Source organism: Agromyces sp. ISL-38 (assembly GCF_018613935.1).
In the GTDB taxonomy this organism is placed as follows: Bacteria; Actinomycetota; Actinomycetes; order Actinomycetales; family Microbacteriaceae; genus Agromyces.
The window spans coordinates 227839-343181 of sequence record NZ_JAGGPF010000009.1 but is presented as its reverse complement, the minus strand read 5'-3'; the positions used below and the strand labels follow the sequence as shown (position 1 = coordinate 343181).

At 68.5% G+C, this 115343-nt stretch carries 102 protein-coding genes and 2 pseudogenes (2 of these 104 only partly in view); 55 read left to right on the top strand and 49 right to left on the bottom strand.

Annotated features, from left to right (window positions below; genetic code table 11):
• On the bottom strand, window positions 1-960 hold the 5' portion of the coding sequence (locus tag J7E25_RS09030; RefSeq protein ID WP_214869796.1) for an AarF/ABC1/UbiB kinase family protein. The gene continues 801 nt to the left of window position 1, outside the view; 960 of the gene's 1761 nt are visible here — the first part of the coding sequence; it begins with the start codon at window positions 958-960; its stop codon lies beyond the left edge, outside the window.
• Window positions 961-965: 5 nt separating this feature from the next.
• Window positions 966-1535 carry a PadR family transcriptional regulator gene (locus J7E25_RS09025; protein ID WP_214869795.1) on the bottom strand — a complete coding sequence of 190 codons (570 nt, stop codon included), beginning with the start codon at window positions 1533-1535 and terminating at the stop codon, window positions 966-968.
• Window positions 1536-2020: 485 nt separating this feature from the next.
• Here J7E25_RS09025 and J7E25_RS09020 point away from each other — a divergent pair, with 485 nt between their 5' ends.
• Window positions 2021-2524 (top strand): hypothetical protein, encoded by a 504-nt coding sequence (locus J7E25_RS09020; protein WP_214869794.1) that lies wholly within the window; start codon window positions 2021-2023, stop codon window positions 2522-2524.
• Here the strand turns inward: J7E25_RS09020 and J7E25_RS09015 are convergent.
• The 3 genes from J7E25_RS09015 to J7E25_RS09005 are packed head-to-tail and all read right to left on the bottom strand — an operon-like array spanning window position 2490 to window position 7719.
• Window positions 2490-3158, bottom strand: coding sequence for a helicase associated domain-containing protein (locus tag J7E25_RS09015; protein WP_214869793.1), 669 nt, complete (start codon window positions 3156-3158; stop codon window positions 2490-2492). The two genes, J7E25_RS09020 and J7E25_RS09015, sit on opposite strands and share 35 nt — an antisense overlap.
• Window positions 3155-6547, bottom strand: coding sequence for a DEAD/DEAH box helicase family protein (locus J7E25_RS09010; protein ID WP_214869792.1), 3393 nt, complete (start codon window positions 6545-6547; stop codon window positions 3155-3157). The genes J7E25_RS09015 and J7E25_RS09010 overlap by 4 nt, the downstream gene beginning before the upstream one ends.
• Window positions 6544-7719: a Fic family protein gene (locus tag J7E25_RS09005; RefSeq protein WP_214869791.1), complete on the bottom strand. Its 1176-nt coding sequence runs from the start codon at window positions 7717-7719 to the stop codon at window positions 6544-6546. The genes J7E25_RS09010 and J7E25_RS09005 overlap by 4 nt, the downstream gene beginning before the upstream one ends.
• 248 nt (window positions 7720-7967) lie before the next feature.
• Here J7E25_RS09005 and J7E25_RS09000 point away from each other — a divergent pair, with 248 nt between their 5' ends.
• Both J7E25_RS09000 and J7E25_RS08995 read left to right on the top strand, forming a co-directional pair.
• Window positions 7968-8645 (top strand): hypothetical protein, encoded by a 678-nt coding sequence (locus J7E25_RS09000; RefSeq protein WP_214869790.1) that lies wholly within the window; start codon window positions 7968-7970, stop codon window positions 8643-8645.
• A 5-nt stretch (window positions 8646-8650) separates the two neighbouring features.
• Window positions 8651-8899, top strand: a complete 249-nt coding sequence (locus tag J7E25_RS08995) for a hypothetical protein (protein ID WP_214869789.1) — start codon at window positions 8651-8653, stop codon at window positions 8897-8899.
• Between the two features lie 373 nt (window positions 8900-9272).
• On the opposite strand, the gene J7E25_RS08990 is transcribed toward J7E25_RS08995, so the two are convergent.
• The 3 genes from J7E25_RS08990 to J7E25_RS08980 form a co-directional block, all read right to left on the bottom strand.
• A complete protein-coding gene (locus J7E25_RS08990; protein WP_308164491.1) occupies window positions 9273-10424 on the bottom strand; it encodes a restriction endonuclease subunit S in 1152 nt (383 codons plus the stop codon).
• 5 nt (window positions 10425-10429) lie between these two features.
• A complete protein-coding gene (locus J7E25_RS08985; protein ID WP_214869787.1) occupies window positions 10430-11914 on the bottom strand; it encodes a class I SAM-dependent DNA methyltransferase in 1485 nt (494 codons plus the stop codon).
• 82 nt (window positions 11915-11996) lie between these two features.
• Window positions 11997-12893, bottom strand: a complete 897-nt coding sequence (locus J7E25_RS08980) for an SDR family oxidoreductase (protein WP_214869786.1) — start codon at window positions 12891-12893, stop codon at window positions 11997-11999.
• A 395-nt stretch (window positions 12894-13288) separates the two neighbouring features.
• On the opposite strand from J7E25_RS08980, the gene J7E25_RS08975 reads away from it, so the two are divergent.
• Both J7E25_RS08975 and J7E25_RS08970 read left to right on the top strand, forming a co-directional pair.
• The gene (locus tag J7E25_RS08975; RefSeq protein ID WP_214869785.1) at window positions 13289-13828 is read left to right on the top strand and encodes a hypothetical protein; all 540 of its coding nucleotides are present in this window, start codon (window positions 13289-13291) and stop codon (window positions 13826-13828) included.
• Window position 13829: 1 nt separating this feature from the next.
• On the top strand, window positions 13830-14603 hold the full coding sequence (locus tag J7E25_RS08970) for a hypothetical protein (RefSeq protein ID WP_214869784.1): 774 nt from the start codon (window positions 13830-13832) through the stop codon (window positions 14601-14603).
• A 281-nt stretch (window positions 14604-14884) separates the two neighbouring features.
• Here the strand turns inward: J7E25_RS08970 and J7E25_RS08965 are convergent, their stop codons facing one another.
• A complete protein-coding gene (locus tag J7E25_RS08965; RefSeq protein ID WP_214869783.1) occupies window positions 14885-15490 on the bottom strand; it encodes a hypothetical protein in 606 nt (201 codons plus the stop codon).
• Between the two features lie 460 nt (window positions 15491-15950).
• On the opposite strand from J7E25_RS08965, the gene J7E25_RS08960 reads away from it, so the two are divergent.
• Together J7E25_RS08960 and J7E25_RS08955 are read left to right on the top strand one after the other, a co-directional pair.
• A complete protein-coding gene (locus tag J7E25_RS08960) occupies window positions 15951-16601 on the top strand; it encodes a hypothetical protein (RefSeq protein WP_214869782.1) in 651 nt (216 codons plus the stop codon).
• A gap of 105 nt (window positions 16602-16706) precedes the next feature.
• Window positions 16707-19307, top strand: coding sequence for an ATP-dependent Clp protease ATP-binding subunit (locus tag J7E25_RS08955; RefSeq protein WP_214869781.1), 2601 nt, complete (start codon window positions 16707-16709; stop codon window positions 19305-19307).
• Window positions 19308-19400: 93 nt separating this feature from the next.
• Here J7E25_RS08955 and J7E25_RS08950 read toward each other — a convergent pair whose 3' ends face one another.
• Window positions 19401-19802, bottom strand: coding sequence for a DUF4440 domain-containing protein (locus J7E25_RS08950; RefSeq protein ID WP_214869780.1), 402 nt, complete (start codon window positions 19800-19802; stop codon window positions 19401-19403).
• Between the two features lie 380 nt (window positions 19803-20182).
• Here J7E25_RS08950 and J7E25_RS08945 point away from each other — a divergent pair, with 380 nt between their 5' ends.
• Entirely contained in the window at window positions 20183-20869 is a 687-nt protein-coding gene (locus J7E25_RS08945) for an alpha/beta fold hydrolase (protein WP_214869779.1), read from the top strand.
• A 61-nt stretch (window positions 20870-20930) separates the two neighbouring features.
• Here J7E25_RS08945 and J7E25_RS08940 read toward each other — a convergent pair whose 3' ends face one another.
• On the bottom strand, window positions 20931-21587 hold the full coding sequence (locus tag J7E25_RS08940; RefSeq protein WP_214869778.1) for a bifunctional 2-polyprenyl-6-hydroxyphenol methylase/3-demethylubiquinol 3-O-methyltransferase UbiG: 657 nt from the start codon (window positions 21585-21587) through the stop codon (window positions 20931-20933).
• Between the two features lie 189 nt (window positions 21588-21776).
• Between J7E25_RS08940 and J7E25_RS08935 the strand changes: the two genes are divergently transcribed.
• The 6 genes from J7E25_RS08935 (at window position 21777) to J7E25_RS08910 (ending at window position 29283) form a co-directional block, all read left to right on the top strand.
• Window positions 21777-23201, top strand: coding sequence for a GH1 family beta-glucosidase (locus J7E25_RS08935; protein WP_214869777.1), 1425 nt, complete (start codon window positions 21777-21779; stop codon window positions 23199-23201).
• 70 nt (window positions 23202-23271) lie between these two features.
• On the top strand, window positions 23272-24519 hold the full coding sequence (locus J7E25_RS08930) for an extracellular solute-binding protein (protein WP_214869776.1): 1248 nt from the start codon (window positions 23272-23274) through the stop codon (window positions 24517-24519).
• An 80-nt stretch (window positions 24520-24599) separates the two neighbouring features.
• Window positions 24600-25487 (top strand): carbohydrate ABC transporter permease, encoded by an 888-nt coding sequence (locus J7E25_RS08925; protein ID WP_214869775.1) that lies wholly within the window; start codon window positions 24600-24602, stop codon window positions 25485-25487.
• Window positions 25474-26397: a carbohydrate ABC transporter permease gene (locus tag J7E25_RS08920; RefSeq protein WP_251038895.1), complete on the top strand. Its 924-nt coding sequence runs from the start codon at window positions 25474-25476 to the stop codon at window positions 26395-26397. The genes J7E25_RS08925 and J7E25_RS08920 overlap by 14 nt, the downstream gene beginning before the upstream one ends.
• A gap of 23 nt (window positions 26398-26420) precedes the next feature.
• The gene (locus tag J7E25_RS08915; protein ID WP_214869774.1) at window positions 26421-28049 is read left to right on the top strand and encodes a glycoside hydrolase family 5 protein; all 1629 of its coding nucleotides are present in this window, start codon (window positions 26421-26423) and stop codon (window positions 28047-28049) included.
• Between the two features lie 64 nt (window positions 28050-28113).
• Window positions 28114-29283 (top strand): ROK family transcriptional regulator, encoded by a 1170-nt coding sequence (locus J7E25_RS08910; RefSeq protein WP_308164458.1) that lies wholly within the window; start codon window positions 28114-28116, stop codon window positions 29281-29283.
• A gap of 103 nt (window positions 29284-29386) precedes the next feature.
• Here J7E25_RS08910 and J7E25_RS08905 read toward each other — a convergent pair whose 3' ends face one another.
• A complete protein-coding gene (locus J7E25_RS08905; RefSeq protein ID WP_308164490.1) occupies window positions 29387-29668 on the bottom strand; it encodes a RidA family protein in 282 nt (93 codons plus the stop codon).
• 54 nt (window positions 29669-29722) lie between these two features.
• On the opposite strand from J7E25_RS08905, the gene J7E25_RS08900 reads away from it, so the two are divergent.
• Together J7E25_RS08900 and J7E25_RS08895 are read left to right on the top strand one after the other, a co-directional pair.
• Window positions 29723-30595 carry a DNA-formamidopyrimidine glycosylase family protein gene (locus J7E25_RS08900; RefSeq protein WP_214869772.1) on the top strand — a complete coding sequence of 291 codons (873 nt, stop codon included), beginning with the start codon at window positions 29723-29725 and terminating at the stop codon, window positions 30593-30595.
• A 31-nt stretch (window positions 30596-30626) separates the two neighbouring features.
• Window positions 30627-31235, top strand: a complete 609-nt coding sequence (locus J7E25_RS08895) for a glyoxalase (protein ID WP_214869771.1) — start codon at window positions 30627-30629, stop codon at window positions 31233-31235.
• Between the two features lie 68 nt (window positions 31236-31303).
• Here J7E25_RS08895 and J7E25_RS08890 read toward each other — a convergent pair whose 3' ends face one another.
• A complete protein-coding gene (locus J7E25_RS08890; protein WP_214869770.1) occupies window positions 31304-31519 on the bottom strand; it encodes a hypothetical protein in 216 nt (71 codons plus the stop codon).
• A 105-nt stretch (window positions 31520-31624) separates the two neighbouring features.
• Between J7E25_RS08890 and J7E25_RS08885 the strand changes: the two genes are divergently transcribed.
• A complete protein-coding gene (locus J7E25_RS08885; RefSeq protein WP_214869769.1) occupies window positions 31625-32251 on the top strand; it encodes a glyoxalase in 627 nt (208 codons plus the stop codon).
• A 99-nt stretch (window positions 32252-32350) separates the two neighbouring features.
• On the opposite strand, the gene J7E25_RS08880 is transcribed toward J7E25_RS08885, so the two are convergent.
• Complete coding sequence (locus J7E25_RS08880) at window positions 32351-32743, bottom strand: hypothetical protein (protein WP_214869768.1); 393 nt, start codon at window positions 32741-32743, stop codon at window positions 32351-32353.
• A 141-nt stretch (window positions 32744-32884) separates the two neighbouring features.
• Here J7E25_RS08880 and J7E25_RS08875 point away from each other — a divergent pair, with 141 nt between their 5' ends.
• The 4 genes from J7E25_RS08875 to J7E25_RS08860 all read left to right on the top strand — a co-directional run bounded on the left by J7E25_RS08875 (window position 32885) and on the right by J7E25_RS08860 (window position 35621).
• On the top strand, window positions 32885-33385 hold the full coding sequence (locus J7E25_RS08875; RefSeq protein ID WP_308164457.1) for a GNAT family N-acetyltransferase: 501 nt from the start codon (window positions 32885-32887) through the stop codon (window positions 33383-33385).
• A gap of 20 nt (window positions 33386-33405) precedes the next feature.
• Complete coding sequence (locus J7E25_RS08870; protein WP_214869767.1) at window positions 33406-33834, top strand: pyridoxamine 5'-phosphate oxidase family protein; 429 nt, start codon at window positions 33406-33408, stop codon at window positions 33832-33834.
• 39 nt (window positions 33835-33873) lie between these two features.
• Window positions 33874-34560: a CoA pyrophosphatase gene (locus J7E25_RS08865; RefSeq protein ID WP_214869766.1), complete on the top strand. Its 687-nt coding sequence runs from the start codon at window positions 33874-33876 to the stop codon at window positions 34558-34560.
• 101 nt (window positions 34561-34661) lie between these two features.
• On the top strand, window positions 34662-35621 hold the full coding sequence (locus J7E25_RS08860) for a hypothetical protein (protein ID WP_214869765.1): 960 nt from the start codon (window positions 34662-34664) through the stop codon (window positions 35619-35621).
• A 55-nt stretch (window positions 35622-35676) separates the two neighbouring features.
• Here J7E25_RS08860 and J7E25_RS17855 read toward each other — a convergent pair.
• A pseudogene (locus J7E25_RS17855) lies at window positions 35677-35977 on the bottom strand (DUF3072 domain-containing protein).
• A gap of 94 nt (window positions 35978-36071) precedes the next feature.
• Here J7E25_RS17855 and J7E25_RS08850 point away from each other — a divergent pair.
• Window positions 36072-36746 carry a GyrI-like domain-containing protein gene (locus J7E25_RS08850; RefSeq protein ID WP_214869764.1) on the top strand — a complete coding sequence of 225 codons (675 nt, stop codon included), beginning with the start codon at window positions 36072-36074 and terminating at the stop codon, window positions 36744-36746.
• A 1-nt stretch (window position 36747) separates the two neighbouring features.
• Here J7E25_RS08850 and aztA read toward each other — a convergent pair whose 3' ends face one another.
• Window positions 36748-37434, bottom strand: a complete 687-nt coding sequence (aztA, locus tag J7E25_RS08845; protein ID WP_214869763.1) for a zinc ABC transporter ATP-binding protein AztA — start codon at window positions 37432-37434, stop codon at window positions 36748-36750.
• A 55-nt stretch (window positions 37435-37489) separates the two neighbouring features.
• On the opposite strand from aztA, the gene aztB reads away from it, so the two are divergent.
• The 7 genes from aztB to J7E25_RS08810 all read left to right on the top strand — a co-directional run bounded on the left by aztB (window position 37490) and on the right by J7E25_RS08810 (window position 44494).
• Window positions 37490-38374, top strand: a complete 885-nt coding sequence (aztB, locus tag J7E25_RS08840) for a zinc ABC transporter permease AztB (RefSeq protein ID WP_214869762.1) — start codon at window positions 37490-37492, stop codon at window positions 38372-38374.
• 26 nt (window positions 38375-38400) lie between these two features.
• A complete protein-coding gene (locus tag J7E25_RS08835; protein ID WP_214869761.1) occupies window positions 38401-39663 on the top strand; it encodes an ABC transporter in 1263 nt (420 codons plus the stop codon).
• Entirely contained in the window at window positions 39660-40601 is a 942-nt protein-coding gene (gene aztC, locus J7E25_RS08830) for a zinc ABC transporter substrate-binding protein AztC (RefSeq protein ID WP_214869760.1), read from the top strand. The genes J7E25_RS08835 and aztC overlap by 4 nt, the downstream gene beginning before the upstream one ends.
• A gap of 26 nt (window positions 40602-40627) precedes the next feature.
• On the top strand, window positions 40628-41872 hold the full coding sequence (gene aztD, locus J7E25_RS08825) for a zinc metallochaperone AztD (protein WP_214869759.1): 1245 nt from the start codon (window positions 40628-40630) through the stop codon (window positions 41870-41872).
• A gap of 150 nt (window positions 41873-42022) precedes the next feature.
• The gene (locus tag J7E25_RS08820; RefSeq protein WP_214869758.1) at window positions 42023-42790 is read left to right on the top strand and encodes an alpha/beta fold hydrolase; all 768 of its coding nucleotides are present in this window, start codon (window positions 42023-42025) and stop codon (window positions 42788-42790) included.
• Between the two features lie 67 nt (window positions 42791-42857).
• Window positions 42858-43742, top strand: coding sequence for an LLM class flavin-dependent oxidoreductase (locus J7E25_RS08815; RefSeq protein ID WP_214869757.1), 885 nt, complete (start codon window positions 42858-42860; stop codon window positions 43740-43742).
• A gap of 14 nt (window positions 43743-43756) precedes the next feature.
• Entirely contained in the window at window positions 43757-44494 is a 738-nt protein-coding gene (locus J7E25_RS08810; RefSeq protein ID WP_214869756.1) for an SDR family NAD(P)-dependent oxidoreductase, read from the top strand.
• A 171-nt stretch (window positions 44495-44665) separates the two neighbouring features.
• Here the strand turns inward: J7E25_RS08810 and J7E25_RS17850 are convergent, their stop codons facing one another.
• Entirely contained in the window at window positions 44666-45331 is a 666-nt protein-coding gene (locus tag J7E25_RS17850; RefSeq protein WP_308164455.1) for an extracellular solute-binding protein, read from the bottom strand.
• A 9-nt stretch (window positions 45332-45340) separates the two neighbouring features.
• Between J7E25_RS17850 and J7E25_RS08805 the strand changes: the two genes are divergently transcribed.
• Window positions 45341-45550: a substrate-binding domain-containing protein gene (locus J7E25_RS08805; RefSeq protein WP_308164454.1), complete on the top strand. Its 210-nt coding sequence runs from the start codon at window positions 45341-45343 to the stop codon at window positions 45548-45550.
• A 114-nt stretch (window positions 45551-45664) separates the two neighbouring features.
• Here the strand turns inward: J7E25_RS08805 and J7E25_RS08800 are convergent, their stop codons facing one another.
• A complete protein-coding gene (locus tag J7E25_RS08800; protein ID WP_214869755.1) occupies window positions 45665-48631 on the bottom strand; it encodes a hypothetical protein in 2967 nt (988 codons plus the stop codon).
• 361 nt (window positions 48632-48992) lie between these two features.
• Between J7E25_RS08800 and J7E25_RS08795 the strand changes: the two genes are divergently transcribed.
• The 5 genes from J7E25_RS08795 (at window position 48993) to J7E25_RS08775 (ending at window position 55542) form a co-directional block, all read left to right on the top strand.
• Entirely contained in the window at window positions 48993-51146 is a 2154-nt protein-coding gene (locus tag J7E25_RS08795) for a glycoside hydrolase family 36 protein (protein ID WP_215009109.1), read from the top strand.
• 73 nt (window positions 51147-51219) lie between these two features.
• Window positions 51220-52533 (top strand): ABC transporter substrate-binding protein, encoded by a 1314-nt coding sequence (locus tag J7E25_RS08790; RefSeq protein WP_214869753.1) that lies wholly within the window; start codon window positions 51220-51222, stop codon window positions 52531-52533.
• A 71-nt stretch (window positions 52534-52604) separates the two neighbouring features.
• Complete coding sequence (locus J7E25_RS08785; RefSeq protein WP_308164453.1) at window positions 52605-53552, top strand: sugar ABC transporter permease; 948 nt, start codon at window positions 52605-52607, stop codon at window positions 53550-53552.
• A complete protein-coding gene (locus tag J7E25_RS08780) occupies window positions 53549-54400 on the top strand; it encodes a carbohydrate ABC transporter permease (RefSeq protein ID WP_308164452.1) in 852 nt (283 codons plus the stop codon). The genes J7E25_RS08785 and J7E25_RS08780 overlap by 4 nt, the downstream gene beginning before the upstream one ends.
• 116 nt (window positions 54401-54516) lie before the next feature.
• Window positions 54517-55542: a LacI family DNA-binding transcriptional regulator gene (locus tag J7E25_RS08775; protein WP_214869752.1), complete on the top strand. Its 1026-nt coding sequence runs from the start codon at window positions 54517-54519 to the stop codon at window positions 55540-55542.
• Window positions 55543-55564: 22 nt separating this feature from the next.
• Here J7E25_RS08775 and J7E25_RS08770 read toward each other — a convergent pair whose 3' ends face one another.
• On the bottom strand, window positions 55565-55708 hold the full coding sequence (locus J7E25_RS08770; protein ID WP_214869751.1) for a hypothetical protein: 144 nt from the start codon (window positions 55706-55708) through the stop codon (window positions 55565-55567).
• Window positions 55709-56178: 470 nt separating this feature from the next.
• On the opposite strand from J7E25_RS08770, the gene J7E25_RS08765 reads away from it, so the two are divergent.
• The 3 genes from J7E25_RS08765 to J7E25_RS08755 all read left to right on the top strand — a co-directional run bounded on the left by J7E25_RS08765 (window position 56179) and on the right by J7E25_RS08755 (window position 65049).
• Window positions 56179-61659 carry an alpha-L-arabinofuranosidase C-terminal domain-containing protein gene (locus tag J7E25_RS08765; RefSeq protein ID WP_214869750.1) on the top strand — a complete coding sequence of 1827 codons (5481 nt, stop codon included), beginning with the start codon at window positions 56179-56181 and terminating at the stop codon, window positions 61657-61659.
• A 161-nt stretch (window positions 61660-61820) separates the two neighbouring features.
• Window positions 61821-63461 carry an FAD-dependent oxidoreductase gene (locus J7E25_RS08760; RefSeq protein ID WP_214869749.1) on the top strand — a complete coding sequence of 547 codons (1641 nt, stop codon included), beginning with the start codon at window positions 61821-61823 and terminating at the stop codon, window positions 63459-63461.
• Between the two features lie 64 nt (window positions 63462-63525).
• Entirely contained in the window at window positions 63526-65049 is a 1524-nt protein-coding gene (locus J7E25_RS08755) for an ATP-dependent DNA ligase (protein ID WP_214869748.1), read from the top strand.
• A gap of 5 nt (window positions 65050-65054) precedes the next feature.
• Here J7E25_RS08755 and J7E25_RS08750 read toward each other — a convergent pair whose 3' ends face one another.
• Entirely contained in the window at window positions 65055-65705 is a 651-nt protein-coding gene (locus J7E25_RS08750; protein ID WP_214869747.1) for a response regulator, read from the bottom strand.
• On the bottom strand, window positions 65702-67357 hold the full coding sequence (locus J7E25_RS08745) for a sensor histidine kinase (protein ID WP_308164451.1): 1656 nt from the start codon (window positions 67355-67357) through the stop codon (window positions 65702-65704). Before J7E25_RS08745 ends, J7E25_RS08750 begins: the two co-directional genes overlap by 4 nt.
• 215 nt (window positions 67358-67572) lie before the next feature.
• Here J7E25_RS08745 and J7E25_RS08740 point away from each other — a divergent pair, with 215 nt between their 5' ends.
• Window positions 67573-69105: a CitMHS family transporter gene (locus J7E25_RS08740; RefSeq protein ID WP_214869746.1), complete on the top strand. Its 1533-nt coding sequence runs from the start codon at window positions 67573-67575 to the stop codon at window positions 69103-69105.
• A 75-nt stretch (window positions 69106-69180) separates the two neighbouring features.
• Here the strand turns inward: J7E25_RS08740 and J7E25_RS08735 are convergent, their stop codons facing one another.
• The 4 genes from J7E25_RS08735 to J7E25_RS08720 form a co-directional block, all read right to left on the bottom strand.
• Window positions 69181-70203, bottom strand: coding sequence for a 1-aminocyclopropane-1-carboxylate deaminase (locus J7E25_RS08735; protein ID WP_214869745.1), 1023 nt, complete (start codon window positions 70201-70203; stop codon window positions 69181-69183).
• Between the two features lie 65 nt (window positions 70204-70268).
• A complete protein-coding gene (locus J7E25_RS08730) occupies window positions 70269-70943 on the bottom strand; it encodes a GntR family transcriptional regulator (protein WP_214869744.1) in 675 nt (224 codons plus the stop codon).
• 105 nt (window positions 70944-71048) lie between these two features.
• Window positions 71049-71369: a hypothetical protein gene (locus tag J7E25_RS08725; protein ID WP_214869743.1), complete on the bottom strand. Its 321-nt coding sequence runs from the start codon at window positions 71367-71369 to the stop codon at window positions 71049-71051.
• Between the two features lie 108 nt (window positions 71370-71477).
• Window positions 71478-71948: a helix-turn-helix domain-containing protein gene (locus J7E25_RS08720; protein WP_251038894.1), complete on the bottom strand. Its 471-nt coding sequence runs from the start codon at window positions 71946-71948 to the stop codon at window positions 71478-71480.
• A gap of 87 nt (window positions 71949-72035) precedes the next feature.
• Here J7E25_RS08720 and J7E25_RS08715 point away from each other — a divergent pair, with 87 nt between their 5' ends.
• Complete coding sequence (locus tag J7E25_RS08715; RefSeq protein WP_214869742.1) at window positions 72036-72740, top strand: SDR family oxidoreductase; 705 nt, start codon at window positions 72036-72038, stop codon at window positions 72738-72740.
• Between the two features lie 12 nt (window positions 72741-72752).
• On the opposite strand, the gene J7E25_RS08710 is transcribed toward J7E25_RS08715, so the two are convergent.
• On the bottom strand, window positions 72753-73379 hold the full coding sequence (locus J7E25_RS08710) for a dihydrofolate reductase family protein (RefSeq protein ID WP_214869741.1): 627 nt from the start codon (window positions 73377-73379) through the stop codon (window positions 72753-72755).
• A gap of 125 nt (window positions 73380-73504) precedes the next feature.
• Here J7E25_RS08710 and J7E25_RS08705 point away from each other — a divergent pair, with 125 nt between their 5' ends.
• The gene (locus tag J7E25_RS08705; RefSeq protein WP_214869740.1) at window positions 73505-75106 is read left to right on the top strand and encodes a carboxylesterase/lipase family protein; all 1602 of its coding nucleotides are present in this window, start codon (window positions 73505-73507) and stop codon (window positions 75104-75106) included.
• A 19-nt stretch (window positions 75107-75125) separates the two neighbouring features.
• Here the strand turns inward: J7E25_RS08705 and J7E25_RS08700 are convergent, their stop codons facing one another.
• Window positions 75126-76085 carry an NAD(P)/FAD-dependent oxidoreductase gene (locus J7E25_RS08700; RefSeq protein WP_214869739.1) on the bottom strand — a complete coding sequence of 320 codons (960 nt, stop codon included), beginning with the start codon at window positions 76083-76085 and terminating at the stop codon, window positions 75126-75128.
• A 66-nt stretch (window positions 76086-76151) separates the two neighbouring features.
• Here J7E25_RS08700 and J7E25_RS08695 point away from each other — a divergent pair, with 66 nt between their 5' ends.
• Window positions 76152-76742 carry a helix-turn-helix domain-containing protein gene (locus J7E25_RS08695; RefSeq protein WP_214869738.1) on the top strand — a complete coding sequence of 197 codons (591 nt, stop codon included), beginning with the start codon at window positions 76152-76154 and terminating at the stop codon, window positions 76740-76742.
• On the opposite strand, the gene J7E25_RS08690 is transcribed toward J7E25_RS08695, so the two are convergent.
• The 3 genes from J7E25_RS08690 to J7E25_RS08680 all read right to left on the bottom strand — a co-directional run bounded on the left by J7E25_RS08690 (window position 76681) and on the right by J7E25_RS08680 (window position 78621).
• The gene (locus tag J7E25_RS08690; RefSeq protein ID WP_214869737.1) at window positions 76681-77538 is read right to left on the bottom strand and encodes a maleylpyruvate isomerase N-terminal domain-containing protein; all 858 of its coding nucleotides are present in this window, start codon (window positions 77536-77538) and stop codon (window positions 76681-76683) included. The genes J7E25_RS08695 and J7E25_RS08690 overlap by 62 nt on opposite strands.
• 27 nt (window positions 77539-77565) lie before the next feature.
• Window positions 77566-77937, bottom strand: coding sequence for a PIN domain-containing protein (locus tag J7E25_RS08685; RefSeq protein WP_214869736.1), 372 nt, complete (start codon window positions 77935-77937; stop codon window positions 77566-77568).
• 198 nt (window positions 77938-78135) lie between these two features.
• Window positions 78136-78621, bottom strand: a complete 486-nt coding sequence (locus J7E25_RS08680; RefSeq protein WP_214869735.1) for a helix-turn-helix domain-containing protein — start codon at window positions 78619-78621, stop codon at window positions 78136-78138.
• A 300-nt stretch (window positions 78622-78921) separates the two neighbouring features.
• Between J7E25_RS08680 and J7E25_RS08675 the strand changes: the two genes are divergently transcribed.
• Together J7E25_RS08675 and J7E25_RS08670 are read left to right on the top strand one after the other, a co-directional pair.
• Entirely contained in the window at window positions 78922-79242 is a 321-nt protein-coding gene (locus J7E25_RS08675) for a hypothetical protein (RefSeq protein WP_215009119.1), read from the top strand.
• 216 nt (window positions 79243-79458) lie between these two features.
• Window positions 79459-79965, top strand: a complete 507-nt coding sequence (locus J7E25_RS08670; protein WP_214869734.1) for a VanZ family protein — start codon at window positions 79459-79461, stop codon at window positions 79963-79965.
• On the opposite strand, the gene J7E25_RS08665 is transcribed toward J7E25_RS08670, so the two are convergent.
• The 3 genes from J7E25_RS08665 to J7E25_RS08655 all read right to left on the bottom strand — a co-directional run bounded on the left by J7E25_RS08665 (window position 79962) and on the right by J7E25_RS08655 (window position 83992).
• A complete protein-coding gene (locus J7E25_RS08665) occupies window positions 79962-80564 on the bottom strand; it encodes a hypothetical protein (RefSeq protein WP_251038893.1) in 603 nt (200 codons plus the stop codon). The genes J7E25_RS08670 and J7E25_RS08665 overlap by 4 nt on opposite strands.
• Window positions 80565-80740: 176 nt before the next feature.
• Window positions 80741-81169 carry a cupin domain-containing protein gene (locus J7E25_RS08660; protein ID WP_214869732.1) on the bottom strand — a complete coding sequence of 143 codons (429 nt, stop codon included), beginning with the start codon at window positions 81167-81169 and terminating at the stop codon, window positions 80741-80743.
• Window positions 81170-81238: 69 nt separating this feature from the next.
• Window positions 81239-83992 carry a hypothetical protein gene (locus J7E25_RS08655; protein ID WP_214869731.1) on the bottom strand — a complete coding sequence of 918 codons (2754 nt, stop codon included), beginning with the start codon at window positions 83990-83992 and terminating at the stop codon, window positions 81239-81241.
• A gap of 306 nt (window positions 83993-84298) precedes the next feature.
• On the opposite strand from J7E25_RS08655, the gene J7E25_RS08650 reads away from it, so the two are divergent.
• A complete protein-coding gene (locus J7E25_RS08650; protein ID WP_214869730.1) occupies window positions 84299-87952 on the top strand; it encodes an RICIN domain-containing protein in 3654 nt (1217 codons plus the stop codon).
• 61 nt (window positions 87953-88013) lie between these two features.
• On the opposite strand, the gene J7E25_RS08645 is transcribed toward J7E25_RS08650, so the two are convergent.
• The 4 genes from J7E25_RS08645 to J7E25_RS08630 form a co-directional block, all read right to left on the bottom strand.
• On the bottom strand, window positions 88014-88283 hold the full coding sequence (locus tag J7E25_RS08645; protein WP_214869729.1) for a hypothetical protein: 270 nt from the start codon (window positions 88281-88283) through the stop codon (window positions 88014-88016).
• Between the two features lie 17 nt (window positions 88284-88300).
• Entirely contained in the window at window positions 88301-88714 is a 414-nt protein-coding gene (locus J7E25_RS08640; RefSeq protein ID WP_214869728.1) for an ester cyclase, read from the bottom strand.
• A 112-nt stretch (window positions 88715-88826) separates the two neighbouring features.
• Entirely contained in the window at window positions 88827-90524 is a 1698-nt protein-coding gene (locus J7E25_RS08635; protein ID WP_214869727.1) for a helix-turn-helix transcriptional regulator, read from the bottom strand.
• Window positions 90525-90564: 40 nt separating this feature from the next.
• Entirely contained in the window at window positions 90565-91617 is a 1053-nt protein-coding gene (locus J7E25_RS08630) for an isopenicillin N synthase family oxygenase (protein ID WP_214869726.1), read from the bottom strand.
• Window positions 91618-91725: 108 nt separating this feature from the next.
• Between J7E25_RS08630 and J7E25_RS08625 the strand changes: the two genes are divergently transcribed.
• The 7 genes from J7E25_RS08625 (at window position 91726) to J7E25_RS08595 (ending at window position 99557) form a co-directional block, all read left to right on the top strand.
• Window positions 91726-92337, top strand: coding sequence for a helix-turn-helix domain-containing protein (locus J7E25_RS08625; protein WP_214869725.1), 612 nt, complete (start codon window positions 91726-91728; stop codon window positions 92335-92337).
• A 34-nt stretch (window positions 92338-92371) separates the two neighbouring features.
• Window positions 92372-93496 (top strand): ROK family protein, encoded by a 1125-nt coding sequence (locus tag J7E25_RS08620; RefSeq protein ID WP_214869724.1) that lies wholly within the window; start codon window positions 92372-92374, stop codon window positions 93494-93496.
• A 195-nt stretch (window positions 93497-93691) separates the two neighbouring features.
• A complete protein-coding gene (locus tag J7E25_RS08615; RefSeq protein ID WP_214869723.1) occupies window positions 93692-95254 on the top strand; it encodes a GMC oxidoreductase in 1563 nt (520 codons plus the stop codon).
• A 228-nt stretch (window positions 95255-95482) separates the two neighbouring features.
• A complete protein-coding gene (locus J7E25_RS08610) occupies window positions 95483-96793 on the top strand; it encodes an extracellular solute-binding protein (RefSeq protein WP_214869722.1) in 1311 nt (436 codons plus the stop codon).
• 3 nt (window positions 96794-96796) lie between these two features.
• Window positions 96797-97741 carry a carbohydrate ABC transporter permease gene (locus tag J7E25_RS08605; RefSeq protein ID WP_214869721.1) on the top strand — a complete coding sequence of 315 codons (945 nt, stop codon included), beginning with the start codon at window positions 96797-96799 and terminating at the stop codon, window positions 97739-97741.
• On the top strand, window positions 97738-98568 hold the full coding sequence (locus J7E25_RS08600; RefSeq protein ID WP_214869720.1) for a carbohydrate ABC transporter permease: 831 nt from the start codon (window positions 97738-97740) through the stop codon (window positions 98566-98568). Before J7E25_RS08605 ends, J7E25_RS08600 begins: the two co-directional genes overlap by 4 nt.
• 35 nt (window positions 98569-98603) lie before the next feature.
• On the top strand, window positions 98604-99557 hold the full coding sequence (locus tag J7E25_RS08595; protein WP_214869719.1) for a sugar phosphate isomerase/epimerase: 954 nt from the start codon (window positions 98604-98606) through the stop codon (window positions 99555-99557).
• Window positions 99558-99567: 10 nt separating this feature from the next.
• On the opposite strand, the gene J7E25_RS08590 is transcribed toward J7E25_RS08595, so the two are convergent.
• Window positions 99568-100053, bottom strand: a complete 486-nt coding sequence (locus J7E25_RS08590) for a cell wall metabolism sensor histidine kinase WalK (protein WP_214869718.1) — start codon at window positions 100051-100053, stop codon at window positions 99568-99570.
• Here J7E25_RS08590 and J7E25_RS08585 point away from each other — a divergent pair.
• Complete coding sequence (locus J7E25_RS08585; RefSeq protein WP_214870038.1) at window positions 100011-100457, top strand: GNAT family N-acetyltransferase; 447 nt, start codon at window positions 100011-100013, stop codon at window positions 100455-100457. The two genes, J7E25_RS08590 and J7E25_RS08585, sit on opposite strands and share 43 nt — an antisense overlap.
• A gap of 16 nt (window positions 100458-100473) precedes the next feature.
• On the opposite strand, the gene J7E25_RS08580 is transcribed toward J7E25_RS08585, so the two are convergent.
• The 9 genes and pseudogenes from J7E25_RS08580 to J7E25_RS08545 all read right to left on the bottom strand — a co-directional run bounded on the left by J7E25_RS08580 (window position 100474) and on the right by J7E25_RS08545 (window position 110363).
• Window positions 100474-101376 carry an SDR family oxidoreductase gene (locus tag J7E25_RS08580; RefSeq protein WP_214869717.1) on the bottom strand — a complete coding sequence of 301 codons (903 nt, stop codon included), beginning with the start codon at window positions 101374-101376 and terminating at the stop codon, window positions 100474-100476.
• Between the two features lie 26 nt (window positions 101377-101402).
• Window positions 101403-101852 (bottom strand): PRC-barrel domain-containing protein, encoded by a 450-nt coding sequence (locus J7E25_RS08575; RefSeq protein WP_214870037.1) that lies wholly within the window; start codon window positions 101850-101852, stop codon window positions 101403-101405.
• A gap of 961 nt (window positions 101853-102813) precedes the next feature.
• Window positions 102814-103263 (bottom strand): annotated as a pseudogene (locus tag J7E25_RS17845) (glycosyltransferase family 39 protein); the annotation flags it as partial.
• A 266-nt stretch (window positions 103264-103529) separates the two neighbouring features.
• Window positions 103530-104792: an ABC transporter substrate-binding protein gene (locus J7E25_RS08570; RefSeq protein WP_214869716.1), complete on the bottom strand. Its 1263-nt coding sequence runs from the start codon at window positions 104790-104792 to the stop codon at window positions 103530-103532.
• Between the two features lie 94 nt (window positions 104793-104886).
• Entirely contained in the window at window positions 104887-105714 is an 828-nt protein-coding gene (locus J7E25_RS08565; protein ID WP_214869715.1) for a carbohydrate ABC transporter permease, read from the bottom strand.
• Window positions 105711-106691, bottom strand: a complete 981-nt coding sequence (locus tag J7E25_RS08560; protein ID WP_308164448.1) for a sugar ABC transporter permease — start codon at window positions 106689-106691, stop codon at window positions 105711-105713. Before J7E25_RS08560 ends, J7E25_RS08565 begins: the two co-directional genes overlap by 4 nt.
• Window positions 106692-106787: 96 nt before the next feature.
• Window positions 106788-107789, bottom strand: a complete 1002-nt coding sequence (locus J7E25_RS08555) for a LacI family DNA-binding transcriptional regulator (RefSeq protein ID WP_251038892.1) — start codon at window positions 107787-107789, stop codon at window positions 106788-106790.
• 20 nt (window positions 107790-107809) lie between these two features.
• On the bottom strand, window positions 107810-109339 hold the full coding sequence (locus J7E25_RS08550) for an alpha-L-arabinofuranosidase C-terminal domain-containing protein (RefSeq protein ID WP_308164447.1): 1530 nt from the start codon (window positions 109337-109339) through the stop codon (window positions 107810-107812).
• Window positions 109340-109439: 100 nt separating this feature from the next.
• Window positions 109440-110363 carry a LysR family transcriptional regulator gene (locus tag J7E25_RS08545; protein WP_251038891.1) on the bottom strand — a complete coding sequence of 308 codons (924 nt, stop codon included), beginning with the start codon at window positions 110361-110363 and terminating at the stop codon, window positions 109440-109442.
• 102 nt (window positions 110364-110465) lie between these two features.
• Here J7E25_RS08545 and J7E25_RS08540 point away from each other — a divergent pair, with 102 nt between their 5' ends.
• A complete protein-coding gene (locus J7E25_RS08540; RefSeq protein ID WP_214869714.1) occupies window positions 110466-111338 on the top strand; it encodes an aldo/keto reductase in 873 nt (290 codons plus the stop codon).
• A gap of 44 nt (window positions 111339-111382) precedes the next feature.
• Window positions 111383-112318, top strand: a complete 936-nt coding sequence (locus J7E25_RS08535; protein WP_214869713.1) for an aldo/keto reductase family oxidoreductase — start codon at window positions 111383-111385, stop codon at window positions 112316-112318.
• 14 nt (window positions 112319-112332) lie between these two features.
• Here J7E25_RS08535 and J7E25_RS08530 read toward each other — a convergent pair whose 3' ends face one another.
• Window positions 112333-114732 carry a LuxR C-terminal-related transcriptional regulator gene (locus J7E25_RS08530; RefSeq protein WP_214869712.1) on the bottom strand — a complete coding sequence of 800 codons (2400 nt, stop codon included), beginning with the start codon at window positions 114730-114732 and terminating at the stop codon, window positions 112333-112335.
• Window positions 114733-114741: 9 nt separating this feature from the next.
• Window positions 114742-115343, bottom strand: partial view of a response regulator transcription factor gene (locus tag J7E25_RS08525; RefSeq protein WP_214869711.1) — the 3' portion only. 52 nt of this gene lie beyond the right edge of the window; 602 of the gene's 654 nt are visible here — the last part of the coding sequence; the start codon falls outside the window, past its right edge; its stop codon occupies window positions 114742-114744.

Sequence of the window (115343 nt, the reverse complement as noted above, 5' to 3'; positions counted from 1 at the left end):
GGCATCCGTCACCCGCTCGACTGGCGTGATGAAGATGTTGCCGGGGTGCGGGTCGGCGTGGAAGAAGCCGTCACGGAAGAGCTGGTCGAACATGATGGCTGCGAACTGCTTCGCGACTGCCTTCGGGTCGATGCCCGCCGCCACCAAGGACTCACGGTCGTTGATCTTGATCGCCGTCACGTCGGCGAGCGTCAGCACGCGGCGCGTCGTGCGCTCCCAGACGACTTCGGGCGCGGCGACCCGCGGGTCGTCGGCGAAGCTCGCAGCGAACCGGTCGGCGTTGCCCGCTTCCTGCAGGTAGTCGATCTCTTGGAGGCTTGTGACGGCGAACTCCTCGACGAGCGAGGGGAGGTCGACGCGGCTCGAGACGAATCTCACGCGGCTGAGCCAGCCGGCGACCCGGCGCAGCGCCGCCAGGTCGACGTCGACGATCGTCTCGATGCCCGGTCGCTGCACCTTGACGACGGCTTCGTCGAGCCCCGTGTCGGCGGCGTCGATCGGCGAGAGCCGGGCGCGGTGCGCTTGACCGAGGGATGCCGCGGCCAGCGGTGTCGGGTCGAACGACGCGTACGCGCGCTCGAGCGAAACCCCCAGCTCGGCCTCGGCGAGGCGCCTGATCGCGTCGAACGGCACGGGCGGCACTTCGTCTTGGAGCCCAGCGAGCTCGTGCGTGATCTCAGGCGGCAGCACGTCGAGTCGCGACGAAAGGTATTGGCCGACCTTGATCATGAGGCCGCCGAGGTCGACCGCGAGCACGTGGAAGCGCTGGGCGATGCGGGTCAGCCGCGCGGCTCGCCCGCGCGCCGCAACCTTCGCGAGGCCGAAGCGAGGAAGGACGAGCTCGAACCACCAGATCTGGACGATGTGTCGCGCGGCGAACCGCAGGATCCGCCGGTAGCGGGCGCGGGTGTTGCCGACATCGGGCGTCCACGCTTCTGGACTCCGACGTGTCGAGGGCACCGAGGTCAGTCCTGAGCGAGGATCGAGTAGAGACGACGACGCGCCTCGTCGAGCACGTCGACCGCCTGCTTGACCTGCTCGGGAGTGCCCGAGCGCCCGATCTGCGCCGCAGCCTGTGCGAGCTCGATGCCGGCCTTCGGGAGCGCCCCGACAGCGCCGAAGTCGCGTGCGCTCGAGGTCTGCCACGGCGCGGGACGATCAGCGGATGCCTCGGCCTCGGCCCGCCCCGCTTCCGTCAGCGAGTAGGTCTTGCGGCCGTCCGACTCCTCTGCGCTGATGAGCCCCTCGTCGGCGAGCAGCTGCAGGGTTGGATACACCGAGCCAGCGCTCGGCTTCCAGGTGCCGCCGCTGCGCTCGGCGATCTCGCTGATGATCTGGTAGCCATGCATCGGCCGCTCGGCGAGGAGCGCGAGCACCGCCGCGCGCACGTCGCCGCGGCCCATGCGCGGCGCGACCTTCTGCTCGAACATGCCGCGAAGTTGATCCATGACCTCCCACAGCCCCGGTCCGGGGCGGCCTTGCCCCCACCCACTCGAGGAACCGGCGGAGCCGCCGCCCATGTACGAATCGCTCATGATGACCTCCCTGAACCGGGCCCTGGCTGGGTCTCGACGATATATAACGATATATCGTTCGCCCGCTTCGGGGTAGACCGTCGATCCGTGTCGACCTGAGCGAGTCAGGCGTCTCCGCTGACCCGCAGGTCGCGCCGCGCGAACCCGCCGGGCTCGGGCGGCGCGCTGCGGATCTGGTCGGCCGTGAACCCGCGCCGCGGCCTCAGCGCGCAGTGCGCGACGACCTCGCACCCCTCGAACGCTCGCGTCAGTACGTCGAGTCGCCGGTGTCGATGCCGGTGCGGGCGAGATGACGACGGATGCCTCTGGCCCGAGCCATTCGGCCAGGTGCCGTCCGACGAATCCGGTGCCGCCGGTCATCGCGGTACGGGGGTGGATCATACGTGAGACCGTAGTATGCCGGTGAGCCGATGCCAGCCTCGATCGTGGTGGCCCGAGCAGGATCCGGATATCGATCTGGATAGATCCAAGCTTGGAGGTTTCGCATGGACGGATGGATTTCTCTCGCTGCTGGTCTGATTGGCGCCCTGATCGGCGGGGCAGCGGCCCTCGCCGGTAGTGTCATCGCATCGAGAGACACCAAGCAGGCTCGCGTTCACAGTGCACGGAAAGCTGCGCGAGATGAGCGGACGGCCGCGTACGCTCAGCTCCTCACGGCGGCGAGGAAGTTGCGATACCTCGCTCGGGGCGACTCTGTCGGCGGCTGGACCGCGGAAGAGATCAAGACGGAACTGTCGACCGCACAATATGTCATCGAAATGCTTGCTCCAAACGAGATGATCGCGCTCGGTGAGGCGGTGCGCGCGGGCACACTCGACTACGCAGGCGCGAATGACAAGGGAAAGGACGAGGCCGAACGTGCGCGACTGCGGGAGGTGGCACGTGCCGCGGTTGACGCATTTACGGCCGGCGCGAGAGATGACCTCAGCCTGTCGGCCCGACCGCTCGGCTCGCTCACCAATTCCAGCCGGGAATCGACTGAAGTCTGAGGATGCGGTCTTCCCGAAGCGTTCCCTGTGCGTACTCCCGGCGACGCGTGTAGACCCAGCGCCCAAGGGGAAATTCGCCTTCCCTATGGGTCTGTGAGATAGCGGTTGTGCCGTGACGGAGTGCGTACACGATCATTAAGTCGACGCCCTTCTCGAAACGAGCGTCCTGGGCATTCCAAGTCCATTCGGGCAGCGACTCGAGCTGGGAGATCTGTTCGCCGGTCAGCTGTCCCCAAAGGAACTGGTCTCTGCGATTCTTAACCCATCGGCCGAGGTTCACGCCATCGTGCATGGTTCCCTGGGAAACGTTGGCCGTCCCGTGAATCTCGACGTAGCCCAGCAACGCAAGCAACCCGTCATCGTACCGATCGACATAGTCCTGACGCTTCTGACGGGACCTTGGCTTCCACGACCACTCGGGCCTAGCCTGCAGCTCCTCCACGACGCTCGGGGGTAGCGATCGACGTGCCTCGCGCAGATCGCGAGCCCACCGGCCCAACGCGAAGTACTCTTCGATGTGGTTCACCGGAATGGTCGAGTGCCGCTCCCGGGCGATGAATTTGTCGAGATGAGCGAGCCCGGTCCCCAGGGCCCGTACTAGATCCAAGGTCAAGTACTTCTCCGAGTTCATCATGCCGTCCGCACTGGCCGGGCGGTCGCCGCCACCGCATCGAGCACCTGCTCCAACTCGATGATTTCCGCCTCGGTGAAGACGTCTTCGGGCCCTGTCGGCGCGATCGCGTCGAACGGCGGATCGTACAGCACTCGGATCGGCACGGACCCAGTGCGACTGAGCTCGGTGACGATCAGGTCGACGAACGAGATCTGCCTCGAGGTGAGGTTGCGATCGGCGACGAACACCGAGAGAGCCTCCTGCGCGGCCGACCGTTCGAGCCCCACGATCGAGCGCACGAAGAGTCCGAGGTCGTCGGCTTCCGCCACGGCGGCATCGAGGTCGGATGCCTCGAGCTCGCCGCTCTCGACAAGCAGGCGTTGCAGCTCGTCGAGGTCGGTTTCCGTGAGCTGCTTGCCAGTGCGGAGCTTGCGCAGCACGAGGTGGGTCTCATGCCGGCGCAGGTACGCGAAGAGCTTGTCGCGGAAGCGGGTGCGGTCGACGCCCGGAGTCACAATCGTGATCGAGGCGCCATCCGGCATCTCGAGTTCGTCTTCGAAGTCGGTGAACATCGGGGAGCGCGGGGTGAGCTCGATCAGTCGCACGAGCGGGCGTAGGCGCGTGCGCATCAGCTCGAGCAGGGGCAGCGTGACATCCTGCCACCAGTCGACCCCGGCGACGGCATCGATCAGCTCGAGGTGCTCCGTGACGACGGGAATGCCGCGCTGCTCGCCGAGAGCGGCCGCAATTGCGCGGATGCGGTCGCGCGCCGCCGCGAACCCCGGGTCCGCTGCGACGACGCCGAGCTGCGCTCGCAGCACGAGCAGGTCGAACCGTTTAGCGCGCTCGTCATTCTCGGCGGTGAGCGCGGCCGATGGGAGATCGGCGAGCGCCGCGGCATCCGACAGCTCGTCGGTGCGCGCCTGCCAGGCGTCGCCCGACCCGAAGTGCTCGACGAGGCGCCGGTACCGGCGAACAAGGAAGTTCTGCTCATTCATGCCGGCGACGACGGCCTGCAGGCGCTCGGCAAGGGACGTGCGCACTTCGCGGTCGGCGTCGGAGGCGTCGCCTGCGGCATCCGCTCGGTCGATGGCCCGCAGGAGGTCGAGCCGTGTCGTGAAGAGCCGCGAGTGAAGGGATCGCGTGTTCGACGTCTGCAGTTCGGGCAGCTGCTGGTTGAAGAACTCGATGTTGCCGCCCACGTCGAAGACGACGAAGTCGAGCTTGTCGTCGCCGGAGCCATAGAGGTCGGGGCGCAGGCGGGTGCCGCGTCCGAGCATTTGCCAGTACTTCGACTTCGAGTAGACGGCCTTGAAGAACACGAGGTTGACGACCTCGGGCACGTCGATGCCGGTGTCGAGCATGTCGACCGAGATGGCGATGTGCGGCGACTTCTCAGCCTGCGAGAAGTCGTCGATGAGGGTCTGCGCGCGCTCGACCCGGTAAGTGATCACGCGTGTGAAGTGCCCGGCGTACTCGGGGTAGTTCGCGTCGAATCGCTCGGCGATGAACTGCGCGTGGTCGTTGTTCTTCGCGAAGACGATCGTCTTGCCGAGCCGGTCACCGCCGGCAACGGTGCGGCCCTCGGTCATGAGCACCTCGAGCACCTTGTCGACCGTGTCCTCGTTGAACAGCCACTTGTTGATCTCCTCCGCCTCGACGCGATCGGGCACGAGCCCGTCCTCCCACTCGAGCAGGTCCCACTGCTCCTTCTGGTCTTCGGAGAGATCGTCGTAGCGGATGCCGCTGCGCAGGAACTTCGACGTGATCGACCTCGCGACTGGCGGCACGAGGTATCCGTCGTCGATCGCCGTCCCCAGGTCGTACGAGTACGTGGGCACGCCGTCTTCGAGGTTGAAGAGCCGGTAGGTGTTGTGGTCGACCTCGTCTTTCGGCGTCGCCGTGAGGCCGACGACGAGCGCGTCGAAGTACTCGAAGATCGCGCCGTATTTCTGATACACCGAGCGATGGGCCTCGTCGATGACGATGAGGTCGAAGTACCCGGGGCCGAACCGGCGCAGCTCGTCACCTTGGTCGATGAGCCCCATCATGGTGGGATACGTCGAGACGTAGACGCGGGCATCCCTAGCCTTCTCGGTGACAAGGTTCACCGGCGGCAGATCTGGGAGCTGCTGCTTGAACGCGTTCGTCGCCTGATTCACGAGCGCGACGCGGTCGGCGAGGAACAGCACGCGCTTGACCCAGTTCGCCCGAGCTAGCAGATCGACGAGCGCGATCACCGTGCGGGTCTTGCCGCTGCCGGTCGCCATGATCAGCAGCGACCGCCGCTCGTGGTCGTGCTCGTACGCCTCGGCGACGGCACGAATCGCCTGGTGCTGATAGGTGCGCGAAGCGATTTCCTCATTGATCGCGAGCGAGGCGAGCGGATGCCGCGAGTGCCGCCGCTGCACGAGCAGCGCCAGTTCGTCTTTCGTGTAGAAACCCTGCACCTCGCGCGGCGGATAGCGCAGGTCGTCCCAGATCCACTGTTCATAGCCGTTCGACGTGAAGATCACCGGGCGCTGCCCGTACTGCAGCTCGAGCGCGTCGGCATAGAGCTTCGCCTGCTGCTGGCCGACGCGCGCGTCGCGCTTCGTGCGCTTCGCCTCGACAAGGCCGAGCGGCTTGCCATCGTCGCCCCAGAGCACGTAGTCGACGGCTCCCGCGCCGCTCGGACTGCCGACGAGACCGGTGACGGCCACCTCGGTCGTGTGCGGGTCGGACGGGTTCCAGCCCGCTTCGCGGAGGAGCACGTCGATGAAGCGGTCGCGCGTGGCCTCTTCGTCGTAGTCGTGCGTGTCGGGCACGAGCGCGTTCTGCGCCTTTGCTGCGGCGACCTCAGCGCGAAGAGCCTCGATCTCGGCATGCAGTTCGTCGCTCTCGCGCTCCATCTCCGCGAGGGCGGCATCCTTCTGCTCGTTCTCGGCGAGCGCCGCCGCAAGCTGCGCCTTCGTCTTCGCGATGATGCCCGGCTGCGGTTTCGGCAGGGATGCCGCATCGAATGGGCGCCCGGGCGCGGGACGGCTCGCGGCATCCGTCGCATAGTGCGTCGCGAACCAGATCAGGACGTGGAACAGTTCACGGATGATCGGCAGGCTGTCACCGGGTGCGATCGCGTAGGTCTTGTGCACGGCGTCGTTGCCGCGCTTCCTGATGAGGTTCATCTTCGCGAGCACGGCGGGGGAGACGAGGCGCTTGAACGTCGGCTCATGCAGTCGACTCGCGAGGTCGTCCTTGTACGGCTCGCGCAGCGCGGCATCCGCTCGATAGAGCCAGAGCACCGAGAGTTCGACGGTGCGGCGAGCGTAAAAGAGCGACGAGCGCGGGTCGCCGTTGACGTAGAACTCGGCGCGGCGCGCTTCAGCGGCGATCTCGGGCCATTCGGTCTGCACGAAGTCGAAGTTCGTCATTCTGGATCCTTCAGGAGCGGAGGCAGGAACCCTGCCCGGTCGAGTTCGCGGATCAGGAAGGGGCTCAGCTCATTCGGGCCGAACGAAACAAAGTACGACCGGCCACCGACATAGGCTGGTTTGAGCAGGCCGCGATCGAGCAGCGGCCGCAGTGCATGGCTTCGGATCGATGGGCTGCCCGGGATCAGGTGCTCCAGTTGGCCAGCCTTGACCATCTCGTGATCGAACGCGAAGAGCAGCACCTCACGTTCCCGGGCGCTGATACCGCCGGAGCGCACGAACCGGTCGAGCGCCGGCGCGACGAGCTCCGCTCGCACGAAGTCCATGTCCTGCAGCCGGTGGAGTCGGCGCAGGTCGGTCAGGAGCCCGCTGATGAAGAACTCGCACCAGGCGATCGTGCCGGCGTCGCCGAGGTCGTCGGCTGCGGCGAGAGCGTCGTAGTACTCGGCGCGCGACACCCCGAATACGGCCGTGGGGTTGACGGCGCGAAGCCCGATCGGGCTCACGAATCCGTGCCGTCCGAGCATGGCATAGCTGAGCAGCCGCGATACGCGCCCGTTTCCGTTCTGGAAGGGATGGACCCAGAGGAATCGGTGGTGGGCAATGGCGACGTGCAGCAATTGCTGATGCGTCTGCACCGGTCGGTTCACGAACTCTAGGAAGCGGTCCATTTCGCCCTGGACCGCCTGCGCGAGCGGTGGTCGGTGCGATGCGCCCTGGATTGCGACATCGCGATTGCGATAGGCGCCCGGCCTCGGGTCTCCCTCGCGGATGAGCCCGTCGACCGCTCGCCGATGCAACTCGCGCACGAATGCATGCGTGATCGGACGGGCCTTGTCGGCCTCGTCGATGAACTCCATCACCTCGTTGAGGTTCAGGATCTCGCGAACCGTCTCACCGACACGGTCGGGTTCGGTCTCGGCAGCCTGCGCCCCCGCGATCGCATCGAGGATCGTCGTGCGGTTGCCCTCGATGCGCGCTGAGATCATGCTCGAGAGGAACTGAAACAGCCCGTGCAGTTCGCTGAAGACCTGAACCGGTGTAGTGCCGACGCCGATCTCGCCGCGCAGTCGTTCGAGCTCGACGACGGCCGCAGCGAGCGGCGAGTCGAACTCGAAGCCTGGGAATGCGAACTCGAAGTTGTTCGACTGTCCCCGACTATTTGCAACCATGATGGTCGTTACTTTAGGGCACACTGCCGAACTTCGGCACGATTTCGCGGAACTGGCGTGGAATGGTTGTGGCTGTATTTGCGCGCATCGCCCGGCGGATTCGAAAATTCAGTTGCGCTCCTGGTCGGTGCGTTGGCGAATGTCAGTGGGTGCCGAGAGTCTGCTCTACTTGCCGTTCGCACGGTCGGCAGTCGTTCGGGTGATGCATCCGGATGTCACGAAGCGGGCCGTGCGCCCAGGAGACGATCATGTCCGACACGAACAACACCGACACTCCCGAGACGAGCGACGCCGCCCAGCCGGCCGCGCTCGCCGCCCCCGACACCGCCGCGGATCCCGAGACGCCGCCGACGGACGCCGCGCCGGTCGCGGACTCCCCGAAGGCCCGCCGTGTTCGCCGCTCGACCCTCGTGCTGACGGCGCTCCTCGTGCTCACGCTCGTGGGCCTCGGCATCGCGATCGCGACGGCCGCGAACCTGTCGCATGCTCTCGGCGCGACCGCGTCGGAGGCATCCGACCTATCGACGCAGGTCACCGATCTCGAGCAGGAACTCGCGTCGATGACCGAATCGCGCGATGAGTACCGCGACAACGAGACCAAGGTGGCCGAGCGCGAGATCGCGGTGGCGAAGCTCGAAGAGGAGATCGCGGCGCGCGAGGCCGCCGTGAAGGCGACCGAGGAGCACGTCATGGCCACGACTCTCAAGGACGGCCACGCCTACACCGTCGGCCTCACGATGGAGCCGGGCACGTACGAGGCGAACGCGACCGGCACCAGATGCTACTGGTCGATCACGACGACCGGCTCGAACTACTCCGACATCGTCGACAACGACCTCGGCAAGGCAGGCGTGCTGCGCGTGACGGTCGGCGGGGGTCAGGACTTCCAGTCGAGCCGCTGCGGCGACTGGCGCAAGGTCGGGTGAGTCCGATGACCATGCCACGACAGCTCGTCGTCACCCGCATCATCTGCCGCGACGGAACGGACTTCATGCTCTGTGTTCCGGCTCGTCGTGCGGGCGTTCACCCGAACCTTCGTTGCCCGCACTCGAACCACGGCGGTGGCTCCGGAGCCGGCGGATGCCCGCTGCCGACCGACCTCGAGGACGGCGTCGACCGAGAACTGCGTGACAATCAGCAGGAGTCGATCCGGCGCGGGTACGTGTTGATCAGGCTGTAGGGGCGAGTCGGGCCGTCAACCCATGGCGGCCCGACCGCTCCGGCGGTTGAGCCGTTCGATCTTTCGTGTAGCTAAGCTCGCCGCCCGCGAGCCGCTGAAGCCCTTCCGGCGAACATGTCGCAGCACCTGCGCAGCGCCGTAGATCTCGTCGGTGATGAGACCGGAACTGTGTGCGTGTTCCGCGTCGAACCAACTGCCGGCGCCAGGCTCCCACAGACCGTCGTACTTGTCGGGTCGGCCGCCTCGGCATACTCCCACCGGCCGAGCTCATTGATGACCTGCGCCTCGGTGAGCTCACCCGCCGCGAAGCGCTGTTCGATGTCGCGCGGTGAGTCGCCGCTGAAGCCGGGCACTGGGCGAGCGGATGTCTCGGTCACAATTCTCCACGGAAGGCGCGGTGCTGGAGCGAACCGAAAAGGACGTCGAATGACTCGAGGTGGGCGATCGCAACTTCTCGTGCGCGTTGGGTTGCCAGAACCTGCTCGGCGAAGCGCTGCTGAATCGCTAGTTGTGGGAGATGAATGGGAGTCGACAGGAGCCTCGGCTTCGAGATGTTCTTCATCGAGCCGCCTGTACCGGTTGCGCGGGCCGAGATTTCAGAGCGCACCCGGCGTGCCTGGAGTGTCGCGACGAGGAAGGTGGGGCTGACATGGACGTGAGGTGTCGCGCGCCAGAGCTTATCGGGGAGGACCATGTTTCCTGAGGTTGACCCGACGAGAGCAGAGGCGCCGACCAGTGCAGAAGTGTTCGCGCGGCTGATCAATACATCACCCGGGCGGACGAGATGGTCTGAGGGTGGTTCGTAGCCATCTGGGAGGGGCTTACTCTCAGTCTCCCGATAGGTGCCGCTCGTTACGGCACTGATTTTCAGCACCCGCCGACTGTTGCAACTATCGTCTCCACCAACGAGGTTCTTGCCACCTGTAAGGCTCGCGATCGCATCTGAAAGTACTGCGTTGCGCGGGGCTGTAGCAAATTGGCTTTCATAGAGCTCTTGGGCGAGTAGCTCGAGGCGCCTAACGGTAATACACCGCATCGCGCGGAGCGAGTCAGCCTGGTCCAGGATCGCGGCGATGCGGCGTTGTTCTCGGAGGCCCGGGAGACTGATTTCGTGATCGAGGAGGCTGTCGATCGGCCAATTGTCAGCGGTCGTTGCTCGAACCCAGCTGAGAACGGTTGATTCGAGAGCCTTCACCATGTGAACGAGGTATCTCGCGTCGACTTCTGCCGCGGGTACAAGGGCCTTCATGTCCTGATTCAGGGTGACGGGCTTGGTTGTCAGGGCGACAGGCAACGTGTGTTTGAGAACACCTGAGCGAACGACGACGAGTACGGATCCGGGCGGCACGACCTTAGCCGGGGAGTTGTTTACCCCTTCCTCGGTGAGACTGATCTGAGCACCGATGATGATGCGCTGCTTCATGTCTTTCGGCGTCACCCACGGGATGTCTCCACCGTAGTACTCCGGCACAGACCTGCGAGGTGTACCGCCGCCGAGCACCGAGACGACTTCGCGTACTCTCACTCTGCTCACGCCAGCGTCTCCCGGAGCGAACGCAGACCGTCGGCGATCTCGAGTTCGAGGGCCTCGAGTTCGTCGAGGATCTCGTCGGGTGAGCGGTGCTCCACCTCCTCGTGCTCGACTTCCTTGTAGCGGTTGAGCGACAGGTCGTATGCATTGGCGACAATCTCGTCCTTCGGTACGTGGAACGACTGGGCTGTTCGCGGCCGATCGGCTTCGGCATCGAGACTGCTCCATCGAGCGAGCACGTCGGGCAGATCGTTCGCCTCGATCGGCGTGCGCTTGTCGTCGAGGGTGAAGCCGTCGGCGCGCACATCATAGAACCAGACGTGATCGGTGCCGCCCGACGAGGTCTTCTGGAAGAAGAGAATTGCAGTGGAGACACCCGTGTAGGGCTTGAAGGTTCCGCTGGGTAGCTTCACGACCGCGTCGAGCCTGTGGTCATCGATGAGCATCTTGCGCAGCGCCTTGTGCGCATTCGATGAGCCGAAGAGTACGCCGTCGGGCACGATCACGGCGGCGCGTCCGCCGTTCTTCAGGAGTTTGATCATGAGGGCGAGGAAGAGCAGCTCGGTCTTCTTCGTCTTTACGACCTGCTGCAGGTCCTTCGCCGTCGATTCGTAGTCGAGGCTGCCGGCGAACGGCGGGTTCGCGAGCACGAGGGTGTAATCGGCGCTCGCAGGGTGGCCCTCAGCGAGCGAGTCGCCTCGTTCGATCACCGGCTCTTCGACTCCGTGGAGCAGCATGTTCATGCTCGCGATGCGCGCCATCGCGGCATCCGAATCGAAGCCCGTGAACGCCTTGGTGTTGAAGAACTCGCGCACCGAGGCATCCGTCTCGACCTCGGGGTGGTGCTCGCGTAGGTACTCGCTCGCCATCACGAGGAAGCCGGCTGTGCCGGCGGCCGGGTCGATGATGCGGTCATCAGGGCGCGGCGCCGTCATGTCGACCATGAGTTTGATGATGTGACGGCTCGTGCGGAACTGGCCGTTCTGTCCGCTCTGCGACAGCTTCGCGAGCATGTACTCGTAGATATCGCCCTTGGTGTCGCGGTCATCCATCGGGATGTCGCGGAGCAGGTCGACGACCTTCGCGAGCAGCGCAGGGGTGGGGATGGTGAAGCGCGCGTCCTTCATGTTGCGTGCGTAGCTCGAGCCCTCGCCGCCGAGCCGGCGCAGGAACGGGAATACATGCCCGTCGACGATCTCGAACATCTCTTGCGGGGCGCGGTTCGTGAATACCGACCAGCGCATGTCGTTGTAGGGGCGCGAGATACGACCGGTGTCGTCGTTGCCCTCGGGGAAGATGCGACGCTGCATCGGCTCGCCTGTGCGGGTCGCCCGGCGCTCTTCGCGCGTGTGGGTCTCGTCGAGACGGCGGATGAACAGCAAGTAGGTGATCTGCTCGATCACCTCGACCGGGTTCGCGATGCCGCCCGACCAGAAGGCGTCCCAGACGCGATCGACCTTGCTGCGTAGCTCGCCTGTGACCACTCGATGCCGCCTTTCATTGGTGCTTGATGAGCGTACTGCGGTCACGTCGCTCGTTTGCTTTCCCGGCGGCGAGAGTGCTGCCTCAGCGGCTGACCCGCAGGTCGCGCCATCCGAATCCGCCGGGCTCAGGCAGCGCGCCGCGGATCCGCTCGTCGGTGAACATCCGCCGCGGCAACAGGTCGTCGGGTACGGATGCCGCGGGCGGTGCGGCATCCGTCACGCCCTCGGCGAGCATGCGCACCTGGGCTTTCGCGATGAGCGGTACGGTCATGGTCCACTCGGTCACCTGCGCGAGCGCGTACTGCGCCCACACCGGCCACGGCACCACGACGACACGGCGGCCGAGGACGGATGCCACGCGCCGCACGGCCTTCGAGAGAAGGAGCTGCTCGGCGCCGACGACGGCGACGGTCTCACGCGGCATCCGATCATTGACCGCGGCTTCGAGGATGTCGATGAGGTCCTCGATCGGGATCGGCCGGATCGGCTTCTCGCGGAAGCCGACCGTCGCGAACACCGGCAGGGTCTGCACGGTGCGGCTCAAGTGGTCGATGAGGTGGTCGCCGCGGCCGTAGATCATGCCGGCCTTGAGGATCGTGTAGTCGAGTCCCGAGTCGCGGATCAGCTCTTCGGCTGCCCACTTCGACTCGTGGTACGGCGATCCGCAGTCGGGTCGCGCCCGCAGGAAGCTCGGCATGATGACCTTGCGCACCCCGGCCCGCTTCGCGGCCTCGATGACGTTCGCGGTGCCCTCGATGTTCACGCGCTGGTACGTCTGGTCGCCGATCTCACGGTTGATTCCCGCGCAGTGCGCGACGACCTCGCACCCCGCGAACGCGCGGGCGAGCGCGTCGACATCGCCGGTGTCGACGCCGGTGCGTCGCGAAATCATGACGGATGCCTCGGCGCCGAGTCGTTCGGCGAGGTGGCGTCCGACGAAGCCGGTGCCGCCGGTGATCGCGGTGCGGGGATGGGTCATGAGGTAGACGGTACAAGGACGACACGTGGATCACCTCGTCAACGAGAGGGTTCCGCCGCCCACGCCTCCGGTCGGCTGATGACCATTAGCGCGAGCTAGGCCAATCGCTCCTCTTGGAGCAGTCGAGCCGCCGGTAGCGGTCCCCAACTCCGCACGGTCATCTGCTGGAACACAGGCATCCTCATCGGGTGGGTGATGCGCATCTTCGTTGCGAATGTCCTCACTCGAGAAGCAGAGCGCGATGGGTCCTGATGCGACCGCGCCGACGCCCTTTCGGAGTTCCGTCATCGGCGAGGACAATCTCAAAGTGCGGCCCGCCATTCGACCAATGTGCACATACATTGGGGCCAATAACGCGTGATATGCTGTTCGTATATTGAGCATTTGGAGGAGCAATGGGAGACCCAGAGATCGATGCCATGTCGACAGTCGCCACGGCGCTAGCCGACCTGGAAGACGACGCGCAGGGGCGTGTCCTGCGCTGGGCAGCAGAACGGTACGGCGTAGTCATGAACGTGCCGACCGGTGGTCGTCGCGGTGGCGGGATTGCAACTGAGTACGACGACGGTTCGGACCAGGAGATCACCGACGAGGAGATCGCCGATGAAGCGCCGGTGTACGAGCACTTCGCGGAACTGTTCGCAAAGGCGCAGCCGAGGTCCGAGCCTGATAAGGCGCTCGTTGCCGCGTACTGGCTGCAGGCGATCCAGGGGCAGAGTGCATGGCAGTCTGCGGCGCTGCAGAAGGAACTCAAGAACTTGGGCCACGCCATCGGCAACATTACTGACGCACTGACCAGTAACATGCGGAAGAAGCCGCAGCGGATCATCCAGCTGCAGAAGTCGGGCAACGCTAAGCAGGCTCGCAAGACCTACAAGGTGACGCACGAGGGCCTGGTGTACGTGCAGGGCATGCTGCGCGGCGAGGGCGCCTGACGTGGGCCTCGCGCCAGAGGACGCGTTCTCTGTCCTGCCGACCACCCTGCGCGACGACCTCGTGAGCGCGTTCAACGAGATCGTCAAGAACTACCGTGAGCATCGTTGGGAGCCCTCGGAATTGAATGGGGGCAAGCTATGCGAGACCGTCTACACGATCTGCAAGGGCTGGCTGGGGGGCGGCAACTACCCGGCGCGTGCGGACAAGCCGAGCCGGTTCCCCAACAAGTGTTGGGAGATGGAGAGTGTCTACCAGCAAGTGCCGAACAGTCGGTCGGCGCGAATCCTTATCCCACGGATGATGATCGGCTTGTACGACATCCGAAACAACCGCGGCGTCGGCCACGCCGGCGCTGAGGTCGACCCGAATCACATGGACGCGACGGCGGTGCTGTACGCGTCCAAGTGGCTGATGGCGGAGTTGGTGCGCCTGCTTCACACGTTGACGACCGAGGAAGCCACCGCAATCGTTGACGGACTGGTCGAGCGGGAAGTCGCGTGGGTCTGGACGCACGGGGACAAGAAGCGTGTGCTGCGGAAAGGGCTCACCTGGAAGCAGCAAGCGCTCCTGCTACTGCTGACCGAGACGGGCGAAATCGCTGAGGCGGACGTATTCCGGTGGTTGGAGCATCCCGGTCTGCCGTCGTTCCGCAAAGACGTGTTGAAGCAACTCCACAAGGACCGGCTCATCGACTACGACGCGTCCAAACGAACCGTGCGTCTGCTGCCGCCAGGTGTCGCTGTCGCCGAGGCTCTGGTCGCAGCAGGATCGTGACGAACGAAGCGACTATCCGATTGTCAAGCCTTGCGTCGCGTGGACTCGTCCGCGAGGGGCCCGTCTGCGTCTCTCGGGATTGGAGTCCCACGAAGCGATCCATATGGAATCGAGCGCACTCTCTAGTACCACCGGGCGACCAGGGGTGAGCCGTCTCAAGGACCGTTTCGAAGCCAGTGGTCACTTGTAGGCGTGCCTGCGTAGATGAAACCTCGGCCAGCCCGGGAGCGGTGGCCTGGCTCCGACGGCGAAGTCCTGTTAGACGTGTGCGTCGAGATCTGTCATTTCTCGCCAAGTATTTTGTCGACGAGGGCAGGAAACGCGGTCACTCCACCACTCCGAGCTTCGAGCCGTCGGTTCTTACCGTCTCCCTTCACCGCAAATCCCTCAATGGCTGGAAGGTGGGCGCTGGCGAAGTTTTTCGGGTCGTAGAAGTGCTTTCGCACGCATTCCTCTCGAATTACGTCGAACGGGGTCTCGGTGAGACCCATGCCAATCTTGCGGACAATGGTGACAACTTGGGCTGTCGCGCGCGTTTTGTCGGCGGCGTTGCCTCCAAGCGATTGGTGGTTGACAAGCAGTTTCACCACTCCGTTATCGATGTGAAACAGCCGTTCGAGCTTCTCCGCGCCGACGCCGGTATGCTCAGCGACGGCAGCTACTGCGGCCGCCTCGTCGACTACATCTACCGATGCGTCAGCGACTGTTGCGTTCGCCTTGCCTTCGCCCGTGGGGGCGGCCAGCTGGCGCGGCTGCGCCTGCGGAGGGGCCGCCGGCTCAAGGAGGTAGCGGAGTACCTCCCTGAATGCGACCTCTCGGAAGCCCTCGGGGATGTCTGCGCTCTCCACCCCATGCCATGCGGCAGTCACAGTACTTGCAACGTCCATTTCACCCTCCAGGTGTGCCGGCCCGGCGACGGCGCATACTGCCGAGGATATGGGAAGTGTGCAAGAAATCCAGGCATCCGCGCACCCCCAATTCGGAGGAGCCGCACATCGATTTCAAGCGCCGAGTCGAGGGTGCGCATGGTGTCGGCTCGTCGTTGTACTCCATGGGTCGATAGGTCAATCTGTATTTGTGACGGTTGCCGAGTTCGCTGAGAAAGCCTACGAGATCGCATACGACATCGAACTTGCCAGCGGGGCGGGCGGTACACCAACTGTCTACTCACCGTCACAGGTGTTGGAAGAGATAGTGGGGTTCGACGCAGCAGCCAATCCTGGACCGGACCACTTGCTCTGGCGGGTATTGAGCGCACCGCGACCCCGCGGGATCGTACTACTCCCGAAGTATTGAGAACGGGCCCCGGGAGGGTTGTTGCGAATGTCACGCCTCCCGACGGTGGCCGTGAGCCTCATCCTCCAATTCAAACGCCCTGAGTACATGCACGGCGCACGGGCAAGTCAATGGCACTTGTGGAGGGCGCCCTTCTACCGCTTTCAAAGGGAACGGCTCCAGCAGGCGACGTTGAAGCGCTTGGAGGTGACGCTTGCTGGACGGGCCGTGGTGAGATATGCCGCTCCTGCCTTTCACACCTTGGGTCAGCTCGAGGCAGCACAGGTGTCCGGTTCGGTGATTTCGCAGTCAGGTCACGTTGCTCCGTCAGCGCTGGCTGGTCACTCAGTGTGGACCTATAAGGCCGGGGGTACCCACGGAAAAAGAAATCCGGACGGTGCGGCGGCACGTTTCGAGCTGCTGAATTCGATATTCGTCTCGGTGCAATCGAAAGACGACCAAGCGATTGATTCCTATCCCGGCGACATTGCCCGGGTAAGTACCGTTGTCGATCACATGCGAGACCTCGGGTCTGCGGCAGTCGTTAGAGAGCCTGAGCTTCGACGTCGACTAGTTCAATGGGATGCGCAGCTTCGACGGGCTGATGTTCCCGAGATCGTGATCAGGCCGCTCCTGCACTTCGCAGCAGTGCAGTCGACGCTGGCCCGAATCGGTGCGACGTGGTGGCTCCTGGATGCGAACGAGTGGCGCCCGAATACCTGATCTGCACGAAGGGTGCGAGGATCGTTCTCTCCCGCAGGAATACACGCGCCCCCTTCGCGTTGAACTTGAGCGTACCCAACTCAAGTTTCACTCCAGGAGGACTAGGTGCCCGAAGACTTCACCCCCCAGGGCGGCGATGAGACCAACTCGTTCGACGAGTTCCTCAGCCGCTACCTCGCGGGCGAGCAGGCAAGGCAGGCGCGGTCGATCGACCTCAGCCGGTTCCTGACCGCGCGCACGCAAGGCATCCTGCAGCAGGCCGGACGCTTCGCGCTCGAGCGCGGCCAGACCGAGCTCGACGCGCTGCACATCCTGCGCGTCATCGTCGAGGACGAAGCCGTCAAGCAGGCGATCGCCCGTATCGGCGTCGACCCCGAGCGCCTCATCACGGCGACCGAGGCGCGCCTGCCCGCGGCATCCGACGTGGCCGACATCAATGCGGCCACGATCACGCCGAGCGCAAGTCGCGCGCTGTTCCACGCTTACCAGGTCGCACGCTCGGCCGGCTCGACCTACATCGACCCCGAGCACCTGTTCTTCGCGCTCGTGCTGGGGCAGGATGCCCCCGCCGGCCAGGTGCTGGCGCGCGCCGGCGTCACCGCCGAGGCGCTCACGCAGGGCATGCGCGAGAGTGTTGACGACAGCGGATTTCGAGACGGCGCTGGCGCGCCTCCTCAATCCACGGGTGACGCGGCATCCGCGACCCCGATGCTCGACAAGTTCGGCACGGATCTGACGGAGCGAGCTGAGAACGGCGAGCTCGACCCCGTGATCGGACGCGTCGACGAGATCGAGCAGACCATCGAGATCCTCAGCCGCCGCACGAAGAACAACCCCGTGCTCGTCGGTGAGGCCGGCGTCGGCAAGACCGCGATCGTGGAGGGCCTCGCCCGCGCGATCGTCGAGGAGTCGGTGCCCGAGGCGCTGCTCGGCAAGCGCGTCATCGCGCTCGACCTGCCCGGCATGCTCGCCGGCACGCGCTACCGCGGCGACTTCGAGGAGCGCCTCACCAAGACCATGGAGGAGATCGCCGAGCACAAGGGCGAGCTCATCGTGTTCGTCGACGAGGTGCACACCGTCGTCGGCGCGGGCGGCGCCGGTGACGGCGGCATGGACGCGGGCAACATCCTGAAGCCACGCCTCGCGCGCGGCGAGCTGCACCTCGTGGGTGCGACCACGCTCAAGGAGTACCGCACCATCGAGAAGGACCCCGCGCTCGAGCGCCGGTTCCAGCCGGTTCGCGTAGGGGAGCCCTCGATCGAAGACGCCGTGCTCATCATGCAGGGCCTGCGCCCCGCCTACGAGGAGCACCACGGCGTCGAGTACACGGATGCCGCGCTGCGGGCGTCCGTCGAACTGAGCGCGCGCTACCTCACCGACCGGGTGCTGCCCGACAAGGCCATCGACCTCATCGATCAGGCCGGAGCGCGGCTGCGCCTGCGGCTCGGCGTGAAGACGGATGTCTCCGCGCTCATCGCGCGGCTCGCCGACCTCGAGGCCGACAAGAACGCCGCCGTCGGCGCTGAGCACTACGAGGAGGCGTCGCGCATTCGCGACGAAATCTCGAAGGTGCAGGCGAAGCTCGACGAGGCGACCGCGAACGGCCGCGCTGCAGCATCCGCTGGTCTCGCTGGTTCGGCTCTCGACACCGTCATCGACGAGGCCGAGATCGCCGCGGTGATCTCGCGGGCCACCGGGATTCCGGTGAACCGCCTCACCGAGAGTGAGCGCGAGCGCCTCGGCGACCTCGAGGGCGAGCTGCACGGTCGCGTCATCGGCCAGGACGACGCGGTGACCGCAGTCGCCAAGGCCGTGCGCCGCAACCGCACCGGCATGGGCGACTCGCGTCGTCCGGTGGGCAGCTTCCTGTTCCTCGGACCGACGGGTGTCGGCAAGACCGAGCTGGCGAAGGCGCTCGCGTCGAGCCTGTTCGACGACGAGACCGCCGTGATCCGCTTCGACATGAGCGAGTTCGGCGAGCGGCACACCGTGTCGCGGCTCGTCGGCGCCCCTCCCGGATACGTCGGCTACGACGAGGCCGGCCAGCTCACCGAGCGCGTGCGGCGCAATCCGTACTCGATCGTGCTGTTCGATGAGATCGAGAAGGCGCATCCCGACGTGTTCAATCTGCTGCTGCAGGTGCTCGACGACGGACGCCTCACCGACGGCCAGGGTCGCACGGTCGACTTCCGCAACGCGGTGATCGTGATGACCTCGAACGTCGGCTCGGAGTTCCTCGCGTCGCGGTCGGGCGCGCTCGGCTTCGTCGCCGACTCCACGGATGCATCGGGCTTCTCGTCGCAGGACGACGTGCGCGCCCGCGTCATGGGCAAGCTACGCGAGGCCATGCGGCCCGAGTTCCTGAACCGCATCGACGAGATCGTGCTGTTCCGCAAGCTCGACCAGCCGCAGCTCGAGCAGATCGTGCGCCTCATGCTCGGCGCCTCCGCCGCTCGCCTTGCCGCGCGTGAGGTCGCCTTCAAGGTGACGGATGCCGCGGTGTCGCTGCTGGCCGAGCGCGGTTACGAGCCCGAGTACGGTGCTCGCCCGCTGCGTCGTGTCATCCAGCGCGAGATCGACGACCGCATCGCCGACCTCTTCGTCACCGGCGCGCTCGGCGACGGCGAGGGCGTGCGAGTGGATGCGGTCGACGGCGAGTTCGCCGTCACCCCCGTGCCGAACGCCACGGTGCAGCTGGCAGCCTGACCTGCGGTGGTCGAGTAGCGCCGCCGAAGGCGACGCGAATCGAGGCTACCCACCCCCGAAGACCCGGCCCTCATCACGAGGGCCGGGCCTACGTCATTTCGACGAGATCGCGTCGGCGTGCCGGTGGACGACCCGCCACTCGCCGTCCTCGCGGCGGTAGACCTGGGTGGCGCGCAGGGTGAAGGTCCGCGGCGTGCCGTCCATCGACGTCACGACGCGCTCGTACCCGACCGTGTACGCCATGTCGCCGCGCACGTCGAACGAGATCAGCTCGAGCGAGTAGTCGGTGCAGTTCGAGAAGCTCGACGCGAGCACCTCGAACGCCTCCACGAGCTCGCTGCGGTTCGTCGCGTTACGCCAGGCGCCGAGCACGCTCACGGGCTCGTCGTGCGACCAGATCGCGCGTCGCGGGCCGTCGTCGCCGTTGAACATGGCTCGTTCGGCCCGGGCGAGCGACGTGTGCACCCAGGTCAGAAACTCCTCGCGGTCATTCATGGCTTCAGCATGCTCCTTACCGGCACGGCGGCGCGAGAGGAACCCGGTATCCCTGCGGTCGCACGGTCGAGTAGCGCCGCCGAAGGCGACGCGCATCGAGACCACCCGACCCCGAACGTGTGCCCCGGAAGAGGGCCTGCGGTTGCCCACAGAAGTGAGCTACCCTCACGTCATAGTGGCAGCGTTTCTCGTCGAACGAGGGTGTGGTCATGGGGCGTGACATCCGTACCGGTGTGCAGCATCGTCGACGATTCGCGATTCTGGGAGGCATCGTCGCTGCAGGGCTCGCCCTGACCGGATGCGGTGCTGACGCGTCTCGCGCGCCTGAGTCCCAGCGGTCGCCGACAGCGGCGCCGAGCGCAACCGCCAGGGTCGGTGAGGTGGAGTTCGACGGAATGACGGTGGCGTATCGGTGCACCGGCGACGGCAGTCCGGCCGTCATCCTGGAAGCCGGGTCCGACTCACCTGGCACGGGGGCGTGGCCGGCGGCGTTCATCGCACCGATCGCCGAGGTCACGATGGTCTGTACGTACAATCGCCTCGGCACCGGTGGCGGGAGCAGCGAGCCTCCGGATCGCGGCCGCACCTGGGATGACATTGCGAGCGTGCTCGACGGAGTGCTCGGCGCTCTCGAGCTGGAACCTCCCTACGTGATTGGAGGTCAGTCCGGCGGGGGCAACGTCGCGATCGCATACGCGTTTGCGCATCCCGACCGGGTCGCGGCCCTCGTGTCGATCGAGGCCTACCACGACGACCCGGCGGAAATGGCGGACTGGCAGGCGGAAGAGGGTTTCACCTGGGAGGGCAACCCGGAGCACTTCGACGTCGTGCCGGCTTCGACGCAGCAAGACGCGTACCCGATGCCCATCGGCGAGTTCCCGGTGCTCATCATCAGCGCCACGCAGGCGGATCCGGGCGGCGCAGAGAATCAGGCCTACTGGCTCGGACTCTCACCAGACTCCCGGCAGGTGGTGATCGAGGGTCCGCACGACCTGCAGTGGGCAGCACCGAAAGAAGTGGCTGCCGAGATTGTGGACCTCCTCGCCGGCCTCCCGGTGGTCGAGTAGCGCCGCCGAACGCGACGCGTATCCACCCGACGCCGGAAACTGCCGAGCGTGAGGAGGTAAGTCACCTCAGCGCACGGCGCGCGAGCAGGGTGGCGTCGTGCACATCGACCGTCATTCCGTCGCGCACCATCGTTCGCGGACGCTGCTCGACCACGAGCGCCTCGAAGTCGTCGGGGAGGGCGGGCAGCAAATCTTCGGCGAGGAACATCGCGTTGCGATGGCTCGTCGTCAGGTGCGTGAACACTCCCGACGGCGCATGCCCGACCACCAGGAGATGCCCGCCGGGCGCAACGGCCTGCGACAGCCGGCGAGTCACGTCGACCATCCCTCCGTCGGGTGGATGCAGGAAGTGCGTGGTGACGAGATCGTACGACCGGCCGTCGGCAGCGAAGGTGCGGGCGTCGACCTGCCACCAGTCGGTGCGGTCGGCGACGCCGGCCTCGTCGGCATGCCGGGCAGCACGGGCGAGACCGTTGGCCGAGAAGTCGGCGCCGGTCACCCTCCACCGCTGCTGGGCCAGCCAGATCACGTCGCCGCCCTCACCGCAGCCGACGTCGAGCGCCGTGCCCGGAGTCAGTGCCGACGCCTCGGCGACGAGCTGCGGATTCGGGTTCCCGCTCCAGACCTTCTGCTCGCCGGAGTACCGCTCCTCCCAGCTCGGCGGCTCGAACATCTCTGCCGCCTCAGCCTCGGTGGGCTCGTGTTCGTGTCGACTCATCGAGTGCTTCCTTCCGCTGCTCCATGAGCGTACGGACCCGATCCGCGGATGGCACGTCCGCTTGCTGTTTCGGCAAACGTGCGTCCGTGCACGGGGTCTTGGTGGAGCCGGGCGATTCGCTTGACGTTTTTCGATCACGCGTTAGACTAAGCCGTGAAATAACTCCGCAACCCAGCCGAAAGCGGTTCAATGTCGAACATCTCGCCCCGCCAGCGCACGCGCTTGGCCGAGAGCCCGAGCATCGCGCCCGAGCGACTCGCCGCCCTTCCCGCCGACTTCCGATTCGGGCTTTCGACGGCCGCGTACCAGATCGAGGGCGCTGCACACGAAGGCGGTCGCGGCCCGAGCATCTGGGACACGTTCTCGCACACGCCAGGCCTGACAGCGAACGGCGACAACGGCGACGTCGCCTGCGATCACTATCACCGGTGGCCGGCCGACCTCGACCTCATGGTCGATGTCGGCGTGCGCGACTACCGCCTGTCGGTGTCGTGGTCGCGTCTCCAGCAGAGCGGATTCGGGCCGCTCAACGGCGAGGCCGTCGAGTTCTACCGTGCGCTGCTCGAGGGGGCCCGGGAGCGAGGCATCCGGCCGCTCGTCACGCTCTACCACTGGGACCTGCCGCAGCCCTTGGAAGACGCCGGCGGATGGCCGGTCCGCGCGACCGCCGAGCGCTTCGCCGAGTATGCCGCACGCACCGTGGCGGCGCTCGGCGACCTCGTCGACGACTGGATCACGCTGAACGAACCGTGGTGCTCGGCCTTCCTCGGCTACCACACCGGCGCCCACGCACCCGGGCGACGCAACTGGGCGGAGGCCGTCGCGGCCGCGCATCACCTGAACCTCGCCCACGGGCTCGCGGTCGCCGCGATCCGGGATGCCGCGCCCGAAGCGCTCGTCGGCATCGCGAACATCGTGACCGACATCCGGCCGCGCACGGATGGGCCGGCGGACATCGCGGCGGCCGCCCGACTCGACGCCGCGAGCAACCGGGTGTTCCTCGACCCCGTGTACCTCGGCGACTACTCCGCCCAGGTCCGGTCGGTGCTCGGCGACGCGCTCATCTCCGTAGTTCGAGCCGGAGACCTCGACGTGATCGGTGCGCCGACCGACTTCGCCGGCGTCAACCACTATCAGCGCGTCATCGCCTGGCACGATGACGAAGGCGGTCCGCTGCGTCTCGGCGAACGACCCGCCGAGCCCGCGACCACGTCGTTCGGCTGGTCCGTGATCCCCGAGTCGCTCACCGAGGTGCTCGTGCGTGTTGCCCGCGAGTTCACCGCGTTACCGATCCACGTGACCGAGAACGGTGCGAGCTTTCACGACTACCTCGACCCCGCCGGCGACGTGGTCGACCTGGCGCGGGTCGAGTACCTGCGCGGATACCTCGAAGCCGTGACCACCGCGGTCGAACGTGGCGTCGACGTGCGCGGCTACTACGCCTGGTCGTTCCTCGACAACTTCGAGTGGGCCGAGGGCTACGGCAAGCGATTCGGACTCGTCTTCGTCGACTACGCCACACAGCGTCGCATCCCGAAGCTCAGCGCCCACTGGTATCAGCGCCTCATCGCCGAGCGGATGTCGCAGCTGCAGCCTGCCCGCATCACCGCCTAGATCCGGGCGAGCCGTTGCTCGCCCATGCACCACCCGCACATCACACTGAACCAAAGGAAGAGGTACCTCAATGAAGAGCTACGCCAAGGCCGCCATCGCGGCCGCGACGGTCGCGGCCCTCGGGCTGGCCGTCAGCGGATGCACGTCGGGCGGCGGCGCGACCGCCGACGACGGCCCGCTCACCGTCTGGATCATGGGCGACTCGGGGGCGAACTTCGAACAACTCGTCGCGCCGTGGGTCGAGGAGTCCGGCACCGAGGTCGAGGTCGTCGCCATTCCGTGGGACGGCATCGACGAGCGGCTGACGACCGCCGTGGCATCCGGATCGGGTCCCGACGTGCTGCAGGTCGGCCTCTCGAAGCTGCGCACCTTCGCCGATGCGGGAGCACTGCTCGCGCTCGACGACCACCTCGACGACCACCCGGAGCTCGCGGCCGAGAACTTCGCCGCAGGCATCGCGGGCGAAGCCTCAGCGGTCGCCGGCGAGATCGTGAGCGTGCCGTGGGTGAGCGACACCCGCGTGCTGTTCACCCGCACCGACATCCTCGCCGAGAACGGCATCGACGCGCCGCCGGCGACCTGGGAGGAGCTGCGTGCCGACGCGAAGACGCTCGCCGGTCGCGGTGAAGGCCAGTACGGCTACTACATCCCCCAGTGGGACAGCCCACTACCGGTCGTGATGACGTGGTCGAACGGCGGCGACATCATCGATGCCGACGGCAACGTCGACTTCGACACCCCCGAGTTCAACGAGGCGGTCGACCTGTACACCGGCCTCTACGCCGACGGCAGCGTGCCGACCAACGGCGACTTCGATCAGACTCAGGGCTTCATCTCGGGCGTCGCACCGATGCTCATCAGCGGCCCGTACCTCTCCAAGTCGATCGCCGACAGCGCGCCCGAACTCGAGGGCAAGTGGAACGTGAGCATGGCGCCCGAGGGCTCCGCCTCAGCGGCGTCGTTGTTCGCCGGATCGAACCTCGCCGTGTGGCACAACTCCACTCGAGTCGACGACTCGCTCGACCTTCTCGAGTACCTCTCCGAGCCCGAGACGCAACTCGAGTGGTACGCCATCAACGGCGAACTGCCGACGAATGTCGACGCGCTCGCCGACGAGGAGTTCCTGAGCGACCCGCTCGTGCAGGTGTACGCCGATCAGCTCGGCGACGCACGCATCCTTCCGCTCGTGCCGAACTGGGACGGCGGAGTCGGCGCCGACCTGCTGACCGCCCTCAACTCGATCGCCCTGAACGGGGAGGACCGCGACACCGCGCTGCAGGCGCTCTTCGACAAGACGGCCGAGATCTCCATCAACTAGGGGTCGATGGCGCCGCCGCGGCCCGCGTCGCTGGCGGCGGCGGCGCCATCACCCACTCGCACTCAATCGAGAGGAGGCACATGAGCACCGCGACCACGAAGGTCACCCCCTACGTCTTCGTCACCCCCGCCATGCTGCTGCTCATCGCCTTCGGCGTGCTGCCGCTCGCCGTGGCGCTGGTCGTGAGCTTCACCGACATGGACATCTCGGGGCTCGCGAACTGGGGCAACGTCGAGTTCGCCGGCGTCGACAATTACCAGCGACTCTTCACCGATCCCGACTTCTGGCAGGCCTTCGGCAACACTGCCTTCTTCGTGCTGATCGGCGTGCCGTCCGTGGTGCTCGTCTCACTCGCCGTTGCGCTGCTGCTCGCCCGCAGCAATAGCCGCTTCTACCGGGCGCTCCGCTCGTTCTACTTCATCCCCGCGATCACGGGCATCGTCGCCATCGCCCTCGTGTGGGGCTATCTCTACAACACCCAGTTCGGCCTCTTCAACTGGCTGCTCTCGCTGGTGGGCATGCCGCCGGTGCAGTGGCTCTCCGACCCGCTGCTCGCGAAGTTCTCGGTCGCGTTCGTCGCCATCTGGCGCGGCACCGGACTGAACATCATCATCTTCCTCGCGGCGCTCCAAGGAGTGCCGAAGGAATACACCGAGGCGGCGGCGCTCGACGGCGCGAGCTCGTGGCGCACGACGAGGTCGATCGTGATCCCGCTGTTGCGGTTCGCCATCTTCTTCGTGACGGTCACCACCATGATCGCCTGGCTGCAGTTCTTCGACGAGCCGTTCGTGCTCACCGACGGCGGCCCACTCGGAGCGACGACGTCGATGTCGATCTTCCTCTACAAGGAGGGATTCCGGCTCAATCAATTCGGCTATGCGAGCGCCGGTTCGGTCGTGCTCTTCGTCGTCATCGCCCTCGTGACCGTGCTCCAATTGAAGCTGAGGAGACCCGATGTCGAGTACTGATCTTCGACCGGCCGTGTTGCCCGCTCCCGACCTCGCAACCGGCGCGCGACGGATGCCGCAGCCGCCGCCCCTTCGGCCGACCCGACCCGGCCGCACTCGCGGTCGCACGCTCACGACGCTCGTCGGCGCCGCGCTCGCCGTCGGCGCGCTCATCACCGCGTTCCCGTTCGTGTGGATGCTCCTCTCCTCGGTGAAACCGCAGAGCGAGTCGATCGACCATCCACCGCGGCTGGTCGCCCAGGAGCCCACGTTCGAGTACTACGCCCGGCTGTTCACCGAGCTCGAATTCGGCCGGTACCTGGCGAACACGCTCATCGTCGTCGCGATCGGCGGTATCGGCCTGCTGTTCATGGCGATGGCCGGGTATGCGTTCGCGAAGTACGACTTCCGCGGTAAGGGCGGGCTCTTCTTCCTCGTGATCGCGACGATGATGATCCCGGTGCAGGTCACGATGATCCCCACCTACTTGATCCTCAACGGGTTCCGGCTGACGAACACGCTGGTCGGCATCGCCCTGCCGACACTCGTGAGCGGCTTCGGCATCTTCCTGTTCCGCCAGTTCATGGCGACCATCCCCACCGAACTCCTCGAGGCCGCTCGCATCGACGGCGCCGGGGAACTGCGTATCTTCCTGATGATCGTGCTGCCGATCTCCAAGCCGATCCTGGCCGTGCAGGCGGTGCTGACGTTCATCGCCGGATGGAACAGCTTCCTCTGGCCGCTCATCATCGCGAGCGACCAGAACCTGTACACCCTCTCGGTCGGGTTGGCGCTGCTGAACCAGCAGCTCGCGGTGAACCCGTCACTGCAGATGGCCGCGGCATCCGTGCAGGTCGTGCCGATCCTCATCGTCTTCATCATCTTCCAGCGCTACGTCGTGCAGGGCTTCGCCCTCTCCGGACTCAAGTGACCCGAATGACCCGAGTGACCCAAATGACCCAGCAAGGAGCATCCGTGCCGCACCTCACTCCATCCATCGACGACCTCGGGTTCGCGCCTCGTCCCGCGAACTTCGACGGCTTCGTCCGCCGCTCGGGCACGCAGATCGTCGATGGCTCGGGTCGACCGCTCCTGCTCAGGGGCGTCGGACTCGGGAACTGGCTGCTGCCCGAGGGGTACATGTGGCACTTCGGAACGGGCGCGGAATCGCCGCGAGAGATCGAGGCGCTCGTCGAGCGGCTGGCCGGCCCCGACGAGGCCGCGAGCTTCTGGCAGGGTTTCCGCGACCGCTTCATCACCGAGCGCGATATCGTCGCGATCGCCGCATTCGGGTTCGACCACGTGCGGCTGCCGATCAACTCCAGGGTCGTGCAGGACTCGGCGGGTCGACCCCTCGAAGCCGGCTACGCGCTCATCGATCGACTCATCGAGTGGTGCCGCGAGCACCGGCTCTGGGTGCTGCTCGACCTGCACGGCGCACCCGGCGGGCAGACCGGCACGAACATCGACGATTCCCCGAACAACCGGCCCGAGCTCTTCATGGATGAGACCTACCGCGAGCTCACCCTCGAGCTCTGGCGGGAACTCGCCCGCCGCTACCGCGACGAGCCCGTCGTGCTCGGCTACGACCTGCTGAACGAGCCGCTGCCGAACGAGTGGCAGCACGGGTTCGCAGCGGAGCTCGGAGAGCTCTACCGTGACCTCACCGCCGCCATTCGCGAGATCGACCCGCACCACCTGCTCATGTACGAGGGTTCGCATTGGGCCACCAACTGGAGCATCTTCACCGAGGTGTGGGATGAGAACTCGGTGCTGCAGTTCCACAAGTACTGGTCGCCGACGGATGTCGCGAGCATCGCGCCGTTCCTCGAGGCGCGCGAGCGCCTCGGCCTGCCGATCTATATGGGGGAGGGCGGCGAGCACAACCTCGAATGGCTCTTCGCTGCGTTCCGCCTGTTCGAGGCTCACGGCATCGGGTGGAACCTCTGGCCCTGGAAGAAGATCGACACCCTCACGTCGCCCGCATCGGTCGTCGCGCCCGATGGGTGGGCCGACGTCGTCTCGAGCGCGGCGGGGCCGGCCGCGCTGTCGCGCGGCGAGGCAGTCGAGGTGTTCCATGCACTGCTCGACGCGATCGAGGTCGAGCGGTGCGCGCTACGGCCCGAGGTCGTTCGAGCCGTCACCGGCATCCGCCCGTCGGTCATCCCGGCTTGGGCGTACGGCTTCGACGGTGCCGGGCGCTCGTACGCCTCGGCCGGGGACCCGCGGGTGCCGAATCTGCGGCTCGACGACACCGTGGCCCTCCGGTTCGCGACCGACGAACCGCACCCCGAGAACCCGTTCGAACACCGTGCGGGGCAGCCCTTCCATCGGGACGAGCGGATCGTCGTCGATCTGGCTGCGGGTGACTGGGTACAGTTCGACGTCGATGCGTCCACGGATGCCGCGGACTACTGCCCGCTCGACCCCGACCTCGAGGAGGCGCCCGCGGATCTCGCGAACGTCGCCGGCGGCATCCGCGCGACCGCTCGAACCGCGACAACACTCGCTTGGCTGGTCGCGGAAGGCGCCGGATACCCGTTGGTAGCCTTGGACGATCATGAGCGCGCCCACAGTGCCTGACGGCGAGCGGCGTCGGGGCCGGCAGTCGCCCACGGTGAGATCTTTGCGCACCCAGAATCGTGCTGTGGCGCTCACGCATCTCATCACCGAGGGCAGCAGCACGCGTGCGGAGCTCGCCGCCGCGTGCGGGCTCTCGCCGGCGTCTGCGACCAACATCGTCGGCGATCTCATCGCCGAAGGCCTCGTCGCCGAGACAGGCCTGCTCGCCTCGCAGGGCGGGCGGCCGACGTCATTGCTCGAGCCGGTGGCCGACGGCGCCTACCTGATCGGCGCCGACGTGGGGGAACGCGGCGTCGCCGTCGAGCTCTTCGATCTCAGCATGAAGCGCATCGACCGCGAGTTCCGCGGCGGCCGCATGGAGGAATCGCCTGATGCGATCGGAAACGACCTGAGCGACGCCGTCGAGGCGTTGCGGTTGCGCAACGCGGCGCGATGGTCGCGGGTCGTTGGCGTTGGGCTGGGCTTGCCAGGCATTGTGGAGACGGATGCCTCGGGCGAGCAGACGCTCTACGCCGAAAGCCTCGGCTGGCCGCCCGTACCAGTGCGACCGCTGCTCACCCATGACCTGCCGCTGCTCGCCGAGAACGGTGCCAAGACCCAGGCGAAGGCCGAACAATGGTTCGGCGCAGCTGCGGGCGTCGACCATGCGCTCGTGGCGCTGCTCGGCCGAGGGGTTGGGCTCGGTGTGATCGTGAACGGCGAGGTCTACCGGGGGCGTGCCAGCAGCGCCGCCGAGTGGGGTCACGTCTCGCTCGATCCGGACGGGCCGGTGTGCCGCTGCGGACGCCGCGGGTGCGTCGAGGCGTTCCTCGGCGCGCAAGCCATCCTCGACCGGTGGTCGAAGCTCGGCGGCACGTTCGAGGGCAGCGGTTGGGGTGCGATCGGTGAGCTGCTCGAGGCGAATGAGGCCGGCGACGCGGCGGCGGTCAGCGTGGTCGACGAGACCGTTGCCACCCTGGGGTTGGCGCTCGGCGGACTCGTGAATCTCTACAACCCTGAACGCGTGATCGTCGGCGGCTGGGTTGGAATGCGTCTGATGCCGAAGCTTGCCACACGCATCGAGGATGCCACTCGCGCCGCTGCGCTCCGGCAGCCGGGTGCGCAGTTCACCCTGCTGCCGTGCACGTTCGGCGGGGACACCGTGGCGCTCGGTGCCGCCATCATGCCGCTCGAATTGCTGGTCAGTGCGCCGCTTGTGGAGGAGCAGAGCCGGGCGGCCAGATCCGCGGGGTAGCGGCCGGCGCTGAGGGCGCCGTCGCGATTTCCGATCCTGACACTTCGAATTCATCGGGCACGCAGGGCTGGGCCTCAGCGCGCCGCCGCAATCAGCGGCTCGATCAGTCCAGGACGGCGTACGCCTCGAGTTCGACAAGAACATCGGGCTCGAAGAGGAAGTCGACGCCGATGACCGACACAGGAGGCAGCGGCTGCGGCAGCCCCAGCTCGTCTGCGACGAGCTCGATGCCGGCCATGAAATCGCCGATCTTCTCTGGCGCTGACTGGGTCAAGAAGAAGCGCAAGCGCACGACATCGGCGAAGGTGGCACCGGCGCCGGCGAGGCCGAGGGCGGTGTTGCGGAGGACCTGGGCGACCTGTCCGGTGAGGTCGCCGGTCGCGATGCGGTTCGCTTGGCCCTCTTTCCGACGACCGTCCGTTCTGCGAAGCTGGGCGTCATGCCGGAGTCGCCCGAGGTCGATGCGCTCGTCGAGGAACTCCGCGCGCGCCTAGCGGGCCGTGCGATCACCGACGTCGATGTCCTCGAGTTCCGCGTGACGAAGACCCGGGCAAGGCCGCCGTCGTCGCTCGTCGGCGAACGCGTGACCGGAGCGACGCGCCACGGCAAGCTCGTCGACCTCGTGTTCGGAGAGGCCCACCTCGTGGTGTCGCTCGGCCGACACGGCTGGGCGCGTTGGCGCGATGGCGACGACGCGGTCGGCTTCGACGCGCCCGTGACCGGGGCCGACGACGCCGATGCCGGTCCCGCGCCTGCGCTCGTCACCATCGAGTTCGACGACGGCAGCGCGCTCGAGTTCACGGATGCCGGTGGCTGGGTGTCGCTCGGCCTGTCGGTGGTCGACGATCCAGCCGAGGTGCAGGCCGTCGCCAAGCTCGGACCCGACCCGGCCGATCCGGCCTTCTCGAGGGCGGACTTCGACCGCGCCGTCGTGGGTCGGCGCAAGCAGGTCAAGGCCGTGCTGCAGGAGCAGGAGTCGCTCGCCGGCATCGGCAATGCGTACTCCGACGAGATCCTCCACACGGCGAAGATCTCGCCCGTTGCGCACGCCGCAGCCCTGACCGAGGCCGAACTCGACCGCCTCTTCGACACGACGGTCGGCACCATCACGTCAGCGATCGAAGGGCGCCGAGGCATCCCGATCGATCAGCTGAAGGCCGTCAAAGTCGCGGCCATGCGCGTGCACGGCAGGGCGGGGGAGACGTGCCCGGTGTGCGGCGACACGATCCGCGACTTCTCGTTCGCAAGCACGACCGCCCAATACTGCCCGACGTGCCAGACGAACGGTGAGCAGCTTCCCCTCCGAGAGTGACGCGATCGAGCAGGCGGAATAGCGTGACCGTATGAACGCAATCGACTCCATCACGCTCGAGGTGGCCGACACTGCGGCCGCCGAACGCTTCTACGACGCCGCCTTCGGGCTGGGCGATCTCCTGCGTCTCCGAGCCACGGATGCCCCGACCACGGGCTTCCGCGGGTTCACCCTGTCGCTCATCACGGCGCAGCCTTCGAACGTCAATGGTCTGATCGGCGCGGCTGTCGACGCCGGTGCCACCACGCTGAAGCCGGCCGAGAAGTCCTTGTGGGGTTACGGGGGCGTCGTGCAAGCCCCGGACGGGGCGATCTGGACGGTCGCGTCGTCGGCGAAGAAGGACACCGGTCCGGTTACCCGGCAGGTCGACGAGATCGTGGTCCTGCTCGGCGCCGAGGACGTGGGCGCGAGCAAGCGGTTCTACATCGACCGCGGCCTCACCGTCGCGAAGAGCGTCGGCAGCTACGTCGACTTCACCAAGCCGTCGAATCCGGTCGGCCTGAACCTCTACAAGCGCCGCGCGCTTGCCAAGGTTGCCGGCGTCGCTCCCGAGGGCAGCGGATCGCATCGGCTGATCATCAACAGCGGCGCCGAGTCGTTCACCGACCCCGACGGCTTCGTGTGGGCGCCAGCGTCGTAAGCTCGGTGGTCGAGTAGCGCCGCCGAAGGCGACGCGTATCGAGACCACCTCGCGAACGCGCCCCAGCCTCACGCAGCCCGAGAAACCGGGTCGACGCGCACGCGGCTGACCGCATCTGGCGCGGCCGTGAAGCGGCCCACCACGCCGTCGGCGGTGACGTACTGCACGCGGATGCCTCGGCCGACGGGCGAGACCTTCGTGACCTCGTACGCCCGGCCGAACGCGTTCACGAGCGTGTCGCCGACCGCCAGCTGTCGAGTCTGCCGCAATTCGATGACCTCCATAGTGAGAGTGTCTCACTACCCACCGACATCGATCGGCGAGGCATCCGACGCAATCGATCAGTTTCTAAGAAGCGCCGCCGAGAGCGCCCGAATAGCGTCATCGGTATGAACTCCATCGACTCCATCACTCTCGAGGTGGCCGACACTGCGGCCGCCGAACGCTTCTACAACGCCGCCTTCGGGTTGGGCGATCTGCTGCGCCTGCGGGCCTCGGATGCCCCGACCACGGGCTTCCGCGGATTCACCCTGTCGCTCATCGTGGCGCAGCCCTCGACCGTGAGCAGCCTGATCGACTCGGCGGTCGCCGCCGGCGCCACCACGCTCAAGCCGGTCGAGAAGTCCTTGTGGGGCTACGGCGGCGTCGTGCAGGCCCCCGACGGCACGATCTGGAAGGTCGCGACGTCGGCGAAGAAGGACACCGGTCCCGCCACCCGGCAGGTTGACCAGGTCGTGCTCCTACTCGGTGCCGAAGACGTGGGCGCGAGCAAGCGGTTCCACGTCGACCGCGGCCTCACCGTCGGGAAGAGCTTCGGCAGCTACGTCGACTTCTCCATGCCGTCGAGCCCAGTCGGTCTGGGGCTCTACAAGCGCCGCGCCCTCGCCAAGGACGCCGGCGTCGCTCCCGAGGGCACGGGATCGCACCGACTGCTCATCAACAGCGGCGCCGAGTCGTTCATCGACCCCGACGGGTTTGCGTGGGAGCCCGCATCCGTGACCTCGGTGGTCGAGTAGCGCCGCCGGAGGCGACGCGTATCGAGACCACCTGACGCCCGAACGCCCGGCCCCAATTCTTGACGGCCGGGCGTTCGTCATGTCGCGGGCGACGCGCTGTCACGCGAGGGGCTCCAATCGGCTGAATCCTGCCTGCAGGCTGTGAAACGTGACGGTGCCTCCGCCGAGCATCTCGGCCTTCTGCCGCACCTGGTCCACGACTGCCTGGCTCGGCCGGCCGAAGACGTCGATGGATCGCATGCGGATGAGCGGACCGAACGCGCGGAACTTGGCCCCGCCGAGCTCCATGTGGAGTTCCATCGACGCCGAATCAGGATGGACGGCCACCGTGGTCATCGTGGACTCGGACTCGTCGATGTAGAAGTGGTACGCGATCAGCTGCGGCTCGCGCTCCTCGACGAACGCGGCCAGATCGCGCAACGCATCCTCGACCTCCGCGAGCTTGCCCTGGCGGATGTCTGAGCGGTCGATGTAAAAGATGGGTTCCGTCATGCCGGGCCCCGAATCTGTCTCCTTTCAGGGTAGCCATCGACGCCGCCTCGAGGAACGGCTTGCGCGTCGGCGCGAACAGGCCAGTCGCCCCGCCTTCGCAACGATTTGGGTGCGTCGGCAAACGGCAGCGAAGATGGTCGGGTGACGACTACGACCGACATCCAACCCGGCGACCTCGCCGACGAACGAGTCATCCGCCTGCTCGAAGACCATCTGACCGACATGTTCGCGACGTCGCCCGCCGAGAGCGTGCACGCACTCGACGTGTCGGGGCTGACGGTGCCCGAGGTGACCTTCTGGACGATCGCCGACGGCGACGTCATCCTCGGCTGCGTCGCCCTGAAGGAGATCGACCCGACTCATGGCGAGCTGAAATCGATGCGCACGGATGCCGCGGCACGCGGCCGCGGGCTCGGCGCGCGCCTGCTCGAGCACGTGCTCGCCGAGGCCGCTCGCCGCGGGTACCGGCGGCTCAGCCTCGAGACGGGATCGCAGGACTTCTTCCGCCCCGCCCGCACCCTCTACGCGAAGTACGGATTCCGCGAGTGCGGCCCATTCGCCGACTACGGGCTCGACCCGAACAGCGTCTTCATGACGCTGGAGCTCGAGTCGTCTCCTCACGGCGCAGGTTCGGCTCTCTGACGCATCAGTAGGCTGTGCCGATGGAGCAGCGCGAGATGATCGAGTACGTTCGCCGGCAACGATCCGGCGTGATCTCGACGCTCGGCTCCGACGGCGGCCCGCAGGCGGCATTCGTCACCATCGCTGTGACCGACCGTGGCGAGTTCGTGTTCGACGCCAAGCCCGACTCGCGCAAGGTCGCGAACCTTCGCCGAGATCCGCGCATCGCGGTCGTCGTCGGGGGAGCGGATGGCACGACGCTGCAGTGCCAGGGAGTCGCCGACTTCCCACAGTCTGAGGAACTCGAGCGGTGCAGTGCCGCCTACGTCGAGACGTTCCCCGAGTTCGCCCAGTCGCTGCGCGACGGAACCGTCGTGGTGCTGCAGGTCCGCCTCGACTGGGCACGGTACGGCGACTACCGCGAGCAGGTGCCCGCCGTCGTCGAAGTGCGTCTCGACCCGGCGAGCTGACACTCGGTTCGCGCCGCCGAGTGTCCGTAGGGTGGAGCCATGCCCGCCACGACCAGTGATGCTCGCGCAGAGCTCGCCGCCCTCTGCGAGCGCGGCCTCGAGTGGTACCCCGGCACGTCACGAGGGCAGACGGATGCCGCGCGCGCGCGCCCGGCCGCGGTGCTCGTGTTGTTCGGCGTGCTCGATTCCGTGCCCGCCAGATCCGGCGGTGCGCTCGCGAGTGATCTCGACGTGCTGCTGCTCCGCCGCGCGGCGACGCTCGGCAGCCACGCCGGACAGATCGCGTTCCCGGGTGGCCGGCTCGAGGCATCCGATGACGGACCGATCTCGGCCGCAATACGCGAGGCCGGCGAGGAGACCGGCGTCGACCCCGACGGCGTAGAGCCGCTCGGCACGTTGCCCGCGTTGCCGGTTCCCGTGAGCAACCACCTCGTCACGCCGGTGCCGGCGTGGTGGACGCGCCCCTCCGAGGTCGCAGCCGTCGACCATGACGAGTCCGTCGACGTGTTCCGCGTGCCCGTCGCCGACCTGCTCCACCCGGCGAATCGGGCCAACACGGAGCACACCTTCGGCGCGACCACCTATCGCTCGCCGGCCTTCACGGTCGACGGCCGGATCGTCTGGGGCATCACCGCCCTGGTGCTCGCTCGCATGTTCGACGAGCTCGGCTGGTCGGAGCCGTGGGACCCCGCGCGCCTCGTCGAGCCCGACGATCTGCGTCGGTGACATCGGCGACCGGGCGGGCCTCGCGGGTGACGAGAGTGAGCCCCGTTGTGGGGTGATCCGATCGCCTGTGACGCGGTCTGCCGAGCCATAGACTTCGCGATGTGACTCTGGCCGCGACGTTCAATCGCCTCCGACGGCACCCGCGGGTGCTGATCGCGACGGTCGCGGCATCCGCTCTGCTGGCCGGTGCCGCGAGTGCCGGTTACGGGGCGGTCGTCGACGCTGAGACGCGCGCCAGCCGCAATGCCGACATCGATCGGGTCACTGCGTCGATCGCGGCCACCTTCGAAACCGGGCGGGGCATCGTGGGGTCGCACTTCGCCGCGGCCGTGTGCGTGGCGGAGACCTCCGCGCAACTGGCTCCCGTCGCCGACAGCGGTGCGCGCTTCACGACCGCGTCGCTCGATCGGGCGTCGACCGTCGTGCGGCGGGCAGCGGTTGCTGCGTTGGTGCCCGCGTACGACCCCGAAGTGCCGACCCGGGTGCCCGCCGACGCGGGCGTCGACGCGCTCGATGCGGCGCTGGTCGTGCTCCGCCGAGCCCAGACGGATGCTGAGACCGAGGTCGCCGCGCTGGCGTCGAAGGCGCGGCGCACCGAACAGGAGTGCGCGTCCGCGCGCTCGGCGGTGGCGTCATTCGTCGACGAGGTCACGCGCCATACCGATGAGCTGATCGCGGCGAACCCGAAGGCTGCTGCGGAAGCGGTCGCGAGCCTCACCGCCGCGCGCGATGCGGTGGTCGCGGCGGAGGCGGGCGCCGTGGAGCGCTGGATCGCGGCCGCGGCTGCACTTGAGGCGTCGCATGCCGCGGCTGTGCTCGCAGAGCAGCAAGCCGCCGAAGCGGCGCGGCAGGCCGCGGATCGGGAGGAATCGAGCGATCCGCGAGTGACGTCCGGCATGCGGCCCTTGAACTGGGACGACTACACGTGGCAGTGGTCCCCCGAAGAGCCCTATCGACAGCTCTCCCCTGAAGAGGTTGCGGCGCTGGGCCTGCCGCCCGGCAGCCAGACCTGGGAGGTACCGCTCGACGAAGGCATCCTTCCGCCGTTGATCCTCGACTGACGCACGCGTGCCCTCGGTCGCCACACTGCCACGCAGCCGTCGACCTATCGCGCGCTCACTGCGGCGACGCCGTGCCGCGCCCCGTCAATCGCTGCAGCCGCTCGATCTCTACGGATGCCTGCGCCTTGGTGAGCCGGCACCTCTTCGCCGGCTTCACGCCCCAGCGTGTCGAGGTAGCTCCGCTGGGCCGCGGTCATCGGCTCGTCGCCGCTGACCCACTCGGAGGGATCCTTGCTGGCGGGTTCATCGGTGTCTGGCCCGCGCGAACCGAGCGTGTTGTCGGTCGTCTCCACCGCTTGTTCCGTGTCGTCTGGGACCTTGCCCGATGAGCCCGAGGCACTGTTCTGGTCGCTCATGCACACAGGCTACGAGTTTGATTCACCGATGTCGCGGGGGTTGCATTCCGCCTCGAGGACGACTTCCGTCCGCATGCCGTCGTAGGTTCGAGCCATGAACGATGAACGGAGAGCGGATGTCGCCCGCGTGACCGACGAGAAGTACGACGTGAAGCGCGCGCACCGCGAGCTCTACTCGCCGTCGGCGCGCGAGTTCGCCATGGTCGACGTGCCGCCGATGCGATACCTCGCCATCGACGGCCACGGCGATCCGAACTCGGCGCAGGACTACGCCGACGCCGTGGTCGCCCTGTACAGCGTGGCCTACGCCGTGAAGTTCCGCAGCAAGCGGGAGTTCGGACGCGACTTCGTGGTCGCCCCGCTCGAGGGGCTGTGGCGGGCCGATGATCCCGACGTCTTCATCACCCGCGACAAGAGCGCGTGGAGCTGGACGATGCTCATCTCCCAGCCCGACTGGATCAGCGAAGAGCACGTCGGCGAGGCGATCGCGGCGAACGCGAAGGCTCCTCGGCCGGCGCTCGATCGACTCCGGCTGGAGCGGATACACGAGGGCACGGCGGTGCAGATCCTCCACCTCGGGTCATACGACGACGAGACGGCGACGCTCGAACGCCTCCACGATGAATGGATGCCCGCGCACGGCCTCACGTTCAACGGCGATCACCACGAGATCTACCTCAGCGACCCGCGCCGCACCTCGCCCGAGAAGCTCCGCACGATCCTGCGGCAGCCGGTGCGCCCGGCAGAGGTCGACACCCCCGACTCGTAGGTCAGCGATCGCCCTCCGGCGGCGCGAGTCGAACGATCGACGCCGCAGCGGGGAGCGCGTCGAGGTCGTGGGTCACGGCGACGACCGCGGTGCCGGCGGCGGTCGCGCGCGAGATCGCGTCGGCGACGGCCTCGCGGGCGGATGTGTCGAGCGCCGACATCGGCTCGTCCAGCAGCAGGAGTCGCGCCTGCTGGGCGAGACCCTGCGCGATGAGGGCTCGCTGTCGCTGGCCACCCGACAACTCTGCAACGGGTCGGCGGCGCAGCTCGGTCATGCCGACCGTGTCGAGCGCGTCGGCGACGATCGCTCGGTCGGCCCGGGACAGCGGCCGCCAGAACCCGGTGTGCTGCCAGCGGCCCATCGCCACGAGCTCGCCGACCGTGATCGGCAGGCGGTCGGACAGTGCTGAGCGCTGCGGCACGAACGCGATCGATGCGGCATCCGCATGCTCGACGGTGCCGGCGTGCGGTTGCACGAGGCCGGCGAGCACCGAGAGCAGGGTCGACTTGCCGGCACCGTTGGGGCCGACGATCGCCGTAACTTCGCCCGAGCGCGCCACGAGGTCGACACCGCGCAGCACCGGCCGGCCGCCGAGGTCGACGTGCACGCCTAAGGCCCGCACGACGGGTGATGCGACGGGATGACCCGTGCGATCGGGGCAGGGAGGGGCAGCGGGCGTGGTGGGCACGCTCGTCACGATAGCAAATGATAATCGTTCTCAATTAATGCTACGGTGGCGTCTCGTGACCCTGCTCCTCGACCCCTTCGCAACGGCGTTCATGCTGCGCGCGCTCGCCGGCGGCATCCTCGTCGCCGTCATGTGCGCCATCGTCGGCACCTGGGTCGTGGCGCGAGGTATGGCGTTCCTCGGCGAGGCGATGGCGCATGGCGTGCTGCCCGGCGTGGCCGTCGCATCGCTCATCGGGGCGCCCACGCTCGTCGGCGCCGCGGTGAGCGCTGCGCTCATGTCGGTCGGCGTGAGTGTCGTGCAGCGCAGGTGGCGGCTCTCGGCCGACACGAGCATCGGCCTGCTCTTCGTCGCGAGCCTCGCGCTCGGTGTCGTCATCATCTCGGGGTCGCGCACCTTCGCGACGGATGCCACGGCGATCCTCTTCGGCGACATTCTGGCCGTGCGGCCGGAACAGCTCGCTGCGCTCGCCATCGCCACGATCGTCACCGCGCTCGCGGCGCTCGCGTGGCATCGCGCGTTCGTGGCCCTCGCCGTCGACTCCAGGCAGGCCCAGCTGCTCGGCCTCCGGCCGCGCCTCGCGCACGCGGTGCTCGTGGGGCTCGTGGCGCTCGCCGTGATCTCGGCGTATCAGGCCGTCGGGTCGCTTCTCGTCGTCGGCATGCTGCTCGGCCCGGCCGTCGCCGCCGGACGATGGACCCACCGCATCCCGACCACCATGGCCCTCGGCGCCGCGATCGGCGCGGCGAGCGTCTGGGTCGGCCTCCTCATCTCCTGGTACGCGGGCACCGCGGCCGGCGCGAGCGTCGCCCTCACCGCCGTGATCTCGGCGGCCGTGTCCGCGGGCATCCGCGCCATCGTCGACGCCTCGCGGTCGGGCAGTCGCGGCCCGGCCGGGCCCGCCGGCACGACGGCGATCCGCGCGACCGCCTCCGCCTGACCTCCCAGCACCACTGAAAGGATCCCGTGTTCTCTCGCACCACCCTGCCGTCGATTACGGCCATCGCCGTCGCGCTCACGCTCACCGCGTGTGCCGGCGAGGGCACGAGCGGCGCCGCGGCATCCGGCCCGCCGGATGCCGCGGGTGACGACTCGGCCCTCGGCGACGGCCATGGCACCATCGCCGGCGCCCAGGAACTGCCCGAGCCGCAACTGCACCTGCTCTCGCTCGACGAGACCGGCACTCTCTCGCACCTCGATCTCCTCGACGAGTCCGTCGGCGAGCTCGGCACCGTCGACGGCGTCGCGGATGTCGCGACCGAGGGTCGGTACGCCTACCTCGTGCGCCCCGACGCGGGCGCCGTCACCGTCGTCGACAGCGGCGTGTGGACGTGGAGCCACGTCGACCACTTCCACTACTACCGCGGCGAGGCATCCATGCTCGGCGACGTCGAGGGCAGCGGCCGCGCGACCGTCGCGGCGAACGACGCCGGTGCCGGGCTGTTCTTCGCCGAGACGGGCGAGGCCATCGTGCTCGATGCCGCGACGCTGGCAGATGCCGGCCTCGACGAGCGCGTGCGCGTCTCGGTCGAACCGCATGACGGGTTCATCGTGCCCGTGGGCAGCAGCGCGCTCGTGACCGAGCCCGGCGCCGACGGCTCGCCTACGAGAGTGCGGGTCGTCGACGGCGAGGGTCGGCTTGGCGAGGCGGTCGAGTGCGCGGGTGCCGCCGGCACGATCGCGACCGTCGTCGGAGTGGTCGTCGGATGCCGCGACGGCGCACTCCTCGCGACGATCGGCGACGCCGGGGTGATCGAGCTCGAGCGCATCCCGTATCCCGCCGATGCGGGCGCCCCGCCTGCCACGGAGTTCCGGGCTCGAGAGGGCCGGCCGACGGTCGCCGCCGTCGCCGGGGCATCCGGGATCTGGTTGCTCGACACGCGCAAGCGCAGCTGGGCGCTCGTCGACGCGGGCACGCCCATCGTCCAGGCCAGCGCCGTCGACGACACCGACGAGCACGTGCTCGCCCTCGCCGCCGACGGGCGCGTGCTCGTGCTTTCGGGCGCGACGGGCGAGATGCTCGCCGCGACCGAGCCGCTCGTCGCCGCATCGGCCGCCGACCCAGAGCTTGTCGCCGGCATCGAACTCATCGCCGACCAGCACCGGGCCTACCTCAACGGGCCCGCCGAGCGGCGGCTGTACGAGATCGACTTCGCGGATGCCGCGCGCATCGCCCGCACCTTCGACGCCGCGGCCGAGCCGCGCTTCACCGTGGAGACGGGCCGATGAGGCGGCCGGCAACGGCCTTCGTCGCGCTCGCCGCCGTCGCCGCGACCGCCGGGCTTCTCACGGGATGCGCACCGTCGGCCGCGGCCGATCGCCCGCTGGTCGTCGTCACGACGAACATCCTCGGCGACGTCGTCGGCGAGCTCGTCGGCGACGAAGCCGAGGTCCTCGTGCTCATGCCGCCCGGCGCCGACCCGCACTCGTTCGAGATCTCCGCGCAGACCGCGGCGCGACTGCGCGATGCGGAGCTCATCGTCGCCAACGGCCTCGGCCTCGAGGAGGGACTCGCGGATCACGTCGAGTCGGCCGAGGCCGACGGGGTGCCGGTGTTCCTCGCCGGCGACCACCTCGAGGTGCTCGCGTACGCCGAGGGCGACGCCGCGGGCACGCCCGACTCGCACTTCTGGACCGACCCCGCCCGCATGGTCGACGTCGTGACGGCGCTCGGCGACGAACTCGAGGCAGAGCTCACGGGCTCCGCCGGCGCCGGGGCCGACGTCGACCGCATCACGGCGAACACCGAGGCCTACCTCCGCGAACTCGACGAGCTCGACCGCGAGATGTCGACCAGGTTCGCCGCCATCCCCGAAGCGCGCCGGGCGCTCGTCACCAACCACCACGTGTTCGGCTACCTCGCCGACCGATTCGGGTTCCGCGTCATCGGCGCGGTCATCCCGAGCGGCACGACCCTCGCCGCGCCGAGCGCGAGCGACCTTCGCGAGCTCGTCGCCGCGATCGACGAGGCGGGCGTGCCGGCCATCTTCGCCGAGTCGTCCCAGCCCGATCGCCTCGTGCAGGTGCTCGCCGAGGAGGCCGACCGCGACGTCGACGTCGTCGAGCTCGTCACCGAGTCGCTCACGCCCCCGGGCGGCGAGGCCGGGACGTATCTCGACATGATGCGCGTCAACACCGCGCGCATCGCCACCGGGCTCTCCACGTGAGGCCCACGACCCTGGAAAGGGAACCCATGAAGGTCCTGCCCGCACATCGCGGCGCGCTCGTCGCGTCGCTCGCCATGGCGGCGCTCGCGCTCACCGGCTGCGCCACCGCGGCATCCGGAGGCGAAGCGGCATCCGCCGACGACTCCACCGCATCGACCAAGCCCGCGTCGCGCGTCGCACTCGCCTACGAGGGCGGCGTGTACGTGCTCGACGGTACGACGCTCGAGGTCGTCGGCGAGTTCGACACCGAGGAGTTCACGCGCCTCAACGCGGCCGGCGACGGTCGCCACCTGTTCCTCACGACGTCGCAGGGCTTCCAGCTGCTCGACGCGGGTACGTGGTCGGATGCCCCGGGCGAGGTGAACACCGCTGAGCCCGAGCTCACCGACCTGCTCGTCGAGGCCGGAGCAGCCGGCCATGTCGTGCGGCACGGCGGACGCACCGTGCTCTACGACGACGCCACGAGCAACACGACGATCTTCGACACCGCCGAGCTGCTCGAGGTCGACGGCGCGCTGCCCGAGGCCGAGGTCGTGCCCGGCACCGAGGCGCACCACGGGGTCTCGGTCGTGCTCGAGGACGGCACGCTGCTCACGACCGTCGGCAACGCCGACGGTCGCACCGGCATCAGCGTGGTCGACAGCGACGGCCACGAGGTCGCGTCGAGCGCCGAGTGCCCCGGCGTGCACGGCGAAGGCACCCTGAAGGGCGAGGTCGTCGTCTTCGGCTGCGAGGACGGCGTGCTCGTCTACGACGACGGCGAGATCGTGAAGCTCGACGCGCCCGACGAGTTCGGCCGCGTCGGCAACGCCTACGTGTCGGAGACGAGCTCGATCATGGTCGGCGACTACAAGGACGACCCCGACGCCGAGGGCTACCTGCTCCACGCCGTGGTGCTGGTCGACTCCGCGGCGCGCACGCTCGAGGTCGTGCGCCTGCCCGAGGGCGTCGAGTACACGTGGCGCGGCATCGCCCGCGGCCCGAACGACGAGGCGCTCATCCTCTCGGCCGACGGCGCCGTGCACGTGCTCGACCCCGAGACCGGCGAGATCACCGACTCGTGGGATGTCGTCGAGCCGTGGGAGGGGCCCGTCGAGTGGCAGCACCCGCACCCCGCGATCGTCGTGAACGGCGACGTCGCGTACGTGACCGAACCGGCGGCCAACGCGGTCCACGTGCTCGACCTCACGACGGGCGAGGTCATCTCCACGACCGAGCTCGAGCACACGCCGAACGAGATCGCCGTCACCACCGGCGCGCCGCTCGAGTAGTCGGGGCGGCGGCGCACCACGTTCCGCGATGCAGCGAACGCCCGGTCCTCGTCGCGAGGACCGGGCGTTCGACTGCGGCAGCAGAACTTATGCTCGCGTGGTCGCACGCGCCTCTCCCATTTGCGGCATGGTGGATCCATCGTTCGACGAATGGAGAGTCCTGTGACGGATGCGACACCGATCGTGCTCGTGCACGGCTGGGCGGGGTCGGCCGAGGCGTGGCATCCGATCGTGTCACGACTTCGTGCGAAGGCCCCCCAACCCGTCGTCGCAGCGCGGCTTCCCGGCTCACCCGGAGCGCCCGATGGCGGCACCTCCACGATCCCGGGTGCCGCGGCGATGCTCGCCGAAACGCTCCGCGCACAGGCACGTCCGGTGTTGCTCGTGGGGCATTCCATGGGGGCGCAGGTGACGCTGCTCGCACACGCGATGGAGCCGGATTCGGTGCTCGGCGAGGTCGTGATCGACCCGGCGTACGGCGCCTCGCACACCGATCACGCCGGGATGACGGAGTGGGCCTCGCGCATCGAGACGGAGGGTCACGCCGCCACCCACGACTTCTTCGCCTCGGCTGCCGCGACCATGCCGCCCGAAGCCGGGAATCTCCTGCTCGCCGATCACAGTGCCACCCACCCAGCGGTGATCGCGCGGTACCTGCGCTCGGAGTACCTGGACTCCGGGGCCATCGGATTCCTTGCCGGCACACGTCGCGCCGCTGCGCGGCGAACCAAGCCGGTGCTCGCGATCCATTCGACCGAGTTGGGCGCATCCCGCGAGCGCATGCTCCCCGCGCCGCCCGGGTCGCGCGTCGAGACGTGGATCGGCCACGGGCACTTCCTGCACCTCGAGTCACCCGACCGATTCGTCGAGACCGTCGGCGCCTGGCGTCGATCGCTCGCAAACCCGGTGGTTGAGTAGGCCGCGAAGCAGCCGTATCGAAACCACCTGCCACCTCCACGTCAGTGGCCCGTGCCACCATGGTCGGATGCGACGCATTGGAGCGATCTTCCAGCCCGAGTTCCCGCCCGAGCGGCTGCGGCCGGTGGTCGAGGCAGCAGAGGAGGCGGGCGTCCCCGAGCTGTGGCTCTGGGAGGACTGCTTCCAGCAGTCCGCCTTCGGCACCGCCGCCGCGGCGTTGGCATGGAGCGAGAGGTTGAAGGTGGGAATCGGCGTCGCTCCGATGCCGCTGCGCAATGTCGCCGTCACCGCCATGGAGATCGCGTCGATCGCGCGGCTGTTCCCCGATCGGCTCCTGCCTGGGGTCGGGCATGGCGTGCAGCGATGGATGGCGCAGACCGGCAGTCGAGTGGCCTCCCCGCTCACGCTCATGCGCGAGTACGTTCCGGCGCTGCGGCAACTGCTCGCCGGCGAAGAGGTCACGACGAGCGGCCGCTACGTCACCCTCGATGGGGTTCGACTCGATTGGCCGCCCGCAGCACCGCCGTTGGTGCACGCAGCGGGTGAAGGGCCGAAGACGCTGCGTCTCACCGGTGAGACCGCCGATGCCACCATTCTCGTCGGCGGCACTTCGGTCGCTCGCGTGGCGGAGGCCGTGTCGATGATCGCCGACGGGCGCGCGGCCGCTGGCCGCGATGGGCGCAACGAGGTGGTGGCCTACGTGATCGCGGGCTTCGGTGGCCGCGAGGCGCGCGAACGCGTGAACGGCGAGCTCGCGCGCTCGAACGTGCTCGACGACGGACCACGCGCGGCGGTCGGCGACGCCTCCGATGTCGCCGAAGTCGCGGAACAGTACTTCGCAGCCGGCGCCGATGCCGTCGTGCTGCAGTCGACTTCAGACGAACCCGACCTCGAGGGCTTCATGCGCCACGTCGGCGACGTCTCGCGGCAGCTGGCGCCGTCGGTGGCGTAGAAGAGGAGGCAGAGATGGCGGTCTCCTACGTCGTCACCGGCGGACTCGGGGGAGTCGGCCGCGCGATCGTCGATCGCCTCGCCGACGCCGGGCACGTCGTCATCATCGATCCGGGCACGGCGGCGCACCTGCCCGATCGCGTGCAGCTCGTGTCGGGAAGCGCGGCCGATCCCGAGGTCGCGGCCGAGGCAGCTCGCCGAGCGGAAGACGCGGGCGAACTCGTCGGTTGGGTGAACAACGCCGCGATCTTCCGTGACGCCGGCCTCCTGAACGCCGACGCCCGCGACATCCTCGAGCTCATCACTTCCAATCTCGCGATGGCGGTCACCGGATGTCACGCGGCCGTTCGTCACTTCGTCGAGCATGGCCGCAGCGGGGCGATCGTGAACGTGTCGTCGCATCAGGCGCAACGACCGGTGCGCGGGGCGTTGCCGTACGCGACGGCCAAGGCGGCGATCGAGGGACTCACGAGGGCCGTCGCCGTCGACCATGGTCCGGCCGGCATCCGGGCCAATGTCGTCGCGCTCGGCTCGATCGCGACCGAGCGCTACGAGGCCTTCCGGGCCGCGCATCCCGAGGTCGATGCCCAGATGGCGTCGCTCCATCCGCTCGGCAAGGTGGGCAGTGTGCAGGAGGTCGCCGACGTGGTCGCCTTCTTGCTCTCGAACGGCGCCGGGTTCGTGAACGGCGCCGTCATCCCCGTCGACGGCGGACGCTCGGTGCTGGGTCCCGATCCCGAGGCGATTTCCTGACCATATGCGGCACGGCTCGCGCTCGACGGCTGGCTCCAACGGTCGAGCACTCGCGCTCAAATGCCCGGCGGTGCCTGTGCCGTCAGCCGATGGCGTCAGCGAGAGAGACCGCCGTGTGCTCGGCGACGGCCCCCGGAGTGAACCCCCGGAGGCCGCCGAAGCGCGCTCGAACTACTCGTTCAGCGTGGCGAGCTCGGTCGCCGGGTCGGCACCGTCGGCGATGTTCTGCAGCACGATACCCAAGTCGTTCTCCAGCGAGTCACGACCGGGCGCGAGGAGCTTGCGGGCATACTCGCTCGACTGAAGTGACTCGGTCGTCAGGTCGACGCTCCGCTTCGCGAGCTCGCTCTCGCCGTCGCCGAGCTCGACCGTGACGCCTTCGGCCACAGGGAACCCCTGCAGCGTGTTCACCCACAGCTGCTGGCCGGCGCCGACCGCGAGGAACTCGACGAACTTGGCTGCCGCCTCCTGCTTCTCGGGGCTCGAGTCGGCGCTGATCGCGAGCGCGAAGTCGACACCGGATGTCACGCCGGCGCCCTGTTCGCCGACCGTGGGGAACACCGCAAAACCGATCTCGTCACCTTCCACCGCGCTGCCGGGCACCTCGGGACTCGTCGACAGTGCGGCTCCGACGTGCCACGAGCCGGTCGGGAAGAACACGCTCTTGCGGGCGAGGAAGTAGTCGTCTCGTGCATTCGGGTACGTTGCGACGGTGGTCGCGGCGCCTTGGAAGACGCCATCGGCGAAGAGTGACTGCCAGCGCTCCGCAGCCGCGACGAGATTCTCCGAGTCCCACGGGTCTGTTTCAACGACTCCCTGGCTTTCGGGGCCCTTCACGCCCTCGCCGTGAACGGGATAACGGTGCCCGACGACGTAGCCGTGGTCGGTTTCGATGACATCGATGAAGGCCGATACACCGTCCCGACACTGACGACCGTTGGGCCTGGCCCGGAGGTCATCGCCGACCGCGTCTTCGAGCTCATCGACCGCCTCGAGGAGCAACCGATCGGCCGCCATGTGCTCCCTCACGAGCTCGTGATACGTGAGAGCGCGTGACCGCGACGATCAACACGATGGTCGGCCCGGTACGCCCGCGGCATCCGCTCGCTCCAACGCAGAATGCCCGGCCCCCGTTTCCGAGGGCCGGGCGTTCATGCGGCAACGCGTGCGCTACTTCTTCTTCTTCTTCGGCTTGATGCGCAGGTCGTCCCAGCCGACGAGCGTGCCGTCAGCCGTATAGACCGCGATCTTGTGCTCGCCCACGGCATCGGCCGGAAGGGTGACCGAGATCTTCCCTTCGGCGTCGACCGCGTGCTCGCCGAGTGAGACGGGCGTCGAGAACAGGTACGCGGCGACGCCGACGCCGACGTACTCGGCGGGAAGCGAGACCTTGACCTTCGACCCCGGCGCGACGGTGCCGGGCACCGAGACGCCGCCCCGACTCTCCTCCGTCAGCTCCGCGTCCGAGGGGCCCGTCGACACGGTCGTCGGCGTTCCCAGCAGCACCGGCGCGATCGTGATCTTGTCGACGTCGGGCGCATAGGCGGTCGGGTTTCCGAACGTCAGCGCACCGCCTGGGGTCGTGAGGGTGATGGGGATGGTGCGCTCCCAGAAGCTGTCCCACGAGTACGTGTAACGGAAGTACTTCGCGGCAGCCGTCTCGGGCGAACCCTCCTCGGTCACGACGAGCCGGCGGTCGACGACCTGCGGGTTGTAGTCGTGGCGACCCGACAGCTCGGCGTTGGCGTAGTGCACCACGATGTCGTACTCGCCCGGTGCAGCGAAGGCCGCCTGACGATCCACGCGCAGCGTGTTGCCCGCACCGTTGCCGAGGTAGCCGACCTTGGCCGAACCCGACGCGTTGGTGCCGCTGCCGGCGCTGAGCTGGAACACGGATGCCGCGCCGGCGAGCGTCGCGCTCTCGGCCTCGATCGTCGTGGCCGAAGCATCGCCGTCGGCGGCGCGCGCGGTCGTCACCTGCTTGAGCAGCACGCCCTCGGGGGAGCGCAGCTCGATCTCGTTGATGCCCTGCGAGAGGTGCAGGCGTGCGGTCGAACGCCAGGCACCGGATGCCTCGGCCTCGAGCACCGCGACCGAACGGCCGTTGACCGACACGTCGATCGTCGAGGCACCCTCGGTCGCGTAGTCGAGCGTGACGTCGTGGTAGCCCGACTCCCATGCGTTCGCGTAGACGTCGGCGCGCTGCTCGCCCGAGAGGGACGCGAAGCCACGAGTCGTGAGCGATCCGTCGTAGCGCACGCCGGCCCCGCCGTCGTAGCGCAGCGTGCTGGCCGGGTAGATCGTCGGCTCGCCGTCGGTCACGTCGGTGAGCACGAACTTGTCGAGCGTGATGTCGGAGTTCGGCAGGCGGTTGACGCCGTCCTGGCTCGCTCGCAACGAGAGCACGTGCGTGCCCGCGGTGAGCTCGACGACGACCTCGGCGCTGCCGCGGTACTGCCAACGGCTCGTGGCGTTGAGCGCCAGGTCGGCGGTGTACTGCACGAGCTGGTCGTGCGCGCCGTCGACGAAGAGGGCGTGCCGGCCCGGCGTTCCCGGTGCGCCGCCGATCACCTGGAACCGGTAGCGGCCGTCACGCGGCACCTCGACGGTCCAGTCGGCCTTCGAGCTCGCCTGGTTGAACGAACCGACATCGCGGCCGCCCGAGGCGAGGAACTTCCAGCCGCCGTTCGCGGTGGGGCTCTGCGTGTACGCGATCGCAGCCGTGAGCGCGGTGTTCTCCGCCTCGATGCTCGAGCTCCACACCGCGTCGGCCGCGACGGCGCGGCTCTGCTCGGGGGTGATGAGCACCTGGTAGGCCGCATACCGGTCATATGTGGGAACCGTGAGGTCGAGGGAGCCCGCATCGAGCGCGACGCCGTCGAGTGCCGAGATCACGCGGGGCGTGCCCGCGAGGCCCTCGGCTCCGGTGAGCGTGATCTCGCGCACCTCGACGTCGACGCGATCGCCGAACACCTCGGGGTCGAGGCCGGTCAGGTCGAGGGTGACGTCGTTCTCGGTGCCGCCGTAGAGCACCGTGGCCCGCTTGTTCGCGGTGTCGATGGCACCGATGCCCTGCAGGGTGTCGGCCACGTTGAGCGAGGGCGGGGTCACCGCGACGGTCTCGCTGCCGGCGAGATCGCCGTACCACTTGAACATCCACCAGCCGCCGTTCGCGGCGTTGGCGCGTGCGCTGTTGTCGGAGAAGTTGCCCGCATAGTTCCAGTACGCCGTCTGCGCATCGACCTTGGCGTCTTCGAACATCGAGAACCACTGGATGAGCTGTCCGGGAACGCCCATGTCACGCAGCATCCCGTACTCGGTGATGTTGACCGGCAGCGGGTCGATGCCGAGGGCGGCTTCCATCGCGCGATACTCCGCGAGGTGCGAGCGGAAGGTGGCAAGGTTCTCGATGCCGAGCTCGTGCCAGATGAAGATGTCGGGCATCACGTCGTTCGCGAGCGCGTAGTCGAGGTAGTCGGCCGAGCGCTCCGGCTGCCACCGGGAGTCACCCGGCCCGCCGATCACGGGCGCGTCGAGGCCGTGGCGCGCGTAGACCTCCTGGATCTTGTGCACCGTGGCCTTCCAGTCGCCGAGGAACGTGTCTTTCAGGGCGCCCCAGTTGTTGTACCAGTTGCCGCCGTCGGCTTCGTTGAAGGGGATGAACACGTAGTCCTGCGGGCGCGCCGATTGCGTCGCCACGGCCTCGGTGACGAACTCGACGATCTCGAGGTAGTCCCAGGTGCCGTTCGGCACCGAGGTGTACGAGCCGTCGGCCTGGTTGTAGGTGCGGGCGTCGCCGGGCCGCTGGCCGCCGTTGTAGGCCCAGTCGGGGTAGTAGTCCTGGATGTAGATGTACAGCTGGTCGCCGTGCTTGTCGAAGAAGCCGTCTTCGATCTTCAGGGCATCGCCGCTCGGATGCTGCGTTCCATACGGCGCCTTCTGCGACGAGTTCGTGATGTGCGCCCCGTTGATCAGCGCGCGAGTTGGGGTGTCGTCGTCGCCGAACCCGTAGAGGGTTCCCGTGGCGCCGCCGCGGAACTCCCCGGTACGGTCGGAGAAGTCGACGGCGAGCACGTCGGTGCCCTCCGCCGCGGTTGCGGTCGTGGCCGCCAGTGGCGCGGCCAGGCCTCCGATCATCAGTGCGGTGGCTGCTGTGGCAGCCAGGCTTCTGCGGGCATTCTTCATTGAATCGCTCTCCTGTCGTCAGTGCCAAGCGGCGCGCCCGACCGCGCCGCGATCGAGGTGCACTTCGATCCACAGAACAGCCACGAGAGTGGCCGCAGCGAATCGGTGTTCATGATACCGCTATCAAGGAACGCCACAAGTGGTGCTGTGCAAAGTGGCTGCGGGATAGCGCTTCCGCCTAGTCACGCGGAACCGATTGGTTTGATAACGGTTTCAGACTCGACTTGCGGATATCTGAAATCGCTATCATACTGATCGAGCCGCTACCCGACCCGAAGACCCGACACTTTCCGCGACGATGGGGAACCCTCGAATGAACTCACTGCACTGGGGAGACGAATCCCTTGCGATCGAACTCGCATGGGACGATGCCTCTGCCGTGGGTGTCCGCAGCATCCGATCCGGCGGGGCCCACGTCGCCGTGACCGACGTGGTGCCCCTCGTCGAGATCCTCACCGTCGGGGCCGGGCACGAGCCGGCATCCGATCGCCTCGACCACACGCAGATCGGCCGTTCGCTCCGGTACGTCGCGCATGTCGATGAGAGCGACGCCACGCGTGCACTGCTCCGGGTCACCCAGCGCGACGCGGTGCGCGGCATCGAGGCGACCATCACGCTCGAGTCGCCGAACGGTTCCGGATGCATCCGCGCGGAGGTCGAGGTCGTGAACGTCGGCCGATCGACGGCCGTGCTGCGGTCGGTCACGAGCTGGAGCTCGGGCTTCGGCGACCTCGCAGGAGGCCACGTCGAGGCATCCGTCGACGCCACTGAGCCAGTCGACTCCGCAGGGCCTGCCGACCGCTCGGGCTTCGAGTCGTGGTCGCTCGTGAGCGGCACCGGCGAGTGGCTCGGCGAGAACCGGTGGAGCCGCCGCGGCATGCGCGAGGCGGGCATCGCGGCGATCCGGGAAGACCTCACCGGGCACGACCGGCGCTCGAGCCTCGGCGCTGTGTCGTACGGCACCTGGTCGACCGGCGGGGCCCTTCCCGTCGCCGGCATCGAGTCGACCGAGATCGGAGCCGCCTGGCTCTGGCAGATCGAGCACAACGGCGGATGGCGCTGGGAGATCGGCGAGAACCGGACCGGGGGAGTCTTCTCCCTCTCGGGCCCCACCGACCGGGACCACTCGTTCACGCTCGCACTCGCGCCCGGCGAGCGGTTCACCACAGTGCCGGTCACGGTGGCCTTCGCGTCGACCTTCACCGCTGCGCTCGAGAACCTCACGGGCTACCGCCGCGGCGCGCGACTGCCGCACCTCGACAACGAACGGCTGTCGGTCGTGTTCAACGACTACATGAACACCCTGAACGGCGACCCGACCACCGAACGACTGCTCCCGCTCGTCGACGCCGCGGCCGAGGTGGGCGCCGAGATCTTCTGCATCGACGCCGGCTGGTACGACGACAGCGGGTCGTGGTGGGGCAGCGTCGGCGAGTGGCAGCCGTCGACCGTGCGCTTCCCTGCGGGGCTCGACGAGGTCATCGAGCACATCCGCAGCCGGGGCATGACGCCGGGGCTGTGGCTCGAGCCCGAGGTCGTCGGGGTGCGCAGCCCGCTCGTCGACCGCCTGCCCGACGAGGCGTTCCTGCAGCGATTCGGCGAGCGCGTCGAAGAGCACGATCGCTATCACCTCGACCTGCGTCATCCGGCCGTCATCGCGCACCTCGATGCCGTCGTCGACCGACTCGTCGACGACTTCGGCATCGGCTTCTTCAAGTTCGACTACAACGTCAACCCGGGCGCGGGAACCGACCTCGATGCCGACAGCCCCGGGCACGGACTGCTGCTGCACAACCGGGCGCACCTCGCGTGGCTCGACGCGGTGCTCGAACGTCATCCCGAGCTCATCATCGAGAACTGCTCCTCGGGCGCGATGCGCATGGACTTCGCGATGCTCTCGCGGCTGCAGATGCAGTCGACCTCCGACCAGCAGGACTTCCGCCTGTACCCGCCGATCGCCGCGGCCGCGCCGCTGTCGATGCTGCCCGAGCAGGCCGCGAGCTGGGCGTATCCCCAGCCCGAGATGACCGAGGAGGAGGTCGCGTTCTGCCTCGTGACCGGCCTGCTCGGCCGCTACTACCTGTCGGGCTACCTGAACAGGATGACCCCGGCCCAGCGGGCCCTCGTGCGAGAAGCGGTCGCGGCGGCCAAGCAGCTGCGCGGGGCCATCTCGCGGTCGACGCCGTTCTGGCCCACCGGCCTGCCCAACGGCGACGGTGCGGTCTCGCTCGGCCTCGCCGACGGTCAGACGCTCTACGCCTCGGTCTGGAACCGCGGCGGCAGCGAGCCGATCCGCCTCGAACTCCCCAGGCTCCGCGGCCACGACGTGATCGTCGACACGGTGTTCCCGCGCGAGCTGGCGGAATGGACGACCAAGTGGAACGGAGAGGAGGGAATTCTCACCGTTCGTGCGGTCGATGCTGAAACATCCGCACGCACCTTCCGGATCACGCCCAGCACCGCGTGAACGGATCCCCCACCTGCATTGCAGACTGTCAGCGTCGATCGACGAGGATGGTCGTCACAGAAAGAGAAGTTCAATGAAGAAAACTCTGATCGGCTTCGCGGCCGTCGCGGCATCCGCCGCACTCATCCTCACCGGATGCAGCGACTTCACCGCCGGTGGCGGAAACGCCGCCCCCGCCGACTGGCCCGCCCAAGACACCAAGCTCGACGGCGTCGAGCTCACCATCTGGGCCGCGCAGAACTCGAACAAGGTGCCCAAGACGGTCATCGAGGACTTCGAGGAGCTCACCGGCGCCAAGGTCGACGTCGTGACCATCCCCGATCCCTACGAGCAGGGCGTCCAGACGAAGGTGGCCACGGGCGACAAGCCCGATCTCGCCTTCTGGCAGCCCACCGGATCGCAGCTGACGGCGCTCAACGCCGCCACGAACCTCCAGTCGCTCGATGGCGCGCCCTGGCTCGACGCCACGAAGGCGGACCTGCGCGACATCACCGGCTTCCTCGACGACACTCGCTACGCCGCGCTCATCACCACGCCCGCCGTCGAAGGGGTCTACTACAACAAGAAGGTCTTCGCCGACGCGGGCGTGACCGAGCTGCCGACCGACTGGGACTCGTTCATCGAACTCGGTCGTGAGCTCAAGGCCGGCGGAGTCACGCCGTTCTACGAGATGGCCGCCGATCGCTGGAGCACCCAGTGGTGGATCCACGTGCAGCTCGCCGACGCGGCAGCCGACGGACTCTGGGACCGCGTGAACGCGAACGAGGAGAAGTTCACCGACCCCACCATCCTCAGCACGATCGAGACCTACAAGGGCCTCATCGATGAGGGGCTGTTCAACGAGGACATCAAGACGGCGACGTTCGAGGACCAGGGCGACGCGCTGCTCGCCGGCGACGCCGCCATGGTCGTGCAGGTCAACTCGTTCTTCGGCCAGCTGCAGGCCAAGGCATCGGCTGAAGAGCTCGACGAGACCATCGGCTTCTTCCCGATCTCGCCGTCGGGCAACATCGGAACCTTCATTCCCGACCAGAGCAACGCCCTCGTCGCCTTCAAGACCGGTGACGCGACCAAGGAGGCGGCTGCCCGTCAGCTCCTCTCCTACTGGCTGGGCGACGGCTACCCGGCCTTCGTCGAGGCGCAGAACACGGTGTCGCTGCAAGACGACGTCGAGACGCCCGACACCGTGCCGAGCGCCCTCCTCGCGGTGAGCGACTCGCTCGGTTCCGCGGTCGGATCGATGCAGGTCCACGCGATCGCGAACCCCGACCTGTACATCTTCCTCGCCGACATGATCCAGGGCACGAAGACTCCGCAACAGGTGGCAGAGGCGACGCAGGAACACTTCGCCGAGCTCGCCAAGGCTCAGGGCGCAGAAGCCTTCTGATCCGAACCGTGCGCCGGGCGGGCAGCCGCCCGGCGCACGACCCCCCATTCCACGAAAGGCGGCACGAGCCCGTGACCACCACCACGCGTGCGATCGTCGTTCCCCGCGGCGTTCAGCCACCCAGCCCGTCACCGATGTCGGCTCGACCGCGCGGCCGTCGTCAGGACCACCCGCTCTGGTTCCTGCTGCCGGCGCTCGCGGTGCTCGTCATCTTCTTCTTCGTGCCGACGATCTTCAACTTCGTCTACGCGTTCACCGACTGGTCGAGCTTCAAGTCGGGCATCGGCTTCGTCGGGTTCGACAACTTCGTCTCACTCTTCACGAGCGGCACCCTCGTCAACGCGCTGCGCGTGACGCTCGTCTACGCCGTGCTCGTCGCGGTCTTCCAGAACGTCTTCGGCCTTGCCCTCGCGCTGCTCCTCGAGAAGGACACGCGACTCAATCGCGCCGCCCGAGTCGCCTTCTTCGTGCCCGTCATCATGTCGGCGCTCGCCGTCGGTTACATCTTCCAGGCGCTCCTCAAGCCCGAGGGCGCGCTCAACGAGATCCTCGGCTTCGTCACCGGCACCGACGTCAGTATCGCCTGGCTCGGTGACACCACGTGGACGATCGTCGTGGTCGCCCTCGTGCACTCCTGGAAGTGGATGGGGCTCTCGATGCTCATCTACCTCGCGGGACTCAAGACGATCGGCGCCGACGTGCTCGAGGCGGGCCGTCTCGACGGTGCGAGCTGGTGGCAGACCCTCCGTGACATCCGGATGCCGCTCCTCGCCCCCGCCATCACGTTCAACGTCGCCACCGCACTGCTCGGCTCGATGAACGGCTTCGACATCGTGCAGGCGACGACCGAGGGCGGCCCAGGTGGCGCCACCGAGCTGCTCAACATCTTCATCTTCCGCACCTTCGGCCAAGGACTCTTCGCGCAGGCGACGACCATGAGCCTCGTGCTCTTCCTGATGGTGACGATCCTCGCGTTTCCCGTCATCCGATTCCTTCGCAAGAGAGAGGACGTGCTGTGAGCGTCGCCGCCCCGAGGATGCGCCGGGCTCGCCCCGCCTCCGGCATCCTGCAGCCCATCGCCACCGTGCTCGCGGTCGTGCTGTTGCTCGGCGTGCCGTTCTGGCTCGTCATCAGCACGGCCGGCAAGAACCAGGCCGAGGCACTGAACCCGAATCTCACGCCGCCCTCCGAGTGGCAGCTCTTCGAGAACTTCGCCCAGGTGTTCGGCGACGGGCGCATGGTGCTCGGCTTCTTCGGCAGCCTGCTCGTCATGGTGCCCGCGGTGCTCGGGGTGCTGATCCTCGGGTCGATGGCCGCGTGGATCCTCGGGCGTCGCAGCAGCCGCTTGCTCGCCGTGATCTACGCCCTCGCGATCAGCGGCATCGTGCTGCCGCCGGCGGTCGTGACGATCGTGCTCCTGCTGCGCCAGCTCGGCCTCGCCGGAACCCCGGTCGGCATGATCGGCGTGTACATGGGCATGTACCTCTCGACGGTGATCTTCTTCGTCACCGGGTTCGTGCGCACCATCCCGCAAGAGCTCGAGGAGGCCGCTCGCGTCGACGGCGCCGGCCCCGTCAAGGTGTTCGTGCGCATCATCCTGCCGCTCCTGATGCCGGTGCTCGCGACGGCGACGATCCTCATCTGCCTCTACATCTGGAACGACGTCTTCTACGCGCTCTTCGTGGTCGGCGGCCGGCTCGACACCCTGCCCCTGAATCTCTACCAAGTGGCGAGTGCGGGCCTCTACCTGCAGAACTGGCACCTGATCTTCGCGTACATCATTCTCATGAGCCTGCCCCTGCTGGTCGTCTTCGTCTTCGCGCAGCGGAAGATCATCTCCGGCATCACGAGCGGAGCGGTCAAATAGACGTGCCCGGGTCGTCGGTCGCGCTACAGGCCGACGGCCAGCCAGAATGGGATCCGCGGTCGCGTGCAACAGTCGCGCGAGGTGCGGCGGGTGCGGTTCGAGCGGCGAGGAGTGCAATGGCGGCGAAGAAGGCCCCGCGTCCGGCCGTGATCGCGGATGTCGCCAAGCTCGCGGGCGTGTCGGTGCCGACCGTTTCGCGGGTGCTCACAGGCGCGGCGCGCGTGCGCCCCGAGAAGGAACGCCGGGTGCTCGACGCGATCGCGCAGCTCAACTACCGCCCGAGCGCGACGGCGCGAGCCCTCGCGTCGAGGCAGTCGCACACGATCGCGATCATCGCCGGCAACACCTCGCAATACGGCTACGCCGAGACGATCCGCGGCGTGGAGGAGGAGGCGAGGGCCGACGGCTACACGGTGACGATCACCGTCGTCGAGACGCCCGACCCCGACGAGGTCGAACGCGCGGTCGCCCTCGTGCTCGACCAGAGCCCGGCCGGCGTGGTCGTGCTGAAGTTCGACCCGCCGGGCGTCGCCGTGCTCACGAGCCTGCCCCGCGACATCCCGATCGTCGCCGTTTCAGGAGTGAAGTCGCGTGACGTACCCCAAGCGGTGCTCGATGAGAGCCGCGCAGCCGAAGCGCTCACCGAGCACCTGCTGTCACTCGGGCATCGCACCGTGCACCATGTGCGGGTGCCGCCCTCGCGGCGCGAAGACGGTCGCACGACCGGCTGGCGGCGTGCCCTGAAGCGCGCCGGTGTCGAGCCGCCCGAGCTCTACGAGGCGACCTGGGCGCCCGAATCGGGCCGCATCATCGGCAAGGAGATCGCCCGCAGTCCCGAGGTCACCGCAGTGTTCTGCGGCAACGACGAGATCGCGATGGGCGTCATCAAGGGGCTCCGCGACGCAGGTCTGAGCGTGCCCGAAGACGTCAGCGTCGTCGGCTTCGACGATCACCCGCTCGCGGCGATGTGGTCGCCGGCGCTCACGACCGTGCGACAGGACTTCGGGGGCCTCGGCGCCCGCGCGTTCGAGCTGCTCCGCGGCGCGATGAGCGGCGAGGTGGTGCGGCGCACGTCGTCGGCGCTCCCCGAGCTCGTCATCCGCGAGAGCAGCGCTGCGCCGCGCCCGCTGCCGGAATCCTGACCTCCGACGCGTTCGCCGCCGGTCAGCTTCGATCGAGCGCAGCGCGCCGCGGGGGCACCGCGAGGAAGATCGCGACGATCACCGCGGCAGTGCCGAGCGCGATTCTGAGCGGGCCGGATGCCGCGGCGTCGCCGCCGCTCGTCATGGAGGTATCGGCGATCGACATGCCGTGATTGAAGCCGGCCATCCACAGCGATACCGCAGCCCCTCCCACGAGCAGGAGACCGGCGACGACGATCCGTAAAGACGAACAGTCCACCGAGGAGTCCTGAGAATAGCGCGCCGCCGAGCATCAGCACGACGAGCGCGATGCACGCGCCGACCATCAGGAGCGCGTAGATCGCCCGATCACCCGACCGCGTCAACGCACGCCGGCACAGGGTTTCGTCGAAGAAGTCGGTACCGAAGTACCGACGTACCGGAAGTGCGAATGCCGAAGTACCCCGACCGCTTCGTCGTGACGACAGCTACCGCATCCGGCCGCTCTCGAAACTTCCTCTAGCGCGAACCCGACCCCCACTGTTAGCGTTCACATGTTAGCGCTCACAATGCGGGCGTGACGTGGCGACAGCGTACAGACGCTGCCGCCACGTTCGCATGAGTGCGCCCCCCTCGAAGACGAGAGAAAGGTCGACGATGACCAGGTCCAGCACCACTGCTTCACCACCGGTGGCCGAACAGCCAGACCGGCGACGAAGGATCAGCAGGCAGTCGGGCGTGGCACTGTGCGCCGCGCTCACGCTCGCCATCCTCGCGCCGGCCGCCGCCGTCGCAATGCCGATCGTCGCAACCGCCGTCACCGCACCGGCCGACGTGGCCGCGAGCGATGCGGCCGGCGTGACCATCCCGAACCTCGACGACCTGCGCGGCAACATCACGCTCCCCGAGAGCGGATCCGGCGGCTCATCGCTCACCTGGACCTCGAGCGATGCTGCCGTCATCTCGGCCGACGGGCTCGTTGAGAGGCCGCCCCACGGGTCCGACCCCGCTACCGTCACGCTCCAGGTGACAGCGACTTTCGGCGACTCGACCGCGACGCACGACTATGTCGCGACGGTGACCCCACTGCCGGCCGACGAGCCGCTCGCCGCCTACTTCTTCCCGCACTTCGTCGGTGAGTCCACCCCCGACGGCGAGGAGATCTACTTCGCTGCGAGCGTCGGCAACGACCCCGAGGAATGGATGAGCCTCAACGACGGCGAGTCCGTGCTCGCCTCGACGCTCGGCGAGCAGGGCCTGCGCGACCCGTTCCTCATCCGCTCGCCTGAGGGCGACCGCTTCTTCCTCCTCGCAACCGACCTGAAGATCTACGGCGGAGGTGACTTCGGCACCGCGCAGGAGACCGGCAGCCGCTCGATCATGGTGTGGGAGTCCGACGACCTCGTGAACTGGTCGGAGCAGCGCGAGATCGTCGTGTCGCCCGAGAACGCGGGCAACACGTGGGCGCCCGAGGCGTATTGGGACGAGGCGAACGAGGAGTACATCGTGTACTGGGCCTCGGCGCTCTACCCCGCAGATCTTCCCGCCGACCAGCGTGACATCGGCACGAGCTACCAGCGCATGATGTACGCGACCACGCGGGACTTCGTGACCTTCTCCGAGCCGCAGGTCTGGATCGACGAACCGCAGGGCGCAGGCCGCGGCATGATCGACTCGACCGTCGCCCTCGATGCCGGCGTCTACTACCGCTTCACCAAGGACGAGTCGGACTTCACCGTTCGCGAAGAGCAGTCGACCGAGCTGCGCCGAACCCAGGGCGTGGTCGACGGCGACGGCTGGGGACTCGTCGCCGAGCACATCGGCGTCGGCCAGCCGAACCCTTGGGGCGGCACCTTCACCAACGGCGAGGGTCCCTCGGTCTTCAAGTCGAACACGGATGACTCGTGGTACCTGCTGCAGGACCAGCCGTCGTACCACGGCGGCGAGGGCTACATGCTCTTCGAGAGCTCCGACCTCGCGAGCGGCGCGTGGACCTCGGTGCCCGACGCCGAGCTCCCCGAGAGCCCGCGCCACGGCACGGTGCTTCCGGTGACGGCGAGCGAGTACCAGCGGCTCCTCGAGACCTACCAACCCGACGCGCTCGTCGAGGGCGTGACCGTGACGCCGGAGTCGGCGACGCTGTCACCGGGCGAGACCGCAGCCTTCGAGGCATCCGTCACGCCCGTGACCGCAGAAGACCGCAGCGTCACCTGGAGCTCGAGCGACGAGTCCGTCGCAACCGTCGATGCCGCAGGCGTGGTGACCGCGATCGCCGACGGCAGCGCGACGATCACCGCACGCGCGGCGAGCGGCGCGGAGGGTGCAGCCACCGTGACGGTGGAGACGGCGGCGGCTCCCGAGCTTCCTGCCGAGGCATGGGTCGACGAGTTCGACGGCGAGACCCTCGACGGCCGCTGGGCGATCGAAGGCGAAGCGCCCGACGCGTGGTCGCTCACCGAGAACGCCGGCGCGCTCACAGTGCACTCGCAGAGCGGCGACACCTACCAGGCCACCAACACCGCGAAGAACGTGTTCCTCGTCGACGTGCCTGCGGGCGACTTCACCGCGTTCACGTCGGTGACCGGCGCGGTCAGCCGCGACTTCCAGGGCGCGGGGCTCTTCGTCATGAAGGACTTCGACAACTACGTGCGCGCGGGCCTCACCAACGTGAGCTTCGCGCCGGGTGGTCCCACGGTCATCGAGAACGGCGTCGAGCAGGGCGCGGTCTACGGCTCGACCTTCACGGGCAGACCCGGGTCGACGCACGAATACCTGCGGGTGCAGCGCACCGGCGACGTGATCGTGACGAGCTACTGGACGGGCCACGAATGGGCCGAGGCAGCGCGCGCGACCGTCGGATTCGACGCCGCCCGCATCGGCCTCTACGCGCTCGCCGCCGGTTCCGCGCCGAGCCACGAGGTGACGTTCGACTACTTCGCGCTCGTGGCGCCCGAGGGCGCCGACATCGTGCCCGAGGGCACGTTCACGTTCGAGGGATCCGGCGACACCCGCCACCTCACCGCCGGTGACGGCGGTGCGCTCCGCCTCGACGGCACGCGGCCGCTCGAGCAGCTCGCGCTGACGGCGACCGAGGTCGACGGCGACGCGGGCGCCGAGGCATCCGCTGCTCGCCCGGTCGTGATTCGCGACTCGGCGAGCGATCGCCCGCTCATCGTCGACGGTGACCGACTCGCGCTCGGCGCGGAGGGCGCCGAGGCGACCGCGTTCCGGCTGACGGATGTCGGCGGCGGCAAGGCCGCCCTGCACACGGTCGACGGCCGGTTCATCGTGCTCGGCGACGGCGGCGCGCTCGTCGTCGGCGAGGAGACGGAGGCCGCACGACTCACGGTCGTGCCCGTCGAGATCACCGAGCACACGATCGAGATCGACACCGACGCACCCCGCACCGAGATGAGCGATGACCTCTACGGCATCTTCTACGAGGACATCAACTACGCCGCCGACGGCGGGATCTACGCCGAGCTCGTACGCAACCGCTCGTTCGAGTTCAACACCGCCGACAACCGGGCATTCACCGGCCTGACGGCATGGGAGAAGGTCGAGCGGGGCGCCACCGGATCCATCGCGGTGGGTTCCGACCGTGCGCGCTGGCTGAACGACTCGAACCGCGTGTCGCTCACGGTCCAGGCGAACGGCGCGGGCGTCGGCGTGCGGAACATCGGGTTCAACCGGGGCTTCGCGCTCGAGGAGGGCGAGAGCTACGACTTCTCGGTGTGGGCGCGGTCGGCGACGGCGCAGCAGCTCACGGTCGCGGTCGAGAACGCGGCCGGCACCGAGCAGTTCGCGCTCGGCACCGCCGACGTGGTCGGTGACGACACCTGGCGCAAGGTCGAGGTGCGTCTCACGTCGAACGCGACGACGGATGCCGGGCGCCTCGTGCTGCTCGGCGGCGCGGCGGGTTCGCTGCAGCTCGACATGGTGTCGCTCTTCCCGGTCGACACCTGGGTCGGTCCGGTGAACGGACCGAGCGTGCTCCGCAAGGACCTCGCCGAGAAGGTCGCCGAACTCGACCCGTCGTTCCTGCGCTTCCCGGGCGGTTGCGTCACGAACGTCGGCACGTTCAACACGTACCTCGAGTCCGACGGTCAGGACCGACGGCGCACCTACCAGTGGAAGGAGACCATCGGCCCGGTCGAGGAACGTCCGACCAACTGGAACTTCTGGGGCTACAACCAGTCGTACGGCCTGGGCTACCTCGAGTACCTGAAGTGGGCCGAGGACCTCGGCGCGACGCCGCTGCCGGTGCTGTCGGTGGGGGCGAACGGGTGCGGCAGCAACATTCCCGAGATGACCGACGATGCCCGCATCAATCGCTGGGTCGACGACACCGTCGACCTCATCGAGTTCGCGAAGGGCGACGTGACGACCGAGTGGGGCGCGAAGCGCGCCGCCCTGGGACATCCGGAGCCCTTCGACCTCCGCTACCTCGGCCTCGGCAACGAGGAGAACACCGACACGTTCCAAGCGAACTTCCCGCGGTTCCGCGATGCGGTCGCCGCTGCCTGGCCCGACGTGAAGATCATCTCCAACTCGGGGCCCGATGACACGGGTGCACGCTTCGACGAACTCTGGCAGTTCAACCGCGAGCAGGGCGTCGACCTGGTCGATGAGCACTACTACAACGACCCGTCGTGGTTCCTGCAGAACTCCGAGCGGTACGACGAGTACGACCGCGAGGGTCCGCATGTGTTCCTCGGCGAGTACGCGTCGCGCGGCAACACCTTCGCGAACGCCCTCTCGGAGGCGGCGTACATGACCGGCCTCGAGCGCAACTCGGATGTCGTGGAGCTCGCCTCCTACGCGCCGATGTTCGCGAACGAGGACCACGTGCAGTGGGCGCCCGACATGATGTGGTTCGACAACGACGAGTCGTGGGGCTCGGTGAACTACTACACCCAGCAGATGTTCATGAAGAACGTCGGCGACGAGGTGGTTCCGTCGACCCACACCGAAGCGGATGCCGCATCCGACCTCGACGGCGGGGTCTTCCTGTCCACGTGGAACACGAGCGCGGCCTACGACGACGTGCGGGTGACCGACAACGCGACGGGCGACGAACTCTATGCCGAGTCGTTCGAGGGCGCGGATGACCCGTGGGCCCCGGTCGCCGGATCGTGGGCGGTCGCGGGCGGCGAGTACGTGCAGTCGTCGGCCACGACCACGGATGCCCGGTCGCTCAGCCCCGACGCGTACGCGCGGGACTGGTCGAACTACACGCTCGAGCTCGACGCCCGCAAGAAGGCGGGTGCCGAGGGCTTCCTCATCGGCTTCGCGGCCGGCGGTCCGAACGACTTCTACTGGTGGAACCTCGGTGGCTGGAACAACACCCGCTCGGTGTTGCAGCATGCCGCCGGCGGGTCGGCCGGCGAGGTCGCGGCACTCGAGGGCAAGGGCGTCGAGACCGGGCGCGACTACCACGTGAAGATCGTGGTCGCCGGGTCGAAGATCGAGCTCTACCTCGACGGCGTGCTGCAGCTCAGCTACACCGAGCCTTCGGCGCACGGCCTCTACCAGGTGGTCACCCGCGATGCCGAGACCGGCGAGCTTCGGCTCAAGGTCGTGAACCCGACCGGTTCGACGGCGCGCACCCAGGTGTCGGTCGCGGGCGGTCTGGAGATCGCCGACGAGGTGGGCGTGACCGAGATGGTCGGGGCGCCCGGCGACATGAACACGAAGGCCGATCCCGAGAACCTCGTTCCCGTGGATCGCGAGTGGTCTGGAGGCGGGAACGAGTTCAGCTACGACTTCCCGGCGTACTCGATCACATTCCTCTCGTTGAGCGAGAAGCCGCATCCGAGCTGCGAGGTGAGCTACACCCTGGAAGGGAACTCAAAGAAGGCGTTCTCGGCCGACCTCACCATCACGAACACCGGTGACGCGCCGTACACCGCGTGGGAGCTCGGGTTCGAGTTCGCCGAGAAGCAGACCTTGCGCAGCGGCCACGACGCGTGGTGGCAGCAGCACGGGTCCGCGGTCACGGCGAACAACCTGCCGTGGAACGGCACGATCCAGCCGGGTGAGACCGTCGGGCTCGGGTTCAACGGCAGGCTGAACGGGGGTGGGAACAGCGAACCGGCCGCGTTCAGTGTGAACGGCGATGCCTGCACGGTGAAGTAGCAGCGGGCAGCGACGGCCCCGAGTGGAATGCCGCTCGGGGCCGTCGCTGCGCGGTTTGGGGGTGCGGTGAGCGTTGACGTCCCACCCGGGCGCGGATACGTTCGCATCGTGGGAGAAGCAGAAGCGACGACCGTGCTCGGCTCGTTGCCCGGGTCCCCGGCATGATCACGGTCGAGGAGCTGCGCGGCATCCCGATCTTCGCGCCGCTGCCCGCAGAGACGCTCGAGTACGTGGCCGGTGCGGTGGAGGACATCCACCTCGTGCCGGGCGAGTACGTCGCCCACGAGGGCGACGAACGGGCGCTCTTCGTGGTGGTCCAGGGCAGCATCGAGGTCACCAAGGTGGTCAACGGCGAGGAGCGCCCGATCGGCGTGCGCAAGCCGGGCCGGTTCTTCGGCGAGGTGCCGATGACCCTCAGCACACCCTTCCCGGCGAGCGGCCGTGCGGGCGAGGCATCCCGCATCCTGAAGCTCGACGTGACCGCGTTCTACACGCTGGCGGCGATGGCGCCCTCGATCCCGGCGCGCGTCGCCGACCTCGCGCGCCGCTACCTGGAGTCGCTGCAGGTGATCGCCGCCGAGCAGCCCGAGATCGAGGTGCGACTCGTCGGGCCGCGCCGCGACGCGGGCACGCACCGGGTCGCCACGTTCCTCATGCGCAACCAGGTGGCCTTCGAGCGCGTCACCCTCGACCGTGCCGCCGAGGGCGGAGCGTATCCGATCCTCGAACTGGCGGACAGCCGGCGGCTCGTCGCGCCAACTATGCGCGAGGTCGCCGTGGCGGCGGGTCTCGACGTCGAGCCGTCCGCGACGGAGTATGACGTCGTCATCCTCGGTGGCGGGCCGGCGGGGCTCACCGCAGCGGTGAACGGGGCCGCCGAGGGCCTTCGAACGGTCGTCATCGAATCGTTCGCGCCCGGAGGACAGGCCGGCACCTCGACGCGAATCGAGAACTACACGGGCTTCCCGTTCGGCATCTCCGGTGAGGACCTCGCCAGCCGCGCGCTCAAGCAGGCCAAGCGCCTCGGCGCCGAGATCGTCGTCACCAGGACCGTCGAGGCGATCCGCACCCATCCCGGCCGGCACGAGGTCGTCCTCGACGGCGGCGAGACGCTCCGTGCGCCCGTCGTGATAGCGGCGACCGGTGTCGAATGGCGCACCCTGCCGGTGCCTGCGGTCGAGCGTCACCTCGGAAACGGTGTCTACTACGGCGCCGCGCGCAGCGACGCTGCCGTTGCGAAGGGCGCAGACGTCTGCATCATCGGAGCAGGCAACTCGGCGGGGCAGGCCGCCATCTTCTTCTCGCGCCACGCTCGATCGGTCACCATGCTGGTCCGCGGAGAATCACTCGAGGCGAGCATGTCGCGTTACCTCATCGACCAGATCGCGGCGAACGACGGCATCAGCGTGGAGACGAGGAGCGAGCTCGTCGATCTCCACGGGAAGGGCGGCCTCGAAGCGGTCGACGTGCTCGATCGGACCAGCGGTTCGACGACACGGCGGAACTTCACTGCCGTCTTCGTCATGATCGGTGCCGACGCCGTCACAGGATGGCTGCCATCGGGCATCGCGCGGGATCCGCATGGCTTCATCCTTACGGGGCCGGATGCCGCAGGCACGGAGGAGTGGCCGGCCGAGCGCCGGCCTTTCGCGCTCGAGACGAGCACGCCGGGGATCTTCGCGGTGGGCGACGTGCGCTCGGGCTCCGTCAAGCGCGTCGCGGCGGGCGTCGGCGAGGGCGGAATGGCGATCGCGTTCGTGCACCAGTACCTGGCACTGCAGCGCACCGTCGAGCAGGTCTGATCGGGCCGAATCGGCATCCGGGCCGATACACGCAGATGTCGGATGCCGGTGGCAGACTGGCCCCGTGCTGCTCGACGAGCTCGTGGTGACTGCCGACACCGTCGCGTCGACCCGGTCGCGACTCGCGAAGGTCGACGCGCTGGCCGAGCTACTGCGCCGTCTTGAGCCAGAAGAGATCGCGCCTGCCATCGGATTCCTCGTGGGCAAGCCGCGGCAGGGGCGCGTGGGAGTCGGCTGGCGCTCCGTCGGCGCCGCGATGGGGGAGCCCGCCGACACCGCGACGGTGTCCGTGGCCGAGCTCGACGCCATGCTCGATCGGCTCGCCGCGACATCCGGTGCCGGATCTGCGGGCGGCCGCGGCCGCGAGCTCCGCGAACTCACGGCGCGCGCCACCGAGCATGAGCAGGGCTTCATCGCTCGCGTGCTGCTCGGCGAGATGCGAACCGGCGCCCTCGAAGGGGTGCTCACCGATGCGATCGCGCGGGCGTCCGATCGACCCGCCGACATCGTGCGGCGCGCGGCGATGCTCTCCGGCGATCTCGGAAAGACCGCCCGGCTCGCGCTCACGGGAACCGAGGCCGAACTCGAGGCGGTCGGGCTCGTCGTGGGCCGGCCCGTGCTGCCGATGCTCGCTGCCAGCGCATCGAGCGCGGCGGCGGCGCTCGAGACCACGGGCGAGGCATCCGTCGAATACAAGCTCGACGGCGCGCGCATCCAGGTGCATCGCGCAGGCGACGACGTGCGCGTGTTCACCCGCAACCTCGCCGACGTCACCCACCGACTGCCCGAGGTCGTCGAGGTGGTGCGGGCACTGCCCGTGCACGACGTGATCCTCGATGGCGAGACGCTCTCCCTCGACGAAGACGGCGCGCCGCGTCCGTTCCAAGAGACGATGTCGCGGTTCGGAGCGGATGCCGCGCGGGCGACCCTGCTGCATCCGTGGTTCTTCGACGTGCTGCACGTCGACGGGCGCGACCTGCTCGACGAGCCGCTCGCCACCCGCCTCGCCGAGCTCGAGCGCATCGCCCCCGCACACCGCATCCCAGGTGAGGTGACCGCAGACCCCGAGGTCGCCGAGCGGGTCTCGCGCGACGCGCTCGCCGCGGGGCAGGAGGGCGTCGTGGTCAAGGCGATCGGGTCGACGTATGCCGCGGGCCGGCGAGGTTCGAGCTGGATCAAGGTGAAGCCCGTGCACACCTACGATCTCGTCGTGCTCGCGTGCGAGTGGGGCTCGGGGCGGCGCACCGGATGGCTCTCGAACCTGCACCTCGGCGCGCTCGACCCCACCGGCGAGTTCGGCGAGCCCGGCGACTACGTGATGGTCGGCAAGACGTTCAAGGGGCTCACCGACCAGCTCCTCAAGTGGCAGACCGAGTACTTCCCGCAGATCGAGGTGCGCCGCACCGAGCACACCGTGTGGCTCGAGCCCACCACCGTCGTCGAGATCGCGATCGACGGCGTGCAGGGGTCGACCCGCTACCCTGGCGGCATCGCGCTGCGGTTCGCGCGTGTCAAGCGGTATCGCGACGACAAACGGCCCCAGGACGCCGATACGATCCAGACGCTGCGCGGGCTGCTGCGCACGTAGTTCCGTCAGGCGCGGCGGCGGTACCTGTGTTCAGGACGGCCGGTCGTGCCGTAGCGGAGCGTCACCTCGACCACGCCGCGCGACGCGAGGGCGGCGAGGTGGCGCTGGGCCGTCGCTCGCGACAGGCCCGCGCGTTCCGCCACCTCGGCTGCCGACGCCTCCGCATCGCCGAGGGTCTCGAGAAGCAGCTGTTCGGTGCCCGTGCGTGAGAGCGAGGTCGGTTCGGCGGCCCGGAGCACCCGCAGCGCCCGGTCGATCGTCTCCTGGTCGGTCGGCCGGTCGTCGCGCAGCACGTTGCGGAACCGGCGGTACGCGTCGAGCCGCTCGCCGAGCACCCGCGGCTCGAAGGGCTTCACCAAGTACTCGAGCGCGCCCGCGCGCAGCGCACGGCGGACCGTCGCACCGTCGTCGGCCGCGCTGATCACGAAGGCGTCGACCCCGGCCTCGCGAACGAGCTCGAGCCCGTCGCCGTCGGGCAGGAACACGTCGACGAGGAGCAGGTCGGGCGCGAGATCACGCACGGACGCGCGAGCGGCGCGCACCGTGTTGGCCGGTTCCAACGCAACGAAGCCGCTGCGCGCAGCCACGAGGTCACGGTGGATGCCGGCGACGCGGAAGTCGTCGTCGACCACGAGCACGCGCAGCGGATCGGTCACGCCTCCACCTCCGTCGTCATCACGTGCGGCAGCTGCGCGGCGAGCACCGCGCCGTGTCCGTCGCCGCCGGCGTCGACCAGCTTCACGTCGCCGCCGAGGCGGCGCGCCAGCTCGCGGCTGAGCGGCAGCCCCACGCCGTGTCCGCGCACGACGTCGGGCGCGGCATCCGTCGAAGCGCGCCGTGCGAACAGCGCCTCGGGGTCGACGACGCCCCGGCCCGAGTCGGCGACCGTGATCGCCAGCTCGTCGCCGTCGTCGAGGAGGCTCACCTCCACCCATCGGGGTTCCGGTCCGTCGACCGCCGCGCTCACGGCGTTGTCGACCAGATTGCCGAGCACCGCCGCGACATCCTCGGGGCGAGCGACCACGCCGAGCACGAGCGTGTCGTCAGCGATGCGCAGTGTGACGCCGCGCTCCGCCGCCTCGACCGACTTGGAGCCGAGGAAGGCCTGGAGGAACGGTTCGTCGACGGGCGCCAGCGCGTCCAGCGGATACGCGACCGGGCCGCGTTCCATCAGCTCGTCGAGGAACGATCGAGCGTCGGTGACCCGGTCGGCGTCGATGAGTCCCGCCGCCACGTGCAGGCGATTCGCGAATTCGTGGCGCTGCGCGCGCAGGGCGTTCGTGGTCGCCCGCACGGCCTCGAGCCGCTCGGCGAGGGCCATCAGGTCGGTGCGGTCGCGGACGATCGCCACCGTGCCGAGGTCTCGGTCGCCACGGCGAACGCGACGCGTGTCGACGTACACGACCCGGTCGTTCACGACGATCCCGTCGCCCAGACCCGCGTCGACGTCGGCCGCGGACCGGCCCGGCGCGGGCTCTCGTCGCAGTGCGTCGAGGAGCTGCGGCGGCAGTTCCATCCCGTCGAGGGAAGCGCCGACGGGATCGTCGAGTCGCAGCATCCGCTCGGCCGCCGCGTTGCACACGCGCACGATCTCGTTCGGCGACCACGCGATCACGCCGTCGCCGACGCCGTCGAGCACGGCGGCCTGGTTCTGCACGAGTGCAGCGAGCTCCTCGGGCTGCAGCCCGAGCGTCGCCCGTTCGAGCCGGCGGCGGATCAGCGCGGAGGCACCGGCGCCGATCAGCAGCGCGAGCACCACGGCGGTGCCGATGCCGGCCACGAGCCCCGGCAGGTCGGCGAACACGCTCGACGGCGCGAAGCCCACACTCACCTCGCCGACGGGCTTCGCATCGTCGTCGCCGTACACGGGCACCTTGGCCCGCGCGGACTCACCGAGCGTGCCGCGCTCCCATGCCACCGTCTCGTGACCCGAGAGCGCGGCTTCGGGGCTCGTGCTGACCGGCTCGCCGAGTCGCGACGGGTCGGGGTGGGCGAGGCGGATGCCGCGGTCGTCGGTGATCACGACGAACAGCGCCTCGGTGCGCAACTCCACCGCCGCAGCGATGCCGCGCAGCGGCCCATTCTCGAGCGATGCGGCCGTGGGCGGTGATGCCTGCGCGGAGTACGCCGCAACGGCCTCCCGCACGTCTGGTTCGACGGCGAGGCTGCGGGCGATACCGAGTGCGGTCGACTCCGCCTCGTCGCGCAGTTGCTGCACGCCGAGCCAGGCGAAGACGGCGGTGCAGGCTGCCACGACCGCGACGACGCACGCGAGCTGCAGCAGCAGCACCTGGGTGGCGAAGCGCACGCGATCCTCCTCGATCCTCCGGCGATCCTCGGCGGGTGCGATTCAAGGCTAGGCGCTCGCCGTCGCGCCGTCCCGGTCGCGGCCGCGAGCAGAACGCGCAGAACTCACGCTACGCGCAGAACGTGCACGAATGCGGGATACCGCGACGCCGTGCCCCCGGCGACCTAATGTCACCTTCACAGCGCACCGCGCCCGACACTGACAAGGAAGTCATCATGCTCGTGATCCTCGGCTTCGCCATGATCCTCACCTTCATGGCGCTCATCATGACCAAACGGCTCACACCGATGGTCGCCCTCATCATCGTCCCGACGATCTTCGGCCTCTTCGCCGGTGCCGGACTCGGTCTCGGCGACATGATCCTGGAGTCGATCGGGACTCTCGCGCCCACGGCGGCGCTGCTGATGTTCGCGATCATGTTCTTCGGGATCATGATCGACGTCGGGTTGTTCGACCCGCTGATCCGCTTCATCACGCGGCTCTGCGGCAACGACCCGGCGAAGGTGGTGCTCGGCACGGCGCTCCTCGCTGGGGCGGTGTCGCTCGACGGCGACGGCTCGACCACCTTCATCATCGTCACCTCGGCGATGCTGCCGATCTACCTGCGGCTCGGCATAAGCCCGGTCGTGCTCACCGTCGTCGCCGGACTCATGAACGGCACGCTGAACATCGTGCCGTGGGGCGGTCCGACCGTGCGCGCGGCATCCGCTCTCGAGGTCTCGCCGACGGACATCTTCGTGCCGATGCTGCCGTCGCTCGCGGTGGGTCTCGCGGTGTCGCTCCTGTTCGCCTGGTTCCTCGGGCTCGGCGAGCGTCGCCGGCTGGGGTCGCTCGCAACCAGCGAGTTCATGGTCGAGGAGTGGGCCGGTCGAGCGGATGCCGCTGGCGGCACTGGTGCCGCGACACGCTCCGGTTCGGGCTCTTCGTCAGCCGAGTCGACGGGCCGCCGTGGGTGGATGCCGCGCCTGGTCCGCGGCGCGCAGGGCTCGGTCGGTGCCCGCGCGACGCTCGACACCACCAACGTCGTCACGATCGCGCCGAGCGGCGCCCGCAGTGTCGTCGCCGTCGAGGAGGACGAGCGGGACACGATGATGGCCGACACGATGCTCGACCCGCAGCGCGCCTCGCTGCGACCGAAGCTCATCTGGTTCAACCTCGCGCTCACCGCCGCGGTGATGGTGCTGCTCGTTCTCGACATCTTCCCGCTGGCCTACGTGTTCATGGTCGGCGCGGCGGTCGCGCTCGTCGTCAACTTCCGACGGGTCAAGTCGCAGGCCGACGAGATCGTCGCGCACGCGCCCAGCATCGTCGGCGTCGTCTCCATGGTGCTGGCGGCAGGAGTGCTGGTCGGCGTGCTGAACGGCACCGGCATGGTGACGGCCATGGCTGATTGGGTGGTGCAGATCGTGCCGCCCGCGCTCGGGCCGTTCTTCGCGGTGATCACCGGCATCCTGTCGATCCCGATGACGTTCTTCATGTCGAACGACGCGTTCTACTTCGGCATCCTTCCGGTGCTCGCGCACAGCGCGGAGGCCTATGGCATCGACCCCGTCGAGATGGCACGGGCGTCGGTCATCGGCCAGCCCGTGCACCTGCAGAGCCCGCTCGTGCCGGCGATCCTGCTCCTCGTCTCGCTCGCGGGTGTGGATCTCGGCGATCACCACAGGAAGGTGCTCTGGAGGGCCGCCATCGTGTCGCTCGTGATGCTGGCGGTCGGCGTGCTGGTCGGGGTCATCCCGTTCGGCTGACGACGTCACGCCGACGTCACGCCGCGTGCCGCGTGCCGCCTGCCGGATCGGCGGCGGCACGCGGCATCCGCTCGCTCAGTGGTAGCGGCCGCTGTATGCGTTGATCGCGGGCTGGCCGCCGAGGTGGGCGTAGAGCACGTTCGAGTCCTTCGAGATCCTGCCGCTCGAGACGAGGTCGATGAGGCCCGCCATCGACTTGCCCTCGTAGACCGGGTCGAGGATGACGCCCTCGAGGCGGCCCGTGAGGAACATCGCCTCGTCGGTCGACTCGACCGGGATGCCGTACTCATCGCCCGCCCAGCCCTCGAGCACGGTGATCTCGTCGTCGTGCAGGTCGCGCCCGATGTCGATGAGCTTCGCCGTGTTGCGTGCGATGCGGGCGACCTGGTCGCGGGTCTCGTCGATCTTGGCCGACGCGTCGATGCCGATCACGCGCCGCGGCCGTCCGCCGAAGTTCTGCTCGAGGTCGGCGAAGCCGGCGATCATGCCGGCGTGCGTCGATCCGGTCACTGAACACACGACGATCGTGTCGAAGAAGACGCCGAGCTCGGCCTCCTGCGCGGCCACCTCGTGCGCCCAGTTCGCGAAGCCGAGTCCGCCGAGCCGGTGATCGGATGCGCCGGCGGGGATCGGGTACGGAGTGCCGCCCGCTTCCTCGACATCCGAGATCGCCTGACGCCAGGACTCCTTGAACCCGATGCCGAATCCGGCGGGGGAGAGCCGCACGTCGGCGCCCATGAGACGCGACAGCAGGATGTTGCCCACGCGGTCGTTCACGGCATCGGGCCAGTCGACCCAATGCTCCTGCACGAGCACGGCCTTCATTCCGAGGTGCGCCGCGACCGCCGCGACCTGACGAGTGTGGTTCGACTGCACGCCGCCGATCGACACGAGCGTGTCGGCGCCCTTCGCGAGCGCGTCTGGCACGAGGTACTCGAGCTTGCGGGTCTTGTTGCCGCCGAAGGCGAGGCCGCTCGAGACATCTTCGCGCTTCATCCAGACGCGGGCGCCGCCGAGGTGGTCGCTCAGACGATTGACGGGATGGATCGGGCTCGGCCCGAAGGTGAGCGGATGCCGGGGGAAGTCGGCGAGGGTCATGGGTCTCTCCTTCGATCTGGGTTGTACGTCATGTGGTTTCGATACGCGTCCGGCTGCGCCGGGCGCTACTCAGCCGCCGGGGATGCCTCGTCGAGGTTGAGCAAGCGGCCGAGGGTCGACCAGTTCTCGCGGGCGGCGAGACCCGCCTCCTCGGCGCGGCCGGCCGCGCAGAGCTCGATGATCCGGTCGTGGTCGGCGACCGAGCCGCGTCCGGCGAGCGAGGCGAATCGCGCCCGCTCGAGCCGGCGGAGGAGCGGCGTCACCTGCTCGAGCAGCCCTGGCAGCAGCGGATTGGCGCTCGCGCGTACGGCCACATCGTGGAACTCGTCGTCGGCGCGCACGGCGTCGTCGGTGTCTTCAGCGGCGAGCGCTGCGGCGAAGCGCGCGTTCGCCTCGCGCATGGAGTCGAGGTCGTCTTCGGTGAGCTGGGGCACGGCGTCGCGCACCGCGAGCTCGTGCAGCGACGCGGCGATGCGCTGTGCCGCGAGCACCGAGCGGGTATCGAGCGGGGCGACGACCGTCTGCTTCGCGCGACGGGTGTGCACGAGCCCGGCCACCTCGAGGCGGGCGATCGCCTCGCGGATCGGCGTGCGGCTCACGCCGAGCCATTCCTCGAGTTCGGGGTCGCGCAGGCGCTCGCCGGGGGCGAGCTCGCCGCTCACGATCGCATCGCGGAGCTCGCGGTAGGCGTAGTCGCGCAAAGAACTCGGGCGTTCGGCCCGGGAGCGGTTCAGCGGCATGCAATATATTGCAGTCGAACCCGTCGCTGTTGTCAACTCCGTCGAGCCGACGTTCGGTGAGAATCGGTCATCGTTCTCGCCGCCAGCTCTGCCGGCGATCGGATGCTACGGCGTGATCGAATCGACGAAGGCGTAGGCCTCGCCGGTGATCGCGCGCCACCGATCGACGCCGTCGGCGAGCGGCACGACCGCCCACTCGCGCCTCGGGCGGCCGGCCATCACCATGTTGTCGAGCCCGAGCGCGTCGATGCGCTCGGCGGGCAGCTTCACGACGAGGTCGCCGGTCTTCGAGGCGAAGGCGAAGATCTTGCCGCGCACCGAGAGACCCTCGGAGTTGAACATCCTGCTCATCGCGGTATCCGGCTTCGACAGGATGCCGGGCGCGATCTCGTCGAGTACCTCGCGTCCGCGCTCTCGATCGTCCATGGTTCGACGTTACGGTCGCGGATGCCTCGTCGACAAGCACCCGACGCGGCATCCGCTGATCTTCCTGCCTCCTCGCGCTGCGCTTCGATGATCGGGTAGACCCAGATTTCAGGCCGCCCCGATGAAGCTGGGGCCGGGAATGACCACGACGTCGTCGCGGTCGAGTTCCCTGCCGTCGTCGTCGACGAACGCGAGACGCACCGGCGCGCCGGTCTCGCGCTCGGTGTAGATCGCGGCAGGGCCGAAGCTGCTCGGACGGTACTCGTCTCCCCACGCGTTGATCGCAGCGAGCACCGGCAGGAGGGCCCCGCCCGCACCGGTCAACACGTACTCCTCACGCTCTCGTTCGCCGGCTTCTCGGTACTTCCGGCGTTCCAGGATGCCGGCGTCGACCAGTCGCGCAAGACGGTCGGTCAGCACGTCGGGGGCGATCCCCAGTTCAGCCCGGAACTCGGCGAACCGAGTGCGGCTGCGAAGGGCTGCCTCGCGCACGATGAGGAGCGACCACTTCTGGCCGAGCACCTCGAGGCTGCGCGCGATCGAGCAGCGCTGTTCCGTCTCATCCGCCGTCTCTCGCATGACGCCATCGCACCAACTGAGTTGGGACTACGAACTCAGCCTGCTAGCTTGGTAATTCCAACTCAGGCGCTCGAAAGGCAACACACCATGACCGATCTCCACAACTCCGTCGTGCTCATCACCGGAGCGAACGGCGGCCTCGGAGCCGAGTTCGTGCGTCAGGCCCTCGAGCGCGGCGCTGCACGCGTGTACGCCACCGCCCGCAGCCCGCGCGAGTGGGGCGACGAGCGCGTCGTGCCGCTCGCGCTCGACGTGACCGACGTCGCCTCCGTCGCAGCTGCGGCCGCCGCGGCATCCGACACCACCGTCGTGGTCAACAACGCCGGCGCCGGCTACGCTGCACCCCTCTCGACGGCTTCTCTCGACGACGTGCGTGCACTGTTCGAGACCAACGTGTTCGGCCCGCTGGCCGTTGCCCAGGCATTCGCGCCGGTGCTCGCCGCGAATGGCGGTGGCGCCCTCGTCGACATCCACTCGGCCCTCAGCTGGCACGCCGGCGGCAACGCCTACAGCGCTTCGAAGGCGGCGCTCTGGTCCATCACCAACTCGCTGAGACTCGAGCTCGCCGGGCGGGGCACGCAGGTGGTCGGCGCGCACCTCGGCTACACCGACACTCCGATGACCGCGGGCCTCGACGTGCCGAAGGAACGACCCGAGGTAATCGTCGCGGCCATCTACGACGGCCTCGAGTCAGGCGCCCACGAGGTGCTCGCCGACGCGACGAGCGTGTACGTCAAGTCCGCGCTCTCGGGTGAGCTGGTTGCACTCTACCCAGAGCTCGCCGCGAGCTGACGGGCTGCCTGCCTACTCGCGCTGCGCCCCGATGTCGGAGATGTCGACGCCCGTCACCGGCTCGCCCGCGGGCTCGTAGACGAGCGAGATCGCACCCTTCGGGAAGGCCTTGGGCGGCTCGACGAGCTTGAAGGCCGACGGCACGAGGCCGTCGGTCCAGAGCCGCTTGCCGGTGCCGAAGGTGATCGGGTAGACCCAGAGGTTCAACCGGTCGACGAGATGCTCCTTGAGCAGGGTCTTCACGAGGCCGCCGCTGCCGAAGACGTGGATCTCGTCGAAGCGGTCGCGTATCGCAGCCACCTCGGTCGCGACATCCGTCACCACCGTCGTTCCGGCCCAGCTCGGGTCGGTCAGTGTGTGCGAAGCCACGAACTTGGGCACCGCGTTGAACTTCACCGCGATGGGGTCGTCGCCCGCGTTCGGCCAGTAGGCGGCGAAGATGTCGTAGGTCTTGCGACCGAGCAGCAGCGCCTGGAGGCGATCGATGCCAGCGCCGATCGACTCGCCGGACTCGTCGTCGAAGTACGCGCCCTGCCAGCCGCCGAACTCGAAGCCGCCCTCGCGGTCTTCGTCGGGACCTCCCGGCGCCTGGTACACCCCGTCGAGGGTGATGAAGAGGTCGACGGCGATGATTCCCATGATGTGCTCCTTCGCGTGCATGGGATGGCGGAATCGACATCCACTCCATACATACTTCGCGAGTCGGGTGAATATGCAAGCCCTGTCGTGCAACTCGCTTCCCGTGCTGCAATGGGCGAGTGGACATGGGTGCGAACGTCATCGCACCGAACCGCTCGCTCGACGAAGAGCTCGACGTTCAGGTCGCTGGGGGCATGGTTCGCGGCGTACTCGAAGACGGCCTGCTCGCCTGGCGCGGCATCCCGTATGCGGCTCCGCCCTTAGGGGACTTACGATTCGCGCCTCCCGCCGAGGTCGTTCCCTGGGACGGGATACGTGATGCTTCCGCGTTCGGCCCGATCGCGCCGCAGCCGTTCTCGTATCGGCTGATCCGTCCACCCTCCGCGGTGGTTCCGACTGCAGAGGACTGCCTGACCGTGAACGTGCGGGCGCCGGTGCGAGACGCTGGAGAGCGCACGCTGCTGCCCGTCCTGGTCTTCATCCACGGCGGCGGCAACAGCGCGGGGTCGTCGCGCGACTTCTCGGGACAGGGCGAGGGGTTCGTGCAGAGCGGACGGATCGTGTACGTGAGCTTCAACTATCGGCTCGGGGCGCTCGGATACCTCGACTTCACCGGCTACTCGAGCCCGGAACGATCGTTCGCGAGCAATCTCGGCCTGCGCGACCAGGTGGCGCTGCTCCGATGGGTGCGGGACAACATCAGCGGCTTCGGGGGAGATCCCGACAACGTGACGGTGTTCGGCGAGTCCGCGGGCGGCAACGCCGTCACCACGCTCATGGCCACGCCCTCGGCGCGAGGGCTGTTCGCCCGAGCGATCGCACAGAGCCCGCCGCCCACCGCCGTCTATGCGTCGGCGGTGACCTCGCGCTGGGCGCAGGAGTTCGTCGACATTCTGCGAGACGTCGTCGGCGCGCGTGAGGCATCCGACGGCGACGCGGGGGCAGACGGGGTCGCGCTTTCTCCCCAGCAGTTGCTATCGGATGCTTCAGTGGACGATCTGGTTGCGGCATCCGCCATCCTGCAGGCGAGCGTTCCTGATGCCTACCCCGGCGCGTTCTGCTTCGCACCGGTCGTCGACGGGGAGTTCCTACCGGAGTCGCCGATTCGGGCGTTCCGCGACGGCCGTGCGCATCGCGTGCCGCTCATCATCGGGACGAATGATCGCGAGGGCTCGATCTTCCGCGGCCGAGTCGACATCCTGCCGCGCACACCGGAGCGGATCGACGCGTTGTTCGAGCGCGCGCCGCTCAGCGCCCACCAAGCGATGCGCGACGCCTATCCGGGCCTGCCCGGGCTGCGGGCGGGCGCCGATTTCGGCGGTGACTACGGCTTCTGGTTTCCGAGCACCCGGGTGGCCGATTTCCATTCGCGGTACGCGCCCGTCTGGTCGTACCGGTTCGACGTGGCGCCGCGCCTGCTCGAGCTCCTCGGCCTGAACGCGACGCACGGCGTCGAGATGTTCGCCCTGTTCGACAGCACGGAGGAGCCGCTCGCCCGCGTCATGACGTCGCTCGGTGGACAGGAGGCCTACGCGGCCGCCGGCGAACGGATGCGCACCCTCTGGCTGCAGTTCGCCGAAGACGGCGTACCGGCCGAGGCGTGGCCGCGCTACGAGGAACGCACGAGATCGACGCTCATCGTCGACGCCGAGGACCGCATCGAAGCAGACCCGCGGCGCGAGCGGCGGCGGGCGTGGAACCGATTCATCCCGTCCCTTGCGGGCTGAGGCTCGGGCTTCGCGACCATCAGGAGAGCGACTGCACGCCGGAGGCCACGGATGCCGCGACCGCCTCGCGGATCTCCTCGTCGATGAGGTCGGCGTTGATGGTGGCGCCCGCGAGGTTGCCGGCGGCGGACGCGATGGGCACCGAAGTGCGCGCCGACGTCACGTTGCCCGCCGCCCACAGGCCCGGAACGCTCGTGCGTCCCTCGGCGTCGACCGCGACCCAGTCGATGCCCAGCTCCTCGGTCGTCGCCGCCCCGAGCTGTCGGAGCACCACATCGTTCGGCACGGGTAGCGGATGAAGGAAGATCGAGTCGACCGCAACGTCGGTGCAGTCGGCGAGACGGATGCCGCGGAGTCGACCGTCTTCATCGGCAATGATGCGGGTGACCTCTCGGGTCTCGATCGCGATCCCGCGCGCCACGAGGCCTGCGTAGGCGTCGGCGGGGAGCTCCACTCCGTTGACGAAGTACGTGACGTCGGCCGACCACTGGCGCAGCAGTTGGGCTTGGTGCACGCTCATCGGCGCGGTCCCGAGTACCGCGATTCGGCGGTCGCGCACTTCCCATCCGTCGCAGTAGGGGCAGACGACCGCGCCCGTTCCCCACTGCTCGGCGAGGCCGGGAATGTCGGGCAGCTCGTCGCGCTGCCCGGTCGCGACGAGCATCCGGCGCCCGTGGTGCAGCTCGCCGGTCGGGAGCACGACCTCGAATCCATCCGCGGTGAGTGACGTCGTGGTGACATCCGTCGACTCGATGACGACGCCGTATCGCTCGACCTCTTCGCGCCCGACCGCAAGCAGGTCGAGCGGCGACCAGCCGTCGCGACCGAGCACCCCGTGCATGTGGGGTGCGAATCGGTTCCGTGGCGCACCGCCGTCGACCACGAGCACCCGCCGTCGGGCGCGGCCCAGCATGAGCGCGGCGCTGAGTCCGGCGCTGCCGCCGCCGATGATGATGACGTCCCAAGAGTTGTTGTGCATGCTTCGAGTGTCGGGGTAGTCTGCCGACACGGCAAGTGAACTTGCTGAAACCGCAAGGAGCATCGGATGCCGGACGAACCCGACCTCGAGCGGATGCTCGATTCCGTCGCCCCGCGGCTGCGCGCGCTCCGCCAGCGCCGCGGACTGACGCTCGCCGAGCTCTCGAAGGAGACCGGCATCTCGGTGAGCACCCTGTCGCGTCTCGAGTCGGGACTGCGCCGGCCGACGCTCGATCTCCTCATCCGCCTCGCGACGGCCTATCGTGCCAGCCTCGACGACCTCGTCGGCGCACCGCAGATCGCCGACCCGCGGGTGCATCCGAAGCCGTTCTATCGCGGAGGCCGGGCGATCATTCCGCTCACCCGCAACAACCCCGACGTGCATGCCTACAAGATGGTGTTGCCGGGTCATCCGCCCGACCAACCGGTGGAGCAACGCGCGCACGAGGGCTACGACTGGATCTACGTGCTCAGCGGCCGGGTGCGACTCGCGCTCGGCGACGACGAGATCGTGCTCGAGCCGGGCGAGGCCGCCGAGTTCGACACACGCGTGCCGCACGGGCACGTGAGCGCGTCGAACGAACCGGCGGAGATCATCAATCTGCTGAGCAGCCAGGGCGAGCGCGTGCACGCGCGGCGCGCGCCCGAGGGATCCTGACCGGGGCGCCATCCGCTCCGGAGTCGCTCACAGATGCACGGGGGTGCGCAGGAACGCGCGCACCACGTGGGGGTCGCCGTCGATCGCGAAAGCGGTCGGGGCCGGCGAACGGGTCGGCTCGCAGCCAGATCATGAGCGCGAGGTCGCCGACGGTGGCGGGATCGGATGCCTCGCCCATTGCAGGACCGACGGATGCCGCGCCGGCGACCGGCCCCGCGGCATCCGCTTCGAGGTGCCAGTCGGGTGTGATGCGCCAGCACCGGTCGGTGTCGGACGAGATGAGCGCGAGCGGCGCCGGCAGTGGCTCGATGCCCCGCGTGCGCGCCTGCGCCATGAACACGTCGCCGAACTCCTCGATCACATCGCAGCAGCCGTCGACGCCGACCTCGTCTGGGAACGGCGGCGCGGCGTCGCGCGCGGTGCGGAGGTCCCACAGGTGTTTCGCGGCCTCGTGCGCCATGCGGCGATGCCAGAAACCGACGCTGCCGATGCCCGGTAGAGCACACAGCACGGGCGATCGGGGTCGGGCCGCCGCGAGCTCGGCCAGAAGCCCCGCAGCGCCCTCGCGAAACCACTCGAGGCGCGCGCGATCGGCCGGGCGCTTCATCGCTGAGCGATCCTGGGCGGTACCGCTCCGAACGATCTCGGTCGCCCATCGCTGCACGCTGCCGAGGTGGTCGATGACGCGGCCGACGGTCGGCCAGAGCTCGGATGCCACGGGCGCCTCGGGGTCGAGCGCGGCGATCTCGTCGGCGAACGCGTTCGAGACGGAGCGCAGGTCGGACAGTCGTGTCACGATGCTCCCAAATCGAGTGGGTCGACTCTAGGAATCGATCAGAAGCCGCGCTTGCCGGGTGAAGCGGGGCAGGCCAGCTCGATCGAGTGCGTCGAGCACCTCGAGCACGGTCATTGGTGGGTGCTGAGCCGCCGCGGCTTGGTCCCGCAGGGCACGCAGAGTCATCTCAGGCGCAAGGTCCGACTGGTCGAGGAGAAAGTCGCCAGGGGAGAGCGCATGCAACCCGAGAGGCTTCAGAACACTGTCGGGGAAGTCTTTGAGGTTCGCTGTGACGATGAGTTCTGCGCGGCCGCGGACTGCCGCTGCAACGACGTGTCGATCGTTGTAATCCGGCATGACCAAGCCCTCCATCAGCGGCTCCCAGCCCTGAACGCACGCGTCAGAGAATGCCTCGTTCATAGAGTGCAGACGAGCGTCGACCCGGCTCGGAGCCATCTCGGGATGGATCTCCATCGGCTGCGCGGACTTCCTCAAGAATCTTGTCCGACCAAAGCGGACGGTATACATCGAACTCAGCGACCCGCAGCAATATGTCAGCCAGCGCCACCGGCACCAGAACGCACGCATCGAGAAGCGCGCCGAATCCCGCCAATAGCCTCAGCTCGCCTTGCCGCGTGCACGCTTCAGCGCCTCACGGTAGTCAGCGGCTGAGTCCTCATACAGGCCGTCCTCGCCAGCCTGCCGTGTCATCTCATCAAGTCGAATACGACGGTCGATCCGGCGGCGGTCACGATACTCGAGCACGTCACTCAATCGCAGTCGGCGGTGCCTTCCGCCGGTGGGCTGGTCGTACGGGATCTCGTGCTCGTCCAGCAGCTTGACCAGCGTTGGCCGGCTGATGCCGAGCACGTCGGCTGCTTCTTGCGTGGTCAGCCGCTGGTTCAGCGGGGCGATCGTGATCGCCTTGCGATCGTTCATGGCGCGGACAACATTCATGAGCACTTGGTAGACCTCGAACGGTAGGGGCACCTGCTCACCATCCGGGCCCAGCAACGCGGCTGGCTGGTCGTGCTGCTCGAGAAACCGCGACAGTTCGAGCATCGCCTGCAGGTCTTCGGGGGGCAGGACGGGGCGGTCGTCCATAGTTGCGTTCGAGGGGGTCACCCACCCATGTTCTCACCAAATCGAAAAAATCGAAAGTGAAAACTCGAGAAATATGAAAGCCCCGTATCGCCGGATCGATTCGGAGTGTCCGGTGGCGGACACGTTTCCGGGCGTCCATCACCGACCGGCTCACGTGCGGTTCCGGCACTGGCTGTGTCGCGCTGGACCGATGAGCCCCATCGACCAGCGACGGTGTGGAAGTCTGCCAGCACGCCAAGTTCGGGCGCCCCGGTGGGATCGGATTGACGATTGTCAGTGCTCTCGTGCAAGATGCGAACCGTGGCCGAGATCGTCGTCGAGATTCATGTTCCGTTGATCGCAGCGACGGGCGTTGCCGAAGGCGAATACCCGTTCTCCTGGATCGACACGATCGAGGAGTACATCGTTCAACTCGACGGCGAGCGCGGCGAAATCTACGACGATGGCGAGGAGTTCGGCGAAGAGTATCTCTTCTTCGTCGCGGGGGCCCCGGAAGCGGAGCTCTTGGCACTCGCCGCTGCCGTTGCTGTCCTACCGGGCGTTCCTGGCGGCGTCTACGCGATGGTGACTGACTCGACCGCCCTGGAGTTCGGGCTGGGGCGCAGAGTCGAATTGAATTGAACTCGTCGAAGGACCCGCGCGGCAACTGTCGGGACTGTACGCTCGGGATCTGTCCCGCCTCAGAGTCGTTGGCCTCTTTCTCGCGCTCATCAGCACGTTGCGTCGCGGCTGCCGGTACGTCGAACGAGAGCGCCGAATTTGCGGATGGGCGGACGGGAGAGGGAGAGTTCGGTTCGGATGTCGTCAGTGTGGGAGCGTTACGGTGCCGTCATCTCTGTGACCGCCCTCCTCGGCTTGCCGCTCGGTGCGCTCGTGATCTTCTGGCTGGTGCGGCATCGAACCCGGCGTGGCTGGTCGCCGTCGTGGGCTTGGCGCGCGACGGTGGCCGAGGTCTGCCTCGTGGTGGGTACGGTGCCCTGGGTATGGATGATCATGACTCCGACGTCGGGCTCTCGCGGACTTCAGCTCATCCCATTCCATGATCTTCAGGCGGTGCTCTCGGGCGACGACAGCGTGGTGCAGGTGATCGGGAACCTCTTGGCCTTCGCAGCACTCGGCTTCTTTTTCCCGATCCGACTCCGCCTCGCGGATGCGAAGTGGGTTCCGGGGGTGGTCGCGCTCGTGGTCGCCAGCGTGTCGCTGCTCTTCGAAGTCCTCCAGTTCACGCTGCAGCTCGGACGGGTTTCCTCGGTCGACGACATCCTGCTGAACACCGTGGGGGCAGTTCTCGCGGCGCTCGCTTCGGCGTCATGGTGGCGCTCACGCGCCGACACGGCCCCCTAGCTCGCGACGGGCGCCTCGGCGCGGGCGGGAACATCCGTCGCCGCACGCTCCGCGCCCACGAAGCGCGCCGTGTCCGACACGGCCGCCGTGAGCAGCGAGACGAGCCGATCATCGGCATCGCTGACGCACGCACGCGCGATCCCGTCGACGGCGCCGGTCACGACGTCCCGGCATTGCTGGACGCTCATTCCTGCGCGGCGTATCGGACCGACCTCCTCGATGAACCGGGCGGCCCATGCGTCGGCGGCGGGGGCGGCGCGGAGGGCGGCCCTCGCCAACTCGCTCCCCTCCGCGGCGAACGCGTCGCCGTGTACCGCGAGGACGGCGATCGCGACATGCACCGCGACGGCCTGCGATCGCTGGCGCTCAACGGCGACGACGGGCAATGCGGCGTGGGCGGCCCGCACGGCGAGCAGGACATCGAGCAGCGGGTCGTCGCTCGTCAGGCCGATGACCGTCGGGATGAGCGGCGTGAGCCTGGCGCGGCCGGAGTCGGTCGTCCGGTCGTTCACCATCCGAGCGAGATGTGCGAGGGTGCCCTGCGTGCATGCGGGGTGGTCGCTCCAGCGCTCGCCCGATAGGTACGACGCGAACTCCATGAAACACGCCCCGCGCCGTGGCGAGCGATGCCGGCCTGGGGACAGGATCGGCATGACATCCGGGTAAGCCATCGCGTCGCGCATGGGAGCCTCCATCGCTCCTCCCACTCTGCGCCGGTCGCAGCGGCGATTCAAGTGCTGACTGCCAGATGTCTTGGAGAGGACCGGGTCCCCGATTACCAGGGCGACGGGCGGTCGTTGTCGCGCTGGCTGTCGTCGGGGAGGTGCGGCAGCTCGGAGCCGCCCGCGCGGATGCACAGCCACCGCAGTTGCCCTGGACTGTCAGGGACGCAGCGCCACGTTCGCCACGCGCCTTGACCAACCCGCACGACGGTGCCAGGACCGACGTCGACGACATCGTCGTTGAGACCCATCTGCCCACGTCCGGCGAGGAACACGTACAGCTCTTCGACGCGAGAGTGCGTATGCCAGTAGCCGGCTTCCTCACCCGGCTCATACGCGTTCGCGGTCATGCCGATGTACTGCATCGTGACGTCATGATCGACGACCCGCCGACCGTCGCGTGAACTCTCCGGGCGGAAGCCGCCGTAGTGCTCCCGCCACTCGTCGAGCCCGCCCATCTCCAACACTTCGTAGTCGCTCACGAGGTCACTGTAGTGGGACGAACGCGGAGAGCGGATGCCGCGGGCGCTCGCCGCGGCATCCGCTCAGCCTCACTTCAGCACGTCGACGCCGTCGAGCGTGAACGTGCCGCTCACCACGGTGACCGCGATCGTGTGCTCGCCGCTTCCGAGGCCGCGCAACCAGTGCGACGTCTGCCGCACGCCGGTCGGGCCGACCGTCACGCGACTCGGCGATGCCCCATCGACCGAGACATCGAGGGTTGCGGCGGCCGTCGCGCCGAAGAGGTTGATCCCGCTCCCGCTGAAGGGCAGGGAGACGGATGCTCCGGTGGCGAGTTCGTGGTTCGTGCGGTTGTAGTGCGCGAACCCCACCTGGCGGAACGCGACCGGCCCGCTGTAGGCGAGCGATGCCGCCGTGTCGTCGAGCTTCGTGGACTCCCACGCGAGCCCGTCGACCGGGGTGATCGCGAGATTGTCCCAGTTGGTCTCGTAGTACCCCGAGACGAGCGAGACGCGGCCCGTCATGATCGGGTTCACCGAGGTGTCGGTCCACGTCGTGAGCTCGGTCCCGTCGACTGACGGCGTGAGGGCGTTCTCCGCCGCGGTGAGCGAGATCCGGTGCCACGCCCCGGCGTCGAAGTCGGCGATGGTTCCGGATGCCACGACAGCGTCGCGCTTGCGAAGCTCCCACGCCCCGGCCGGCGACACCCGCACGGCGTATGCCGCGAGGTCGGAACCCTGCGACACCACCTGGCGGACTCCGAGGCCGGCGAAGTTCGCCAGCGTGGCATCCGTCACCTCGGTGTCGAACTTCACGTCGACGGCCGCAGTGTAGTTCGCCCACGTGTGGTCGCCGAGGATCGTCGCGGGCGCGTCGGTCGACAGCTTGTTCTGGCTTCCATCGCCCCAGACGTTCCAGGTGTAGGGCCGGTTGTCGGCGGTGATGCGTTGCTGCAACACGTTGTCGTGCCCGGCTTCGGCGGAACTCACCACCTCGAAGGCGCCGTTCTGGTCGGCCGTGTAGCGGGGTGTGCCACCGCGACGCTCGAGGTAGGACATGCTCACGCCGCCGACGTCTTCCGCGGGGTAGTCCGCGTACTCGAAGTCGTCGGTGTAGGGCAGTTCGAGCGGGCTGTTCTCGGCGGTCGAGGCGTAGTCGCCGCTCGCGTACTCCGTCGTCGTGTCGGTGAGCCCGTCGGCGAGCGACGAGATCGTGAGGATCGAATACGGCGCGACCTCGACCCGGTAGACGACGTAGTTCGTGCCGTCGGCGCCGGTCTCCGTCCGCACCGGCTTGATGTAGCCGATCGGCTGGAACCAGTCCGCATCGTAGGCTTCGCCGGCCTCGGGGCCCGTCGTCTCCCACAAGTGAAGGGGCGTGTTCTTCGTGACCCCCAGATCGGCGACCTTGACCTCGAAGTGGCGGGGCTTGGCGGTGTTGTTCGCGTGCACCTGGGTGAAGTCGGGCTTGTGCGCCCCGCGGCCCGGTGCGTCGGCAGCGGTCGGGTCCAGTGGCTCGCGCAGGGTGAGTACCGTACGGGTGCTCGACCCGACGGCGGTGCCGCCGTCGGCGAACGTGCCGTCGCCGCCGCTCGCGCCCTCGATGTACTCCCAGCCCTGGTCGATGAACTGCATGAAGTGGCGCACCAGGACGATGCCGACCCCGCCCTCGTAGTAGCCCGACCACGGGTCGGACGCGCGGATGAGGTGCTTCGGCGAGTAGGACGAGCCCTCGTACAGGGCGCTGACCGCCGGCTGGAACAGGAACGACGTCATGTGCGCGGGGTTCGCGCCCGACCCCGACCACTTGTAGGCGTTGATGAACCGGTCGGCGATGTCGACCGCGCCGACGGTGCCGCCGATGCCGCCCATCTCGGGCTGTGCGGTGAGCCGGTACTCGGGGTCGATCATCGGGGCCACGCCCTCGGAGTAGATGACCTCCTTGCCGAACTCCTTGTTGAGCCGGGTGAGGTTGGGGCCGCCGCCGATCGTGTAGTGGATGCCGATCGCATCAACGTACTCGAGTGCGTCGGGGCTCGCGAGGATCGCCCCCGCGACGCCCTCGCCGTTGCGGTAGGAGTCGAGCGCGACGATCTCGATGTCTCCGTAGTCATAGCGGGCGTCGGATGCCGCTGCGTCGGCCTCGAGGCGCTTGGCGACCTCGATCGTCCACGCGAGCTCCTGGGCGATGTACCCGGAGCTCACCTCGTTCTGCGACGGGCTGAGGTAGTCGAACTTCACGCCGTACGTGTCGTACGCGGCGTCGATCGTCTCCTTGTACCACCGGTACCGCGCGTCGGTCTGGTTTCCCGTCCACGAGGGCTCGCCCCAGCGCAGCGCCTCGACCTTGAGGTCGGGGTTGATCGTCTTCGCGTCGGCGATGAGGCGGAACCCCGCCCCGCGCAGCACGTTCGCCGGCTCGTCTGCGCTGCGCTTCGTCGCGGGCTCCGCGCCCGACGACGTGTTGACGTCTGCGCCGAGCTCGACCTTGATGTGCATGAGTCCCGCGCCGGTGTCGGGGTTGAACAGCATGTTCAGGATCCGCCAGTACGCCTCGGGGTTCTCCTCGCGGTAGTCGAGCAGCAGCCGCGAGGTGTTGTTGCACGACACCGAGCCGAACCCGCCGAACACGTTGAATGCACGTCCGTCGGGCGCCCGCTCGACATCGTCGCCGTCGACGATGATCTCCTTCCAATCGACGGAGTCGTCACCGAACACGAGCTTGGGCGGCTCCGAGTCACTCGTGTCGAGCGCGATCGCGGACGGCGCCGCTGCGAGCGACGCAGCGATCAGCGCCCCTGCGGCGGCGGTGGCGGCGAGCTTCCACCGGGATTTCTGAGTCATGCGGGAGTCCTTTCAACGTTGAAGGGAGCGTGGATGCCTCGATCACCAACGACCTGGGCGATCCAGACCTACGCGACGCGAACGTATCGACCCCCGAACATGGCGCACAACGAAAGGAACGTATTCGCTCGCACTCGAGCCCAAGCGAACATGCCGCTCGCGGTACCCGAAACGCGGCGCCTCGATGACGTGTGGGCCGAAACATCCGACGCCCTTCCCAATGTTGACGTCAACATGTACTCTCGGGAATCGAGCGTGTTGACGTGAACACGCACGATCTTCCAAAGGCGAAAGAGGACGACGTCAATGACGATGTACGGCAGACGGCTCACCGCGCTCCTGACGAGCGCGGCACTCGCGACCGGCGCCCTGTTGGCGGCCCCGATCGGTGCGGCCGCTCCGGCCGCCGCGGTCGACGGCACGACCATCACCCCGAACCCCTGGTACGCCGGCGAGGCGTTCGAGGGCTGGGGCACGAGCCTCGTGTGGTTCGCGAACGCCACGGGCGGCTACCCCGAGGAACTGCGCGAGGAGCTGTACCAGGCGGTCTTCGGTGAAGACGGCCTCGACCTCAACATCGCCCGGTACAACATCGGCGGAGGCAACGCCTCCGACGTGCAGGACTACCTGCGCCCGGGCGGTGCCGTCGACGGCTGGTGGGCACCCAACGCCGACGGCGACGCCGGCACCTATGGCGGTGTCTCCACGAAGTACGCCGACCGCAATGCGCTCCTCGCGGCGTGGAACCCCGACGACCCCGCCTCCTACGACTGGTCGGCCGACGAGACGCAGCGCTGGTGGGTGGAGCGGCTCGCTGCCGAGGGCCAGATCTCTCATTGGGAGACGTTCGCCAACTCCGCGCCGTACTTCATGACCGAGAGCGGCTACGTCTCGGGCGGGTTCAACTCGAGCGCCGAGCAGCTGAAGCCCGCCGCCGAGGCGCAGTTCGCGAAGTACCTCGTGAACGTCACCGAGCACCTCGAAGACGAGTACGGCATCGAGGTCGACACCCTCGATCCGTTCAACGAGCCGAACACCGGCTACTGGGGCACCACCCTGAGCAACGGCAAGCCCGTGGCCGGCCGCCAGGAGGGCATGCACATGGGGCCGGCCCGCCAGGTCGCGCTCGTCGACGACGTGCGCGCCGCGCTCGACGACGCGGCATCCACGACCGATGCCGGGCTGTCGGCGATGGACGAGACGAACCCGGGCATCTTCGCGACCAACTGGGCCGGCTACCCGGCCGCCACGCGTGACAAGGTCGACCGCATGAACGTGCACACCTACGGCACGTCCGGCCGGCTCGGGGTGCGCGACCTCGCCAAGCAGGCCGACACCGACCTCTGGATGAGCGAGATCGAGGGCAACTGGGTCAGCGGCTACAACCCGGTCAACATCGAGAACGGACTCGGCATCGCCGGCCGCATCATGGACGACCTGCGCGAGCTCGAGCCCAAGGCATGGGTGCTGTGGCAGCCCGTCGAAGACCTCTACAACATGGAGCCGCAGGGCGAGAACCTCAACTGGGGCTCGATCTTCATCGACCTCGACTGCAAGCCCTACGACGAGGCCGAGGGCACCGTCTGGAAGTCCGCTCGCCGCGTCGCCGCCGCCGGCGGCAACTCCGCCGCGATCGAGCCGTGCGGTGTCGAGATCAACTCGAAGTTCAACACCATCCGCAACTTCACGAAGTTCATCCACGAGGGCGATCACCTGATCGCGATCGACGACACCTCGAGCACGGCGGCCGTTCGGGCCGACGGCGCGGGCGCCACGATCGTGCACCGCAACACCTCGGCTTCCGAGCGTCAGGTCACGATCGACCTCTCCCGCTTCGGTGACATCGCCGAGGGCGCCACCGTCACTCCGGTCGTCACCACGCAGGCCGAATCGGCGGATGCCCCGACCTCGAACGCACTCGTCGAGGGCGCTGCCGTCGCGATCGACCGTGCCGCGCGCACCGCCACCGTGACGGTGCCGGCCAAGTCGGTCACGACGTTCGTGATCGACGGCGTCTCGGGCGTCGCGGCGGATGCCCCCGCGCTCGTCGACGGGCACCGCTACCAGCTCGTCGGCGCGCAGAGCGGCAAGGCGTTCACCGCCGGCGGATCCACGACGGCCACGTCGATCACGGGTCTCACGACGGATGCCGCGAAGGCCGCCAAGCAGGTCTGGACCGTGCACGAGGTCGCCGGCGAAGAGCGCGAGGCGACGCGACGCGTCGTGCTCGAGGCATCCGACGGCCGGGTGCTCGGAGCCACGAGCGCGGGCACCGACCTCCGCCAGGTGGCCCCGGATGCCGCGGCGCTCGAGCCCGCCACCCGCTGGATCGTGAACACGACCGACGGCCGCCGCTACACGCTCGTGAACGAGAAGCTCGCGCTTTCGCTCGACGTGAACGGCCAGTCCACCGCCGAGGGTGCCGGAGTCGGCGTCTACGGCTCGAACGGCGGGAGCAACCAGTCGTGGGCGCCGCTCGACCTGGCGCCGCTCGCCGAACAGACGGTCGCGGCACGCACCCTCGTGGGGGTGCCGCCCGTGCTGCCCGAGACGATCGTGCCGCGCTACTCGTGGGGCGCCGGCGCACCGGTCGCGGTCACGTGGCAGCTGCCGGATGACTCGGCATGGGCCGAGAGCGGTCGGGTCGAGGTGCCCGGCACGCTGACCGACATCTTCGGGCAGGTCATCGAGGTCACCGCGCTCGTCGATGTCGGCGGGCTCACGGCGACCGATCCCGTCTCGATCACCGTGGCCGTCGGCGCATCGCTCAATGGCGTGCAGTCCCAAGCCCCGACCACCGTGCCCGCTCGCGTGGGTGCGTCGGAGAATGCCTTCGACGTTCCCGTGGCGTGGGACTGGACTGGGGTTTCGGCCGATCAGTTCGCGTCGGTCGGCGTCGTGCACGTCACAGGCGTCGCGACCGCTGACGGCGCCGAGCTGCCCGCGCAACTCGCCGTGCTCGTGACCGAGGGGACGCTGCGCAACTTCAACCCCGACGCCGGCAACACCGCCTCGGCGAGCTCGACCGAGTCGGGCTACCCGGCCGATCGCACTCGCAACGGGAACATCAGCGACAAGGGCTGGTCGAACTGGGTGTCGAGCAACAAGCCCGCCCAGAGCACGCTGACCTACCAGTTCGCGGCGGCCCACCAGGTTGAGCGCGTCGCGGTGGACTTCTACCGCGACGGCACGAACAGCTGGGCGCAGACCATGAAGGTCGAGGTGCGCGGTGCGAACGGCGTGTGGGCTCCGGCCCCCGGCTGGGAGACGGCCCAGCCTGTCGTGTCGCCGGCCGACGGCAGCGCCCCGGTCGTGGTCGCCGAGTTCCCGCCGATCACCGCCACCGGCGTACGCGTGGTGATGAACGCCTACGCGAACACGCACCTCATCGTCTCGGAGGTCGAGATCTTCGAGTCGACGGCGTCGCCTGCGGCCGTCAGCGAGCTGGCCGCGCTCCGGCTCGACGGCGCGCTCATCGACGGCTTCGACCCGGCGACGACCGAGTACGAGCTCGACGTCGACGGCGGCCGCCTGCCGCTCGTCGACGCCATCGCGGTGGACTCGGCCGCGAGCGTGAAGATCACCCAGCCGACCACGGCGAACGGCGGCGTCGCCACCATCGTCGTGACCTCGGCGGATGGCTCGACCGAGAGCCGGTACACGGTCACGATCCGGCGCCACGCCGTGATCGCCGACCTTCAGATCGTCGAGCGGCCGCGCGTCGGGTCGCCTGCGCACGCGACTGCGACGATCGATCCGGGCGACGGTGAGATCACCTGGCAGTGGTACCTGAACGGCGAGCCGATCGACGGTGCCACCGAACAGAGCTTCACGCCCGAGACGAACGACGCCGGCAAGGAGCTGAGCGTGCGCGTCACCGTGTCGGCCGACGGCGTCGAGGGCGCCTCCGCTGAGACCGAGCGCCAGCGCATCGTGTCGCTGCACTCACGCCAGCCCTGAGGCAGGCCCACGACGCGAGCGCTCGGCCGCATCGGCCGGGCGCTCGCGGTGGTGGAATCTCCTACAGGTCGGGCGGGCACACCGTGCGGTCCAGGGTTGCCACAAAGGACGCGTAGTCCCCGAACGACCGGAACCCGAACTCCTCGAGCACCTCGGGATTCGTGGCGAGGAACGAGATGAGGTCATGACCCCAAGCGGGCCCGTAGCTCTGATGCTCGGCGGGAATGGATTGCGCCACGCAGCTGGGGGCGGCTTGGGCAGGTGGTGCGGCGACCAGGGCAAGTGCCACAGCAGCCGCCGCGGGCACGATGAGTCGAATCGCTGAATGCATGATCTTCATCTCCCTCGTCACGCCAGCGCCGCGGTCGGCAGCGCACCGATCTGGGACAGGATCGTGAAGAGGTCGCAGTACTGCGTGATCTCCACGACCCTGCCGTCCTGGACTCGCATGAGGTCCCATGCGGCGAACTTGACCCGCCGACCGCTCGCGGGGACGCCCGCGAACTCGGCCTGGTGCGTGCCGGCATAGGTCAGCCACACGCTGATCAGGTCGTCTTCCTGTACGAGGTGTCGTAGGTCGAGGGTCAGGTCCGGAAACGCGACGAGCAGGCTCGCGGTCTCGCCCTTCAGTTCTCTCAGGTCGGACCCGGCGCCGGCGTGGCCGACGAGGTCGGGAGCGCAGACCTCGTCGAGGTCCTCCGGTCGGCCGCTGCCGACGATTTCGTAGAAGCGCCGTACGACGCTCTTCTCCGCGGTTTCCATGATGTCCTCCTCTGGGACGTCGGATTCGATGACTCGATGGTGCTCCTGTGCCGGGGCTCGAGCATCGGGAGCATTCCCCATCTCTGTGCCCATTGCTCCTCGCCGGGCCTCGTCATCTGGTGCCCTCGTTCACTGCGGTCGGAGGATTCAACATCGCGAACGCCACCGCCTCGGTGCGGCTGCGCACGCCGAGCTTGGCGAGGATGCTGCTCACGTGGTGCCCGGCCGTCTTCGTGCTGATGAACAACCGCTGGCCGATCTCGGCGTTCGACAAACCGTCCGCCACGAGTGCCAAGACCTCCCGCTCCCGGTTGCTCAGGAGTCCGACGTGCCGAGGGCCCGTCCGTCCGCGGACGCCCAGCTCTCGCAGGAATGCGGCGGCCTGATCGGCCTCGGCGGTGGCGCCCATCCGGTCGAGGGCAAGGAGGACGCTGCGAGCCTCGGTGACCGCGAGACCGCGATCGTGTGGCGCCAGCGACCGCGCCAGTGCCAGGCGGGCGCGGCAGGCGGGCAATGCCGCTCCGGCCTCGGCGAACGCAAGCGTCGCGGAGCGAAGGAGTGCGGTTGCGGCGGCGTCACCTGCAGCGAGCGCGAGCTTGCCCGCGGCGTGGTCGCGCTGGGCGCGGTGGAGCACCGTGGCGGTCGTTCCTGCCACCTCAGCCACGAATTGCCCCGACGTCTCGGCCAGCGCTACATTGCCGGAAGCCAGCGCGGCGTCGACGAGCGCCGCATGCAGCGGAAGGGCGAGCAAAGGCACCCCGGTCAGCGACTCGATGGCGCGAGTCAGGCGCGCGACGGCGCGCTGCGGATGCCCCGTCGCCAGGTCGAGCGCAGCGGCCGACGCCGCGCACTCCGGATCGTCCTCGAAGCCGGTGAGCACCGCTTCGGCATCCTGGAGCCGCCCCTGCAGCACCCGCAGCTCGACGAGATCGGCGACGGGGTGCAGGCAGCGAGGTCGGAGGCCGGTCGTGATCAGTTGGGTCACGGCGTGGCTGAGCTGCTCCTCTGCCGCATCGAGGCGCCCGGTGACGAGGTACACGCCGCCGCAGCATCCGGTGCAGAAGGCCGAGATGAGCTCGGTGGCGCTGGAGGTTTCGAACGGCAACAGCGGACCGAATGCGTACGACGCGTGGTAGCCGACGAGGAAGGCGGCCCACGGCTCGACCATGCTGGGATCGCCCAGCAGGCCGGCGACCTCCAGCAGGGTGCACAGCGCCTCGCCGACGTACTGCACATCGTCGCCTTCGCCGGAGGTGGCGGCGGCCATCGCCTCGTGCAGGTCGGCCACCCCGTCGGCGACGGCCCCGCCGCCCACCATGCACGCGCCCCGGCGCATCAGCGCCACGATCTCGAGGTCGATGTCGCCGTGCTCGCGGGCGATCGTCACGGCGCGATCGGCCTGATCAGCGGCCCTCGGATGCAACGAATCCGCCTCCGATTCCGCGAGGTGCAACCAGCCGTGGAGGCTCCCGGCGTCCTCGAGAGAGGAGAGGAGCGACCGGGCTCGTGAACGCCACCCGTCGGCCATCTCGCGCCGCCGGTAGAGGTTGCGGTACTCGCGTGCCAGCCAGATGGCGACGGCGGCCGCCTCGGCATCGCGTCCTTCGTGGCGGAGCCGGGCGAACGCGCGTGCGCGCAGTTCGAGGGCACCCGCCGGATCGTTGAGCCACCACAACGCGCGGGCGAGCCCGTCGAGGGCGTCAGCGGATTCCTCCTCGGCCCATGCCACCTGGAACGCATCCCGCGCCGCGACCCACTCGCCGCTCGACAGCGACCGTGAGCCCGCCACGAGCTGGTCGCGGGCGTTCATGGCTCCAATGATGGCACCGATGCGTGCCGGCCGCGTCAGGTCACTGGCGGCTCGCGAGCACGCGCTCCGCCTCACGCGCCGTGTCGCTCGTGTTGTTCACGAGCCCGCGGGAGCCCTGCAGCTTCGCCTCGATGTGCTCGCCGATCGTGATCGGACCGTAGAGCTCCGTCTCACCCTCGGCGACGCAACCCGGGAGGGTCGTGATCACCGCGTCGACGTTGCCGTCGAAGAAGAACGCGGCGGAGCGGCGCCGCTTGATACGGCCGTCGATCACCGGGGGCTTGACTCGATGAAGCGTCGACTTCCAGCGCTCGTTGGTCCACCGCGCCGTCAGGTCGCCGAGGTTCACGAGCAGCGCGCCGGGCAATGGCGACACGTCGTTCCAGCCGCCGTCGGCGTCGAGCACCTGGAGCCCCTTCACGTCGTCGGCCCACAGCAGCGTCACGATGCCGAAGTCGGTGTGCTCGCCCATGCCGATGAGGTCGCCGTCGAGCTCGACCCGCTCACCCTCGGGGAGGGCGTAGTTGTTCATGCGCAGCACGTCGAGCGAATGGTCGGTGTACGAGTCGAAGTAGCCGGCGGGCAAGCGGAGTGCGTCGGCGAAGATCTCCATCATGACCTTCGCGACGGAGGTGGCGTGCGACATCCAGAGCTCGACGTCGTCTTGGAAGGTGTCGCTCTCGGCGGGCCAGATGTTCTCGGAGTACATCGCGGGATCGACCTCGACGTGCGGGTAGTCGGCAGCGGTCGCGCCGAGGTTGAAGGCTTCGAAGAAGTCGTTCATTCGTTCGGCCTTCTCGACGCCGAGGCTGAGGCTCAGGCGCTCGGACTTCGGCGGGCTGTACCCGCGGTTGATGCCGGCGGGCGCCCGGTACTGCTTCTTCACGTCGAGCGGCAGCTCGAAGAAGCGGTCGCTCGCACGACCGAGGCGCGCCCAGGCCTCGAGTGGGATCCCGTGCCCGAGGATCTGCATGAAGCCGACCGTGCGGGCCGCCTCGTCGAACTGGCGGGCGACCTGGGCCCGCTCGGCATCGGTGCCGCCCGCGATGTACGGGGCGATGTCGATCGCCGGAACATGGAATGCCGCTGACATGCCGGTCTCCTTCGGTGTTCGGATATCTTCGTCCTGTTCCCCACGCCCGTTCCCGGACCCGAGTGATAGGTATTGGTTATCAATATGGACGAGAATCGAGCTCCTCGGGTGAACACCGTGTTACAGAATCCGGATGCCGCAGCCGACGTCAGCGCCGCGGTCGGGCAGGCCATCCGGCGGGCCCGCGAGGCGGCAGGGCTCTCCATGCGCGCCCTCGCGCGCTCGAGCGAGATGAGCCAGCCGTTCCTCAGCCAGGTCGAGAAGGGCGCGACGAGTCCCTCGCTGTCGAGCCTCTACCGGCTGGCCCACGCGCTCGGACTGCCGCCGAGCGAACTCATGCCACCCGTGAACGCACCGCATGGCGTGTCGGTGCTGCGCCAGGGGGAGGGGCGCGAACTCCCGGTCTCCGACTCGCCGGAGGCGGCGAGCGGACGACTCCTCTCGGCCGGCGCCGGTCACGTGCTCGAGGTGGTCGAGTACCGCGTCGCCCCGGGGTCGGATCTCGGCGGCTGGTTCGAATCCGACGGCGAGATGACGGTCTACGTCATCGACGGCGAGATCGAGGTGACGCTCGAGAACGAGGGGTCCTGGCGACTCGGAGCCGGCGAGGCGATCAGCCACCCGGCCGACATCCGGCACCGTTGGGCATCGGTCGGCGACGGGGCGGCTCGGGTCCTGCTCTCGATCGCGCACACGCGTCCGGCTGCGGCGCGCCAGTAGGCTGGACCGCGCGATGCGGGAGAGGGGGAGCGGCGTGCGAGCGTTCGATCCCACGGCGATGCGCGAGGCGAACTCCTCGCTGACCCTCCGCTCGCTGTACCTCGCGAGCGGACCGCTCACGATGACCGAATTGAACCGCACGACCGGGCTGTCGCGTCGCACCATCGAGCTCATCCTCACCGACCTCGTCACCGAGGGCTGGGTCGAGCCGATCGAACCGGGGCCCGCGACGGGCGCCGGCCGCCCGCCGCGTCTCTACGCCTTCCGCCCCGAACACGCCCTCGTCGGTGCGGTGCAGTTCGACACACACTCGACCGAGGCGCTCGTGGCGGACCTGAGCGGCTCCGTGCTCGGCCGCTCTCGGCGCAAGCTCACGAACTCGACGAACCCCGACCTCACCCTCGCCGAGGCGAGGGCCGCGTTGCTCGCCGCGGTCGACGAATCCGGCAGGTCGCTCGAGGACTTCCGGGCGGTCGGCGTGGCGATGGGAGGCGCAGTCGACGACGACGGCACGGTCGTCACCCTCGTCAACGCCCCGCGGTGGGCGGGCGTGCGCGCCGCCGACGCGCTGGGTCTTCCGGCCGGCGTGCGCGTCATCACCGACAACGACGCGAACCTCGCGGCGCTCGCCGAGGGCGCGCTCGGCGCGGCGACCGACCATACGAGCTTCACGTGGCTGCTCGCGGGCAATCGCGCGGGCTCCGGCATCATCATCGATGGACGCATCCATCGGGGCTTCCGAGGGGCGGCCGGCGAGATCGTCGAGGCGAACCTCCTCGGCACGCGAGCGATGGAGCACAATCCGTTCGGCCTCCTCACCTCGCCCGACCCGGCTGAACGAGAGGCGGGCGAGGCGATCGTCGAGGGGGTTCGTCGCGGAGACGCCGAGGCGATCGCCGAGCTCGACGCCTTCGTCGCGCCGTTCGCGCAGCTGCTCGCGGTGTTCGCGTGGACCATCGCGCCGCCGCTCATCGTGCTCGGCGGCGGCCTCGAGGCCGGCGCCGATGTGCTCATTCCGAGCCTGCGCTCGGCGCTCGAGGCGGCCGGGGCGCCCGCGATGGAGTTGCGCGCTTCGGCGCTCGGACGCGAGGCCATGCTGCAAGGGGCGCTGCGCGTCGCGATCATGAGCGTCGAAAACGAGCTCTTCGGTTCCGCCTGAGCCTTCGGTCGAGCGCTGCCGAGCGCTCCCACCTGCTTCTACAGGAGATTCGCCATCATGCTGCCGCATACGGATGCTTGACACGGAATCTCCTGCGGTTTCGCATCCCGCGAGGCGCTGCGGCGACATCCGAGTGAAACATCCCGCAGTTATGCTGCGAAGTAGCAATACTTTTTCGAGTCTCGGGAGTTCCGAATGTCGCACGTTCCACCCCCTGTCGACGTCCTCATCGTGGGCAGCGGCCTCATGGGCGCCGCCGTCGCGAGGATCGTGCGTGAAGGGTCTCCGGGTGCCCGCATCCACATGGTCGACGGCGGCGTGCCGATCGGGAGCGCGCCGGGCCAGCACCTCCACGACCTCCGGGATGAAGCGCTGCGTGGCACCTACATCGAGCAGGCGTCCCCCGGCATCCAGTCCCTGTACCTCGGCGCCGCCGTCACGCCGGCGGTGAGTGCTGAGCTCCGCAGCGTTTCGCCCGGCATGTACCACCTCTCGTCGTTCGACGAGGACGCGGCCGGGATGCCCGCAAGCGCCTTCGCCTGGAACGCGGGCGGCATGGGGGTGCACTGGACGGCCGCGACCCCGCGCCCCTGGGGCGACGAGGTGTTCGCGTTCGACGGGCCCGACGCCTGGGCTCGCGACCTCGGCGAGGCCGAGCGCATGCTCGGCGTGCACGACGCTCCCTTCGGCGTGACGCACGTCGGCGGCCGCATCCTCGAGGTGCTCGACTCGGTCTTCGGGCCGGTGAGCGCGCCGGGCCGGCACGTGCGCACGATGCCGATGGCGGTCGCGCCGAAGGAGGGCGGCCGACTGCCGCGCACCGGTCCGAACCGGATCCTTCCGCGCATGACCGCGCCGAACGGTGACGACTTCACGCTCTCCACCGGCACGCTCGCCATGGCGCTCGTGCACGATGGCGCGACGGTGCGCGGCGCCCGTGTGCGCGAGGTCGCGACCGGTGATGAGTACGAGATCGAGGCGCGCGTCACGATCGTCGCGGCCGATCCGATCCGCACGCCGCAGCTGCTCGTCGCCTCGGGCATCAGGCCCGAGGCGCTCGGCCGGTACCTGAACGAGCACGCCTTCTTGACCGGGCAGGTGATCGCCGACCTCGAGCGACTCCAGGTCGCGCTCGACGAGATCCCCGACCCCGGACCCGACGAATGGGTCGCGGGCTCGTACTGGCTGCCGCACAGCGGACCTGCGCAGCCGTTCCACGGGCAGATCATGGACCGGCTCTACTTCGACGCCACGGGCGCTCGCCTCGCGTACTCGGTGGGCCTCTCGCTCTACGTGCCGACCGAGATCAACGCCGACAATCGGCTGGTCTTCGATGACATGCACACGGATGTCGCGGGCCTGCCGCGCATCACGGTGCAGTTCGCGCACTCCGAGGCCGACCTGGCCCTGGTCGAACAGGCACGCGCGTCGCAGCGCGCCGCGGGTGAGGCGCTCGGCGACTTCGACCCCGAGCGCGACTCGGCCCTGCTTCCGCCGGGCTCGTCGCTGCACTACACGGGCACAGCGCGATCGGGTGCGACCGATGACGGCACCTCCGTCTGCGACCCCGTCGGGCGCGTCTGGGGGTTCTCGAACCTCTACCTCGCCGGCGGTGCCACCGTGCCGACGGCCGTCGTCGGAAACTCCACGCTCACCGCCATGGTGACCGCCGTGCGGGCCGGCCGCGCGGTCGTCGGCGGGCTCGGCGGAGGCCACGCCGAAAGCTTGCGCACCGCACCCGTGAATATTTCTAGGTAGTAACAAAACTGCGCCGAAGCGTTTCGGGGCCGTAAACTCTCCCGCGTGAACCCACTTCGGGCGAGCGTTCCCTTCTACTCTCAGGAACTAGGACGGACGATGAGCATCCTTGACCACGGCCTCGCGTGCTCCATCACGATCTGCAATAACGAAACATCCCCCCAGAACCGCCGGATCGCTCCAACTTCAGAACCGCACCGCTCTTCCTTGCCCCCGAAAGGAATCACCATGTTCACCACCTCACGAGCACGACGCCGAGCGCTCGCCGTCGTCGCGCCAGCCCTCGCCGCGGCGCTCCTGCTCAGCGGCTGCGGACGCGGCGACGGCGACGGCGCCGCCGATGCCGCAGCCGACATCGAGATCGACGACTCGCCCGCCACCGGAACGCTCAGCCTCTGGATCGGCTCGGGCGAAGCCGACGCCCTCGAGGGCTTCCTCGACGACTTCACGGCCGAGAACCCCGATGTCGAGCTCGAGCTCACGAACGTGCCATCCGACTCCCTCGACACGAAGCTCACCACGGCGATCGCCTCGGGTGAGGTGCCCGACCTCACCATGCTCTATTCGCAGACGCAGAGCACGATGCTCGCAACGGGGGGCTTCGCCCCGGTGCCCGAGGGGCTCGTCGACAGCGATGCCTTCTTCGAGCCCGCCTACGAGGGCACGCTCGTCGGCGGCGTCTCGCACGCAGTGCCGTGGTACGCCTACGCGAACGTCTGGTACTACCGCAAAGACCTCGTCGAGGCCGCCGGCGCCACGCTGCCCACCACGTGGGAGGAGACGAGCGCCTTCGCCGAGCAGCTGAAGGCGGCGGGTCATCCGACGCCCCTCGGCCTCGACGTCGGATACGACGCGTACAGCGCCCAGGCCCTCGATGCCCTCGTGCACCAGAACGACGGCAGCCTCATCAGCGACGACCTCACGACGTGGACGATCGATGCGCCCGAGAACGTCGAGGCGCTCGAGTTCTGGGGCTCGCTCTTCGCCGACGGTGACGCGAGCCCCGACGGCCCGCTCTTCCTCGACACGGTGCCGTGGTTCACGTCGGGCCAGACCGTGGCCGCCGGCAACGGCCCGTGGTTCCCCGGGTTCCTCGACGGGGCGAACGGCGAGGGCTGGTCTGCCGAGCACCTCGGTGCGATCGTGCCGCCCGCCGGCCCCGACGGCACCATCGCGGCGAACTTCGGCGGCGGCAGCCTCGCCGTGCTGAAGGACGCCGAGAACGCCGACGCCGCGTGGAAGCTCGCCCGCTACCTCGCCCAGCCCGACGTGCAGGTCGCGTGGTACGAGACGTTCGGCAACCTCCCGACGACGCAAGCCGCCTGGGAGGAGCCGGTCATCGCCGACGACCCGCTGCTCGCCGCGGTGCGTGACGCCCTGCCGAACGCCGTCGCCGTTCCCGCGGTGCCGACGTGGAGCGAGGTCGGCGCGGCCATCGGCCAGCAGATGGAGCGGGTCGCCCGCGGCGAGGCATCCGCTCAAGAGGCGCTTGCCGAGGCGCAGGCGCAGGCCGAGGCGATCGGCACGGGAACCGAGTAGCCGATGGCCCTCGAGACCAGCTCGGCGGGGGTGGCGGCGGTGAGCCGCCCCCTCCGCTGGGCCAGCTCCCGGCGGCTGACGCCGGGGCCCACGGGCGTCGCCTGGCTGTTCGTGACGCCGTTCCTCGTGATCTTCGCCGTGTTCACGGCGGTGCCGGCCGTGATGGCCGTCACCCTCACGATGACCGACATCGGCGTCGCCGACCTGCGCGACCCGCTCGGGGTGAACTTCGTCTTCCTCGACAACTTCCAGGCGGTGCTCACGGCGCCCGCCTTCCTGCGCTCGGCGCTCAACACGGTGATCTACGTGGGAATCGGCGTACCGGTCACCATGGCGATCGGCTTCCTGCTCGCACTCGCGCTCGACAGCGGCATCCGTCGGGCTCGCCCGGTGTTCAGGGCCGTCATCTACCTGCCCGTGATCGCGAACGTCGTCGCGGCCGCGATCGTGTGGCAATACGCCTTCACGCTCAACGGACCGATCAACAGTTTCCTCGCCGACCGCGGGATCGCGGGTCCGAACTGGCTCGGCACGCCCACCACGGCGATGATCGTCGTACTCCTGCTCACCATCTGGCGCACCACCGGCACGTGCATGGTGCTCTTCCTCGCGGGCCTGCAGGCGGTGCCCGAGGAGGTGCACGAAGCGGCATCCCTCGACGGCGCCGGCTACTGGCGGCGTGTCTTCCAGATGACCCTGCCGCTGTTGCGCCCCACGACCCTGCTCGTCACCGTGCTGATGAGCGTGATGTTCCTCAACATCTTCGACGAGCCGTTCCTCCTGACCGAGGGCGGGCCGCTGGGCTCGACCAAGTCGGTCGCGCAATGGGTCTACGAGCAGTTCGGGTTCGGCAACATCTCCAACGCCATGACCGGCTCGATCGTGCTGCTCCTCGGGGTGCTCATCGTGTGCGTCGTCCAACTCCGAGTGCTGAGGCCGAAGCAATGAACCGTCTCCACGTGGTGCGGGCATCAGGGCTGTACCTGGTCCTCTGCCTCGTCAGCGCCCTCATGCTGCTGCCGTTCGCCTGGGTGGTCTTCGGCGCGTTCAAGACCCAGGGCGAGTTCACCGCGAACCCGGGCGGCTGGCTTCCCGAGAGCTTCGCGAACCTGCAGAACTTCGTCGTGCTGTTCACCGAGGAGGGATTCGGCGGATTCCTCGTGAACAGCATCATCGTCTCGGCGGTGACCGTGCTCGCCAACGTGCTGTTCTGCTCGATGGCCGGCTATGCGCTCGCGAAGCTGCCGTTCCGCGGCCGTTCGCTCCTGATGGGGTGCGTGCTCGTCGCGATGACCGTGCCGTACGTCGCGCTGTTCGTGCCGCAGTTCCTCATCATCGTGCAGCTCGGGCTCGTGAACACCCTCGCCGGCATCATCGCGCCGATGCTCGTGATGCCGCTCGGCGTGTTCATCATGCGCCAGTTCGCACTCTCGATCCCCGACGAGCTGCTCGAGGCGGCACGCATCGACGGCGCGGGGGAGTTCGGGATCTTCTTCCGCATCTTCCTGCCGCTCCTCGGCCCGGCGATCGCCACCGTGTCGATCTTCACGTTCCTCGCGTCGTGGAACTTCTTCCTCTGGCCACTCGTGGTGGCGCAGACCGAAGACGTGTTCACGCTGCCCGTCGGCCTCGCGATCGCCTCGCAGCAGGCGAACACCACCGCCTACGGGTTGCTCCTCGCCGGTGCGATCGTCGTGCTGCTGCCGGTGCTCATCCTCTTCCTGTTCCTCCAGCGGTACTTCATCCAGGGCATCGCGACGGCAGGACTCAAATGACGATGGCATCGGATGCCGCAGAGAGAGGACCTCGCGTGACGATCGCACGTGCGCAGCTCGCGCTGAACCCCATCCAGTGGATCAACATCAAGGCGAACCCCGACGACCCGTCGAGCGCCGACCTCTGGCTCTTCGCCGACCCCGCCTTCCGTGCCGACTACCCGGCCGTGCTCGGCAAGGTGAAGGACGGCGGGTTCGACACGGTGATGATGCAGGTGCTCGACACCCAGACGCTGCAGGACTACGAGCGGATGGTTCGCGAGGCGGGCCTGAGCCTGGCGCCCGGCTACTGCCAGGTCGGCCTGCCCGAGGATCACGGCCACGCGCTCGCTCCGGGCAGCGCGGAGTGGGTGCGCTGGTTCGACGGAGTCCGCCGCGCCGCCGAGGAGTCGAACTACTTCGGACTCGAGACGGTCTTCCTCGCGCCCGAGATGGCGTGGGATGGCGCCTCGCGCACCGTGACCAGGTCGGCGGTCGGCGCGGCCTTCGACCAGGGCCGACTCGACCGGGTGGTCGAGGTGCTCGCCGAGGCCGCCCGGATCCTCACCGACGAGGGTGTGCGGCCGGGGCTGCACAATCACGTCGGCACGTGGGTCGAGACCGAGTACGAGATCGACTACGTGCTCGATCACATCGACGCGGCCCTCCTCGGCGCCTCGTTCGACGTCGGCCACCTCGCGTGGGCAGGCGCCGACCCCGTCGCGATGCTCGCGAAGCACCGCGATCGCCTCATCGACGTGCACGTGAAGGACCTCGACCTCGGTGTCGCCGCCGCGAGCCGCGAGCAGCCGACCGACTACCGGTCGACCGTCGATCGGGGACTCTTCCTCGAGCCGGGCCTCGGCGACCTGGATCTCGACGGATGCCTCGGCGCCCTGCCCGATGGCTTCGGCGGCTGGGTGATCATCGAGGTCGACCGGGCGTCGATGGATCCCGACGAGAGCGTGCACGTCAGTCGCCGCTGGGTCGAGCGGGCCTTCCCGGCCTGACCGCGGCGGCTCAGGTCGCGACGGCGGTACTCGCGACCGCCGGAGACTCGGTGTCGGCCATAACTGCATCGACTCGGTCGGCGCCATCCGCGACCACGCCCTCGTGCTCATCGAGGCACACGCGCGGGAGATCCACGAGGAATCGCCTGCCGGCAGCGCTCGTCGCCACCGTCACCGTTCCGTCGTGCGCCTCGACGATCGACCGGACGATCGCGAGCCCGAGTCCGGTGCTGCCGTTGGCCCTCGTGCGCGACGGGTCGCCGCGCACGAACCGTTCGAACAGCACGGGCACGAGCTCGTCGTCGATGCCGTTGCCGTCGTCCGAGACGGTGAGCTGCACGCGCGGGCCATCGGCCCCCGTGGCATCGCGGGTGTTCACGCTCACGGTGACGTGGGTGCCGGTGGGAGTGTGGGTGCCGGCGTTGGCGAGGAGGTTCGCGATCATGTGGTGCAATTGCTCGGCATCGCCCTGCACGAGCACCGCCTCGCCGAGCATCGCGTCGTCATCTGCGCCACCGGACCCGCCACATCCGGCTCGAGCAGGCGGGCGACTTCATGGCACTCGCCGTGGAGCTCGACGGCCGCCTCATCGGCGACGTCTCGCTGCACCTGCGCGAAGTGGATCCCCGTGGTCGACGTGCGGAGATCGGCTGGATCATCGGCACGGAATGGGCCGGCCGCGGGTACGCGACGGAAGCCGCCCGTGCGATGCTCCAGTTCGCGTTCGACACGCTCGAGGCGCGCTACGTGACCGCGGTGATGGATCGCGACAACGAGCGCTCGCACCTCCTCGCCCGCCGTCTGGGCTTCCTCGACATCGCCGAAGCGGGAGGCGAGCGAACGCTGCTGCTCAGTGGTGAGCAGTTCCGGCGCAGTTCACAACGGCGCAGCCCCGTCTGAGACGAGCGGCTCGGTCTCATCGGTCGGCGAACAGCCGCAGGTCGCGGAGCCCGAATCCGCCCGGCTCGGGCAGCGCGCTGCGGATCTGCTCGGCGGTGAACCGTCGGCGAGGCAACAGGTCGTCGGGAACGGATGCCGCGGGCGGCGCCGCATCGACGACGCCCTCGGCGAGCATGCGCACCTGTGCCTTCGCGACGAGCGGCACCGTCATCGTCCACTCGGTGAGCTGTGCGAGCGCGTACAGCGCCCAGACGGGCGCCGGAACGACGACGACGCGACGGCCGAGCACGGCGGCGACACGGCGCACCGCCTTGCTGAGGAGGAGCTGCTCGGCTCCGACGACGGCGACGGTCGCTCGCGGCATCCGCCCGTTCACGGCAGCTTCGAGGACGTCGGTGAGGTCTTCGATCGGGATCGGGCGGATCGGCTTCTCACGGAAGCCGACGGTCGCGAAGATCGGAATCGTCTGCACCGTGCGGCTCAGGTGGTCGACGAGGTGGTCGCCGCGGCCGTAGATCATGCCGGCCTTGAGGATCGTGTAGTCGAGCCCCGAGGCGCGGATGAGCTCTTCGGCCGCCCATTTCGACTCGTGATACGGCGACCCGCACGAGGGGCGGGCGCGCAGGAAGCTCAGCATGATGATCTTGCGCACACCCGCTCGCTTCGCCGCCTCGATCACGGTGGCGGTGCCACGCACGTGCACGCGCTCGTAGGTCTGGTCGCCGATCTCCCGGTTGATGCCGGCGCAGTGCGCCACGACGTCGCAACCGGCGAACGCGGCGGTGAGGGCCTCCACGTCTTCGACGTCGACGCCCGTGCGGCGGGAGATGACGACGGCGCTCCCAGGCGGCATCCGCTCGGCGAGGTGGCGCCCGACGAAGCCGGTTCCGCCGGTGATGGCGACTGTGGATGCCTGCATGTGGCGAGCCTACGGGTGACTCGCTCCTACGTCTCACTCTCCGGCGGTGGCCGGTTCGGCTCTCGAGGGAATCCAGGTGGGCCGATGTATCCGGGCCCCCAGAACGGGACGAACCCGTAGTACCCGTAGATGTCCTCGAGGTAGCTCGGTTCGGCGATCAGATCCGGGTCGTACGCGGGCGCGCCGGCCACGTTCTCGCGAGTGAGGTCGACGGTCACGACATCCTCGTCGACGCGGCTGACCGCATCCACGGGAATGAACGACTGCCGTTCGCCGAGGCCGAGGAAACCACCGGAACCGACCACGAGGAATCGCACCCGGCGCTCGTCGGGATCGATGAGCAGATCTTCGACCCTGCCGAGATCCTGCCCGGCCCTGTCTTTGACCGAACGACCGCGAACTTCCTCCTCCTCGGTTGCGACGCTCAATTCGCTGTCGCTGAGCTTGATGAGTCCGGGATTCGATTGAGCTGGCATCAGAGGCTCCCTTCCTGACTCTCCTGTCCACGCTAGGAGGGGGCGCGATCGGCTTCAACCCGTTGCGTTCGTACACCGTCACCACATCGGATATCAGCGCCACGCGCTCGACCGGGTCGAAGCCCTCGAGCCGAAGCGTCGCGGTGTCGTCGTCGACGCCGTGGGGGCTCCGCGACACGACCACGACCCGATCGACCCCGTCGAGCCGGTCGCTGACCTCGACGAGGGGCGCCGTGACATCCCAGAGGTGATCGGTCTCGTCGTAGGGGCGCACGAGTCCGAGGTCGACGAGGCCGTCGAAACCATTCGGATAGGAATGCATCGCGAGGCGCGGCCGACGCGACGGGCGAACGCTCTCATCGAACACGATGCCGTCGCCCGGTTCGGTGAGTTCGGCGACGACCTCGGCGACCGTCTGCCAGTCGGTGCCGTCGTTCTTCCAGTACGGGCTGCGCTGATCCAGGTAGGCGGGAACCGCGAGGGCCGCGACGACGACGATCGAGGTGACCTGCATCCACCGGTGCGGGAGCGCGGAAGCGGCGATCGCGATCAGGATCGCTGCACCGGGCGCGCAGAATGCCAGATACCGCGGGGTGTACCCGAGTGAGGTCGTCGCGGCAACGAGCACCAGCGCGGCCGTCGGCACGACGATCCACACGGCGCCGAGGAGGAGCAGCCGCCGGCGATGCTCGCTCCAGGCGTGCTCGAGGCCCCGGGCGGTGACGACGACCGACACGACGATGAACACCCACGCGACGAGCGCGACGGTCTCGAGCATGAACCACTGCTCGACGAGCACCGCTTGCGCCGTGACGGCGCGCCACGGCCTGCTGAACGCGATCTGTTCGCGCTGCATCACGGCGACCACGCCGATCGGTGCGGCGAGCAGCGCCGCGCTCGCCCAGGCGAGCAGGAAGGGACGGAGTCGGATGCCGCGCAGCCGCCCTGCCCGACGCAGCTCGAGGGCGACGAAGATGGCGTGCACCGGGATGAGCAGCGCGAGGTGCAGCAAGAGATATGTACCGAGCGCGAGCCCGAGCGAGTACACCCACCACCAGCCCCGGCGCATGCGAGCGTCGAGCAATCGCAGCATGAGCAGGGTGAGCCAGACGCCGGCGGCGGTCGCGAGTGCCAGCGATCTGGCCTCGGTCGCGAGGAAGGTGACCCGCGGCAGCACGGCGAAGACGGTCGCGGCGATGATCGCCGTCTCGCGCGCCGCGCGCCTGCGCACGAGCAGGTACAGCCCTGCGGATGCCGCGCCGACGGCGATCCCCGACGGCAGTCGCACGGCGAACGGCGAGGCGCCCACGAGGTCGATCCACACGTGCAGCAGCGCGTAGTAGAGCCCGTGCACCGCGTCGACGGTGCCGAGGAGCGCCCAGAGCGACGCCCAATCCCGACGCGCCGACATGATGCTCGCAGCCTCGTCGCCCCAGAGCGACGGGATCCACGTTCCACTGATGGCGACGATGGCGGATGCCGCGCCGATCACAACCGCGACGCGTCGGTCGCTCCAGCGGGCGGTCGAGTGTTCGACGATGTCGGAGCCGATGCGTGCGGCTCCGCCGGTCACAAGCATCACGCCCATCATCCGCCTCGCGGCATGGAATCGCGAGCAACACGAGTGAACGCCCGGCCCTTGGCGGGCCGGGCGTTCGCGGGTTCCGGTTCGCGAACCTACTCGCCGGACTCCTGGGCGAGCCGCGCATCGAGGGCTGCGCCAACGTCGGCAGGCGTCGCCTGGCCTTGCGCCATGAGCTGGATCTGCGCGACGAGGTCGGTGTAGAGGGCGTCCTGATAGCGGGGCCACGAGATCATCGGCAGGTAGAACTTGCCGTCGAGCAGCGCCTGGAACGGCACCTCGAGCGACTCGTCGATCGTCGGCGTGTAGTTCGACGTGGTCGTCATGTCGTTCGTCTTCTCCTGGAAGATCCGCACGCCGTCCTCGCTCGCGAGGAACTCGAGGAACGTCTTGGCGGCCTCGGGCTCCTTCGCCTTCGAGTTGATCGCGTAACCGGGCGAAGCGGCACCGGTGAAGAACGGCTCGCCGCCCTTCTGCGGCACACCCGCGAACGTGAAGTTCAGGTCGGGGTTCGCCTCACGGATCGCCCCGATGTCCCACGGTCCGGCGGTCATCATCGCGACACGGCCCGCGGCGAACTCGTCGCGCACCTGCTCGCCCTTGAGTCCCACGACATCCGGCGAGATGAGTCCGTCCTCGAAGAGCTGTTGCCACGGCGTGAGCGGCTCCGTCCAGAGCTCTTCGAACGTCGACTTGCCGGCGAAGATCTCGGCGTCGACCGTGCCGCCGGCCTCGAAGTTGGCGAGCCCGACACTCGAGCCGAGCGACGTCGGGAAGCCCTGCCAGGACTCGAGGAACGGAACGACACCAGCGTCCTTGAGGGTCGTGAGCGTCTCGACGAACCCGTCCCACGTCGTGGGGAACTCCGTGATGCCGTGCTCGGAGAGCAGGTCGACGTTGTAGACGATGCCCGATGCCCACGACGAGAGCGAGAGCCCGTAGGCCTTGCCGTCGGGGCTCGCGTAGGTGGCGGTGTTGAATTCGGATGCGACATCCATGAACGGCTCGTCGGTGAGGTCGGTGACGAAGCCGCCTTCGATGAGGTTCGTCTTGTTCTCGGCGGCGATCACGAACACATCGGCGGCGGTGTTCGAGCCGAGGCGATTCTGCAGCGTCGAGATGTACTCGGCCACCGGGGGAGCGTTCGAGAACTCGATGCGGATGTCGGGATTCTCCTTTTCGAACGCGGCGATGACCGGCTCCATCGTCTCTTCGTTCGACCACGAGAAGAAGGTGAGCACGGTGCGGTCGTCGGCGGCGCCCGCGGTGCATCCGGTGAGGACGGCGGCGGACGTGATGGCGATGGTCGCTGCGAGGGCTCGCAGTGCCCGTGACCGGGCGGGGAACGGATGCTTCATTGCTGGCCTTTCCTGTTGGTGTTGTTGTTGGTGCTGGTTGATCGATACAGACAGCGGTCGTCGGCATTGCCGCCGGTTCGGCGTTGACCCGTGGCTACCCCTTCACGCTGCCGGCCACGAGGCCGCGCACGATGTAGCGCTGCATGAAGATGAAGAAGACGACCATGGGAATGAGCACGACGACGCTGAGGGTGAGGAACATCGGCCAATCCGTCGTGAACTCGCCGACCGCCTTGTAGGTCTGCAGCACGAGCGTCTGCTTCTCGGTCGAGCTGATGAACACGACGGGGGTCAGGAAGTCGTTCCACACCCACATCGTCTGGAAGACGCCGACTGTGATGAGGATCGGGCGGATGAGCGGCAGGGCGATGCGCCAGTAGATCTGCCAGGGCCCGGCCCCGTCGATGCGCGCGGCCTCGATCACCTCGCCGGGGAGCGTGCGCATGTACCCGACGATGAGGAAGTAGCAGAACACCGAACCGCCCGAGTAGAGGATGACGAGGCCCTCGAGCGTGTCCACCAGCTGCGCCTGGCTCAGCATCCGGTAGAGCGGGATGAGCGTCACCTGGCCCGGAACGAGGAACGCGATCACGAGCAGCACCGTCACCAGTCGCGATGCGCGCATGATGACGGAGAACGCGGCCATCGACCCGATGAGCAGCATGAGCAGGATCGCCGCCGCCGTGACATAGACGGTGTTGACGAACGACTGGGCCACGGGAATCTCGCTGAACACCGTGAGGTAGTTGTCGAGGTTCAGGGTGGTCGGCAGTGCCAACGGCGCCATGGTGGTCTCGGCTTGCGTCTTGAACGTGTTCACGACCACGTAGTAGAAGGGGAGTCCGATGACGCACGCGAGCGGGATCATGATGAGGCTCGTCGCGATCGCGCCCGGGCGGGTGAGGGTTCGTGCTGCACTCATGAGAGCCGCCCTTCGAGTCGGCGAGAGACGATGAGCTGCGCCGCGACGATCGCACCGACCGCGAGCATGAAGATGACCGCGAGGGCGGAGGCCTGCCCGTACTTCGCCTGGGAGACGCCGTTCTGGATGATCGTCTGCGTGATCGTGAAGGTCGAGAACCCCGGCCCGCCCCTCGTCAGCGTGATCGGCAGGTCGTACACCTTCAGGCCTCCCGTCATGAGCAGTAGCCAGCTCACGGTCATCGCCGGCATCAGCAGCGGCAGGGTGATGTAGCGGAATCGCTGGAACGCGGATGCCCCGTCGATGCGCGCGACCTCGTAGTAGTCGTCGGGGATCGACTGCAGGTAGGCGAGGTAGAGGATGGCGTGCCATCCGGTGCTCGTCCACACGCCGACGGCGATCACGCTGAGCTGGGCGAGCGTGCTGTTCGAGAGCCACGGCACCGGCCCGATGCCGACGACCGACTGGAGCAGCGAGTTGAGCGCTCCGGAGCCCAGCGGGTTGAGGATGAATCCCCACACGAGGCCGAGAATGGCGACCGAGGGGATCGCCGGGAAGAAGTAGATCGCGCGCACGAAGTTGCGCCCGATGAACGCGCGGTCGAGGGTGACCGCGAGCGGGATGGCGAGGGCGGTGATGAGCACCGTCGTCGCCAGTGTGAACATCAGCGTGAACCCGAGCCCGGCGAGCATCGACGGGTCGGTGAACACGTTCTCGTAATTGCGGAGGCCCACGAACGCGGCGTCGGTGCTGTACCCGTTGAAGTCGGTGAAGCTCCACCAGATCGACTGCACGAGGGGGATCAGGAAGAGCGCCACGAAGACGACGAGCATCGGCACGAGGAACAGGCCGATCTTGAGGCGATCCGCTTGAAACGTGGGGCCGTTGGTCGACATGGGGGAGGTCCACCACCGTGCGGCGCGGGTGCGCGTCGTGATGGCAGCGGTCTCCGTCGGACGCTCGTCGATGAGGGTCACCTGATCTCCTTCGATCGGCGGAATCGTGGTCCGCACTCTACCTGTATCGATATAGACGCGACAAGAGCGAGGGTGACGAATGGGGGAGCGGCATGCTCAGGCCGTGGACTCTCGCGCGACGACGCGGAACGAGCTCACGAACTCGCGCGGCTGCCACTCGGTGTCGCCCGCGATGCGCCGCAACACGAGATCGACCGCGAGGGCGGCGACCTCGTCGTGGTCGGGATCGACGGTCGAGAGCCGGGGGATGCTGTACTCGCCCTCCTCGATCGCGTCGAAGCCGATCACGCGCACGTCTTCGGGCACCCGCACCCCACGGTCGGCGAGCCCGCGCATGACGCCGAGCGCTACCGTATCGGTGATGCAGACGATGCCGTCGAACGCGGTGCCGGAATCGACGAGCCGCTCAGCTGCGCTCCGGCCGCCGGCGAGCGTGAGCTCGGGTATCCCGATCGAGAGCGCGGGATCGAACTCGACCCCGGACTCCCGGAGAGCCCGGATGTAGCCGCCGTGGCGAAGGCTGCTCACGTTCGGGGGCAGCGAGTCGTTGCCCTCGACGATGGCGATGCGCCGGCTGCCCCGCGCGATGAGATGCCGCGTCGCCGCGAACGTGCCCTCGACATTCGGGAGGGCGATGTGGTCGACCGGGCCCTCGAACACCGTCTCGCCGAGGATCACCATGGGGAAGTCCACTCGCAGCAGCTCCCGGTCGGCGGTGCCCAGTCCGACCGCCGAGAGGATGAGGGCGTCGTACATCCGGTTGCGCGACGACACGATCGCGCTGAGCTCGTTCTCGCGATCGGCGCCCGTCTGCTCGATGACCACGCGGTATCCCGCCGCCGAGGCTCTCGCGATGATGCGAGAGGCGAGTTGGCCGAAGTACGGCCGGTCGACCTCGGGCACCGCGAATCCGATCGTGTTCGTTCGCCCGGCCCGGAGGTTCCGGGCCGCGACGTTCACGCGGTACCCGAGGTCGTCGATCGCACGGAGCACGCGGTCGCGTGTCTCGTCGCGCACGTGCGGATAGTGGTTCAGCACGTTCGACACGGTCATCGTCGAGACGCCCGCGGCTTTCGCGACATCCTGCATCGTGACCATGGCGGAACTCTATCGCCGACTCATCCGAGGGTGAGCGAGACGGTTGCGAAGGAGTGCGGCGGGAGCGTGACCCGCAGCCCGCGGTCGTCGGCCTCGATCGCGGTGAGCTCCGTCGGCGCGACGGCCTCGGGTTCGGATGCCGTGTTGTGCGACTGGAGCTGCGCCCCGGTCAGCACCCGCCCGGCGTGAGCCGTGACGGCGCGACCCCGCAGGTCGAGCACGACCTCGAGCGGCCGCTCCGCATCGAGGTTGCTCAGCGAGACGAGCGCCGTGTCGTCGCGCGTGCTCGCCGACGCCGAGAGCACGTCGAGGGGCCGGCCGGCCTCGGTGCGGGTCTCGGGCCGTTCGACGACGTGCACCGCGAGCGACGTCGCGTCGTGGTGCCCACGGTTCATCTCGAAGACGTGATACGTCGGGGTCAGCACGAGCGCGCCCGTCGCCTCATCCGTCAGCAGCATCGCCTGCAGCACGTTGACGGTCTGCGCGATGTTCGCCATGACGAGCCGGTCGGCGTGCCGGTGGAACACGTCGAAGTGCACGGATGCCACCAGGGCGTCGCGTATGGTGCTCTGCTGGTGGAGGAACCCGGGATTCGTGCCCGGCTCGACGTCCCACCACGTGCCCCACTCGTCGAGCACGAGCCCGACCTTCTTGCCGGGGTCGTAGGCGTCCATGACGGTCGCGTGCGCCTCGAGCACGCGCTCGACGTCTTGCGCCTTGCCCATGGTCGCGTAGTACTCCTCGGTCGTGAAGGCCGTCGCGCTGCCCTTCTCCGCCCACACGTCGACCGTGTAGTAGTGGAACGAGATCGCCTGGAAGATGTTCGTGGGCTCCTTCTGACAGCCGAGGCAGTTCAACGACTCCATCAGGGTCTTCGTCCACTTGACGTCGTCGTCGGACGCCCCCGCGGCAATGCGGTAGAGCGTGTTGCCGCCGTGGTCGCGGCAGAAGGTCGCGTAGCGGCGCGCCTCGTTGGCATAGTGCTCGGCGGTCATGCTGCCGCCGCAGCCCCACGCCTCATTGCCGATGCCCCAGAACGGCACCTTCCACGGCTCGTCCCGGCCGTTCTCGCGCCGCAGCCGCGCCATGGGGCTGTCGCCGGCGCGAGTGAGGTACTCCACCCACTCGCTCATCTCCTGCACGGTGCCGCTGCCGACGTTGCCGTTCACGTAGGCGTCGGCGCCGAGCAGCTCGCAGAGCGCCATGAACTCGTGCGTGCCGAAGTGGTTGTTCTCCTCGATGCCGCCCCAGTTCGTGTTGACCATGCGCGGGCGATCGGCTTTCGGGCCGATGCCGTCGCGCCAGTGGTACTCGTCGGCGAAGCATCCGCCCGGCCACCGCAGGTTCGGGATGTCGATGCGTCGCAGCGCCTCCACGACGTCGGAACGGATGCCGCCCTCGTTCGGGATCGGCGAGTCCTCGCCGACGTAGAAGCCGCCGTAGATGCAGCGGCCGAGGTGCTCAGCGAAGTGGCCGTACAGATGGCGACTGATCTGGGGTCCGGGCACGTCGAGATCGATGACGGCACGGGCGGTGAGTGGGTCGGTCACAGCGGGTCTCTCCTTTGAAGCCTCAGTTGAACACCTGACTGTATCGATAAAGAGTCCGAAACGGAACCGCGGTTCGAGGGAGAGTGAGCGGGTCGCAGGACTACGTCGACGGCTGCAGCTGCCGGGGGTCTGCCTCGACCACCGACCGGCGCAGCTCAGCGTCGAGGATCTCGAGCAGGAGCGGAGCGGATGCCGCGACCGGGCTGCCCGTGATGGCCGACACGACCCACTGCGGCGTCGAGCTCTGCGGAAGCTGCACCGAGACGAGCCCGGCCGCTTGCGGCTTCGCCGCGACGTGCTGCGGCACGAGCGCGACGCCGAGTCCGCGGTGGATCAGGTCGAGCAGCGTGTGCACGTCGTTGACCGTGCAGCGCACTCGCCGACCCACGCCCTGTGCAGCGCACGACGCCTCGTTGAGCGAGCGCACCGCCCACGACTCCTGGAAGTCGATGAAGTCGAGGTCGCGCAGGTCGGTCCAGTCCACGCGCGTCGAAGCGGCGAGCGGATGCTCCGGAGGGCACAACAGCACGACCGGCCACCGGCCGAGCTCCGTGCTCGACACGCGGGTGAGGTGATCGGTGGTGGCGACGAAGGCGACGTCGAGCTCGCCGTCGCGCACCTGTGCGACGAGGTCGTGCGAGCCGGCCTGCGTGAAGTGGATGTCGACGAGCGGGTAGCGGCGGCGGAATCGCTCGAGCAGCGAGGGCACGTCGACGATGCCGAGACACTGCTCGGCGCCCACGCGCAGTGCGCCCGAGAGTTCGCGAGTCGCGCGCACGACGGCATCACGGCCGGCCGTGGCCTGGGCGAGCATGGCGCGCGCGAAGGGGAGCAGCGCCAGTCCGGCATCCGTCGGCTCGACTCGTCGAGTCGTGCGCGCGAACAGCGTGGTGCCGAGCTCGTCTTCGAGGCTGCGGATCGCGGCGGAGAGGCCCGACTGCGAGACGTTGCACACCGCGGCCGCCCGGGTGAACTGCTGCTCGTCGGCGAGGGCGACGAGGTACTCCATCTGGCGCAGATCCATTGATCACTCCGGGTTCTGAATACCATCACTGGTAGTTGTTGGACTTCTAGCTTGCGGCTGCCTAGGGTGAAACGCAACCCACACGACAGGAAAGGCTCATCCGTGCAGCAACGAACCATCGGAACCCGTTCGGTCAGTGCGATCGGACTCGGCGGCATGCCCATGTCGATCGAGGGACGCCCCGACGAGGCCAGGTCGATCGCGACCATTCACGCGGCGCTCGACGCCGGCGTCACGCTCATCGACACCGCTGACGCCTACCACCTGCATGCCGACGACGTCGGCCACAACGAGGAGCTCATCGCCCGTGCCCTGCGTTCGTACGCCGGTGACACCTCCGCGGTGCTCGTGGCCACGAAGGGCGGACACCTCCGCCCAGGCGACGGCAGCTGGACGCAGAACGGGCACCCCGACTACCTGAAGGAAGCCGTGAAGGCCTCGGCGCGACGCCTCGGCGTCGACGCCATCGGGCTCTACCAGTTCCACCGCCCCGATCCGACGGTGCCGTACGCCGACTCGATCGGCGCCATCCGAGACCTGCTCGACGAGGGCATCATCGAGATGGCCGGAATCTCCAACGCGAATGTCGCCCAGATCGACGAGGCGAACGAGATCCTCGGCGGGCGCCTCGTCTCCGTGCAGAACCAGTTCTCGCCAGCGTTCGGCTCGAGCCTCGGCGAGCTGGAGCACTGCGCCGCGCTGAGCATCGCGTTCCTGCCGTGGTCGCCGCTCGGCGGCATCCGTCGCGCCGGTGACGTCGGCCAGGACCACGCGGCATTCCAGGATGTCGCCGACGCCCACGGCGTCAGCCCGCAGCAGGTGGCCCTCGCGTGGGAGCTCGCACTCGCACCAGTGGTCATCCCGATCCCCGGTTCGTCCCGACCCGAGAGCATCCAGGACTCCGTGCGGGCCGCCGAGCTCGCCTTGACCGACGACGAGCTCGCTGAGCTCTCCCCGCTCTCGCGGGCGGCCTGACCACGCGATACCTGAGGAGCACCATGAAGACCTTGAGGAATACCATGAAGACCTTCACCCTGCCCGGCACCGAGATCGTCGTCCCGAACGTCGTGCTCGGCCTCATGCGCATCCCCGACAAGACCGACGACGAGGTCCGCGAGCTCGTGCGCACTGCACGTGACGCGGGCATCGACTTCTTCGACCACGCCGACGTCTACGGCAACGACCTGCACGGCTGCGAACGCCGCTTCGCCGAGGCGATGAAGCTCAGCCCTTCCGAGCGCGCGGAGCTCACGATCCAGACGAAGGCGGGCATCGTCAGGGACGGCCCCTACTTCGACTTCTCGTATGAGCACATCATCGAGTCGGTCGAGGGATCGCTCGCCGCGCTCGACACCGACTACATCGACATCCTGCTGCTGCACCGCCCCGACGCGCTCGTCGAGCCCGAGGAGGTCGCCAAGGCGTTCGACGAGCTCGAGGCCGCCGGCAAGGTGCGTGCCTTCGGCGTCTCGAACCACACGCCGCGGCAGATCGACCTGCTGAAGAAGTACGTGCGCCAGCCGATCGTCGCCAACCAGCTGCAGCTGTCGATGACGCACGCGCCGATCATCGCCCAGGGTGCGGCGGCGAACATGCTCGCCGAGAGCCAGTCGATCTCGCTCGACGGCGGCGGAATCGTCGACTACTGCCGCCTCAACGACATCACGGTGCAGGCCTGGTCGCCGTTCCAGGCGGGATTCTTCACGGGCGTCTTCCTCGACTCGCCCGAGTACCTCGAGCTCAACGTCGTGATCGACCGGCTCGCCGCCGCCTACGACGTGCCGCCGATCGCCATCGCGACCGCGTGGATCACGCGGCACCCGGCGAACATGCAGGTGGTGCTCGGCACGACGAGCCCCGAGCGCGTCGCCGACGCGGCGCAGGGCTCCGACATCCCCCTGACCCGGGCGGAGTGGTACGAGCTCTTCCGCGCCGCAGGGCACCTCGTTCCGTAGCGCGTCGCCGCTTGCTACGGTGCGATGACGTGCTCGACCCGGTCGTGGGCCCCGCGGGTCAGCTCGTCCGTCAGCTCCGGCGGGCACGCGGCGGATGCCGCAGCGGCGCCCGCCACCGCACCGAGCCGATCGAACGCGGCGAGGGTGGCGATGCGGTCGCCCCGCGCCCAGTGCGTGTCGACGAGGCGAGCGAGCACCGTGGTCTGATTGGCTCGATCGGCAGCGGCGTCCGCCGCCGCAAGGGCCTCCTCGAGGAATGGGACGCGGGCGTCGAGGTCGGCGAGACGCGCGCGGAGGAGCAGGCTGCGCGTGACGCAGCGGAGGTCGCCGAACCCGCGGAAGGTCGCGACGAGCTCGTCGAGGTCGTCGAGATCGTGGTGGCCGGCTGACGCAGGCGACGGCGAGGCGAATACCGCGGCCGTGGCGGCATCCGTTCGCAGCATCGCCTGCACGAGATGCGCGTGCGCGAGCTCGTGCGCATTGCCGGTGGAGCTGGCGTACGCGGCGCACTCGGCCGCCCATACCGCCGCCCGCTCGGGCTCGAGCCCGTCGGCGGCCGCGGCGTGCGCCATCATGAAGCGCGCGTTGTTCGCGTGCATCGCGTCGCCCGTGAGGGCGTAGCCGCGCATCGCCGACTCGAACGCGGCGATGGCGCCCGCCGAATCCGGGGGCGAGGCGTGGCGGAACGCGACGCCCCGCATCTGGCGCACCGCGGCGAGCTGCCACTCGTCCCCGAGTTCGATCGCCAGTCGCTCGGCCGTATCCAGGTGCGCGAGCGCATCGGGGAGCCTGTCGAGGTAGGCGTCGGCGAGCCCGGCGAGATGGGTGGCCGCGAGGCGGGACTGCGGATCGCCTGCGATGGCGAGTGCGCGCTCGGCGAGCTCGTCGACGAGGTGCACGTCGAGGAACGCGAGCCCGGTGCCGACTTCGAGCAGTTGCTGCGTCGACGCCGATGCGAGCACCCGCTCGTCGCGCGCCGCCATGGCGAGCGTGCGCACGCTGTCGACATCCGATCCGTACTGCTCGACGCCCACGGCGAGCGAGGCGGCGAGTGATGCGGCGAGAGGATGCCCCGCTGCGAGCGTCCACCGCACGGCGGCGTTCAACTCAGGGCAGAGCCGCTCCGACGTTCGCATCGCCTCGGCGCTGTCATCGGTGCGCGCGTGGCGGACGAACTCCGCGGCGACCATCGAGTGATAGGTCGCATGCTGCTCGAGCACCTCGCGCACGACGGCCGCATCGGTGCGCGCCCGCACGAACTCGCGCATCACCGCGAGCAGCCGGAACCGTCGCGGCCGCCCGCCGACCGGCACGATGAGCGAATGGTCGAGCAAGCGCAACACCACGCCCTCAGCGCCCGGGTGGGTGACCGCGACGGCGAGGTCGACGTCGAAGGTGCGCGGCAGGGCGGCGAGTCTGCAGAGCACGTCGCGTTCCTCATCGGTGAGGAGGTCCCACGTCCAATCGAACGCTGTCTCGAGGGTGCGATGACGGCCCTCCGGCACGGCCCGATCGAGCGTCGCGAAGTCACGGTCGAGTCGCGCGGCGAGCTCCTCGAGCGAGAGGTGGCGGGCGACCGCGGCGGCGAGCTCCAGCGCAAGGGGGAGTCCGTCGAGCCGGGAGCACACTCGGGCCGCGAGCCCGAGGTCGGCGGGCGACGGCGGCGCAACCGAGAGCTGCATCGGCGCTGCCGCAGAGCGACCGGCCGAACCGAGCCGGTCGAGGAACATGGCGACAGCCGCGGCATCCGGTCCATCTGCCAGCAGCGGCGCGAGGGTGAACACCGCTTCGGCGGCGTCGCCGATCGGCGTGCGCGAGGTCGTCAGTACACGGAGCCCGGTCGCGGTCGCCTGCACCCTGGCGATCACCTCGTCGACCGCGGGGCCGACGCGGTCGACGTTGTCGAGCACGAGCAGATACGGATGCGACGCGAGCGCCACCTCGACCGATGCGGCGGCATCCCTGCCCGGTCCCGCCTCCAGGTCGAGTGCCCGAGCGATGCGAGCGACGACGTCGGCCGGCTCGGCGTGCTCGAGCTCGACCACCACGGGCACATGCTCGCTGCGGCTGGCGAACTCGAGGGCGAGGCGGGTCTTGCCGACGCCGCCCGGTCCCACGATGGTCACCCAGCGGTGTTCGTCGAGCACGTGGGCGATGGCCGCGAGCTCGGCGTCTCGTCCGACGAAGGCATTGCGCGGCAAGCGGACGGATGCCGCGCGCTCGCGCCGTTCGCCCGCCGCGGCCATGAGCTCGGCGCGGGTTTCGGTGCCGAGTTTGCGCTTCAGGCTCGCGATATGGCTCTCGACGGTGCGCACGGAGATGAACAACTCCGCGGCGATCTCGGGGTTGGTCAGGCGCCGCTCGATGGCGGCGAGCACCGCGCTTTCGCGTGGGGTCAGCGACTGCCCCTGCACGGCGACAGTCTACGACCGGCGTCGGCTCTCGTGCGCCCAGATTGCGACCTCCACCCGGTTGCGGGCGCCGATCTTGGCCATGACGCTCGAGATGTGGGTCTTCACCGTGCTGAGCGAGATGTGGAGCTCATGGGCGATCTCGGTGTTGCTGAGCCCGCGCGCCACCGTCGCGAGCACGTGCTCCTCGCGCTCGGTGAGCGGTTCGATCGGCTGTGGCGGCGGCCCGGCCGGAGCGGAGCCGGCGAACGCCTCCAGCAGCCGTAGCGTGACGTTCGGGGCGATGAGGGCGTCGCCGCGGGCGGCCGCGTGCACGGCCTCGGTGAGCAGGGCCGGCCCGGCATCCTTGAGCAGGAAGCCGCGTGCACCGGCGCGGAGCGCCGCGTAGACGTACTCGTCGAGATCGAAGGTCGTGATCACGACCACGGGCAGCGGATCCGCGACGCCCGGCCCGGCGAGCGCGCGGGTGGCCTCGATGCCGTCGGTGACCGGCATCCGGATGTCGAAGAGGCACACGTCGGGCCGGATGCTCCGTGCGAGCGCCACGGCCTCGGCGCCATCGGCGGCCTCGCCGACCACCTCGATGTCGGGCTGCGCGTTCAGGATCATCCGGA

Coding starts and splice junctions, on each gene's coding strand:
- J7E25_RS08725 (WP_214869743.1), bottom strand. CDS start 71,369: ATGGACGATCGAGAGCGCGGACGCGAGGTACTCGACGAGATCGCGCCC.
- J7E25_RS08850 (WP_214869764.1), top strand. CDS start 36,072: ATGAACGATGAACGGAGAGCGGATGTCGCCCGCGTGACCGACGAGAAG.
- J7E25_RS08890 (WP_214869770.1), bottom strand. CDS start 31,519: ATGGAGGTCATCGAATTGCGGCAGACTCGACAGCTGGCGGTCGGCGAC.
- J7E25_RS08950 (WP_214869780.1), bottom strand. CDS start 19,802: ATGAATGACCGCGAGGAGTTTCTGACCTGGGTGCACACGTCGCTCGCC.
- J7E25_RS08765 (WP_214869750.1), top strand. CDS start 56,179: ATGACCAGGTCCAGCACCACTGCTTCACCACCGGTGGCCGAACAGCCA.
- J7E25_RS09000 (WP_214869790.1), top strand. CDS start 7,968: ATGTCCGACACGAACAACACCGACACTCCCGAGACGAGCGACGCCGCC.
- J7E25_RS08600 (WP_214869720.1), top strand. CDS start 97,738: ATGAACCGTCTCCACGTGGTGCGGGCATCAGGGCTGTACCTGGTCCTC.
- J7E25_RS08900 (WP_214869772.1), top strand. CDS start 29,723: ATGCCGGAGTCGCCCGAGGTCGATGCGCTCGTCGAGGAACTCCGCGCG.
- J7E25_RS08770 (WP_214869751.1), bottom strand. CDS start 55,708: ATGTCGATCGCCGATACCTCCATGACGAGCGGCGGCGACGCCGCGGCA.
- J7E25_RS08615 (WP_214869723.1), top strand. CDS start 93,692: ATGTCGCACGTTCCACCCCCTGTCGACGTCCTCATCGTGGGCAGCGGC.
- J7E25_RS08930 (WP_214869776.1), top strand. CDS start 23,272: ATGAAGAGCTACGCCAAGGCCGCCATCGCGGCCGCGACGGTCGCGGCC.
- J7E25_RS08885 (WP_214869769.1), top strand. CDS start 31,625: ATGAACTCCATCGACTCCATCACTCTCGAGGTGGCCGACACTGCGGCC.
- J7E25_RS08790 (WP_214869753.1), top strand. CDS start 51,220: ATGAAGAAAACTCTGATCGGCTTCGCGGCCGTCGCGGCATCCGCCGCA.
- J7E25_RS08870 (WP_214869767.1), top strand. CDS start 33,406: ATGGAGCAGCGCGAGATGATCGAGTACGTTCGCCGGCAACGATCCGGC.
- J7E25_RS08735 (WP_214869745.1), bottom strand. CDS start 70,203: ATGACCCTCGCCGACTTCCCCCGGCATCCGCTCACCTTCGGGCCGAGC.
- J7E25_RS08895 (WP_214869771.1), top strand. CDS start 30,627: ATGAACGCAATCGACTCCATCACGCTCGAGGTGGCCGACACTGCGGCC.
- J7E25_RS08580 (WP_214869717.1), bottom strand. CDS start 101,376: ATGCAGGCATCCACAGTCGCCATCACCGGCGGAACCGGCTTCGTCGGG.
- J7E25_RS08685 (WP_214869736.1), bottom strand. CDS start 77,937: ATGAACGAGGCATTCTCTGACGCGTGCGTTCAGGGCTGGGAGCCGCTG.
- J7E25_RS08680 (WP_214869735.1), bottom strand. CDS start 78,621: ATGGACGACCGCCCCGTCCTGCCCCCCGAAGACCTGCAGGCGATGCTC.
- J7E25_RS08605 (WP_214869721.1), top strand. CDS start 96,797: ATGGCCCTCGAGACCAGCTCGGCGGGGGTGGCGGCGGTGAGCCGCCCC.
- J7E25_RS08575 (WP_214870037.1), bottom strand. CDS start 101,852: ATGCCAGCTCAATCGAATCCCGGACTCATCAAGCTCAGCGACAGCGAA.
- J7E25_RS08800 (WP_214869755.1), bottom strand. CDS start 48,631: ATGATCGGAGGCCTGGCCGCGCCACTGGCGGCCACGACCGCAACCGCG.
- J7E25_RS08635 (WP_214869727.1), bottom strand. CDS start 90,524: ATGAACGCCCGCGACCAGCTCGTGGCGGGCTCACGGTCGCTGTCGAGC.
- J7E25_RS08775 (WP_214869752.1), top strand. CDS start 54,517: ATGGCGGCGAAGAAGGCCCCGCGTCCGGCCGTGATCGCGGATGTCGCC.
- J7E25_RS09025 (WP_214869795.1), bottom strand. CDS start 1,535: ATGAGCGATTCGTACATGGGCGGCGGCTCCGCCGGTTCCTCGAGTGGG.
- J7E25_RS08590 (WP_214869718.1), bottom strand. CDS start 100,053: ATGCTCGGCGAGGCGGTGCTCGTGCAGGGCGATGCCGAGCAATTGCAC.
- J7E25_RS08695 (WP_214869738.1), top strand. CDS start 76,152: ATGCCGGACGAACCCGACCTCGAGCGGATGCTCGATTCCGTCGCCCCG.
- J7E25_RS08865 (WP_214869766.1), top strand. CDS start 33,874: ATGCCCGCCACGACCAGTGATGCTCGCGCAGAGCTCGCCGCCCTCTGC.
- J7E25_RS08760 (WP_214869749.1), top strand. CDS start 61,821: ATGATCACGGTCGAGGAGCTGCGCGGCATCCCGATCTTCGCGCCGCTG.
- J7E25_RS08720 (WP_251038894.1), bottom strand. CDS start 71,948: ATGCGAGAGACGGCGGATGAGACGGAACAGCGCTGCTCGATCGCGCGC.
- J7E25_RS08920 (WP_251038895.1), top strand. CDS start 25,474: ATGTCGAGTACTGATCTTCGACCGGCCGTGTTGCCCGCTCCCGACCTC.
- J7E25_RS08710 (WP_214869741.1), bottom strand. CDS start 73,379: ATGGGAATCATCGCCGTCGACCTCTTCATCACCCTCGACGGGGTGTAC.
- J7E25_RS08655 (WP_214869731.1), bottom strand. CDS start 83,992: ATGACTCAGAAATCCCGGTGGAAGCTCGCCGCCACCGCCGCCGCAGGG.
- J7E25_RS08935 (WP_214869777.1), top strand. CDS start 21,777: ATGTCGAACATCTCGCCCCGCCAGCGCACGCGCTTGGCCGAGAGCCCG.
- J7E25_RS09015 (WP_214869793.1), bottom strand. CDS start 3,158: ATGATGAACTCGGAGAAGTACTTGACCTTGGATCTAGTACGGGCCCTG.
- J7E25_RS08665 (WP_251038893.1), bottom strand. CDS start 80,564: ATGGAGTTCGCGTCGTACCTATCGGGCGAGCGCTGGAGCGACCACCCC.
- J7E25_RS08880 (WP_214869768.1), bottom strand. CDS start 32,743: ATGACGGAACCCATCTTTTACATCGACCGCTCAGACATCCGCCAGGGC.
- J7E25_RS08810 (WP_214869756.1), top strand. CDS start 43,757: ATGGCGGTCTCCTACGTCGTCACCGGCGGACTCGGGGGAGTCGGCCGC.
- aztD (WP_214869759.1), top strand. CDS start 40,628: ATGAAGGTCCTGCCCGCACATCGCGGCGCGCTCGTCGCGTCGCTCGCC.
- J7E25_RS08565 (WP_214869715.1), bottom strand. CDS start 105,714: ATGAGTGCAGCACGAACCCTCACCCGCCCGGGCGCGATCGCGACGAGC.
- J7E25_RS08740 (WP_214869746.1), top strand. CDS start 67,573: ATGCTCGTGATCCTCGGCTTCGCCATGATCCTCACCTTCATGGCGCTC.
- J7E25_RS08795 (WP_215009109.1), top strand. CDS start 48,993: ATGAACTCACTGCACTGGGGAGACGAATCCCTTGCGATCGAACTCGCA.
- J7E25_RS08730 (WP_214869744.1), bottom strand. CDS start 70,943: ATGCCGCTGAACCGCTCCCGGGCCGAACGCCCGAGTTCTTTGCGCGAC.
- J7E25_RS08545 (WP_251038891.1), bottom strand. CDS start 110,363: ATGGATCTGCGCCAGATGGAGTACCTCGTCGCCCTCGCCGACGAGCAG.
- J7E25_RS08975 (WP_214869785.1), top strand. CDS start 13,289: ATGGGAGACCCAGAGATCGATGCCATGTCGACAGTCGCCACGGCGCTA.
- J7E25_RS08815 (WP_214869757.1), top strand. CDS start 42,858: ATGCGACGCATTGGAGCGATCTTCCAGCCCGAGTTCCCGCCCGAGCGG.
- J7E25_RS09020 (WP_214869794.1), top strand. CDS start 2,021: ATGGACGGATGGATTTCTCTCGCTGCTGGTCTGATTGGCGCCCTGATC.
- J7E25_RS08570 (WP_214869716.1), bottom strand. CDS start 104,792: ATGAAGCATCCGTTCCCCGCCCGGTCACGGGCACTGCGAGCCCTCGCA.
- J7E25_RS08610 (WP_214869722.1), top strand. CDS start 95,483: ATGTTCACCACCTCACGAGCACGACGCCGAGCGCTCGCCGTCGTCGCG.
- J7E25_RS08995 (WP_214869789.1), top strand. CDS start 8,651: ATGACCATGCCACGACAGCTCGTCGTCACCCGCATCATCTGCCGCGAC.
- J7E25_RS08820 (WP_214869758.1), top strand. CDS start 42,023: ATGGAGAGTCCTGTGACGGATGCGACACCGATCGTGCTCGTGCACGGC.
- J7E25_RS08705 (WP_214869740.1), top strand. CDS start 73,505: ATGGGTGCGAACGTCATCGCACCGAACCGCTCGCTCGACGAAGAGCTC.
- J7E25_RS08630 (WP_214869726.1), bottom strand. CDS start 91,617: ATGTCAGCGGCATTCCATGTTCCGGCGATCGACATCGCCCCGTACATC.
- J7E25_RS08715 (WP_214869742.1), top strand. CDS start 72,036: ATGACCGATCTCCACAACTCCGTCGTGCTCATCACCGGAGCGAACGGC.
- J7E25_RS08925 (WP_214869775.1), top strand. CDS start 24,600: ATGAGCACCGCGACCACGAAGGTCACCCCCTACGTCTTCGTCACCCCC.
- J7E25_RS08650 (WP_214869730.1), top strand. CDS start 84,299: ATGACGATGTACGGCAGACGGCTCACCGCGCTCCTGACGAGCGCGGCA.
- J7E25_RS08555 (WP_251038892.1), bottom strand. CDS start 107,789: ATGGTCACGATGCAGGATGTCGCGAAAGCCGCGGGCGTCTCGACGATG.
- aztC (WP_214869760.1), top strand. CDS start 39,660: ATGAGGCGGCCGGCAACGGCCTTCGTCGCGCTCGCCGCCGTCGCCGCG.
- J7E25_RS08640 (WP_214869728.1), bottom strand. CDS start 88,714: ATGGAAACCGCGGAGAAGAGCGTCGTACGGCGCTTCTACGAAATCGTC.
- J7E25_RS09005 (WP_214869791.1), bottom strand. CDS start 7,719: ATGGTTGCAAATAGTCGGGGACAGTCGAACAACTTCGAGTTCGCATTC.
- J7E25_RS09010 (WP_214869792.1), bottom strand. CDS start 6,547: ATGACGAACTTCGACTTCGTGCAGACCGAATGGCCCGAGATCGCCGCT.
- J7E25_RS08535 (WP_214869713.1), top strand. CDS start 111,383: ATGAAGACCTTCACCCTGCCCGGCACCGAGATCGTCGTCCCGAACGTC.
- J7E25_RS08645 (WP_214869729.1), bottom strand. CDS start 88,283: ATGCATTCAGCGATTCGACTCATCGTGCCCGCGGCGGCTGCTGTGGCA.
- J7E25_RS08965 (WP_214869783.1), bottom strand. CDS start 15,490: ATGGACGTTGCAAGTACTGTGACTGCCGCATGGCATGGGGTGGAGAGC.
- J7E25_RS08700 (WP_214869739.1), bottom strand. CDS start 76,085: ATGCACAACAACTCTTGGGACGTCATCATCATCGGCGGCGGCAGCGCC.
- J7E25_RS08915 (WP_214869774.1), top strand. CDS start 26,421: ATGACCCAGCAAGGAGCATCCGTGCCGCACCTCACTCCATCCATCGAC.
- J7E25_RS08980 (WP_214869786.1), bottom strand. CDS start 12,893: ATGACCCATCCCCGCACCGCGATCACCGGCGGCACCGGCTTCGTCGGA.
- J7E25_RS08940 (WP_214869778.1), bottom strand. CDS start 21,587: ATGAGTCGACACGAACACGAGCCCACCGAGGCTGAGGCGGCAGAGATG.